The sequence below is a fragment of the Psychrobacter sp. 5A.1 genome, from assembly GCF_030407455.1.
GTDB lineage: Bacteria > Pseudomonadota > Gammaproteobacteria > Pseudomonadales > Moraxellaceae > Psychrobacter.
The window spans coordinates 1-115,343 of sequence record NZ_JASDDJ010000002.1; the positions used below are offsets into that span (position 1 = coordinate 1).

General features: G+C 44.0%; 85 protein-coding genes (1 of these 85 running past the window's edge). 31 read left to right on the plus strand and 54 right to left on the minus strand.

Translation table 11 applies throughout. The annotated features are described in order from the left end of the window. The 8 genes from QL982_RS00475 to QL982_RS00510 all read right to left on the minus strand — a co-directional run. On the minus strand, nucleotides 1-509 hold a 509-nt coding region (locus tag QL982_RS00475), incomplete at its 3' end, for an IS630 family transposase (protein WP_290166168.1). A 19-nt stretch (nucleotides 510-528) separates the two neighbouring features. Then, the gene (locus tag QL982_RS00480) at nucleotides 529-786 is read right to left on the minus strand and encodes an IS630 transposase-related protein (protein ID WP_356644532.1); all 258 of its coding nucleotides are present in this window, start codon (nucleotides 784-786) and stop codon (nucleotides 529-531) included. A 71-nt stretch (nucleotides 787-857) separates the two neighbouring features. Beyond that, the gene (locus tag QL982_RS00485; RefSeq protein ID WP_290161909.1) at nucleotides 858-1,391 is read right to left on the minus strand and encodes a hypothetical protein; all 534 of its coding nucleotides are present in this window, start codon (nucleotides 1,389-1,391) and stop codon (nucleotides 858-860) included. 3 nt (nucleotides 1,392-1,394) lie between these two features. Beyond that, nucleotides 1,395-3,461: an NAD-dependent DNA ligase LigA gene (gene ligA / locus QL982_RS00490; protein WP_290161911.1), complete on the minus strand. Its 2,067-nt coding sequence runs from the start codon at nucleotides 3,459-3,461 to the stop codon at nucleotides 1,395-1,397. A 575-nt stretch (nucleotides 3,462-4,036) separates the two neighbouring features. After that, the gene (locus QL982_RS00495) at nucleotides 4,037-5,062 is read right to left on the minus strand and encodes a cell division protein ZipA C-terminal FtsZ-binding domain-containing protein (RefSeq protein ID WP_290161913.1); all 1,026 of its coding nucleotides are present in this window, start codon (nucleotides 5,060-5,062) and stop codon (nucleotides 4,037-4,039) included. Nucleotides 5,063-5,277: 215 nt separating this feature from the next. Beyond that, nucleotides 5,278-9,207: an AAA family ATPase gene (locus QL982_RS00500; RefSeq protein WP_290161915.1), complete on the minus strand. Its 3,930-nt coding sequence runs from the start codon at nucleotides 9,205-9,207 to the stop codon at nucleotides 5,278-5,280. 183 nt (nucleotides 9,208-9,390) lie between these two features. Beyond that, entirely contained in the window at nucleotides 9,391-11,343 is a 1,953-nt protein-coding gene (locus tag QL982_RS00505) for an alkaline phosphatase D family protein (protein ID WP_290161917.1), read from the minus strand. A gap of 376 nt (nucleotides 11,344-11,719) precedes the next feature. Further along, nucleotides 11,720-12,523, minus strand: coding sequence for a sulfite exporter TauE/SafE family protein (locus QL982_RS00510; RefSeq protein ID WP_290161996.1), 804 nt, complete (start codon nucleotides 12,521-12,523; stop codon nucleotides 11,720-11,722). A gap of 195 nt (nucleotides 12,524-12,718) precedes the next feature. On the opposite strand from QL982_RS00510, the gene QL982_RS00515 reads away from it, so the two are divergent. Further along, nucleotides 12,719-13,708 (plus strand): biotin--[acetyl-CoA-carboxylase] ligase, encoded by a 990-nt coding sequence (locus QL982_RS00515; protein ID WP_290161919.1) that lies wholly within the window; start codon nucleotides 12,719-12,721, stop codon nucleotides 13,706-13,708. 83 nt (nucleotides 13,709-13,791) lie between these two features. After that, entirely contained in the window at nucleotides 13,792-14,514 is a 723-nt protein-coding gene (locus QL982_RS00520) for a pantothenate kinase (RefSeq protein ID WP_290161921.1), read from the plus strand. 105 nt (nucleotides 14,515-14,619) lie between these two features. On the opposite strand, the gene QL982_RS00525 is transcribed toward QL982_RS00520, so the two are convergent. From QL982_RS00525 to QL982_RS00590, 14 genes are all read right to left on the minus strand, one after another. Further along, entirely contained in the window at nucleotides 14,620-15,135 is a 516-nt protein-coding gene (locus QL982_RS00525) for an energy transducer TonB (RefSeq protein ID WP_290161923.1), read from the minus strand. 123 nt (nucleotides 15,136-15,258) lie between these two features. Beyond that, nucleotides 15,259-16,446 carry an isovaleryl-CoA dehydrogenase gene (locus QL982_RS00530; RefSeq protein WP_290161925.1) on the minus strand — a complete coding sequence of 396 codons (1,188 nt, stop codon included), beginning with the start codon at nucleotides 16,444-16,446 and terminating at the stop codon, nucleotides 15,259-15,261. 220 nt (nucleotides 16,447-16,666) lie between these two features. Continuing rightward, nucleotides 16,667-17,599, minus strand: a complete 933-nt coding sequence (locus QL982_RS00535) for a hydroxymethylglutaryl-CoA lyase (RefSeq protein ID WP_290161927.1) — start codon at nucleotides 17,597-17,599, stop codon at nucleotides 16,667-16,669. Between the two features lie 46 nt (nucleotides 17,600-17,645). Then, nucleotides 17,646-19,775, minus strand: a complete 2,130-nt coding sequence (locus QL982_RS00540) for an acetyl/propionyl/methylcrotonyl-CoA carboxylase subunit alpha (RefSeq protein WP_290161929.1) — start codon at nucleotides 19,773-19,775, stop codon at nucleotides 17,646-17,648. Between the two features lie 132 nt (nucleotides 19,776-19,907). Next, nucleotides 19,908-20,336, minus strand: coding sequence for a GFA family protein (locus QL982_RS00545; RefSeq protein ID WP_290161931.1), 429 nt, complete (start codon nucleotides 20,334-20,336; stop codon nucleotides 19,908-19,910). 123 nt (nucleotides 20,337-20,459) lie between these two features. Further along, on the minus strand, nucleotides 20,460-21,272 hold the full coding sequence (locus QL982_RS00550) for an enoyl-CoA hydratase/isomerase family protein (protein ID WP_290161933.1): 813 nt from the start codon (nucleotides 21,270-21,272) through the stop codon (nucleotides 20,460-20,462). A gap of 194 nt (nucleotides 21,273-21,466) precedes the next feature. Further along, nucleotides 21,467-23,077: a carboxyl transferase domain-containing protein gene (locus QL982_RS00555; RefSeq protein ID WP_290161935.1), complete on the minus strand. Its 1,611-nt coding sequence runs from the start codon at nucleotides 23,075-23,077 to the stop codon at nucleotides 21,467-21,469. Nucleotides 23,078-23,190: 113 nt separating this feature from the next. Further along, nucleotides 23,191-24,966 carry an AMP-binding protein gene (locus QL982_RS00560; protein WP_290161937.1) on the minus strand — a complete coding sequence of 592 codons (1,776 nt, stop codon included), beginning with the start codon at nucleotides 24,964-24,966 and terminating at the stop codon, nucleotides 23,191-23,193. A gap of 371 nt (nucleotides 24,967-25,337) precedes the next feature. Continuing rightward, nucleotides 25,338-26,612 (minus strand): FAD-dependent oxidoreductase, encoded by a 1,275-nt coding sequence (locus tag QL982_RS00565; RefSeq protein ID WP_290161939.1) that lies wholly within the window; start codon nucleotides 26,610-26,612, stop codon nucleotides 25,338-25,340. A gap of 99 nt (nucleotides 26,613-26,711) precedes the next feature. Continuing rightward, nucleotides 26,712-27,320 carry a DJ-1/PfpI family protein gene (locus QL982_RS00570; RefSeq protein WP_290161941.1) on the minus strand — a complete coding sequence of 203 codons (609 nt, stop codon included), beginning with the start codon at nucleotides 27,318-27,320 and terminating at the stop codon, nucleotides 26,712-26,714. Between the two features lie 404 nt (nucleotides 27,321-27,724). Then, the gene (locus tag QL982_RS00575; protein ID WP_057762314.1) at nucleotides 27,725-28,456 is read right to left on the minus strand and encodes an amino acid ABC transporter ATP-binding protein; all 732 of its coding nucleotides are present in this window, start codon (nucleotides 28,454-28,456) and stop codon (nucleotides 27,725-27,727) included. 186 nt (nucleotides 28,457-28,642) lie between these two features. Continuing rightward, the gene (locus tag QL982_RS00580) at nucleotides 28,643-29,311 is read right to left on the minus strand and encodes an ABC transporter permease subunit (protein WP_101205580.1); all 669 of its coding nucleotides are present in this window, start codon (nucleotides 29,309-29,311) and stop codon (nucleotides 28,643-28,645) included. Beyond that, nucleotides 29,308-30,054, minus strand: a complete 747-nt coding sequence (locus tag QL982_RS00585; protein ID WP_057758328.1) for an amino acid ABC transporter permease — start codon at nucleotides 30,052-30,054, stop codon at nucleotides 29,308-29,310. The genes QL982_RS00580 and QL982_RS00585 overlap by 4 nt, the downstream gene beginning before the upstream one ends. Nucleotides 30,055-30,151: 97 nt before the next feature. Next, nucleotides 30,152-31,126 carry a glutamate/aspartate ABC transporter substrate-binding protein gene (locus tag QL982_RS00590; protein ID WP_201578924.1) on the minus strand — a complete coding sequence of 325 codons (975 nt, stop codon included), beginning with the start codon at nucleotides 31,124-31,126 and terminating at the stop codon, nucleotides 30,152-30,154. A gap of 376 nt (nucleotides 31,127-31,502) precedes the next feature. On the opposite strand from QL982_RS00590, the gene QL982_RS00595 reads away from it, so the two are divergent. Further along, nucleotides 31,503-32,483 carry an Hsp33 family molecular chaperone HslO gene (locus QL982_RS00595; protein ID WP_290161945.1) on the plus strand — a complete coding sequence of 327 codons (981 nt, stop codon included), beginning with the start codon at nucleotides 31,503-31,505 and terminating at the stop codon, nucleotides 32,481-32,483. An 84-nt stretch (nucleotides 32,484-32,567) separates the two neighbouring features. Here the strand turns inward: QL982_RS00595 and QL982_RS00600 are convergent, their stop codons facing one another. From QL982_RS00600 to QL982_RS00645, 10 genes are all read right to left on the minus strand, one after another. After that, nucleotides 32,568-34,058, minus strand: coding sequence for a hypothetical protein (locus QL982_RS00600; protein ID WP_290161946.1), 1,491 nt, complete (start codon nucleotides 34,056-34,058; stop codon nucleotides 32,568-32,570). A gap of 246 nt (nucleotides 34,059-34,304) precedes the next feature. After that, entirely contained in the window at nucleotides 34,305-36,527 is a 2,223-nt protein-coding gene (locus QL982_RS00605; RefSeq protein ID WP_290190114.1) for a PhoX family phosphatase, read from the minus strand. Nucleotides 36,528-36,751: 224 nt separating this feature from the next. Beyond that, nucleotides 36,752-37,468 carry a fumarylacetoacetate hydrolase family protein gene (locus QL982_RS00610; protein WP_290190115.1) on the minus strand — a complete coding sequence of 239 codons (717 nt, stop codon included), beginning with the start codon at nucleotides 37,466-37,468 and terminating at the stop codon, nucleotides 36,752-36,754. A gap of 87 nt (nucleotides 37,469-37,555) precedes the next feature. Next, nucleotides 37,556-38,281 (minus strand): ABC transporter permease, encoded by a 726-nt coding sequence (locus QL982_RS00615; protein ID WP_290161952.1) that lies wholly within the window; start codon nucleotides 38,279-38,281, stop codon nucleotides 37,556-37,558. A gap of 12 nt (nucleotides 38,282-38,293) precedes the next feature. After that, on the minus strand, nucleotides 38,294-39,028 hold the full coding sequence (locus tag QL982_RS00620; RefSeq protein ID WP_290161954.1) for an ABC transporter permease: 735 nt from the start codon (nucleotides 39,026-39,028) through the stop codon (nucleotides 38,294-38,296). Nucleotides 39,029-39,437: 409 nt separating this feature from the next. Continuing rightward, a complete protein-coding gene (locus QL982_RS00625) occupies nucleotides 39,438-40,340 on the minus strand; it encodes an ABC transporter substrate-binding protein (RefSeq protein ID WP_290161998.1) in 903 nt (300 codons plus the stop codon). 102 nt (nucleotides 40,341-40,442) lie between these two features. Continuing rightward, nucleotides 40,443-41,348, minus strand: a complete 906-nt coding sequence (locus tag QL982_RS00630) for a transporter substrate-binding domain-containing protein (RefSeq protein ID WP_290161956.1) — start codon at nucleotides 41,346-41,348, stop codon at nucleotides 40,443-40,445. A 120-nt stretch (nucleotides 41,349-41,468) separates the two neighbouring features. Continuing rightward, nucleotides 41,469-42,269 (minus strand): transporter substrate-binding domain-containing protein, encoded by an 801-nt coding sequence (locus QL982_RS00635; RefSeq protein WP_290161958.1) that lies wholly within the window; start codon nucleotides 42,267-42,269, stop codon nucleotides 41,469-41,471. Between the two features lie 312 nt (nucleotides 42,270-42,581). Continuing rightward, a complete protein-coding gene (locus QL982_RS00640) occupies nucleotides 42,582-43,379 on the minus strand; it encodes an ATP-binding cassette domain-containing protein (RefSeq protein ID WP_290190116.1) in 798 nt (265 codons plus the stop codon). A 373-nt stretch (nucleotides 43,380-43,752) separates the two neighbouring features. Beyond that, on the minus strand, nucleotides 43,753-44,067 hold the full coding sequence (locus tag QL982_RS00645; protein ID WP_290161962.1) for a hypothetical protein: 315 nt from the start codon (nucleotides 44,065-44,067) through the stop codon (nucleotides 43,753-43,755). Between the two features lie 432 nt (nucleotides 44,068-44,499). Here QL982_RS00645 and QL982_RS00650 point away from each other — a divergent pair, with 432 nt between their 5' ends. The 4 genes from QL982_RS00650 to gltS all read left to right on the plus strand — a co-directional run bounded on the left by QL982_RS00650 (nucleotide 44,500) and on the right by gltS (nucleotide 48,468). Further along, nucleotides 44,500-45,801 carry a glutamate-5-semialdehyde dehydrogenase gene (locus QL982_RS00650; protein WP_290161964.1) on the plus strand — a complete coding sequence of 434 codons (1,302 nt, stop codon included), beginning with the start codon at nucleotides 44,500-44,502 and terminating at the stop codon, nucleotides 45,799-45,801. A gap of 164 nt (nucleotides 45,802-45,965) precedes the next feature. Further along, nucleotides 45,966-46,745 carry a ribonuclease domain-containing protein gene (locus QL982_RS00655; RefSeq protein WP_290161966.1) on the plus strand — a complete coding sequence of 260 codons (780 nt, stop codon included), beginning with the start codon at nucleotides 45,966-45,968 and terminating at the stop codon, nucleotides 46,743-46,745. A 1-nt stretch (nucleotide 46,746) separates the two neighbouring features. Further along, nucleotides 46,747-47,103, plus strand: a complete 357-nt coding sequence (locus QL982_RS00660; RefSeq protein WP_290161969.1) for a barstar family protein — start codon at nucleotides 46,747-46,749, stop codon at nucleotides 47,101-47,103. Nucleotides 47,104-47,193: 90 nt separating this feature from the next. Further along, on the plus strand, nucleotides 47,194-48,468 hold the full coding sequence (gltS, locus tag QL982_RS00665) for a sodium/glutamate symporter (RefSeq protein WP_290161971.1): 1,275 nt from the start codon (nucleotides 47,194-47,196) through the stop codon (nucleotides 48,466-48,468). A gap of 261 nt (nucleotides 48,469-48,729) precedes the next feature. Here gltS and QL982_RS00670 read toward each other — a convergent pair whose 3' ends face one another. The 4 genes from QL982_RS00670 to QL982_RS00685 all read right to left on the minus strand — a co-directional run bounded on the left by QL982_RS00670 (nucleotide 48,730) and on the right by QL982_RS00685 (nucleotide 53,789). Continuing rightward, nucleotides 48,730-49,851 (minus strand): hypothetical protein, encoded by a 1,122-nt coding sequence (locus QL982_RS00670; RefSeq protein WP_290161973.1) that lies wholly within the window; start codon nucleotides 49,849-49,851, stop codon nucleotides 48,730-48,732. 157 nt (nucleotides 49,852-50,008) lie between these two features. Continuing rightward, a complete protein-coding gene (gene glyA, locus QL982_RS00675) occupies nucleotides 50,009-51,265 on the minus strand; it encodes a serine hydroxymethyltransferase (protein WP_290161975.1) in 1,257 nt (418 codons plus the stop codon). A 416-nt stretch (nucleotides 51,266-51,681) separates the two neighbouring features. Then, the gene (locus QL982_RS00680; protein WP_290161977.1) at nucleotides 51,682-52,185 is read right to left on the minus strand and encodes a chorismate lyase; all 504 of its coding nucleotides are present in this window, start codon (nucleotides 52,183-52,185) and stop codon (nucleotides 51,682-51,684) included. A gap of 215 nt (nucleotides 52,186-52,400) precedes the next feature. Continuing rightward, a complete protein-coding gene (locus tag QL982_RS00685) occupies nucleotides 52,401-53,789 on the minus strand; it encodes a GNAT family N-acetyltransferase (RefSeq protein WP_290161979.1) in 1,389 nt (462 codons plus the stop codon). Between the two features lie 610 nt (nucleotides 53,790-54,399). Between QL982_RS00685 and QL982_RS00690 the strand changes: the two genes are divergently transcribed. The 3 genes from QL982_RS00690 (at nucleotide 54,400) to QL982_RS00700 (ending at nucleotide 58,747) form a co-directional block, all read left to right on the plus strand. Then, nucleotides 54,400-56,619, plus strand: coding sequence for an NADP-dependent isocitrate dehydrogenase (locus QL982_RS00690; RefSeq protein WP_290161980.1), 2,220 nt, complete (start codon nucleotides 54,400-54,402; stop codon nucleotides 56,617-56,619). A gap of 493 nt (nucleotides 56,620-57,112) precedes the next feature. Next, on the plus strand, nucleotides 57,113-57,727 hold the full coding sequence (locus QL982_RS00695; protein ID WP_290161981.1) for a pseudouridine synthase: 615 nt from the start codon (nucleotides 57,113-57,115) through the stop codon (nucleotides 57,725-57,727). A gap of 165 nt (nucleotides 57,728-57,892) precedes the next feature. Then, complete coding sequence (locus QL982_RS00700; protein ID WP_290161983.1) at nucleotides 57,893-58,747, plus strand: DUF305 domain-containing protein; 855 nt, start codon at nucleotides 57,893-57,895, stop codon at nucleotides 58,745-58,747. Between the two features lie 149 nt (nucleotides 58,748-58,896). Here QL982_RS00700 and QL982_RS00705 read toward each other — a convergent pair whose 3' ends face one another. Then, nucleotides 58,897-60,927, minus strand: coding sequence for a PDZ domain-containing protein (locus QL982_RS00705; RefSeq protein ID WP_290161985.1), 2,031 nt, complete (start codon nucleotides 60,925-60,927; stop codon nucleotides 58,897-58,899). A gap of 334 nt (nucleotides 60,928-61,261) precedes the next feature. Here QL982_RS00705 and QL982_RS00710 point away from each other — a divergent pair, with 334 nt between their 5' ends. Next, nucleotides 61,262-61,747 (plus strand): peptidylprolyl isomerase, encoded by a 486-nt coding sequence (locus tag QL982_RS00710; RefSeq protein ID WP_290161987.1) that lies wholly within the window; start codon nucleotides 61,262-61,264, stop codon nucleotides 61,745-61,747. A gap of 652 nt (nucleotides 61,748-62,399) precedes the next feature. On the opposite strand, the gene QL982_RS00715 is transcribed toward QL982_RS00710, so the two are convergent. Then, the gene (locus QL982_RS00715) at nucleotides 62,400-64,610 is read right to left on the minus strand and encodes a carboxy terminal-processing peptidase (RefSeq protein WP_290161989.1); all 2,211 of its coding nucleotides are present in this window, start codon (nucleotides 64,608-64,610) and stop codon (nucleotides 62,400-62,402) included. Nucleotides 64,611-65,102: 492 nt separating this feature from the next. On the opposite strand from QL982_RS00715, the gene nagZ reads away from it, so the two are divergent. After that, nucleotides 65,103-66,179: a beta-N-acetylhexosaminidase gene (gene nagZ / locus QL982_RS00720; protein ID WP_290161991.1), complete on the plus strand. Its 1,077-nt coding sequence runs from the start codon at nucleotides 65,103-65,105 to the stop codon at nucleotides 66,177-66,179. 112 nt (nucleotides 66,180-66,291) lie between these two features. Here nagZ and QL982_RS00725 read toward each other — a convergent pair whose 3' ends face one another. Next, nucleotides 66,292-67,884 (minus strand): OmpA family protein, encoded by a 1,593-nt coding sequence (locus QL982_RS00725; RefSeq protein ID WP_290161992.1) that lies wholly within the window; start codon nucleotides 67,882-67,884, stop codon nucleotides 66,292-66,294. A gap of 261 nt (nucleotides 67,885-68,145) precedes the next feature. After that, on the minus strand, nucleotides 68,146-69,852 hold the full coding sequence (locus QL982_RS00730; protein WP_290161995.1) for a hypothetical protein: 1,707 nt from the start codon (nucleotides 69,850-69,852) through the stop codon (nucleotides 68,146-68,148). A 651-nt stretch (nucleotides 69,853-70,503) separates the two neighbouring features. Between QL982_RS00730 and QL982_RS00735 the strand changes: the two genes are divergently transcribed. The 6 genes from QL982_RS00735 (at nucleotide 70,504) to QL982_RS00760 (ending at nucleotide 75,825) form a co-directional block, all read left to right on the plus strand. Then, entirely contained in the window at nucleotides 70,504-71,112 is a 609-nt protein-coding gene (locus QL982_RS00735) for a rhomboid family intramembrane serine protease (protein WP_290164759.1), read from the plus strand. Between the two features lie 204 nt (nucleotides 71,113-71,316). Continuing rightward, a complete protein-coding gene (locus tag QL982_RS00740; RefSeq protein WP_290164760.1) occupies nucleotides 71,317-72,282 on the plus strand; it encodes a metallophosphoesterase in 966 nt (321 codons plus the stop codon). A gap of 99 nt (nucleotides 72,283-72,381) precedes the next feature. Beyond that, on the plus strand, nucleotides 72,382-72,942 hold the full coding sequence (gene purE / locus QL982_RS00745; protein WP_110921815.1) for a 5-(carboxyamino)imidazole ribonucleotide mutase: 561 nt from the start codon (nucleotides 72,382-72,384) through the stop codon (nucleotides 72,940-72,942). 218 nt (nucleotides 72,943-73,160) lie between these two features. Continuing rightward, entirely contained in the window at nucleotides 73,161-74,513 is a 1,353-nt protein-coding gene (locus QL982_RS00750; protein WP_201588590.1) for a 5-(carboxyamino)imidazole ribonucleotide synthase, read from the plus strand. Further along, nucleotides 74,513-74,962 (plus strand): YaiI/YqxD family protein, encoded by a 450-nt coding sequence (locus QL982_RS00755; protein ID WP_197099776.1) that lies wholly within the window; start codon nucleotides 74,513-74,515, stop codon nucleotides 74,960-74,962. The genes QL982_RS00750 and QL982_RS00755 overlap by 1 nt, the downstream gene beginning before the upstream one ends. Nucleotides 74,963-75,192: 230 nt before the next feature. After that, nucleotides 75,193-75,825, plus strand: a complete 633-nt coding sequence (locus QL982_RS00760; RefSeq protein WP_201588593.1) for an NAD(P)H-binding protein — start codon at nucleotides 75,193-75,195, stop codon at nucleotides 75,823-75,825. A gap of 109 nt (nucleotides 75,826-75,934) precedes the next feature. On the opposite strand, the gene epmA is transcribed toward QL982_RS00760, so the two are convergent. The 3 genes from epmA to QL982_RS00775 form a co-directional block, all read right to left on the minus strand. Further along, nucleotides 75,935-77,005: an EF-P lysine aminoacylase EpmA gene (gene epmA, locus QL982_RS00765; protein WP_201588595.1), complete on the minus strand. Its 1,071-nt coding sequence runs from the start codon at nucleotides 77,003-77,005 to the stop codon at nucleotides 75,935-75,937. A 323-nt stretch (nucleotides 77,006-77,328) separates the two neighbouring features. After that, nucleotides 77,329-78,432, minus strand: a complete 1,104-nt coding sequence (locus QL982_RS00770) for a 4-phosphoerythronate dehydrogenase (protein ID WP_290164766.1) — start codon at nucleotides 78,430-78,432, stop codon at nucleotides 77,329-77,331. A gap of 75 nt (nucleotides 78,433-78,507) precedes the next feature. Beyond that, nucleotides 78,508-79,635 (minus strand): AI-2E family transporter, encoded by a 1,128-nt coding sequence (locus tag QL982_RS00775; RefSeq protein ID WP_290164762.1) that lies wholly within the window; start codon nucleotides 79,633-79,635, stop codon nucleotides 78,508-78,510. An 867-nt stretch (nucleotides 79,636-80,502) separates the two neighbouring features. Between QL982_RS00775 and QL982_RS00780 the strand changes: the two genes are divergently transcribed. Then, nucleotides 80,503-82,194, plus strand: coding sequence for an NAD+ synthase (locus QL982_RS00780; protein WP_290190117.1), 1,692 nt, complete (start codon nucleotides 80,503-80,505; stop codon nucleotides 82,192-82,194). A 209-nt stretch (nucleotides 82,195-82,403) separates the two neighbouring features. After that, the gene (locus QL982_RS00785) at nucleotides 82,404-83,678 is read left to right on the plus strand and encodes a hemolysin family protein (protein WP_290164764.1); all 1,275 of its coding nucleotides are present in this window, start codon (nucleotides 82,404-82,406) and stop codon (nucleotides 83,676-83,678) included. Between the two features lie 23 nt (nucleotides 83,679-83,701). On the opposite strand, the gene QL982_RS00790 is transcribed toward QL982_RS00785, so the two are convergent. After that, nucleotides 83,702-84,418 (minus strand): YggS family pyridoxal phosphate-dependent enzyme, encoded by a 717-nt coding sequence (locus QL982_RS00790; RefSeq protein WP_290190118.1) that lies wholly within the window; start codon nucleotides 84,416-84,418, stop codon nucleotides 83,702-83,704. Between the two features lie 774 nt (nucleotides 84,419-85,192). Between QL982_RS00790 and QL982_RS00795 the strand changes: the two genes are divergently transcribed. Together QL982_RS00795 and QL982_RS00800 are read left to right on the plus strand one after the other, a co-directional pair. Further along, entirely contained in the window at nucleotides 85,193-86,248 is a 1,056-nt protein-coding gene (locus QL982_RS00795) for a type IV pilus twitching motility protein PilT (RefSeq protein WP_290164505.1), read from the plus strand. Between the two features lie 128 nt (nucleotides 86,249-86,376). After that, nucleotides 86,377-87,498, plus strand: a complete 1,122-nt coding sequence (locus QL982_RS00800) for a PilT/PilU family type 4a pilus ATPase (protein WP_290164504.1) — start codon at nucleotides 86,377-86,379, stop codon at nucleotides 87,496-87,498. A 131-nt stretch (nucleotides 87,499-87,629) separates the two neighbouring features. Here QL982_RS00800 and fur read toward each other — a convergent pair whose 3' ends face one another. Then, on the minus strand, nucleotides 87,630-88,064 hold the full coding sequence (gene fur / locus QL982_RS00805; protein WP_290164503.1) for a ferric iron uptake transcriptional regulator: 435 nt from the start codon (nucleotides 88,062-88,064) through the stop codon (nucleotides 87,630-87,632). A gap of 319 nt (nucleotides 88,065-88,383) precedes the next feature. Here fur and bamE point away from each other — a divergent pair, with 319 nt between their 5' ends. Then, nucleotides 88,384-88,803: an outer membrane protein assembly factor BamE gene (gene bamE / locus QL982_RS00810; RefSeq protein WP_290164501.1), complete on the plus strand. Its 420-nt coding sequence runs from the start codon at nucleotides 88,384-88,386 to the stop codon at nucleotides 88,801-88,803. Between the two features lie 34 nt (nucleotides 88,804-88,837). Here the strand turns inward: bamE and QL982_RS00815 are convergent, their stop codons facing one another. From QL982_RS00815 to QL982_RS00830, 4 genes are all read right to left on the minus strand, one after another. Next, complete coding sequence (locus tag QL982_RS00815) at nucleotides 88,838-89,209, minus strand: RnfH family protein (RefSeq protein ID WP_290164500.1); 372 nt, start codon at nucleotides 89,207-89,209, stop codon at nucleotides 88,838-88,840. Then, a complete protein-coding gene (locus QL982_RS00820) occupies nucleotides 89,197-90,330 on the minus strand; it encodes a hypothetical protein (RefSeq protein ID WP_290164499.1) in 1,134 nt (377 codons plus the stop codon). The genes QL982_RS00815 and QL982_RS00820 overlap by 13 nt, the downstream gene beginning before the upstream one ends. A 357-nt stretch (nucleotides 90,331-90,687) precedes the next feature. After that, complete coding sequence (locus QL982_RS00825) at nucleotides 90,688-91,356, minus strand: c-type cytochrome (RefSeq protein ID WP_290164498.1); 669 nt, start codon at nucleotides 91,354-91,356, stop codon at nucleotides 90,688-90,690. A gap of 319 nt (nucleotides 91,357-91,675) precedes the next feature. Continuing rightward, nucleotides 91,676-92,011: a c-type cytochrome gene (locus QL982_RS00830; protein WP_290164497.1), complete on the minus strand. Its 336-nt coding sequence runs from the start codon at nucleotides 92,009-92,011 to the stop codon at nucleotides 91,676-91,678. A gap of 395 nt (nucleotides 92,012-92,406) precedes the next feature. Between QL982_RS00830 and yihA the strand changes: the two genes are divergently transcribed. Further along, complete coding sequence (yihA, locus tag QL982_RS00835; RefSeq protein ID WP_290164496.1) at nucleotides 92,407-93,192, plus strand: ribosome biogenesis GTP-binding protein YihA/YsxC; 786 nt, start codon at nucleotides 92,407-92,409, stop codon at nucleotides 93,190-93,192. 126 nt (nucleotides 93,193-93,318) lie between these two features. On the opposite strand, the gene QL982_RS00840 is transcribed toward yihA, so the two are convergent. Together QL982_RS00840 and QL982_RS00845 are read right to left on the minus strand one after the other, a co-directional pair. Next, nucleotides 93,319-94,032, minus strand: coding sequence for an HAD-IA family hydrolase (locus QL982_RS00840; RefSeq protein WP_290164494.1), 714 nt, complete (start codon nucleotides 94,030-94,032; stop codon nucleotides 93,319-93,321). A gap of 140 nt (nucleotides 94,033-94,172) precedes the next feature. Continuing rightward, entirely contained in the window at nucleotides 94,173-95,183 is a 1,011-nt protein-coding gene (locus tag QL982_RS00845; protein ID WP_290164492.1) for an RluA family pseudouridine synthase, read from the minus strand. Nucleotides 95,184-96,368: 1,185 nt separating this feature from the next. On the opposite strand from QL982_RS00845, the gene QL982_RS00850 reads away from it, so the two are divergent. Next, complete coding sequence (locus QL982_RS00850; RefSeq protein WP_290164491.1) at nucleotides 96,369-100,709, plus strand: Rne/Rng family ribonuclease; 4,341 nt, start codon at nucleotides 96,369-96,371, stop codon at nucleotides 100,707-100,709. A 294-nt stretch (nucleotides 100,710-101,003) separates the two neighbouring features. On the opposite strand, the gene QL982_RS00855 is transcribed toward QL982_RS00850, so the two are convergent. Further along, entirely contained in the window at nucleotides 101,004-101,933 is a 930-nt protein-coding gene (locus QL982_RS00855; protein WP_290164489.1) for a DUF808 domain-containing protein, read from the minus strand. A 406-nt stretch (nucleotides 101,934-102,339) separates the two neighbouring features. Between QL982_RS00855 and QL982_RS00860 the strand changes: the two genes are divergently transcribed. The 5 genes from QL982_RS00860 to QL982_RS00880 all read left to right on the plus strand — a co-directional run bounded on the left by QL982_RS00860 (nucleotide 102,340) and on the right by QL982_RS00880 (nucleotide 108,506). Further along, nucleotides 102,340-103,194 (plus strand): DsbC family protein, encoded by an 855-nt coding sequence (locus QL982_RS00860; RefSeq protein WP_290164614.1) that lies wholly within the window; start codon nucleotides 102,340-102,342, stop codon nucleotides 103,192-103,194. Between the two features lie 360 nt (nucleotides 103,195-103,554). Next, nucleotides 103,555-104,898 (plus strand): homoserine dehydrogenase, encoded by a 1,344-nt coding sequence (locus QL982_RS00865; protein WP_290164615.1) that lies wholly within the window; start codon nucleotides 103,555-103,557, stop codon nucleotides 104,896-104,898. Between the two features lie 113 nt (nucleotides 104,899-105,011). Then, nucleotides 105,012-106,193, plus strand: a complete 1,182-nt coding sequence (locus QL982_RS00870) for a thiolase family protein (protein WP_290164616.1) — start codon at nucleotides 105,012-105,014, stop codon at nucleotides 106,191-106,193. Nucleotides 106,194-106,871: 678 nt separating this feature from the next. Continuing rightward, entirely contained in the window at nucleotides 106,872-107,720 is an 849-nt protein-coding gene (locus QL982_RS00875) for a PRC and DUF2382 domain-containing protein (RefSeq protein ID WP_290164617.1), read from the plus strand. 219 nt (nucleotides 107,721-107,939) lie between these two features. Further along, the gene (locus tag QL982_RS00880) at nucleotides 107,940-108,506 is read left to right on the plus strand and encodes a DUF2382 domain-containing protein (protein ID WP_290164619.1); all 567 of its coding nucleotides are present in this window, start codon (nucleotides 107,940-107,942) and stop codon (nucleotides 108,504-108,506) included. Nucleotides 108,507-108,631: 125 nt separating this feature from the next. Here the strand turns inward: QL982_RS00880 and QL982_RS00885 are convergent, their stop codons facing one another. Beyond that, the gene (locus QL982_RS00885) at nucleotides 108,632-109,165 is read right to left on the minus strand and encodes a hypothetical protein (protein WP_290190119.1); all 534 of its coding nucleotides are present in this window, start codon (nucleotides 109,163-109,165) and stop codon (nucleotides 108,632-108,634) included. A 203-nt stretch (nucleotides 109,166-109,368) separates the two neighbouring features. Next, complete coding sequence (gene secA, locus QL982_RS00890; protein WP_290164622.1) at nucleotides 109,369-112,167, minus strand: preprotein translocase subunit SecA; 2,799 nt, start codon at nucleotides 112,165-112,167, stop codon at nucleotides 109,369-109,371. 444 nt (nucleotides 112,168-112,611) lie between these two features. Between secA and mutS the strand changes: the two genes are divergently transcribed. Continuing rightward, a protein-coding gene (gene mutS / locus QL982_RS00895) for a DNA mismatch repair protein MutS (protein WP_290164624.1) crosses the window boundary here: on the plus strand, nucleotides 112,612-115,343 show its 5' portion. 373 nt of this gene lie beyond the right edge of the window; only the first 2,732 of its 3,105 coding nucleotides appear in the window; its start codon is at nucleotides 112,612-112,614; its stop codon lies off the right edge, out of view.

Sequence of the window (115,343 nt, forward strand, 5' to 3'; positions counted from 1 at the left end):
CAATCCACTTTAAAGTTGTAACAACAGACATTGCTAAATAAGCGAGTTAGGTCATGTTCTAACCACCCTTGTCTTAACTTTTTTACCTCTGCCCATTTTTTCTCAATAGGATTTAGGTCAGGGCTATAAGGTGGCAACCACAACACTCGGTGACCATGACGATTCAATAGCTTTCTGATTCGCCTTGCTTTATGGAAGCTGGCATTGTCCATCACGATGACACATTTGCGGTTTAGTTTTGGAATTAAAGTCTCTTTAAACCAGTTATAGACGACCTTCCAGTTAACATTATGTTGAAAGGAATCGACGGCAAACAGGGTCTTAAGATATAGAGCACCAATCACATTGATTTTATTCTTTTGCTGCCAGTTATATTTGTCAATGCAAGGTAGGCCTTGGGGAGAATAACCAAAGGCTCTGAGCACTTCTCTTTCAAAGCCACTCTCATCCATGTAGATAATGGGATAGCCTTGACGTTTGTAACGCTCAAGTTTTAGCTGGTACTCCAACCGTTTAAGCCAGCTAGCTTTAGGATGTTGAAGACTTTTTTTTGCGAGTATAACCAAGTCGCTTCATAGCGACTTCTATACCCGATTTACTACAGCCAAGACGAGCAGCTCTTTCATAATAGTAAGCATCAGGATAATCAGTAATATCCTGCTTAAGGGCTTCATTGGCTATTTTACGTGGTGATCTGTTAGCTGGCTTAATACTGATGTCTTTTTTCCAATTGGTTATCGTTGTTGGGCTGATGTCGTAGAGCTTTGCTGCCGTGCGGATGCTCATACCTTGGTCAATAGATTTTAAGATTTTTTTACGAAGGATGATTGGGTAAGTCATAGTCTTTAATTGGTTGTCTATGGTTTAGAGCAATCGTAACATTTATTAGGTGGATTGACTATATCTAATGCTTTCTCAGTATCGTTTGTTTTTTCTAAAGCTCTACCTATATTAAGTTGAGCCTGTAGATAAACTTCTAAATTATCTGAACGCTCTATTTTAGCCCATGCGGACATGGCTTTAACTAAATCATTGTTTTTTGCTGAAACAACTCCAGTATTAAGTTTTGCTCTAGCATATGAAGAAGCATCATTCTCTCTCTTAACATTACTCCATGCGTTCAAAGCGTCTTTAGTTCTCTCTATTTTATTCAAGCAAAACCCAATATTAAATTGAGCTCTAGCATACATTACAGGATCATCACTTTTCTTAATACTCATCCATGTCGATATAGCATCTGTAAGCATTCCCTTGTCTAGGAAAGCTAATGCTATATTAAACTGTGCTTTTGCAAAAGCTTCTCCACCATCCTTCTCACGCGTCACCTTCTGCAACTCTTCGATCTCTTTCCGAGTTTCTTCGTCCAGACTTTCCATGTCATCAATATTCATACCTTACTCCCCAACCAACGCCAAAAACTCTTCCTCACCCACGATTTTCACGCCCAATTTTTCTGCTTTGGTCAGTTTAGAGCCAGCCTTATCTCCTGCTAGTAGCGCAGTCGTTTTTGCTGAGATGCTGCCTGAGACTTTTGCACCAAGTGCTTGCAGTTTGGCCTTGGCCTCATCACGTGCCATTTTTTCAAGCGCACCCGTAATCACCCACGTCTGCCCATCAAGTGGCAAGTCTCCAGCAGCTTTTTGCTCGACCTTATCCCAATAGACACCTGCTTCAAGCAACGAATTAATCACTTCGATATTATGCGGCGCACGGAAAAACTCGTAAGCAAGCTCGGCAGTGATAGTACCAACGTCAGGGGTTTTAATTAGAGTTTCGATACTGGCTGCCATTAGGCTATCGAGATCCTTAAATTGCTGAGCAAAGTTTTGCGCCGTGCCCTCACCCACACCGCGGATGCCAAGTGCATAAATAAAGCGAGCCAATGTCGTGTGCTTACTGGCTTCGATAGCGCTGATGATATTCTGTACCGATTTTTCACCCAATTTTTCTAGCGTGACGAGCTCGTCCGTATGATTGTGCAATTGATAGATATCTGCAACCGTCTTAACCAAACCATGCTCAAAGAAGCTAATGAGCCAACTCGCGCCAAGCCCATCAATATCCATGGCACGACGTGAGACAAAATGAATCAGCGCTTCTTGTTGCTGCGCGGGACAAAATAGGCCGCCAGTACAGCGTGCCAATGCTTCATCTTCAGGCAGCACCACAGGAGAGTCGCAGACAGGACAGGTAGACGGTAGCGTCACTGGTGTTGAGTCTGCTGAGCGCTGGTCATGCCAAACGCGAGTAACTTTTGGGATAACATCACCAGCACGATGGACGCTGACCATATCACCTGCACGCACATCTAAACGCTGAATCTCACCGAAGTTATGTAAGGTGACATTGCTGACGGTAACACCGCCGACTTTGACAGGTTCAAGCTTACCCACTGGTGTGATTTGTCCGGTACGTCCGACTTGCCATTCGATATCGTTTAGACGCGTCATGACCGTTTCGGCAGGGAATTTATAAGCAGTCGCCCAGCGCGGCTCACGTGATAGAAACCCAAGTTGCTGCTGCAATGATAGGTTATTTACTTTAATCACCATGCCATCGATTTCAAACGGCAAACTGGCACGGCTCTCAATCACAGACTCATAGTAAGTCTGTGCCGCGCGTGGATTTGCGACCACTTCTACCGCACTGACGGTAAAGCCAATGGTTTTTAGCCAAGCCAAGCCTGCTGACTGCGTTTCGATGGTCTCAGGCAATCCCTGATTGATAGAGTAAGCATAGAACGCGAGTGGGCGACTGGCAGCCACACTGGGATCGAGCTGACGCAAACTACCCGCAGCGGCGTTACGTGGATTGGCAAAGGTTTTATTTTCACTCTCTTCTGCTAAGCGGTTGAGACGATCAAAACCTGCCTTTGGCATCAGTACTTCACCGCGCACTTCTAACAACTCGATGTCAGCAGCATCCGCGAGCCAAAGTGGCAAGTTGCGAATGGTCTTGGTATTTTGAGTAATATCCTCGCCCGTTTGCCCATCACCGCGCGTGACCGCTTGTACAAACTTGCCATGCTCATATTTTAGCGATACGGCCAATCCATCGAGCTTTAGCTCCATCTCATACTCAGGATTTTTTTGTGCATCATTTAGACGGTCGTTGACGCGGCGCATAAACGTATGCAATTCGTCATAGTCAAAGACGTTGCCCAGTGACAGCATGGGGATATCATGGGTCACTTGGGTAAAGGCAGATAACGGCATATCACCGACTTGATTGATGGGACTGTCCGGCTGTATAAGCTCTGGATGTGACTCTTCTAACGCAACCAAGGAGCGACGTAACTGATCGTATTCACTGTCTTCTAAGATAGGATTGTCGAGTACATAATAAACATAGTTGTGTGTTTTGATGGCGTCGATAAGTGTGCGCATCTGGGCAACGATTTGCGCAGTAGCATTTTGCGTGGTTTTAGTTTGAGCAGCGGTCGGTAAGATAGAGTCAGTCATAGTCGGTGTCTTTTTTTTGTCATTCAAGATGCCAATATGATAACAAGTTTGTGAGAGACTCGGTATAGTCAATCCCATATAAATCAGATACTGTGTCAGGCTCGCTCAGTCTACTAGGTGTAGTACTTTCACTCACCTTCCTTGTATCTAAATTATAGTCAAATCCATATAAATCCGCTACATCGTCATCCTCACTAACCATACTAATGTATAGCTTGCACTCGGTTTCCTTGTATCGAAAATATTTGGAATCAACTATATCTTGAACCGACTCTAGGGCGTGTCTTCAATTCACCCGATAGTCATCTAAATGGGCTAAAAATGGCTAAATCTTGCCAAACATCGTCAAATAGCTGGTTAATATCCCGATATTATCTGCGCTATTTTTCTTGTTTGACGGCAATTTATCTCATTTTTATCACCATTTTTGAAATGAAGACACGCCCTAGAATTTTGCAGAAATGAAAGCGCATTAAAAAAGGCAAATAACGTCAATCGCTATTTGCCTTTTTTAAATTTATGACCACGTTTATATATTGCTTTGCTTAGCCTTTCAACTATTAGACTTTAAGCTCTTAACCCTCATAATCACGAACTTGGTTACGTAGCTGCTGCTTGTATTCAGGCGTGATTGGTTGGTTTTCTTCATCGAGCATAATGGCATCTAAATCACTGGCCATCATGTAGGCAATGCTCATCATACTATCAAAGCTGCGCACAGTTTGTGGATGCGGCAATGATAAAAATACGACGATACCGTTATAAGCGTTGGTCGCGACACTGTGTGGATCAAATGGCGCGATACCGCTATCGGTGATGCCCATCATGCTAAACCACAGTATCCCTGTGCCGTCTTTTTGCTCATAGCGATGGAACATATTCATCGCACCATAGCGTAGACCGTATTTATCAATCAATGTTAGCAAGTCACGACCACGGATAATTGCCGCTGGACGATCGCGATATTGATGCGGCAAGATGGTGATATTGATGTTGTCTTTGGCATTGATCAATGGGCCGTTTTGCGCGTCATCACCTGACTCTGATAAATGCTGATCAAGTATCGGGCTATTGTCATCGAAGCTTGGCTCTTCTGCGGTATCGATGGTTGGCATCAGGCTATCAGTTGCCGACATCAGGCTTGAAAACGCATCAGGCTCTTGCTCGATATGCATCTGATCAGCGACTTCTACAAACTCAGCGCTATCGGCACGACGTTGCTCTTCTTGCCAGCGTGCATAGTCGGCTTCATCGATGACGTTATGGTCGTCATTTACATCAATGCTTATGTCATCATGTCCAGCCATTCGTGATGCATCGATATTGGTATGCGCTTGCATCGAAGTCTCTTCTTCGACGACAGCATCTAGATAACTGCGATCAGGGCCAATGCTTGTCTCGCCAGCGACCGTATCATCAAAATCTGGCTGATCGACGAGGTTGCGCTCGTGACGCGGTATGATGGGAATACCATTTTTATCATAGTTGACCGCAACAGCTTCAGCACCACCACGGCGCTTGAAGCTGCGAATGACCATAAACAGCCCTGCAAGCACGATAAACGCGGCAATGGCAATCAATATAAACTGAATAACGGTCATGATAAATACATCCTAGTATATATAACAAAAGGGAATACACAAACGAGCATAAATGGCAATATTCTAGCATGGCTGACCCATGTCGTCACCACATTGTGTACTTTATAACCAGTATGCTTGACTGAGGTCAAGCTTATTTGCATTTATGCCAACTGATTGATTATATTTGCATCGCGCTGATTCTCATAGCACTTTTAATGTCGGCTATTTCACGCTTAGCTCTCTACATAACGCACGGCTTCATCTAGCGACACACTGACTAACGTAGAAATACCTGCGCTTGGCATGGTGATGCCTTTTAGCTCATCCGCAATTTGCATCGTCAGTTTATTATGACTGATAAAGATAAACTGCAAGTCATCTGCCAGCTCATGAATCAAACTGGTAAAGCGTTCGACGTTGGCATCATCAAGCGGTGCATCGACTTCATCGAGTACACAGAATGGTGCAGGATGCTGCTTAAATATCGCAAAAATCAAACTCAGCGCGGTAAGGGTTTTTTCACCACCTGACAGTACCGCTAGACGACTGTTGCGTTTGCCCTTCGGCTGCGCCATTAAGGTAAGCCCTGCCCGCCATTGCTCTGACTTTGGCGTATTGGCTGGCATTTCCTCAGTATTCAGTGTCAGGCTGGCTTGCCCACCGCCAAAGACCTTGGCAAATAAATTGGCCAGCTCATTATTGACCGCATCGAGCGTCTGCATAAATAGCGTCTTGGTCGTCTCGTCAATAGAGGCAATCGCTTCGGTCAACGTCTGCATACTGGCTGCTATATCTGCTGTCTGCTGCGCGAGTGGATCTAGGCGTTCGTTCACTTCGGCCAGCTCTGCGACCGCTGCCAAATTCACTGGCCCAATCTTACTTAACTGCTGGGTCAACTTGGCTCGTTCGGACTCAAGCTCAGCGATTTTGTCTGGGCGCACCCGGCGATCATGAGCGATGAAATCTGCCAATAAGTTTGAGACACTCATGCCTTGTTGAGGCTGTTCTGCTTGCGATTTGTATTTATGGCTCACCTGATAGTAGGCATCTAGGGCATGCTGCGTATGCGCACTGGCATCCTCTAAACGCGCCGCGCTCAGTGCCAGCTCAGTGGTGTGATTGGCAAGCTCGCGTTGCTGCGTTTGCAACGTATGTTGCAACATATCAAAGGCCGTCTGCTGCTGAGCATACGCCTGTTTGAGTGCCATCAACGCAGTATCGCGCTCGGTCAACAAAACCTGCTGCTCATCACGCGTGGTCTGTGCAGCCTGCAATGCGGCTTCTAGCTCTGGCAGTTTAGTTTGCTGCTGCTCATGACGCGTCTGTAGATGTTGCTCACTCTCTAACGACTTGTCATGTTGCTCAGTCGCACGTACCAGACTGCTCACACTATGCTCTAAACGCATCTCATACTGCTGAATACGCAGCTGCAATGCTTGCCAAGCGTCATCATCGGCTTGACGGGCGCGGTTTAGCTCACTGCGCTCCGTTTGTAATTGCTGATTTGTCGCTCGTGCTTCTGTTATTTGCGGCGTCAGCGCTGCATTCTCTTGTTCGATATACTGCTGTTCTTGCTCAAGCGTCTGTTGCTCTTGTTCTAATTCTTGTTGCTCTTGCTCAAGTGACGTTCTCTCAGCATTTAGACGTTGGCTATCTGCTTGCAAGCGCTCAGCATTGGCGCGCTGGGTCGTCAGTTGCTGTTGGTGTTGATGTTTGTCACGGGTTAATTGCTCAGCTTGCGCGCGCGTTTCTTCTAAGCTAACCATCAACGCATCATAGTCGCGCTGGTCTTTTGCAATGGATTTTTGCTGATCTTGTATTTTGGTTTCACACTCATCAAGCAAGTTTTCTAACGCTTGCAAACGCGTACGCTGTTGCAGGCGCTGCGTGAGGAATTGGCTATTGCTATCGTTTTGACCGTCCTGTGCGCCAGCAAATTTGCTCAGATTCATCGTCCCTTGACGACTGATAAGCCAACCGTCTGTGGTTAACAAAATGGCTGACGATGGCAATGCTTTTAAGACCTCGGCAAACGAGTCGAGCGTCTGTTGGTGAGTCGTTTCATATTGACCGATATATAAATAACACTGCTGCCAAAGCGCTAATGTAGGCTGTTTAATCAATTGCGATACTGGCAACACTTTGTCAGTTAAGCTATTTGGCAAATCGCTGATAAATGTACTTTCACTAATATCGCTTTGCTCAGCAGACAGCCATAAGCTATGGCCCGCCTCTACTAGGGTTTTATCTTTTGCACTGGCAGGTGTGTTTTGTGCCGTTTGATAAGTCAGTAAATCTGCAACGTGATGCTCAAGCGCTTGCCATAAGCTATCGGCTTTTTGAGAAACGTCATTAGCATTATCAATGCGTGGCGGGTTGGTTTGAGTCGCCACCAGCACATGGCTGTCTAGCCACAACGCCAAGACACTATCGAGTAGCGGCGCATGCGCTTGCCCTTTGGCACTCAGCTCAATCTGCTCACGTAGCGTCGCAATGGCTAACGGCTGATGATGTATACCACTGCTATCTGTGTTATCTGTCGCGGTAGAGTCAGTTTTTGCTGATTGCGGCTGTTGTGTAGGTTGGGGATGCAATATCTGATGCAGGGTGTCGTATTCACTGGCCAATACTGCATGACGCTTTTCATAGTCACTGAGCTCACGCTGCTGTGTGCTCAGCTTTTGCTGCAAGCTATGCGCTTGCGGTTGTAGCTCGGACAATCGTTCATCCACACCCTCACGTTGACGCTCAACCTGCTGCAACTGTGTGTTTAGATCAGCGACTTGCTGCTCTAGCGTCTGAGTCAGATATTTTACATCATCCATTTTACTCAGATCAGCACTGTCAGATGGTGATAGTGACTGCTGTAATTGCTGCCACAGGTTTTGCCAATTTTGCTGGCGGCGTTGCCATTTATCATGGCTGTGCTGATGGCGCTTTTGTGCTTGAGCGTTGATGGCTTGCTGCTGCTCAAGCGAACGTGCCTTATCTTGCAAGCGTGACAGTTGGTTTTGCGCGTCATGCCATGCGCGCTGCAACGGCTGCTCATTGCGCTTATAGTTGTCGCGCTTATTTGTCAGCTCAATGAGCTGTGGACGTAACGATTCTAGCGCTTGATTCTGCTCCGCTTGCTCCGCTTTTAGGCGTTCGATATCAGCGAGTGATTGCTCACGCTGCTGCGTTAAGCCAGACAATTGCTGCTCAATAGCCATCAGCTGCGACTTGGCATCGCTCAGCTTATGTTCCGCTTGTTGATAGCCGAGCTGCTGCTGATAATGAGCACTTTGGGCATCATCTTTGAGCCATTGCTCTTGGTTGATACGGACAGTGAGCTTGTCCTGCTGAGCTTTTAGCGTGTCGTAGTCAGCCTGTAGCCGTGACACTTCAGTAGCACTGCGTTCATGCGCTATTTTTTGCTGTTGATGGGTTTGCTTGGCTTGATAGAGCTGCTGGATGGCAAGCTGCTGCTCGATATCAGCACGCGTTAAGGCCAATTCTTCGTAACGCTGCGCACTGGCGGCCTGCTTAGACAGTGATTTTTGTTGACGCAGTAATTCGCTTTGCATATCGTGCAGACGGGCTAGATTGTCTTTTGTCTTCTCTAACTTCTTTTGCGTTTCTTCACGGCGCGCCTGATAGCGTGAGACGCCTGCTGCCTCTTCGATAAACTCACGCAGCTGCACGGGGCTGGACTCAACAATCCGCCCAATCATTCCTTGCTCAATCACCGCATAACTGCGCGCGCCCAATCCTGTGCCTAAGAACACGTCGACCACATCACGGCGGCGACAACGCGTGCCATTGATGAAGTAATCCGAACGCCCCTCTTTATTGACCTGACGGCGAACGGACAGCTCTTGGTATAAGTTAAACTCGTGGCGAATACCAGTCTGCTCATCTTGCGTATGCTCAAATGTCAGCTCCACACTGGCAACGCTTTTGGCCGTTTTGTCCTGCGTACCAGCAAAGATGACATCACTCATCGCTCCACCACGCAGCTGCTTGGCGGAGGTCTCGCCCAGCACCCAGCGGATGGCATCAATCACATTGGATTTGCCACAGCCGTTCGGCCCGACGATGGCGGTAATGCCATGGCGGAAGGTAAAAGTTGTTGGATTGGCAAAGGATTTAAAGCCTGCCAGCTTTAGAGATTTTAGACGCATGAATAGTCAGTAGATATGGTGAAAACAGGCGGCTATTCTACCTGAAATAGTGCTTAGTTTTTAGCATTTATAACTTCCTATTTATAAATATCAGGCACAATGTTAGCAATCAGCAACGCCATACCCAAGGGTCTAGGGCATGTCCTTACCTTCAAAATGAGGACATACCCTACCTGATGCCCCTTAGCTGCTCAGTTTATTTTCGCCAGCGATGACTTTTAGTGTTTTTCCTACTTCGCTACTATAAGTCTGTTTGAGTATATCACTGACAAACACCCACTCTGACTGACAAGACTCAGGTGTGACCGTGACCGCCATATAGCCACGTTGATTAGCATTCATATATTGCAAATCAGTCACCAGCCCTGTCAATACAGCTTGCAAGGTTGATGGCGGAATATCAGGGACGTACTCTTCAAAGCCTGGTGAGCTGACAGAGCTGGTCGCAAACTCCACACCGACTGACACCCCCTCTTCATTGGTCAGATTACTTGCCCATGCATTATGCGTATCGCCTGCGAGTACCACCAAATTTTTATTTAAGCTGCTGACTGCCTTTAACAGTCTCTCACGCGATGCACCATAACCATCCCAAGCATCGAGATTATAAGGCAGATAAGGCTGCGCTAAAACACTTTGTTCTTCAACGGTCAACATGCCTGGATTGGTCTGTGCTTTATTTACTAAGCCCAGATAATCAGTAATACTTAACCCAAGATTTGGATTACTCAGATTTAGAATGACTGGCGCGGGTATCAGCATCCGAGCCATCAATATTTGCTGACCGAACACTTGCCATTTGGCGGTTGATTGTTGCAACTGACTGACCAGCCAATTGTTCTGCCTCAGCCCCAATAGTTGTCTTTCAGGGTCATTGGTGGCTAATGTAAATGCCTCTGTATCAATATATGGGGATCCATTACTATCTACTTTAGTAAAATTGGTATAATTGAGCTGCTCATCACGCCCAATGACTCGAGTGTCTAGCATATATAAGCTCAACAACTCCCCAAAATCAAAGCGGCGATAAATTTCACTTTGTACCTCATTGCGTATTGGCATCCACTCATGATACGCGGTCACAGCAGCCAGTTTTCGATTATCCCAACCTCCTTCAGTGGCAGATTGATGGTTTTCGGCACCGTCACTATAGGTATCATTTGCCAGCTCATGATCATCCCAAACCGCAATCATAGGCAGCGCGGCGTGCAATGCTTGCAGGTCTAAATCGGTTCTATATTGAGCATAACGCGCGCGATACTCATTGATATTGACGATTTCTTTACTTGGCATGACTTCACGGCCAATGGACGAGGCATTTGCTGAAGCATACGCGGGTACTGTATTGCCTTGAGCATCGGTATTGGTACGACCATATTCGTAAATATAATCCCCCAAATGTACGAAAACATCCAAATCATTACGTTTGGCAGCATCAGCATACACATGAAAAAAACCTGCGGGATAATTGGCACAACTAAAAACCGCCATTTTTACTTGATTGACGTTGCCAACAGGTAAAGTTTTCGTTTTGCCCACACGGCTAGACTGATCACCCACCATAAACTGGTAATAGTAAACGGTATTGGGCGTTAGCGAATCGACATCGACCTTAACGGTATAGTCTTTTATGGCGTTCGTCGTTACCTCACCTTGTACAATCACATCGCTCATTTGCTCATCACGAGCCACAATCCACTGCACAGCAAATGTATGAGAGCCGGTATTTTGCGGTGTGACTCGCGTCCACAATACCACTCGATCAGATAACGGGTCGCCACTGGCAACACCGTGATCAAAACCAATGGTTTTATCTGTGTCTATACGATCGTCATCATCGTCAGAGTCACAGCCTACCAAGCCCAAACTGGTCGCACCTACCGCCGTCATGCCTATCGTGGTTCCAAACCCTTGGATGAAACGACGTCTATTAAAGCCTGAGGTATTTTGGGTATCGTTATTGGGTCGTTGCTTGGATAAATGGGTATCAAGAGCAGGTTTTGAGAGAGGCGAATTGCTCGGTTTTTTTACGCCATCCACAAAGACATTATGGATAATTTCTTTTTTTGTATTTTCATTGATAGCGCCTGCTTGGCTGATACTCGTTTTTGCGGTGTTGTCATCTTGCTTGCTCATGGTCAGTGCTTCCCTATATATAACGTCATTTATCACCGTCAATAATTATCTTTATTTAGGGTCTGTTGTGAATTTTTCTGACTTCTCTAAATAAAGATAAACAAAATTCTATGATGAGTATATCGCTATAAATACAGCGCTTCCTACCATTAAAGGCGACCGTCAGGTTAGATTTTTATTTTTTTATTCATCAAACCTTCACTAGAACGTGCCTCATTTTGACAATGGTGATAAAAATGAGATAGACAGCCGCCAAGCAAGGAAAGTCGTACAAATAATATCGAGATATTAGCAAGCTACTTGACGCAGTTTGGCAAAATTTGGCCATTTTTAGCCCATTTACCGTTTAGGGTTCAGATCGAGGACATGCCCTAAACTACAGTACCCCAATTCCACTTAATAATAACTGTCCACCAGCAAACACTAACAACACGCCAAACGCACGTTTAAGCATCAGCGCAGGCAATACATGGGCGAGCTTGGCACCGACTTTTGCCATCGCAAAGCTAGCCACTGAAATGCATAAAAATCCCGTGATATGGACAAATCCTATCGTGCCCTCAGGCAGATTGACCACATCTTGACCGAACCATGCAAACCCTGCCGCGCCAGCCAATGCAATCGGTAGACCGCAAGCCGCTGACGTACCGACCGATTGTTTCATCGGGAGGCCCGCCCAATTTAAAAACGGTACGGTCAAACTACCACCACCAATACCGAAGATGGAGGATGCCATACCAATGCCTGTACCCGCACCGAACTGGATACCAGCAGAGGGTAATGGCTTCCCCAACTGCTCTTTATTAGAGAAAAACAGCATTTTTATCGCGACTAAAAGCGCACCGATACCGATAATGGCTTGTAGTATCTTGCCGTCAATCATATCCGCAACACCCGCGCCCACCAGACTACCGACGACCAGACCCAATGCCATTTTTCGCCACACTTCCCAGCGTACACCGCCGCGCTTATTATGAGCAGTGAGCGAGCTAATCGAGGTCACAACGATGGTCGCCAGTGACGTACCAATGGCCAAATGTGTCACCACTTCTGGCGAAAAATCATATGCGGTAAAGATCCATACCAATGCGGGTACGATAATCATGCCGCCACCAACGCCAAACAATCCAGCACTCACGCCAGCAAACGCCCCTGCAATCACAAACCACACATATAGCATCATCGAATTAGCCTTTTATCTTGCTTGTATTTTAAACGGTATTTTTATCTTACTGATTTGCCTGTTTATGCACTTAGTGGCATGTTCTTAATTGCATTTGCCAAATCACACCCCAATCTTTATGCTGTCTGTTCGCGAAAACCGTCCAGTATATCAAAGATTATCCCAGCGACATTACTCAAGTAGAATAAACTTATGCCGATACTTAATCAATCATCTCACTCTGCGCCTGAGTCATTAACACTTGAGCATTTACCTGAGCTGAATCATCGCCATCTTACCAGTAGCGCGTCTACGAATAGCGAGCTAATAGCGGATGTACAGAATGGCACATTGAATGCGACCGAGATGCACCTGCTAACGGCTGAAACCCAAAGCGCTGGTCGCGGACAACACGGACGCTCATGGCAATCACCGCGTGGCAATGTCTACCTGTCTCTCTATCATCCTGTTCACATACCGGTTAGTGGCTTACTCTCATTAATTATCGGTGTAGAGCTGGCAAAAATGCCTGTCATCCAAATGCTAAATGAGCAATTACAAATGCAAGGACTGACGCCAATCGGCGTGAAGTGGGCAAATGATTTGGGCTTTTACCAAGGTCAAAGCCAAAATCAGCCTGCCTTAGATAGCGCTGATGTGCATAATACGGAATTAAACCAGCAGACACTGCCGTTTAATAAGCTTGCTGGGATTTTGATTGAACCCGTATCGCAAGCAGGCAAACTGGTTGGTTTGGTGATAGGTGTGGGTCTCAATGTCCAAGCCACACCAAAGCTAACTGCGCAAACCTCTGAAGGCATGAGTTATCAAGCCATTAGCTTACAAGATATTGCTAAGACGCTACAGCCAAAAGCGCAGGCTACCAGTCTACCGAGCTTACGTGTGCTTTATCAGCAAATGAGTAAAGCGCTAATGGCTGCGATGACGCGCTTTGAGCACTTAAGTATAGAAAAACCAACGGGACATCGTTATTATCTGGACAGCTTTTTGAAGCAGTTTGACTCAATGGATGCACTGAGCGAACTGCGATTACGTGTGACCCAAGAGCATAACGGTCAAACAAATATACTCACAGGCCACGCTTGTGGTATCGATACACATGGATGTTTGCAATTGCGTCAAGATAACGGTAAGATTTCTGCACTTTTCACCGGACGCATTGACGTTATTCAAACGACTTAATCGTTTAATCAACGAGCACTAAAGTGCAGTAGCTATCAGGATAGGATGTTGATAATTGCTTCACTGTATATAAAGGGAATTTTATGCTCTGGCTTGATCTTGGAAATACCCGTCTGAAATACTGGCTCACCGATGATATCGGTCAAATAGTCACACATGATGCCAAACAACATTTGCAGGCACCAGCCGAATTACTGATGGGTCTGACGGATCGCTTTGAACGTTTTGCCCCTGACTTTATTGGCATCTCGTCCGTACTAGGTGACGAGCTGAATGCCAAGGTATCAGAGACCTTAAGCCGTCTTAATATTCCGTTTGAATTTGTCCACGTCGATGCCGCTCACCCGCTAATGAAGAGTCAATATAATGATGAGCAGCTCGGCTGTGATCGTTGGCTACAAATGCTAGGCGCAGTCGATAAGAAAAAGCGTCAATGTGTGATTGGTTGCGGTACAGCAGTGACCATTGATTTGATCGATCACGCTGAGCATTTGGGCGGTTATATTTTCCCCAGTATCTACCTGCAACGTGAGTCATTGTTTTCTGGTACCAAGCAAATCACCATCTCTAACGGGACTTTCGATAGTGTCGGTCAAGGTGTGACCACACAAGATGCGGTACATCGCGGCATCTTATTATCAATCGTCGGTGCCATCAATGAGATTAGCCATCGTCACCCCAACTTTGAAGTCATCATGACGGGTGGTGATGCAGCCATTATTTCGCAGCACGTCAACCGTCCGGTACGTCTGCGTGATGACTTATTGTTGAATGGTCTAGCACGATATTTTGATCATAGTAAATAATTGACGTGTGTTGTCGTATTTTATAAAGTTAGAATAGAAAAAGCAGTACGTCTTAGGCGTACTGCTTTTTTTTGGTTTAAAAACACCTAATTTTTCTGTTATCACCTATTGTGCTATAAATATAATAGGTACATCAACTTTTCCACGAATTGCTTTTCCTTCAAACACAAATGGCCTCATCCGACCACTTCTTATCTGACGAGCAGCGCTTCGATCAAAACATCTATTACCACTGCTTTCTTTAACACTTATTCTGCTAATCTTACCTTGTCTATCGACTAATAATTCCAACAAAATCTTAAGTTTTTGTCCACGGACCACTTTAATAGGCTCACCCGTCTCCTTATCTAAACAGTGAAGATGCTTTCTAGTAAAATTAAAACTAGGCGTCTTCAACCAACTTGCATCACGACTAGCAAACTTAATAACAGGTTCAGGACTAGATAAGTCAACCAGCTCTGCTTGTGCAGGCGTTATACTCGCTGTTATCGTAAACAATGCAAACAAAGTGGTTAACAGACTATAAGTACTGATAGATTTTATATTGCTGAGAAAATGAGAAGCTGTCTTGTTGGAAGCTATGTGATTAAAAGCTAACTTGGTATGTAATTTATGGGTCATGATAAAAGTCTTTTATTTCAGTCATTAAAAAGTGCCACGCTATGAGACATATAACGTAGCACATTTTTAGATTTTAAAATAAAATTATTCGATAAAAGTTAACTTTTAAACAATTTTTATGCTTTATTTGGTCTCGTTAAATAGCTCACGACCGACCAGCATACGGCGGATTTCACTGGTACCTGCACCAATCTCATATAACTTAGCATCACGCCAGTAGCGACCAAGTGGATACTCGTTGGTATAGCCATTGCCACCAAATATCTGAATACCCTCACCTGCCATCCAGGTGGCTTTTTCGGCACACCATAGAATCACACTGGCGCAGTCTTTACGTACTTCTCGACTATGACCGGCACCGCGAGCGTCCAACATATCGAGGTTTTTACCCACGGTGTACAAGAAACTACGACCTGCTTGCAATATTGTATACATGTCTGCGATTTTACCCTGAATCAGCTGGAACTCACCGATCGCTTGACCAAACTGCTTGCGATCATGGATATAAGGCACGACATTGTCCATCACTGCTTGCATGATACCGATAGGACCTGCGGCCAATACGGCACGCTCATAATCTAGGCCACTCATCAATACCTTAACGCCTTCATTGAGACCACCTAAGATATTTTCACTTGGTACGGTCACATTGTTAAAGGTCATCTCGCCCGTATGACTACCACGCATGCCAAGCTTATCAAGCTTTTGCGCTGTGCCAAAACCTTCCATACCTTTTTCAACGATAAAGGCCGTCATGCCCTTGCCGCCTAGCTCCGGATTGGTCTTCGCGTAGACCACCATCACATCCGCATCTGGGCCATTGGTGATCCACATTTTAGTGCCATTCAACACATAGCTGCCGTCTTTCTCTTCGGCTCTTAGCTTCATGCTAACGACGTCTGAGCCAGCACCAGTCTCACTCATTGCCAGTGCACCGATGAACTCACCGCTGACCAGCTTTGGCAAATACTTTTGTTTTTGCGCTTCACTACCATTACGTTTGATTTGATTGATACATAGGTTTGAGTGCGCACCATAGCTCAGCGCCACCGATGCCGAAGCACGGCTAATCTCTTCCATCGCGACCATGTGTGCGACGTAGCCCATATTAGAGCCGCCGTACTCTTCAGGAACGGTAATACCATGCAGGCCGATGTCACCCATCTTCTGCCACAGATCCATTGGGAATTCATCGCTACTGTCAATCTCGGCAGCACGTGGAGCGATTTCATTGGTTGCAAACTGCTGTACCATATCGCGTAGGGCATCAATATCTTCGCCAAGCTGAAAATTCAATCCAGGTAAACTCATAACTATTCCTTGTGTTTTGATATTTTTAAATTTCGAATTTCAATCTGTTTTTTAAAACCACTGTAACTGTATTTATAATGTCATTTTTGAAGTCATAGTCAATTCAATGTGAAAGTATGACAAAGCAACCGAGTGTCGATGTATATTCAATACTTCAAGCGAGGTTAACACTTTCATACTTTTATAGTGGATTGACTATGCTGTTTAAGACTGACGTTTATTAATGGCGTTTATTAATGATGGCACGTGCCACATTTGAGCCATTTGGGCGCTTTAAGAACGCACTGATACGCTCGCCTGCCACGACCAATTTGTCCAAATCGATGCCCGTGCTGATACCCATACCATGCAGCATATACACCACATCTTCGGTCGCGACATTGCCTGTTGCGCCTTTGGCATAAGGACAGCCACCCAGTCCAGCCACTGAAGTATCAAATTCACTGACACCCATTTGTAGTGCAGCTAGCGTATTGCTTAGTGCTTGACCATAAGTGTCATGAAAATGCCCCGATAGCATAGAGATATCAGCATATTCTAATGCAGCTTGTAATGCTCGTTGCACTTTGAGCGGTGTACCAACTCCAATAGTATCGGCAATGCCAATTTGCTCAGCACCAATCTCTATCAAACGCTTGGTCACGTACGCTACTTGGCTTGGTTCAATGTCACCTTCATAAGGACAGCCAACCGTACAAGAAATCACGCCGCGTACTTTGATGCCTTGCGCTTTTGCCGCAGCAGCCACTGGCGCAAAACGCTCAATACTCTCATCAATACTGCAATTGATGTTTTTTTGGCTGAAGGTTTCGCTGGCTGAGCCGAAAATAACGATTTCATCAGGACGGTGCAAGATGGCATTTTCAAAACCGCGCATATTGGGCACTAGGACTGAGTAGCAAATATCTTTCTGCCGTGTAGGCGCTAGCGCATCAAGTAGCGCGCTATTATCGCCCATTTGTGGCACCCACTTTGGCGAGACAAAACTGGTCGCTTCCAGCTTTTTGACACCGGCCGCAATCAAATCATTGATAAGTGTTTGCTTAACCTCAGTCGGTACCGTCGTTGACTCGTTTTGCAAGCCATCGCGTGGACTGACATCAACGATGGTGACATGGCTTGGATACGAATGGTTTGGATATGCATTTTTCATACTTATCATCCTTGTTATTATTCGCCTTTTTATGAGGCTATGTCAGCTATTCGCTCTCAGTATTTTCACCAGCATCAATGCGTAATAATTCGTCACCATCAGCGACCAAATCACCTGCTGCAAATAGCAATTCTGCCACAACCCCATCCGTCGGCGCAGTAATGGTGTGCTCAATTTTCATGGCTTCGATGACTGCTAACGGCTCGCCTTTTTTCACAGTATCGCCAACCGCCACTTTAAAGGCCACTACTTGACCTGGCATCGGTGACTTTAAACTACCGACCGCTGCGGACTCTTCACCCACATGTGCCATAATATCAACAAGCGTAATCTCGTCACGGCCACTGTCTGTGAACACATAAACGGTCTCATTAAGTACCCAACTTTGCGCGCTAGTACGTGCACCATCTAACCATAACGTATGATTATTTTCGTCACTGCTAACATAGCTCACTTGACCTTCATAAACTGTTTCGGTCTGAGCAGCTACGTTAATATTGTCATTATCCTGCGTATTCGCCACTTCTTTTTCGATAACAAGCGTAAAGCTACTCGAATTATCAATGCCTTTTTTACTATCAGAACAACTTGCATTATGCCAGTTGCTCATGCGAGCAGTATAAGCACTCTCATCATAAACCAAGCTGAATGAGCGAGTGTAATCGTTATAAGCACGGAAGCCAGTAGGTTTGCTAAATGGATCGATATCTATCTCTTGCGTCGCCATCTCGCTTGCAAGCTGACGAGTAATGGCGGTCACAACCAGCGTCGATAAAGCTAAAGGCTGCTGGTTAAAAATCGCATCACGCTCGTGCTCAATCAGTGCAGTATCGAGATTGGCTTTGCTAAATGAATCGGTATTCAAAATATAGCGCAAAAATGCCGCATTATTCGGCAAACCGACGATACGTGTTTGGGCAAGTGCTCGATCGAGCTTGGCTAACGCTTGCTCTCGCGTTGGCGCATGAACGATGAGCTTGGCAATCATAGAGTCATAGAACGGGCTAATCACATCACCTTCGCGCACGCCATCATCGATACGCACGCCAGTACCGTTTTTATCAATCATAAAAGTACTGTGTTCAGGTTTTTGATACGTAAACAACGTACCTGTCGCTGGCAAGAAGCTATTGTCAGGGTTTTCGGCACAGATACGCGCCTCAATAGCATGACCGTTGATAGTTAGGTCGGCTTGGGTTTTTGGTAATGGTTGACCTGCCGCGACTAAGAGCTGCCATTCGACCAAATCAACACCGGTAATCGCTTCACTGACTGGATGCTCAACCTGCAACCGCGTATTCATTTCCATGAAATAAAAATTCATAGAGTCTTCACGCTGCTCAACGATGAACTCGACCGTGCCTGCGCCGACATAATCCACTGCACGAGCCGCTTCGATGGCAGCCGTTCCCATCGCTTCACGCATCGCAATATCAACACCCGGTGCGGGCGCTTCTTCTAATACTTTTTGGTGACGGCGCTGTACGGAACAATCACGCTCAAACAAATGCACATAATTGCCATGCGTGTCACCAAATACTTGGATTTCGATATGACGTGGTTTCAGCGCGTATTTCTCAACCAACACTTTGTCATCACCAAAACTGGTAATAGCTTCACGGCGACATGAGTCTAATAAATCCACAAAGTCGCGGCTTTGCTCCACGATACGCATGCCTTTACCGCCGCCACCTGCACTGGCTTTAATCAAGACAGGATAGCCAATACTATCGGCTTGCTGCTGCAAAAATTCTGCATCTTGATTGTCACCATGATAGCCCGGTATTAATGGCACGCCAGCTGTTTCCATCAAACGTTTGGATTCAGATTTGCCACCCATGGCGCGGATAGCATCAGCCGATGGACCGATAAAGACTAAGCCAGCATCCTGACAAGCTTGCGCAAAGTCAGCGTTTTCACTTAAAAACCCATAACCCGGATGAATCGCTTGTACGCCAGTTTCAAGCGCTATCGCAATAATGGCAGCACCTTTTAGATAACTGTCTTTCGGCGCCGAACCACCCAAATAGATAGCCTCATCACAGACAGCCACATGCTTGGCTTCACGATCCGCATCAGAATAAACAGCGACGGTGCTGACACCCAGACGCTTGGCAGTCGCGGCTACTCGGCAGGCAATTTCACCACGGTTGGCAATTAGAATTTTAGAAAACATGACTGTCCTTATCGTTTAATCTATAACTTGCAAAATTGTAGAAAGTTAATGATGACGTTATTATTTTTTTAACTCTCTAGATATCATTTGGAATACTTAAGTTTTAAGCTTTGCTAGAAAAATTTTTAGTATTTAGGATGAAAATTGCAATATGGCTTTAAAGTCAGGTAACGTATCGAAGTTATTAGACTCTGTATCAATGCTATGCCAACTAGACTTTGAATTTAAGCATAAATTAGCAACGACTTCTACAGCAACCAAATTCCTATCAAACTCTAATAAGCCCACGGGTATCCAGTAGTATTTATCTGCAAATGAATTGGGGACAGGGCATCCACAGTTGGTGCAAAAGTGCGAGCTAAATCCTGTATTTTTTTGCCAATTTTTTATAGTATCGTGCTTTAACCATTTAAAATGGCTTGCTTCGATAATAGTTGCTGAATTAGAACTTGAACCTGACTGTTTCTTGCATAATGAACAATGACACTGATAAATCTTAAAAGGGTCAGTTCGTATCTCGCTAAAAAACTGAATATCACCACACAAACATTCTCCTAACATTATATTGTTACCTTTTTGGACATCGCTTAATTATTAAAAAGCTTATGATTATCTAAACGGCTTTTTCTTGTTGTAAAAACTGCTAGTATTAATTTAATATGGCTTATAACGCGTTTTGGCATACTACAGCAACCAATCAGGTTTACGCTTTTGCAAAAAGGCTTGCACGCCCTCTTTTCCTTGCTCTGATGAGCGGATATCAGCGATGCCTTTTACCGTATCGGCAATCAGCTCATCTGTAATAGGCGCACCCGCGACATCGTGCAATAGCTGTTTGCAGATTTTAACTGCATCAGGGCTGTTCTTAACTACTTTATTACAGAACGCAGCCACTTCATCAGCCAGCCATTCTTCGCTAACCCGCTCATGGATAAAGCCAAGCTGACGTGCTTTTTTGGCATCAAATACTTCAGCACTTAAGAAGTAACGCTGTGATGCTCTGGCGCCTAGCGCTCGTATGACATAAGGGCTAATCGTTGCAGGGGCTAACCCTAAACGCACTTCGCTGAGGCAGAAGTTAGCAATTTTGACAGCGATGGCCACATCACAGACAGCCACTAATCCCATGCCACCGGCATAAACATCGCCTTGAATAGCCGCAACTGTTGGCTTAGGACATTCATAAATAGTCTTAAGCATCTGTGCCAATTTGTCCGCGTCTGCTAGGTTTTCCTCATAGCTATAATCTGCCATGGCACGCATCCAATTCAAATCAGCACCTGCACAGAATGCCTTGCCAGCAGCCGCTAGTACAATGACACGTACGTCATCATCAGCGCCAAGCGTATTAAATGCATCGGTTAGCTCAGCAATCATTTCATCGTTAAAGGCATTACGTATTTCAGGACGATTTAATGTCACCGTAGCCACGTGTTGTTCCACCTTAACCAGTAGGCTTTTATAATTTTCAGATTTTTTATCACTGTCTTTTTTCATAATTTTCTCTATATTTTTTATGTATGTATCTTTCTTTCTATAGATACTTAATCAAACTTTCAGTTAATCCATAATAATACAAGGAGACCAAGTGCAAAGACCAAGCGCAGATGTACAAATCGTATTTCCTAAAAGCTTGCCGCAGCAATACTTTATTATGAACAAAAACTTATTATGGGAAGACTTTAGAACACTTACATTCTAAAAACACCAAAGGTTGTCTCTTCGATCGGCGCGTTATAGGCAGCGCTCAACCCTAATGCCAATACATGTCGCGTATCAGCAGGATCAATCACGCCGTCATCCCATAGACGTGCGGTGGCATAATATGGGTGGCCTTGCTTTTCATACATATCAAGAATTGGGGCTTTAAATGCCGCCTCGTCCTCATCGCTCCACGCCTCGCCTTTGCGGTCAAAATTGTCACGCTTGACCGTTGCCAATACTGATGCTGCTTGCTCGCCACCCATCACCGAGATACGTGCATTTGGCCACATCCATAAGAAGCGCGGGCTATAAGCACGGCCACACATGCCATAGTTGCCAGCACCGAATGAGCCACCGACGATGACTGTAAATTTTGGCACTTTTGCATTGGCGACTGCCATGACCATTTTGGCACCATGACGGGCAATACCTTCGTTTTCATATTTGCGACCAACCATAAAGCCAGTGATGTTTTGGAGGAATACCAAGGGGATTTTGCGCTTGCAACATAGCTCAATAAAGTGCGTGCCTTTTTGCGCTGATTCACTGAACAAGATACCGTTGTTGGCGATGATACCGACTGGCATCCCTTCGATATGAGCGAAGCCACAGACTAGCGTCGTGCCAAAGCGTGATTTGAATTCATCAAAAGCACTGTCATCGACGATACGAGCAATGATTTCTTTGATATCAAATGGCTTACGCTTATCGGTTGGAATGATGCCATATATTTCTTTGGCATCATAGCGTGGTGGACGTGGTTTGATTTGATTGGGTACTTGCTTCGCAGGACGATTTAGATGACTAACGATATTTCGCGCAATCGACAACGCATGGGTATCGCTTTGTGCTAAGTGATCGACGACCCCTGACAGACGGGTATGCACATCGCCGCCGCCCAAGTCTTCGGCTGTGACCTCTTCACCTGTCGCCGCTTTTACCAATGGCGGACCGCCCAAAAAGATAGTACCTTGATCTTTGACGATAATCGACTCGTCACTCATCGCTGGTACATAAGCCCCGCCAGCCGTACAGCTGCCCATGACCACGGCAATCTGTGGAATACCTGCCGCACTCATATTGGCCTGATTAAAGAAGATGCGACCAAAGTGCTCTTTGTCAGGAAACACGTCATCTTGGTTGGGTAAATTAGCCCCACCTGAATCAACCAAATAGACACAAGGCAAGTTGTTTTCTTGCGCGATTTCTTGCGCGCGTAGATGTTTTTTGACCGTCATTGGATAGTAAGTACCACCCTTTACCGTGGCATCATTACAAACAATCATACACTCGGTGCCATTAATACGACCGATACCCGCAATCACGCCCGCCGCTGGAATCTCTTCACCATACATATCGTGCGCTGCCATCGGTGCCACTTCTAAAAATGGCGTACCCACATCGAGCAAACGCTCAACACGCTCACGAGGCAAGAGTTTGCCACGGGCTAAATGCTTAGCACGGGCACGCTCTGAACCGCCTTGCACGACTTTACGCAAGTGACCATATAAGTCATCGACCACCGCTTGCATTGCGGCACTGTTTTGCTGAAAATCGCTTGAGTTTGGACTCAGTTTACTGGTTATGATAGCGCTCATGACATCCCTTTTCTTTAATGCGTAAATGCGAGTGGCTTTTTTATTTTATGCTTTATTTCAGCTTTTACTCATATATCTTATTCATAAAATAACAGATTAGAATGGTTAAATTTCTACAAACCCAGCTCTTCTTTCATTTGTTCAATGATTTTATATTTCTGAATTTTTCCAGTGATGGTCATCGGATATTCAGTGACAAAGCGATAATAAGTCGGCACCTTATAATGGGCAATATGCTCGCTACAGAACTCGCGAACCTCTTCTTCCGTTAAGCTATCTGCTTCTTTAGGGATAATCCAAGCCGCGAGCACTTCGCCATACTTTTTATCAGGAATACCGACGATTTGCACATCACGAATCTTTGGATGACGATAGAGATAGTTTTCGATTTCGACCGGATAGATATTCTCTCCGCCGCGAATCACCATGTCTTTACTACGACCAACGATTTTGACATAACCGTCCTCATCCATCGTAGCCAAATCGCCCGTATGCATCCAACCGTCTTGGATGGCCGCGCGGGTTTTAAAGCGACTGCCCCAATAGCCTTTCATCACTGAATAACCGCGTGTCAATAACTCACCCGTTTCGCCCAAGGCAACAGTCTCACCCGTTTCCGTATTGACGACTTTAACCTCAAGCGCAGGCTGTACTAGGCCAACAGTCGATACTTGCTTATCAAGCGGCGTATGTTCATTGGTCTGGCAAGATACTGGACTGGTCTCTGTCATACCATACGCAATGGTGACCTCACTCATGTGCATCTCGTCGATGACGCGGCGCATGACCTCAATCGGACAACTAGAGCCTGCCATGATGCCAGTACGCAAAGTCGATAAATCAAAGTTTTTAAACTCCGGATGGTCAAGCTCAGCGATAAACATCGTTGGTACACCGTGCAGACCTGTACATTTTTCTTCTTCGACTGCTTGCAATACAGTCAATGGCTCAAAGCCATCGTTCGGATAAACGATACAGCCGCCATGCGTTAGAATTGCTAGGTTGCCAAGCACCATACCAAAGCAATGATAGAGTGGCACTGGAATGCACAGCTTATCTTCTTCGGTAAGGTTCATAGCCTCACCGATGAAGTAACCGTTGTTAAGAATATTACGATGGCTTAAGGTTGCCCCTTTTGGCGTACCAGTCGTGCCACTGGTGAACTGGACATTGATAGCATCCGTGTTCTTGAGCTGGGCTTGGCGCTCTGCAACACGGGGATCGTTGGCATCGCCTTCTGCCATCCATGCAGAAAATTTCTGCATAAAGCCAAAGGTTTCTTCACTGTCAGGCTCATCAATCCAAATGATACGCTCAATCGTCGGAATCTCGACCAAATCAAGCTGAGTATAGTCTTTATGATAAATTTCAGGACACAGTTCACTGATGAGACTGGCGTAATCACTGGTTTTGAAATGGCGCATCAATACCAATGCTGAGCAGCCCAATTTATTCAAGGCATATTGCAGCTCAAAGGTACGATAGGCAGGATTGATATTCACGAGGATAACGCCGACTTTTGCTGTAGCCAATTGCATGAGCAACCACTCAGCATTGTTGTGTGACCATATACCGATACGATCGCCAATCTCTAGTCCCATCTCAATCATACTACTGGCTAGCTGATTCACTTGCTGCTGTAGCTCACGATATGTCCAGCGGATATTTTGATGGCGGACGACCAGTGCCTCGCGCTCAGGATATTTGGAAACAATAGCATCAAAAAAGTCACCGATTGTCGCTTCAATCAGCGGTACATCAGGACCTTGGTCATAGCTTTGAGTAAGTGGTGCATTGGCTGAGCGTGCGCCCATATTGATACTAGGAATATTGTTTAAAATAGTGTCGAAGTCAACGCGAGTCGAATCGAAATCAGGAGTTTGAGTCATAACGAGTCCTTTCGTTTTACTTTTTATAGTATTTATAAATAGCACTTATTAATAGCCTGCGTGCAAACCTTCTTCCTTGGGCAGGTCTTACATAGCATTCAGATACTATAACGCCATCAATGAAAGCCTGTCAACAATATCAATACACTATGTATCATTTAATTAGACTGTCTGCCTTTCTACTTAGTAAAAGGTAACATAGAATCATGGCAAATATTTGACACAAAAAAGCCAGCCACATCATAAGGAATGGGCTGGCTCAATCATCAATACTGTCTTTTGACTGAATTGTCTTGAAAGGAATCTAATAAAGGACGTTACTTATAAATGATGTGCTTTCATTAGTTTTTCAAAAAACGGTATCGCAATCGTTATGCTTTAGGAACTGCAGGCGCTTTAATCGTTACTGTTGCGCTAACAACTTCATTATCATCGAGCAAATTCATGATTAGCTCATCATCACTTTCAGTCTTCACTTGCCAATTACCTGCTGCTTGCGGTACACCCGTCACCATCACAGAGATGGCTTTATTTTTTAGGCGAATCATCGGCGGCTTATGATCATAGCCACTATGCTCATGACCTAAGATATCATCAGCGATAGTCGCAGCCTGCGCGCGCAATGGCGCAACATAACGACAAGCAACCCCGTTGATAGACATACAGTCGCCGATGGCATAGATATTCGCTGCATTGGTACGTAACGTCGCTGCATCCACCACAATACCCGTGCGGCGATCGAACTCCACACCAGCTGCCGCAGGTAATTTCTTATCGACTGTCAGACCTGTACTGGCAATCACATGATCTACAATCAATGGCTCGAGCGGCTGAGTATCAGTATTGTCTGCATCCGATGATAATGTGGCATAGTCTACTCGTAGTTTCTTGCCATCGTTGCTGTCGTTGCTGTCGTTGCTGTCGTTGTTATTGTCATCGTCATTAACACGAGCGACAGCTGATACTTGATAACCACCTAAGAATTGAATGCCCTGCGACTCGATCGCTTTGGCGATACGTGCGGTCGCTTTGGCTGGTAGCATCTGCGAAAGCGGTGCATCGTTTAAATCAATGAGCGTTACTTTATGACCAGCTTTAAGTAGGTCTTCTGCGATTTCTGTACCCACCATACCAGCACCAACGATCGCAACATGCTGACTACCTGCTGCTAGCTTTTCTTGTAGCTGACTAAAACGCTCGATGTGATTAACATGCCAGACCAAATCTTGCGGCAGACTTTTAGGGAAGATAGGATGCGCGCCCATCGCTATTACCATTTTCTCATAGCCGATAGTCGTCAGTGCGTCATCTGACTGCGCAGTAGAGCGCACCTGTACAGTTTGACTCACTGGATCAATATCTGTCACTTGTGTATTAGCTAGCAACGTCACTTCTGCTGTGTTCGCCGCTTCGCTACCCGATGCCCGTACCAAATCTGATGCGCGTTTGTTTTGGCTGATTGCCATTGTCAACATCGGCTTGTGATAACGGTCGCCACTATCAGCCGTGATTAATGTGATTGGAATCTCTGTGTCTTTGGCACGAATGGCATCAATGACATGCCAGCCTGCCAGTCCTGCACCAATAATAATCACACCTTTTTTTGCTGCTGTGCTTGATGCTACAGATAGGTTTTCTACGCTCATACAAACTCCAATATGGTTTATGAATTATTTTAATTATCAAAAATATTGACCGCTATTGTATCAGTAAACAGCCATTCACTCACCTATCTAGCAATTCACTTAGTCAATATCGAACTCCATGCGATGTGCTGTTGCACGCATGGTTTCACTATCTATTAATTTTTCTATACAGTATAGACTTGCATGGATGCCTGCACTTATCCCCGCTGATGTGATGATATTACCAGTATCATCACTGGCATCTACAAAACGCGTATGCGAGATTACATCGATATCAGGATAGGATGCTAAATTATCCAAATCCATCCAGTGCGTGGTTGCTGACTTACCAGTTAGCAAACCTGCCTTAGCCAACAGCAACGCTCCTGTACACACTGAAAGCGTCAGCTCTGCCAAAATTGCTTGAGTGATAATCCAATCAATTACTACCTTATTATATATTTCTGTTTTTTCAGCACCGTATCCACCGGGGACGATTAATACATCAATGTCTGGATGATTGGCAAAACTATAGTCAGGAATGACTTGCAGACCATTCCTAGCGGATATCGTTGCTTGGTTCTCGGCAATAGTGATAACCTTAAAATGCTTATCATCACTAGAACTGGCAGCATTTTCAGCCAACGAAAACACCTCAAAAGGTCCTGCAAAATCTAATACTTCTACTTCATTGAACAGTAGTATGCCGACGGTTCGTTTTATCGTCATATTCAATCCTAATTAAGTTGATAGCGTTAAGTAATATTCAAACCTTTCATATCATAATCATTATCTTTGTCGTTTGTTCTAACTAATGAGCTTAGCCATGGCATCTGCCTTTGCCGTTTGCAACCTCTCTAATCCTACGACTACTCCCGCTCTATTTTCAGCGGTTTTATAGTCTCGAAGCTATCTTATTTAAACTCCTTGTATGTAAACATCATAGGCTCCAAGTCGTTTTTCAAATAGCTATACAAAAAAAGGCTCAATACAAAGCGCCCTATTAAAGATAGCGTTTAACTGTCTTTAATAGGGCGCTTTATATAATCATTAGCAGTAGAAAGAAAAATAAGCTTTAGAACATGTCTTTATCTTAGAAATACTGCTATAAACAATCGTAAATTAAAGTATCTTTAATGATTTAAAATCTTCGACAAGAACATCTGCGCACGGTCACTTTTTGCCCCTTCAAAAAACTCATCCTTACTACAGTTTTCTACGATATGTCCTTCATCCATAAAGATAATACGATTGGCTACCTGACTGGCAAAGCCCATCTCATGTGTCACGCACATCATAGTCATACCATCACGAGTCAGCTCGACCATCACATCTAGCACCTCTTGAATCATCTCAGGATCAAGCGCGGAGGTTGGCTCATCAAACAGCATTGCGACGGGATCCATTGCCAACGCTCGTGCAATCGCAACACGCTGCTGCTGACCACCAGAGAGCTCCGCTGGATATTTCGCCGCTTGTACTGTCAGACCAACACGGTCTAGATACGCCATCGCTTTTTGTTTGGCCTCAGACTCTTTACGGCCCAACACTTTGATTTGTGCCACGGTCAAATTATCAATAATAGTCAAATGGGGAAACAACTCAAAATGCTGAAATACCATACCAACACGGCTACGTAACTTAGGTAGATTAGTCTTTGGGTCGCCGACAGAGATACCATTGACCATGATGTCACCTTTCTGAAAAGGCTCAAGTCCATTAACTGTCTTAATCAATGTCGACTTACCACTACCCGATGGACCACAAACGACGACGACATCACCTTTATGTACATGCGCCGTACAGTCAGTCAGTACTTGAAAGTCTCCATACCATTTGCTGACATTAGATATCTCGATGACCATCTCATCACTAGCATGACCACTATTGGTAACCAGCCCGCCAAAGGCATTTAAGTACGTATCAGCATTGCTCATCACTGGCTCCTAACCACATTATTTTCGATAAACATTATTTAAAAAAGGTAAATCAAATACTTAAGCTCTTAACACTCAAAAGCGCAAGCGATAGGTCTAACAAAATACGCTATATTAAAACCGCAAACGCTTCTGTAATTGTTGCACGCCAATAGAAGCACTTAAGCTAATCACAAAATAGACAGCACCAGCACCTAAGATATACGGCGTGAGTAAGCCCATTAGCTCACCGCGAACGTAGGCTGCGCGGAAAAAGTCGGTCAAACCAATGGCAAATACCAGTGTCGTATCTTGGAATAAAATAATACATTGCTGCAAAATCAGTGGCAGCATCTTACGAAAGGCTTGTGGCAAGATGACCAGACGCATGGTCTGCCCATAAGTCATACCGAGCGCTTTTGCCGCATTGACCTGCCCGCTACCAATCGATTGAATACCAGCACGTACCACTTCTGAGAAGTAAGCCGCCTCAAACATCATAAATGCGACCACACAAGAGGCAAACGCAGCATCGAGTTGCAGGTACTTACCCGCTACCCAAAGATAAATCATCGGTACGGCAAAGTAGAACCACAGTAATACCAATAGCAGTGGCACAGAGCGGAAGTAATTGACGTATAGTTTGGCTGGAATCTCAAGCGCTTTAATACCTGACAAACGCATCAATGCCAGTACAGTTCCTAAACTAATACCGCCCAAAATAGCCAAAAACAGCACTTTTAAAGTGGTAAGCATGCCACCCATCAAACCAGGATAGGCTGTTGCCAATTCGGTCATATTCATTTCTGACCTCCCGCAATAAGCCCAGGCACACGCAATTTACGTTCAATCAATCCCATAATAGCGATCAAGGATAAATTGAAAACCAAATAAATAATCGTCGCGTAAGTATATATCTCGATACTATTTTGAGTATATTCGCTGATGGTTTTGGTTTGGCTAATCAGCTCCATTACCCCCACTAGCGAGGCCACAGAAGCGTTTTTAAAGCAGTTAGTCAGCTCAGAGCTGAGCGGTGGCAAGATAATACGAAATGCCTGCGGTAGCAGTACTTCTTTATAGACCTGTGGAATGCTAAACCCTAATGCATAGGCCGCATTAATCTGTCCATCTGGTAATGACTCAATACCCGTCCGTACCTGTTCCACGATACGAGCAGCAGTAAATAAGCCCAAACCAATACTGGCTGATAACATGGCTGAGGTATTCGGAGACAAGTCCTTATACCACCATTCTTGTATCGTCGGCGTGAGCCAACCAGGGGCGATATAAAACCAAAAGAACAGTTGAACAAGCAGTGGAATATTACGAAAAAATGTCACATAAGCCGTACCGATTGCACGAGCGGTCTTGTTGGGCAAGGTGCGCATGATACCGAAGATGGTACCCACGACCATCGCAATGGCCCATGCGATACTGCCAATCAATAGCAGCCAGCCAAGACCAGTGATCATCCAATGGATATAGAGCTCGTTGCCAATACCAGTCTGCTCAAAGAGCACACCCCAGTTCCAGCTATAATTCATGGTTGTCTCTCCGAGCAACGATTGATAAGCCTATACGTCAAATAAAATTACTGGCTATCTGAACGTATAGGCAAACTATGTTGAGGGACAATGAGCGTTACTGCGCTGCTGCTTCTTTAGGCTGAGCGCTGTCATGCGGATTGGCAATCAAGGCCTTTAAGTTGTCTGACATCTCAAAGTTTAGATTGACGTTCTTTGGTGGGATTGGGTTCAAGAACCACTTGTCATAAATGCTATTGATTTCGCCTGAGCTAAACACATTGGCAAGGGCTTCATCGACCACAGCTTTGAATTCAGGATCATCTTTGCGCATCATACAACCATAGATTTCAAACGATTGCGGCGTACCGACGATTACCCATTCATCAGGATTTTTTGCCTTGGCTTTTTCGCCAGCAAGCAGCACATCATCCATCATAAAGGCATCAGCTCGACCATTTTCTAGCATTAGGAAGCCTTCGCCATGATCTTTTGCTGAGATGATATTGGTATCCATTTTATTATCATCGTTGTACTGACGGATATAACGCTCCGAAGTCGTGCCTGCTGTCGTTACCAGAGTTTTACCTTTTAGGTCTTCAAAATCTTGAATACCAGAGTCTTTTTTGGTCAATAGACGCGTGCCAATTTCAAAGAAGCCATTAGAGAATGCGACTTGCTTTTGACGTTCTTCGTTATTGGTGGTTGAGCCACACTCAAAATCTACCGTGCCGTTTTGTACCAATGGGATACGAGTCTGCGAAGTGATTAGGTTATAGCGAACGTTAAGGTCTGGCATATTTAGCTTTTGCTTAACGGCTTCAACCACTTTCATTTCCAAGTCGTGAGCATAGCCAATCGGTTGGTTAGGATCATCAGCGATATAAGAGAAAGGAATAGAGGAATCACGGTGACCGACAACGATAGTGCCAGAGTCTTTGATTTTCTGTAGCGTACCGTTGGTCGTGGCTTCGGTCGTCGTTGCATCATCTGCTGGCGCATCAGTGCTGGTTTGGCTACTGTTGTTACATCCCGCTAAGCCTAATGCCATAACAGCAGCTAAAGTCAACGGTTTGGAAAATGAGTATGTCATGAAATACATCCTTTTATCGCAAGATTGAGTGAGTGCTTGGACGACATAGGTCTGATTGACCCGACTGCCCCGCATCCGTACGGTTGTTGCTGTTGTTTATCACAATGCAACTTAATGTTACTGTACAACAAATTTGCAGTAGAGGGTGATTTTTTTTTGAGAGAGTACGTATTTATGAATATATTTATATCCTAACTATAAAATGCTGGCTTATAGCGGCTATCTACTCAGAGCTTTGTAAAAACAGCTGCTTGGTTTTTTAAGCTCGTTATTAACCCTTGCTGCTCATAATCATCAAAACAGTCTACTAAGTGAGATTGATAAATCGGCAGTAATCCCCATAAAGCAAACAACTTCTCTATACTACAAATGACTTATGACTCAAGATATCCAAGTCCCAAATACGGACAGCCAAGCTACTGGCAACCATGGCAGCAACGACATTCGCCAACGTTTCTTTGTTGAAGACTCGCCTGTGCGCGGTGATGTGGTACGCCTATCACGCAGCTACGCGAGCACGATTGCACAAAAGCCCTACCCTGAAGCCATCAAACGCTTATTGGGTGAAATGCTGACGGCAGCGAGTTTGCTAATCAGTACGGTAAAAATCAACGGTCGCCTGTCTATTCAGTTGCAGTCATCAGACAGTGACAGCTTATTAAACTGGGCGATGGCAGAATGCGATCAAGACGGTATCATTCGTGCACTTGCTAGCTGGAAAGGCGAGACGGATGAGCAAGTACAAGCGTGGGACAATATGACCCATGCCAAAGAAGCGTTTGCTGAACTTGGTGCGATGGGACAAGGCGTATTGTTTATCAATATTCAGCCTGATGGTGGTGAGCCATACCAAGGTATCGTTGAGCGTAGCCACGACAATCTAGCAGACTGCTTAGCACATTACCAAAAGCAATCGGCACAGATTCCAACGTTAATTAACTTGGCATCTGATGGCCTGCAAGCCGGTGGTATCTTGGTACAAATGCTACCGCGTACGGCTGAAGAAACGTCTGAAGTTGAGCAAAACCAAGATGCGGGTATCGACGATGATTTATGGACGCGCTTGTCTGTATTGACACGTACGGTAAAAGCAGAAGAGCTAACGACACTGGATGCTAACGAAATACTCTATCGCTTGTATCATGAAGAAAATATCGTGGCACCTGAGCCTGCTCCTCTGTCATTTGGTTGCACTTGCTCGCGCGAGAAATGTGAGATGGCAATCGAGCAAATTGGCGAGGCCGAAGCCTTAGATATCGTCGAAGAGCAAGGCGGTACGTTTGAGATGGATTGCGGATTCTGCGGTGAGGTCTACAAATTCAATAAAAATGATGTCGCAGCGATATTTGCTGAGTAACTTTTCTTACTTACTATAAATCAGTGTTTATAAATAAACCCTCAAGCGTGATGCTTGGGGGTTTTTGTTTTTATCTTTGAATCACTACACCGCTATCTCTAAACTCCTAGGATAAGAATATATCCGATCTTCACCCGTATAGTCACGCTGACCATTATCCAATAACCATGCAACCACTTGCTCCTGCACCCTTTTACTATGGATTAAGCTCATATGGCTCACACCATAAAACACCGCTTTGCGCCCATCTGGCACAAACAAAGCATGCTCCATGTCATCCTCACCGAGCGCAGAGGCGACCGATACGAGGCCATCACCTAATAAGTCTGTCATCTTAGAGTCATAATGCGTCTCGACTAAAGTACTGGCAGCAAAGTACGTTTTGATACCGCTTGGCAAACCAGTAGGATGGCGAAAATCTTGTGGCAGCACACTGCGACCTTCTAATGCTTTCCAATCCGCATCACGAATACTGCCATGACGCAGATCAATAATGCCAGCACTACGCATATCACCCAGCTTGGCAAGCGAGCTTGCAAACGGTAGTTTGGCAATGATTTCCTGCACATGATTGCCAATACGCTCGAGCACTGCCCCATGATGTGGCGAACCTAGCGTGATGAGATTACCGACTCGCTTCACCCAATCTAAGTGGTCTTGTTCACCATAAAAAAGCGCACTGCGAGAAACTAAGCCGCCCATACTATGACCGACCAAATCGATCTGACTGATATTTGGGTTGTCATCGACCAACACTTGCAGCAATTGAGAGAATTTTCGACCACTACGTGAAATACGTCGCCCCGTATTATAATCTAAGTACAAAATAGTCGTATCTGGCTGGCTGAGTTGGATGGCTTCCCCTAAATTACTGTCTTCTTGGGCTTGCCAGCTTAGATGACTCATGCATAGACCATGGCACAAAATAGCGACGCGACCTGACAATATTGTCTTTGGGGGACTGCCATCTTTAGTGTATAGCCTCATTGGAATGGCAAGTGGATTTCGGTCATTGACCAAGTGATCGCCCATGACGCCATTTAATACATTGACCAGCTTTTTTAATGAGTCAGGCAATGGCTGCACTGACTTTTGCGTGGAAAAATGCTTATAAGTTCGGAGCACAGCGGCCAAATTATTACCCACCATCAGCATGATGCGGCGTATCGTGCCATAAATGCGACCAGTGATGCCGCGTGGCCAATTGCTTAGATGGTTTTTATTAAAACGCCCCAAAGGACGCAAAATCACTTCGCGGTGAATGGCTTCTACAATATCAGTCACCTCTACCACACCAACCGTTGCCAGCTGCGCAAGCCCTTCAAAAAAGTCCGGCAACGAAACCGATGTGGCGGTGGTTTCGTCGCCATCATCTGCTAGTAGCTTAACCAGCTCATCCATATCAATGGCTTCGAGTTGGTCTATCTGTTCGTACAAATCACTGTGTAGAGGCTCGCTACTGTCTGATACAAAATGTGCTGCAAGCTCCTGTCGGATATTGTCATCACTACTCGTACCACCCTCGCGCACACGGTTGTTATGAAACAAATTTTTATTGTCTATAATATTGCTCATAGCGTTCATCGTGTTGGCACATTCAGCGAAAAAATTAGTTTTCTATACTAGCCTTTAAATCGAGCAAATAGAAGAAAATCATTTGATTTTGGTGTGTGTTGATGACCAAAAGAGCGTGATAGGTGATGAACGGTATGTGTCCCATTATATCAACAGCCTCTAAAATAAAAAAATCTCAAGCCATGGCTTGAGATTTTTTATGTGTACACGTTTTGGTTAGGGCGTGTCAGATTGATATGACATTGTCTATGTCGTGCTACCTGTCGCATCAAATGACTCTGCCAATATCACATCACCATCTTCTTTGGTTATCATGACAGTTGCGGAGCGAGGGATACTACCACCTTCGACCGCGCCCCATGTATTACCTGGATGCTGAATGTTGATAAATAGCGTCTTAAAATCTGGCGCCATGGTAATACCCGTGACTTCGCATCCTTCAGGGCCGACAAAGAAGCGTTTGATATTGTCGTTGTTTGCAGGCGTACCAACACGAGTTTGCTGCCCTGCTGACGTGGTAGCAAGCGATCCATCACTGACTTTTCCAGGTAAAGCCGCTAGCAACATACAGCTACTGGTATCGGTGTAAGCCCCATCATCCGTCTGAATCCATAAGACGCCACGTGGATCAAAATATAGGCCATCGGGTGAAGAAAAGTCATTGTTGTCATTTAGCTGAGATAAGTTTTCTGCTGACAAGTCATTCGGTGCACCAAACAGGTAAATATCCCACTCAAAACTCATTGCCGCGTGATCGCCACCTGCTTCAGCCCAACGAATAATATGACCATTGTCATTGCCGCGCGCTTTGCCCCTATTATCATAACTGCGCGGATTGGCAGCCGAAAGTGGCTGATCATCACGTACGCCGCGATATTTATTATTGGTCAAAGTTACATATACTTCACCCGTCATAGGACTGACCGAGACCCACTCTGGTCGATCCATCTTGGTTGCACCGACCGCATCAGCAGCCGCACGGGGAAATACCAAGACCTCATCTTGGCCATTAAAAGGCAATACGCTATTAGAGGCAGTCAATCCATTTTGACCATGAGTCAATGCTTTCCATTCCCCACTACCATCTTCATTGAATATGGCAACATATAGTGTGCCATCATTCAAATACTTATCACCCGCTTTCAGTCCGCCACCGATATCATTATTTGACCAATTGGCTTTGGAGACAAACTTATAGATATACTCGCCTCGGGCATCATCACCCATATAAAAGACCACTGGCTTGCCTTGCTCAACAGGCGCATAGGCACAGTTTTCATGAGCAAATCGACCCATCGCTGTGCGCTTCTGTGGCATGGTATTTTGGTCAAATGGGTCAATCTCTGTGATATAACCAAAGGTGTTAAAACCATTGCGATAATCGTCAGCGGCACTAGTACCAACGGCGGTCATATCCCAGCGGGAAAATTCGTCTGCAATCTTGGCATCTTTGGCTTCTGGTGTATGCCACAGATACTTCCAACCTGGGAAATCCTCCGTCGCACCGTAGCGGTCGCGAGCATAATTATCACTTGTGCTCAATTGGCTGGCGTCTTGTCCGCGTGCAAATACACCTAAGAAATTCTCTTCTGTGGTCAGATACGTACCCCACGGTGACAGGCCTGCGCCGCAGTTGTTATTGATGCCACGAGTCTGAAAACCTGTTGGATCAAATTTGGTTTTGACCAGATCTGAGCCTGCCACAGGGCCCGCCAATTGCGCGGTCGTGCTGCTGGTAATACGGCGATTGTATTTTGAATCTGCCACCATCTCATAGCCCATACCATCTGCGCGGCGTTTCATCTCGACCACAGCGACCCCGTGGCAATTGACTTCTCGGCGCACATCGCTAGCGAGGCGACGATTTTGAAAGATTGGCGCGGCATTGTTATCTTTAATCACATGATAGCCAAACGGGCTAAGCTCGTTACTATTGACATATTCATGATTCATCACCAGCAAGCCATTTTCTGACGCTTTGGCATCATATGCCCCGCCTTTTTTGCCAAAGAACCACATACCATCGTGGTTGTCACCCATGCGCCATTCAAACGACTCGGCTGATTGCTCACGATTGTCTTTCCAGTCATCGATACCAGAAATCAGCGGCGTTCCAAGAGGCAATATCATCTCTGCTTTATAACCTGCTGCCACCGTCATCGTGTCGGCAGTTGAATGAGACACCGCTGTAAACTTCAACGTTTCGGGGCGTGTTAAATCACCCTGTGCAGGAATAGCGGCATCGTTGCCATTATTTGTGACAGGACTGCTATCATCATCGTCATCACTACAGCCAACCAAAGGTAACGCCCCAAAAAACGCTGCCGCCGTCAATCCTGTGCCACCTTTTAGAATACTACGGCGGTTTAAACGACGACTGATAATGGTTTGAAAATCAATATTGTTGGTTGGGTTGGAATCCTCAACGACTTCGTGGGCAAGTTCTTTGTTGTTATTTAATAATGTCATTATCAGTCACCTTGCTGTTAAGCTGGATTAGCATAAAAAAGTTGATGGCAGCCTTAGCATGACTACCATCAAAATACGAATTCCGCTTAAGTCTACTGAAGCTTTATGACAGTATGTTGAAAGCCAGATGACAGTCTAATGACAGACTTCAAAAACCAAAAAATCCCAAGCGTTTACTTGGGATTTTTGATATTCATTTGATGTTTTAAATGGGTTTAACACGCTTATTGTACTTGTGATACCCACTCATGAGCACCCAGTTTTAGCTTAAGCTGATCGCCTGCTTTCAACACACCGACACCGCTTGGCGTGCCAGTCATAATCACATCGCCTGCTTGCAAGCTAAAAACATGGCTAATCTCTGCAAGTAGCTCGTAAACTGCAAACAACATCAAAGCACTATCACCATCTTGTTTCAGCTCATCATTGATGGTGAGTTGATAGTTTACTTGACTAAAATCCCCAAAAGCCTGTGGATCAAGCCAGTCCGCCAGCACACACGCCCCATCAAAACACTTGGCGCGTTCCCACGGATGGCCTTTTTCTTTGAGCTTACTTTGCAAATCGCGCAAGGTTAAATCCAGCCCTAATGTCACGCCACCAATCGCTTGCTTGGCTTGCTCAATCGTCGCCATAGACAAATCAGCGGATAGCTGAATACACAGCTCGGCCTCGTAGTGAGTGTCACCGAATAGGTCTAGGTTTGGACGAACCACATCACTACGGATAGAGACCACTGAAGACGCAGGCTTCATAAACAGTATCGGCGTTGTTGGCACGTCATTACCCAACTCTGCAGCATGTGCCGCATAGTTGCGACCCACACAAACGACCTTACCAATAGCAGCACGCAGGCTTTTATGATGATTGGTCACGCTCTGCTCAGCACTAACACCAGCAGCGATGGCTGTCGCTAACGACTCATGTGGCGATTGGCTCATACTAGACTCTCCCTGTAAATAATGGCGCGTTTATCAGCAGTCCATACTATATTGTCTACAATGACTTTGACGACTATTAACTATTAACTACGAAATCGTGTTGGTCACTACATCTGGTGGTACATAACTGGCGTGGCGGTTCATGTGCTTTTCAAACATTCTAAAGCTAAACAAGATAACCCACGACAGCAATAGATAGACGATACCAGCTGCAAAGAATAGCTCCATCAAGGTATAAGTGCGCGCGCTAATCGTACGTGCAACGCCCGTGATATCCATCAATGCGATGGTCGAAGCTAACGCACTGCCCTTTAGCATAAAGATAACTTCGTTGCTATAAGCTGGAACCACAATACCAAATGCTCGCGGCAGAGTAACCCGTGTTAGCTTCTGCCATTTTGACATACCAAGCGCGTCAGCGGCCTCAAGCTCTCCGATGGGAATCGTCTGAATCGCACCGCGGATGATCTCCGCTAAATAAGCACTGGTATTAAGGGTAAAGGCGATGATGGCACACCAGTACGCTTGACTGAGTACTGGCTCCCATAAAAACGAATCACGTACGGCCTCAAACTGACCCAAACCGTAATAAATCAGAAATATCTGTACCAGCAGTGGCGTACCGCGAAAAAAGAAAATATACAGAAACGGTATTACTTGTACCATCCAATTCTTAGACAGCCGTAGCAGCGCTAAAATCAAACCAAGCAACAGTCCAATCACACATGAAAACACGACCAGCTGTACGGTCAATACCGCACCGCCTAGTAAATCAGGGATATGGTCAAAGATGACCTGCCAATTCCAATCCATAGTATCTCTCCTCTATCCTATGGTCGATTGACGGTGAGTTGACTGACGGCGCAGCTTTTTAGAATAGCGTGCCGCTGGATTGGCTCGCCATTCAAGCCACATCATAAAGCCAGTAATCAACATGGTCAGACCCAAATAAATAATCGCTGCTGCCATATAAAAGGTAAACGGCTGCTGTGTGGATTGTGCTGCGCGCGAAGACTGATACATGATATCTTTGAGACCCACGACCGACACCAGTGCGGTATCTTTGAGCAATACCAAAAACAAATTACCCAGACCAGGTAAGGCAATCTGCCATACTTGCGGCAAGGTAATGCGATAAAAAGTCTGAAAAGGACGCAGACCAATTGCTTGTGCGGCTTCTCGCTGCCCTATTGGAATCTCTTGAATGGACATGCGAAAAATCTCAGTCGCATACGCACCAAAAGCAATAGACAGCGCCATGACCCCACCCCAAAAAGCGCTAATTTCAACATAGTTGTTATAGCCGAATTTTTTGAGGATGCTCATCAATAATATAGAGCCGCCATAATAAATAAAGAGCACCAATAGCAGCTCAGGAATACCGCGCATCGTCGCAGTATAGACAGTCGCAAGTTTACGCAGCAACCAGACATTGGACATCTTTGCGGTTGCGCCGAGCAAGCCAAAGGCCAGACCAATAATTAAACTGGTCACAGCAAGCTGTATGGTGACGGTAGCGCCGCTTAATAAAAGCGCGCCAAATCCTTGTAAGTCAAACACGATTATCCACTCAGTCTCTTTATATTAGCAATTTGCAAAATATGAGTTAAAAGAATCAGCATCAATAGCTGAACGCAGCTAAATACCGTATTTTATACCAAATCAATACAAATGATTGGTGTCGAAAAATGACGTCAGAAAAATACGATTATCGCTGCGATAATTGACACAGTAGAAATGAGTGCCGATTTTATCATATTCACTCGCTGTGATGTTAATCCTGACGTGTAAAAGCCCTGCTTAAATAGGTACTTGCCGTTAGATATCTCAAATAAATCGACTATATTTAACCAAAATCGTAGGCTAATAACGATTTTAACGATGTAATCTCATCGCTCAATAAAAAGGACATCACCATGATGGCGATGTCCTTCTTGCTATCAATACAGTAATTTTTGACGGCTATCAGCTACTGACTAGCGGTTTCTAGCACTGGTTGGTCAGTTGTTTCTACACTGTCTGTGCTCGTCGCCGAGGCAGGTACAGAAAAATACTTTTGACTGATTTTGTCGTAAGTACCATTCGTCTTTAAATTGGCTAAAGATTGATTAATCCTTGCTTGTAGCGGATCGCTTGGGCGCACGGCTATGGCAAAATTATCATTAATATCGATCGAGTCACCTTTTAGCGCATACTTACTACCAGCAGGTGAGCTGAGCCATTCTATTGCAGGCAGCTTATCAGAGATCATCGCATCAACACGGTTTGAGCCGAGATCCAAAAATGCGTTGCTCAATGTATCATAGAGCTTCATATCAGCTTTTGGATACGTGTCTTCTAACCACTGTGACGAGATGGTAGAACGCTGTGCAGCTATCGATTGGGAATCGATATCGCTGCTGTTACTCGGATCAAAACTGCTGTCTGTTTTGGCCAAAAAAACCAAGGCATTGCTAAAGTATGGATCCGTAAAGCTGACCTGCTGCGAACGCTCTGGCGTGACTGACATCGCGGCCACAATCGCATCATACTTACCCGCTTTTAAGCCAGGAATGATGCCGTCCCAATCTTGTGCCATAATCTCACAAGTTACTTGCATATCAGCACAGAGTGCATTGGCAATATCTACATCAAAACCGCCAAGCGTGCCATCTGGATTGGTATAGTTAAAGGGTGCATACGCCCCTTCAGTAGCGATACGTAATACCTCACTTGGAGATGCCGCCGTGGCTTCGGTAGCCGATGGATTGGCATCAGCCGTGCCCTCTTGACTGTTGCTACAGCCAGCAACGCTAAAGAGCGTCGCCAGTGCGAGCAGTGGCATAGACAGGCGACTGGCCGCGATAGTGTTAACAACAAATTTGCCAGTCATGGCGCGAGTGGGAGCACAATGGTTGCTCATGATCATCCTTGAATTTTATTTGAGTAAACAATATATCTTCAATACACGACAGTCAATCCGCTAGACGTCGTATTAGTTCGTAGCCGCTTCAGCTGGTGCTTCTTCATCAACGACCACTGCATCTTCGACACCTTCAACAGCCACTGCTTTTTGTGCCGCAGCGGTTGTGCTAGTACCAAAATAACTGCCAGTGATTTGATCGTAAGTGCCGTTGGTTTTTAGCTCAGCTAAGGCAGCATTGAATTTCGCCGCGAGTGGATCGCCTTTACGGAACGCGATACCCATTGCGTCATCATCGGTGCTGATTTCTTGACCTTTGACTTCGTAGTCTTTGCCCGCTTCCGTTTTTAGCCAGTCGCTACCAGTCACTTTGTCAGACATCATACCGCGCACGCGACCTGAGGTCAGGTCTAGATAAGCATTGTCTTGCGTATCATATAGCTTGATATTAGCATCTGAATGTTCGTCTTGTAGGTATTGCGATGCGACAGTTGAACGCTGTGAAGCAACTGGTTGACCAGTTAGCGATTCGACTTTCAAATCATCGCCTTTTTTACCAATCAAGATAATACCACTATGAAAGTAAGGGTCACTAAAATCAACCACTTCTTTACGTTCAGGCGTGATAGACATACCTGCGATGGCAGCATCAAATTTCTGTGCATTTAATCCTGGAATCAAACCATCCCAATCTTGAGAGATGACTTCACATTCAGCTTTCATTTGTGCGCATAGTGCGTCAACCAGTTCGATTTCGTAGCCAATCAATTTGCCGTCTGCATCAGTATAGCTAAAAGGCTTATAGCTTGATTCTGTCGCAATCTTTATGTTTAAAGGCGTTTCATTAGCACTATCAGCGTCAGAATTTTCCGCTGGTGCTGAGCTATTGTTACAACCTGCCAGCATGAGCACTGCTGCGCTAAGCGGTGCTAGCCACAATGCTTTTTTGCTCATTGATGATGTCATTGAAATTGTCATAAGTATTATTCCTTAATATATTTACCAGCTGTAGCATCCATCACCACTTACTGATTTATGATTATAATTATCAGTCGTTTTAAACATCCCTCGTTTTAAACATGCCTCTTCCGTAAGCTGCTATTGACCAAAGTTCATTTGCTCAAGACGGGCAAGCTCACCGTTACTACGGATTTCGCTCAATGCTTTATCAAAATCGGCTTTGAGTGAGTCACCTTTACGTACTGCAATGGCAATATTGTCATCGTTATCAATCTCATCACCAACGATACCGAAGCCTGCTGTATTGTCTGCTAGCCATGATTTAGCAGAGACTTTTTCAGCCAATACGGCATCACTACGACCAGACTTCAGGTCTAAGTAGGCATTGTCATAGTTGTCATACAACTGAACGGTGTTGCCTTCTTTGCCTTCGTAATTATCCTGTAAATAAGCACCAGGCGTGGTAGAACGCTGTCCACCAAGCGTCGCGTTTTTAATCGTGGTAGGATCAAAGTCACCTTCGCTGTTGGTCAACCATACCATCGTGTTGGCAAAGTACGGCTCGCTGAAGTCAACTTTGTCTTGACGCTCAGCTGTGACAGACATCCCTGCGACGACTGCATCATATTTTTGTGCCAGTAGACCTGGGATAATACCGTCCCAATCTTGAGCGACGATTTCACATTTGGCTTGCATTTGGTCACACAAAGCATTGGCAACATCGATATCAAAACCTGCCAAGCTACCATCAGCATTGGTATAGTTAAATGGAGGGTAAGCGCCTTCGGTGGCAATACGAATGGTTTTGCCAGTGGTTTCTGCTGCAGGGGTATCAGCGTTGGTATCGGTAGTGTCATCGGCAGGTTGGCTACAAGCACTCAGCATCAATGCAGCAGTGACGGTCATCGATGACCATAGTAGGCGAGAATTCGACATCATACGTTCCTTAAATTCTGATGGGTTTTACATACGTTTTTGACAGGATTTTCTGACTTAGGATTCTGATACTTTGTTCTCTGACGTCCTTGCCAGACAAGCAATATAGATAGCAGAATATACAAGCGACCACTAGGAGTGACGGCCTATGAACCTTTTGATAATACCTGAGTAAAATATCAAAAACAAACGTTTTGCTTACTCAAAGTTATCATTGGGTAATAAGCAGTCAACAATGGTTACGTTACAGTGATTTTTTGTTTGATAAGGCATATGGTGACAAGAGCATTGCCACCACTGGTGCTGGAAGGACAGCTAGGCAGGGCGATGTGACGCCATAAAGTCTTTAACACGCTCAGAGGTTGGATTGTCAAAGACTTGTTCAGGGGTGCCAATCTCTTCAATCACCCCTTGATGCAAAAATACGACTTTGCTTGATACTTCACGGGCAAAGCGCATCTCATGCGTGACGATAAGCATCGTACGCCCCTCTTCTGCCAGCTCTCGCATAACAGCGAGCACTTCGTTGACCAGTTCAGGATCTAGCGCTGAGGTTGGTTCGTCAAACAAGAGAACTTGCGGCTGCATAGCAAGCGCACGAGCGATGGCCACACGCTGACGCTGACCACCAGACAAGTTTGCTGGATAGGCGTCTTTTTTATCAAGCAGACCGACTTTATCGAGCAGTTTTTCTGCATCGCTAATCGCTTGGTCTTTTTTGATCTTCAACACTTGCGTTGGCCCTTCGATGATATTTTGTAGAATCGTCTTATGCGGCCATAGGTTAAAATTCTGAAAAACAAACCCAACGCGCGCGCGTAAACTTTCTAACTGCTTGACGTCTACTGCTTGCAGCTCACCTGACTTATTAGGCTTTAGCATCAGCTCTTCGTTGCCGATCAGGATACGACCTTTATTTGGGTTTTCAAGCAAATTAACACAACGCAGTAACGTCGATTTGCCTGAGCCAGATGAGCCCAAAATAGAGATGACGTCACCATCATATGCGGTAAGAGACACCCCTTTTAGCACTGCCAATGAGCCATAGCTTTTATGGATGTCTTGTAAGTCTAGGGCGATAGGCCGAGTCGGGGTTTTTACAGTATCAAGCATGGTTCAGCAGACTTCCAATAAATATGAGTGAAAACACGAGTGAAAATAAATAAAAAAGCGCGGTATAGCGTATAAAAATCAACCATAGCAAGGTCGAGATACGCTTATAAATCATTATACAAAAAGAATAAAGTGACACATTGTCTCTTATTACACAGTAAAAAGGCAAATCCTGTTGTTTAAGCAATCTGCCACTCAGTATTTATGAACCACTGAATAGCTGATATAAAAAAGCTCAGACTGCATTTGCAGTGCTGAGCCTTATTTTATCACTTTCACGTACTAGGCGTTGTTTTATCTGTTTATCCACTTTGAATACCTAATGTGGATAAGTGATAGCTGCTTAGCATGTCAAAACTTAGTACGTTAAAAATCAGTTTGTCGAAATATGCTCTTCACTTTCAGTACCGTCTAACATCTCTGTATCATCTGCAGTCGCTACCGCTACATCGTCATTATCGCCCACTGCCATGCCATCATCAGCACTCGCAACAGCGATATCGTCATTCCCTACGCTAGCCGCATCTTCCTCTACTGCTGTCTGTGCATCAGCCGCTGGCTCAGCTTCCATAGGGGCTTCGTCTTTTTTACCACAGGCACTCAACGTCAATGCAGCTGCCACTAGCCCTATTGTTAACCAGCTTTTAGCCATTCCGTTTTTTTCGATAGTATCATTTGTAGTAGCCATAATAATGCTCCGCTCGTTATAGTTAATGCTTAGCCATCAATAAAAATCATCTGATTGATAGCACTGTATGGATATTCTTAAAAATTCTAGTCTTAGCACTTACTATACTGACGATCGATCGTCGCTACCTTAGTACTTACAACGCAATTCTGTTAAAACCATGTAACGATATATCTGATTTTTAACCAACCTTTAACAGTAGCCATATTAGAAATGCATGTGGGTAAAGCAAGAAGGACATCGAGACAGTACTCATAAACGCTTTATAAAACGGGCGCTGTTCACAAAATCAACTTTACTATCAACCTCATCTGCTCTATGTTAAATAGCATAATGCTGGATAAGCATTCAAATGTCATTTTTTGCCAAATTTTCGCCTTTTTGGGCGCTTTTATCTGTTTAAAACATTTATAGTTATAAGGAAAATAATTTATGAGTCAATCGAATACCACAGACATTACCGCATATATGCAATCTGTCGGCAAGCAAGCACGCGCAGCCTCTCGTGCCCTTGCTGCTGCCAATACTGGTGATAAGAACGCCGCTCTCATGGCCATTCATGATGTATTAAAAGCCGCCAAGCCAGATATTTTAGCAGCCAATAAAATCGATATGGACAACGGTCGAAACAACGATTTGGATGCCGCATTGCTTGATCGTCTAGAGCTAAATGATGCGCGCTTTGATGGCATGCTACAAGGTCTAAAAGACGTGGCATCATTACCAGATCCTATCGGTGAAGTCACTGACATGACCTATCAGCCATCAGGGATTCATTTAGGTAAAATGCGTGTACCTCTCGGCGTGGTCGGTATGATTTATGAGTCGCGTCCTAACGTGACGTTAGAAGCGGCTTCACTGGCGTTAAAATCAGGAAATTCCATTATTCTACGTGGCGGCTCTGAAGCTTTTGAATCCAACCAAGCGATTGCCAAATGTATCTTAGAAGGTCTAGAAAAGGTCAATCTATCTGGACATAGCGTGCAAGTACTACAAACCACTGATCGTGCCGCTGTCGGTGAGCTCATCACCATGACGGACTATGTCGATGTTATCGTACCACGTGGCGGCAAAGGCCTGATTGAGCGTATCAGCCGTGATGCCCGTGTGCCTGTGATTAAGCATTTAGACGGCAACTGTCACACCTTTATTGATAGTGACGCGGATGCTGATATCGCTGTCAAAGTCAGCGTCAATGCAAAAACGCATCGCTACGGTACGTGTAATACCATGGAGACGCTATTGGTTGATGAGTCCGTGGCCAATGAGCTACTGCCAAAAATTGCTGAAGCTATCATCGCTGCTGACGAGGCCATGCAATTGCGTCTCGATGACCAGTCACAAGCCATCCTGAATGACAATGCTGCGCTTAAAGGTCATCTATCAGCAGCCACTGCAGAAGACTGGGATACCGAATATCTTGCCCCTATCCTAGCGGTAAAAGTCGTGGCAGGGATTGACGAAGCCATCGAACATATCAATACGCATGGCAGTCATCATACTGATGTCATCATTACGGATAACTATACCAAGTCGCAACGCTTCATCCGCGAAGTAGATTCTGCCAGCGTCATGATTAACGCCTCTAGCCGTTTTGCTGATGGTTTTGAATATGGATTGGGTGCCGAGATTGGTATCTCAACGGACAAGATTCACGCTCGTGGTCCTGTTGGCCTAGAAGGTCTAACCTCACAAAAATGGATCGTGTATGGCCACGGTGAGACCCGCGCTTAACGCCTAGTTTCTAGGCCTAGCACCTATCTGCTCACTTAAAGTATAATTCACAAAAAACGTCAGCTCGATTGCTGGCGTTTTTTTATTAGCGATGAATAGGTTATATAGGCGGCGCAATCGTAATTTTGCACCCTAACACAAACATGCGATAGGAAAATAGGCTCATGCAGAGTGGTGAAATCAAACATTGGAATTCAGATAAAGGCTATGGCTTTATTGATGTGGATAATCAAAGTGAAGACGTATTTTTTCATATTAGCAAAGCGCGAATACCACAGCCGATAACCGTTGGCCAAAGAGTCCATTTCAATAGCGAACGTAATGACAAAAACCAGTTGAGAGCAACCGAAGTAACCCCTGTTTCGCTCAGCATTCAAGAAAGTGGAAATACAGATACTGCTAAAAGCACGTCGTACAATGCTAATCAGAATAATTTTAGGCAGACCAACCCTAATAATGACAATGCTAGCCGAAAAAATACTGGTCGTAATACTAGAAACCAGCATCAAAATAAAAAAAGCCCGCTGTCTACGCTATTTAGTCTCATCGCTATTATCGCAGTCGCGTTTTATTTCTTTGATGACCTACAGTCTACTTTCTTTGCTGGTAACACAGAACCTACAACGATATCTCAATCATCCTCTGACAACTCAAACCTAGCAACCAATGCCAGTGTCACAGGCGATGCACAGATAGACCATACCATCACGCTTATTCAACAAGGCGGGCCTTTTCCTTATCCTCATAAAGACGGCACGACATTTTATAATCGCGAAGGGCAGCTACCAACTCAGTCAAAAGGCTACTACCGTGAATATACGGTGCCGACCCCTGGCATATCACATCGCGGCGCAAGGCGTATCGTCACGGGTGGCAATCCACCAACTGTCTATTATTTAACCGTTGACCACTATGATAGCTTTCGCAGACTGGACGTAAAATAATATGAGCCAAGCCATACATTATATTGACAAGAATAGTAACCAAAACGCTACAGCACTAAGTGCTAGCATCCCAACACAGGCTGTTACCATAGCGGCGGACGAAGTACTAAATAAAAACACGTTATTAACAAATTTAGCCAATGCCTGTGATTTTCCCAGTTATTTTTCACACAATTGGGATAGTGCGTGGGATTGCTTAACAGATAGCGACGTGACACACCTGATGTTAGATCTGACGTCGGTGAAAAAAATAGACACGGAAGATTTTAATGTCTTCAAAAGCATCATAGAAGATGCCTACAACGATTTTGGCAAGCCGCAATTGTGGGTGATCATGCCTTCTACGGATGACGCCTAGCCGATAAATCATCAAACAAGCCTGAATTCGGGATAAAGCCATATTTATCCCAAATTCAGGTTAATTTAGTTTTATAGAAAGGATTAACCTATGGAAATTACTTTAAATGGCTATTACACCCTAATTTTTGCCACCTTGGTTCTATTGCTTGGACGATTTTTGGTCAAAAAAGTCAAGTTTTTAGAAGATTTTAATATTCCAGAACCAGTAGCAGGTGGTTTGATTGCTGCGGTCATTGTGTATGCTCTTAACTTTATTTGGGGCTACAGTTTTAATTTTCATCAAGGGTTACAAACAGCGACCATGCTGATGTTCTTTGCCTCTATTGGTCTGAGTGCTGATTTTGGTCGATTGAAAGCAGGTGGTACACCGTTACTGATTTTCACCATTGTGGTGTCAGTGTTTATCGTACTGCAAGACGTAGTTGGCGTGACAATGGCAAGCGCTTTAGGGCTGGATCCATTGCTCGGACTCGTCACAGGCTCTATCGCACTTACAGGCGGTCACGGTACGGCAGGCGCATGGGGCGCTGTATTAGAGCAAGAGTATGGTGTGGTTGGTGCAACTACCCTCGGCATTGCTGTGGCTACCTATGGCTTGGTAGCAGGTGGTATCGTTGGTGGGCCTGTTGCGCGCAGATTGATTAATAAACTTGGCTTAAAACCCGAACCAGCCAATGCAAACCCAAGTGATGTTGAAAAAGTGGCAGGTGCACAGTCGTTATACAGTACCAAACACAGTGAAAAAGAAGCTGGCGATAATCAGGAGATGTTTGAAAAGCCCGATAATATTCGCTTGATTACCGCATCATCGACCATCGAAACTTTAGCACTATTTGCTGGTGCATTGGCATTTGCTGATTTGATGACTATCGTTGCTGAAGGTACTTCATTTGAGCTACCTACCTTTGTATGGGCACTGGCAGGTGGTGTGATTCTTCGTAACTCATTAACGATGATTTTTAACTTTGATATGTTTGATCGTGCCATTGATGTGATTGGTAATGCATCATTAAGCCTATTTTTAGCTATGGCGTTGCTGTCATTAAAGCTATGGGAATTAACAGATTTGGCAGGCCCTGTACTCGTTATATTGCTAGTACAGACGTTTGTGATGATTCTATACGTTTACTTCGTCACCTTTAAAGTGATGGGCAAAAATTATGATGCTGCGGTGCTATCAGCAGGTCATTGCGGTTTTGGTATGGGTGCAACGCCAACTGCGATTGCCAATATGCAGGCCGTCACGGATCGCTATCTGCCCTCGCCTAAAGCATTTTTGATTGTACCGATGGTTGGTGCTTTCTTTGTCGATATCGTTAATGCGACGGTATTGCAGATATTTACGAAGTTGCCATTTATGTAGGCTGGTACTGTCACAGATTAAAAATTGATCAACCTAGAAAACACAAAAAACCGCCTAGCAAACGCTAAGCGGTTTTTTCAATAAAGGCTAATACGATAAGCCCATAGCAATCATTAAGAGGTTTTGGTAGGATGCCTTCTACTTATCATCTTATAGAGAAACTACATAAGGTGTTTTTATATAACCAACGATATTGTCATCATTGATGTAAATCTGAGCTTTCACACTATTTTGATAATTGTCCTAGATTTAAATTTACTACTATTCATACCACTTATTGCTGTCATCTACTAAACATCCATGTATCCAACAGCCAAAAAGCAAGCAACCGCAGTACATGCTACGAAAAGTACTTTTAATATTTTCTTTAGGTTTAGGATAGATGTTTGAACTCATCATTCTAGCTAACTTGCTAATTTTTATTTCCTGCTGCTTTATGTTATTTAGCTCATCATCTAATGACTTAGTACCATCTAGCTTCAACCGCTTTACTTCCAAATTGTATACTGCTAACAAGCTTAATTTATCTTGATAGTTTGTGGTTAGCCTATCAATCCAATTTTCCTGATTAGCTTGGTATATTGCATAGAATATCCACTCCCACGACTCATCAACATTCTCATTTATACTGATCTCATAAGCAGTCTGATAATCACCTAACCTAGCATATAGCTCTGCAATTTCTAATTCACAATAGGATGAGCTCTGCTTAGCCTCAGTCAGTAGTACTAATGCATTAGCTCTATCACCTAATAAAATATGCAAGCGAATTTGATTTAGTAAAACATAATAGATATTCTCTTCTAATACCAGTATAGGCAAAATTTCAACATCACTAATGAGTAAGTCTTTCATCAAATTCATGCTCTTGGCAAAATACTCACAAGCTTGCTCATAATTATCTAACATGACATAGGCACAAGCCATATTATTGTAAAAGTAGAAGTATTTATGGACATGTCTGTATTTATGATTAACTGCTATATTAGATAATTTATCGAGTGCTAATTGGTTATATGAAATAATCTTTCGGTAACATTCGACCGATTTACTAGTAAAGTTGTCTTTTAAACAATTTGTACTAAAAGTCAGCATCTGAGCATAGCTCGCATACGGATAATAAGAATGTGGCTGTAGAAAAATAGCCTGCTCCTGCAACTGAATACTTCTCTCTTCTTCCCCATACTCATGATCTAGCCAAAAAGCTAAGTTATGAGTGTTTTCTATCGAAGGGTTCGTTTGATAAGCTTTTTCTAGATATTCTAAATCTTTGTTGCCCTCTGGATTTTCGATATAATGAAGCGCAATTATCGCTAATAACTTATCATCGTCAGGATGCTGCTCTAACTGCTCGAGTAATTTTTCAATATCATGTTCTGTCATTTTTATTATTCTGTAATTGCTATTTATTGAAGATTTAGATTGTAGTACATACTAACCTATCACTCTATGATTCACAAAAAAACCGCCTAGCAAATGCTAAGCGGTTTTTGTTAGATAACGCTTAATAAGCGCCGTCTAAATCAGTACAGAGTTAAGCTTACTGGTTTTTTTCGTAAACTGGTAATTCTGCACAAATCGCTTCTACTTTAGCGCGTACTTCAGTAGCGACCGCTTCGTCACCACGGCTGTCTAGCACGTCACAAATCCAACCTGCCAACTCGCCCGCTTGTGCTTCATTGAAGCCGCGAGTAGTAATGGCTGGCGTACCGATACGGATACCAGACGTTACGAACGGAGATTTTGGATCGTTTGGTACAGCGTTTTTGTTCACAGTGATGTGAGCGTCGCCAAGCCATTTGTCCGCTTCTTTACCTGTCATTTCTTGCTTAACGAGGCTGATCAGCATGAGATGGTTTTCAGTACCACCAGAGATGATTTCATAACCGCGCTCTTGAACGACTTTTGCCATCGCTTGCGCGTTTTTGACCACTTGCTGCTGATACGTTTTGAAGTTATCTTCCAACGCTTCTTTGAAACAAACTGCTTTTGCCGCGATGACATGCATCAACGGGCCACCTTGGTTGCCTGGGAATACGGCTGAGTTTAGCTTTTTAGCAAGTACCTCATCACGCGCCAAAATCAAACCTGAGCGTGGGCCACGTAGGGTTTTGTGCGTGGTCGTCGTAACCACATCAGCGAAAGGTACTGGGTTTGGATAAACACCACCAGCAACTAAGCCTGCAACGTGAGCCATATCGACTAACAGGTAAGCGCCTACTTCGTCCGCGATGTCACGGAAACGCTGCCAATCGACTACTTGCGAGTAAGCTGAAAAACCAGCGATGATCATTTTTGGCTTGTGCTCACGTGCTAGAGCGTCTACTTGGTCATAATCAATAAGGCCAGTGCCTTCTACCAATCCGTACTGTACAGCATTGTAGTTCAGACCTGAAAAGTTGATGTGAGCGCCATGCGTCAAGTGACCACCAGCGTCTAGACTCATGCCTAGTACCGTGTCGTTTGCTTTTAGCAACGCTAAGAATACAGCAGAGTTTGCTTGGCTACCTGAATGTGGTTGGACGTTGACATATTCAGCACCGAACAATTCTTTTGCACGATCAATAGCCAACTGTTCAACGACATCCACATGTTCACAACCACCGTAATAACGCTTACCAGGATAGCCTTCTGCGTATTTGTTGGTGAGGTCAGTACCTTGTGCTTCCATCACTGCTTGTGAGCAATAGTTTTCAGATGCAATCAATTCGATATGATTTTCTTGGCGAACGCTTTCTGCGGCCATCGCTTCAGCAAGTGCTGGATCGAAATCTTTGATAGAAATATCTTTAAACATAATAATGTCCTATTTAGTGAATTATTGTCATTAAAAAAAGCCATAGCTTGCCCACAATAAGACAATTTTTGTCTCAATATTACTTGAAGTAAGATTGAGGCAATTTGTGCTCAGTGTCATGGTACTACAGATATTGTGACTGGCATCTATTAGCAAAGCGTTAATAAAAACATAGGCAGTTGACTTGCCATTGACGTGTCCATTTCGGCGATGGACCCAATATATCCTTGTATTGATACCATCGCTAAAGACTGAGTGTAACATGAAAATTTGTACTGTGAGTGCAAAAAAAGCCCACCTGAATATGAGTAAATTAAATGGTCATATAACGCAGATAAATAGCCAATAAAATAAAGGATTTACCTGTCTCACATCCTAACCAACACGCTGTTATATGCTCACATAGGCAGAATTTTTTAAAAATGGCTGGATAAAAACGCAGGCAAAAACGTTTCACTAATCATGATTTTTCGACCATACCAGTCATAATGGGTTTGCCGTTGCCACCCTTCGGCTGTTTGCTGGAGAAAACGCTGATTGGGCAATGTACGACTGCGTTTGAATAATACATAACCGATGGGCGTGCCTTTTAGCTGTTGTAGACGACGTGCGCGACCCTTTAGGCTGGGTAACGGGAAGATACTCTCTGCTGCTACCCACGGTCGCTTATCATTGCCATATAGCTGCACCTCACGTACCCAAGCCATCATGGGACGATTTAGCGCAGCACCTTGCAGACCCAGTTGTTTTTTTTGTACCAGAGACAGCTGCCGATAGCCCTCAAAGCTACGCTCTACACGCAAAGGCTGCCCTGCTTTTACTTCCAACATGGCAGTGAGAGAGCCTTTAGCATTGAGCCACGGTAGTAGCTCAGTAGGAGGTGACAGATTGTTAAAACAGGATGTTTGAGTACTGGACATAATTAACGGCTAATTGTGAAGTATTGAATAAGAAAGGGTGAGACTAGGGCGTGTCCTCATTTTAAAAATGGTGATAAAAATGAGATAAATCGCAGTCAAACAAGGAAAATAGCGCAGATAATATCGAGATATTAGTCAGCTATTTGACGCTGTTTGGCAAGATTTAGCCATTTTTAACCCATTTAGATGACTATCGATTGAATTGAGGACACGCCCTAATTATTTATATCAAAATCCGGCATATTGTCTGCATTAAAAGGCAAGGCCTCAAATGCCTGCTGGCGGTACTGTGCCATATGCTCACGGTCTTTGCGACAAAAATCTGCAATCGCGGGTACAAAACGTGGATCATAAATACGGTGCAGCGAGTGCGTTGTGGTTGGGATAAAACCACGAATCAGTTTATGCTCCCCTTGCGTACCTGGATCAAAATACGTCAGACCTTGCTCAATGGCAAACTCGATACCCTGATAGTAGCACAGCTCAAAGTGCAAACTGTCGTACTCGCCCAGCGCCCCCCAATAGCGCCCATATAAGGTCGCATTATTATCGCCACCAACATTGTCACCATCAGCCTTGTCGCTATCAGGTTTATCGTATAAGAACAAACTACTGGCAATAATTTCGCCATTATCATTGAGTGCTTGGGCGAGCATCAGATGCTCAGGCATGCTCTGTGCTAATGCCATAAAAAAATCTATCGTCAGATAAGGCTGTTGACCTCGCACTGCATAGGTCATCACATAGCAGTGATAAAACGCTTTCCAGTCAGCATCGGTAATATCCGCCCCACACTTACGCTGACAGCTGATATTTTGCTCAGCAACTTTGCGACGCTCAGCACGGATGGTTTTGCGTTTTTTGGCTCTTAGCGTCATTAGAAATGCATCAAAATCTGCGAACGGCTGACTCTCTTGCAGCAAGTCTTTATTTTGCCACAAGAACTGACAGCCTTGACGCTCCAATATGGGCATCTCAATTGCGGTTGGCTCTAGGCCATTATCTTGAGCTGCTAATGCCTGATCTATATCGATATCTGTCGGCAGTACTGCGGTCGCGACAGAGGCGAGCTCAGGCGTGACATACAATCCATGCCAGCTGGATGCGCCTACTTGTTGAGCAATATCATCAACACCTGCGATAGCCGTCTTTATAACTTCTTCACTTAAGGTTTCACCTGTGGCCAACCACAAGCGCTGACCCGTAATCGGTGTATAAGGGACACTACTGACCAATCGCGGATAATAATCAATGCCATAGCGTGCATAGGCTTCTGCCCATGCATGATCAAACACGAACTCGCCGCGATGATGACCCTTTATAAATACGGGTAATACCGCAACAGGATGCAATGCATGTCCTTCTACACCGTCTATTGCATTGCCATTGCTGTCTTTTTTGTCGTTACTGTCACCGCTATCAGCATAATCGGCGACACGGTGCACCAAAATAAATATTGGCAACCAACCTGCCTGCTCACCTATCGCACCCGTGTCTGCCAGCGCTTGCCAAAAGGCAAACGACATAAAGGGGGTATCTGGTGTCTGCCAGTTTGCCTGACTCTGCCAACTGGTATCATTAATCAGCGCGTATTCTAAACTCATACTCTTTGTCATTATTATAGTCGCTATATATTTATCGATAACCGATTGGTTAGTGACCTAGCCTAGCAAATTTTTGATAGCTTGCTGTCACAATTTGCAAAAATTCATCTCTATGCAATAAAAAACCACCTACTATAATAGAGGTGGCTGTTTTTTATAATGATGCTTATATCCTACTCTCCATCTCATTATAAAAGCCAATGAAAAGACAGTAGTTGCATGGAAAAGATGATATCGAAGCTGATGACTGGTAGAATAAGGTTGTTATTAGCTTAGTATAATTCAGATACATAGGATATGAGCGAAAACAATATACTTAGTTCATTATATAAGATTGACATCATAGCCGATTTATAGTGGATTAACTATAATATGAAGTCAGCAGTTCACTTTCAGGCAGGTTTGTACAGACAGTCAACGTACCGTCTTGAAATGCCCGTTTAATGAATGCTAGTCGATATGAGTAAAAGAAAAATTTAAGTGGTCTCTGACATTTCGAGATTACATATGATGGACTTGATCTAACCATATAATTCGTTATGACATAGTATTGTCTAACTGTTTATGTACGCATGATTATTAACGACAACTAAAGGGATACCCGATTACAATGTCAAAAATTATTTATACAAAAACTGATGAGGCCCCTGCTCTAGCAACCCTTTCATTCTTGCCTATTGTTGAAGCATTTACCAAAACAGCAGGCGTTGCTGTTGAGACAACAGATATCTCTGTTGCTGCACGAGTATTGGCTGAATTCCCAGAATATTTAACGGAAGAGCAGCGTGTGCCTGATAATTTGGCTGAGCTAGGTCGCCTGACACAAGATCCAAACACCAATATCATTAAACTGCCAAACATCAGTGCTTCTGTGCAGCAGCTGAAAGCCTGTATCAAAGAGTTGCAAAGCAAAGGCTTTGCATTACCTAATTTCCCAGAAGATCCACAGACTGACGAAGAAATAGAACTTCGTCGCCGTTATGGTAAAAGCCTAGGTAGCTCAGTTAACCCTGTATTGCGTGAAGGCAACTCAGATCGCCGCGCCCCTAAAGCCGTTAAAAACTATGCTCGCAAGCATCCGCATTCTATGGGTGAGTGGAAGCAGTGGTCAAGCACGCACGTGTCACACATGCATGGCGGTGACTTCTATGATGGCGAACAATCGATCACTTTAGATAAAGCGCGCACCGTACGTATGGAGTTGTTACTTGATGACGGCACCAACAAAGTCTTGAAACCTAAGATCGCTTTGCTTGATAAAGAAGTGATTGACTTAATGGTTATGAGCAAGCAGTCATTGCTAGACTTTTATGAGCGTGAAATGGAAGATTGCCGCGAAGCCGGTATTCTATTCTCACTACACGTAAAAGCCACTATGATGAAGGTGTCACACCCTATCGTATTTGGTCACGCGGTTCGTATCTACTACAAAGAAGCCTTTGCAAAACATGGCGCGACGTTTGACGAGCTAGGCATTAACGTCAATAACGGCATGGCTGATTTGTTTGACAAAATTGCAACTTTGCCAGCCTCAAAGCGCGAAGAGATTGAGCAAGACTTGCATGCTTGCCAAGAGCATCGCCCACGTCTGGCCATGGTTGATTCGTCAAAAGGCATCACCAACTTCCATTCTCCAAGCGACATTATCGTAGATGCATCAATGCCTGCTATGATTCGTAATGGCGGTAAAATGTGGGGCGCTGATGGCAAACTATATGATTGCAAAGCCGTTATGCCTGAGTCTACCTTTGCCCGTATTTATCAAGAAATGATCAATTTCTGTAAATGGCATGGTAACTTTGATCCAACGACAATGGGTACGGTTCCTAACGTTGGCTTGATGGCACAAAAAGCAGAAGAGTACGGCTCACACGACAAGACTTTTGAGTCGAGCAATGCAGGTATTGCACGTATTGTTGATGTAGATACTGATGAAGTATTACTCGAAAAACGTGTTGAAAAAGGCGATATCTGGCGCATGTGTCAGGTTAAAGATGACCCTATCCAAGATTGGGTGAAACTGGCTGTTCGCCGTGCGCGCGAATCAGACACGCCTGTTATCTTCTGGTTAGACCCATATCGTCCACATGAGAATGAGCTGATCAAAAAAGTTCAGACATACTTGAAGGATCATGACACTACAGGTCTACACATTGAAATCATGTCACAAGTTCGTGCCATGCGTTATACCTTAGAGCGCGTTGCTCGTGGTCTGGATACCATCTCTGCCACTGGTAACATCTTGCGTGATTATCTAACTGACTTGTTCCCAATTCTAGAGCTAGGCACCAGTGCCAAGATGCTATCAGTCGTACCACTAATGAAAGGTGGTGGTCTGTTCGAAACAGGTGCAGGTGGTTCAGCTCCGAAACACGTTGAGCAGCTCGTAGAAGAAAACCATTTACGTTGGGATTCATTGGGTGAGTTTTTGGCCTTGACCGTATCTTTGGAGCATTTAGCCGAGAACGATAACAATGCTAAAGCCAAAATATTGGCTGACACGCTAGATACAGCGACAGAAAAACTGCTGTTGAATGACAAATCACCATCACGTAAAACAGGTGAATTGGACAACCGTGGTAGTCACTTCTATCTGGCCATGTACTGGGCTGAAGAGCTGGCAGCGCAAGACCAAGATAGCGAGCTAAAAGCACAATTTACACCATTTGCGCAAAAGCTTAAAGACAGCGAAGAGGCTATCGTCAAAGAGCTTAACCAAGCTCAAGGCAAGCCTGTGGACATCAAAGGCTACTACTATGCCGATGAAGAACTGGCTAAGAAAGCCATGCGTCCAAGTGCTTTGTTCAACGAAACACTGGCATCGCTGTAATTTTAAGCGATTGCACTTAGACAGTTAAGCTTAGTCGCTGTTGGGATTTATATCCAGAAGCGATTAAGTGAGTTTCAGTCTTAATAAAAAAACACCTCAACCGTCTTAGGGCGTTGAGGTGTTTTTTATGGTCTTTCATAGCATGTCCAAGTTATATTGGAATGATTGTATTGTAGAGCCTTTTTATGGTTGCCGTCGTACAGCCGACGCCCTCTTATCATCTCAGCAAAAAACATGAGTGGCCCTGTGAACAATAGAAAAACACTTTATAATAGATGCTTATCTTAACTAGAAAAACATATAGTATCCAAAAAACATGACAAACCTATCAAAATATAGATGAAATGGAAGCCCTTAGCTCGTACCGTCTTATTTTTGTAGCAGGACGCAGTATATCCAGAGTGTGTGCTCATTTTTATTTTGAATGTTAGGGTGTATCATCATTTTGATAGTAAGTAATACTGACTCATTTATATTTAGGAAATAGCTGTTTATGTCTACCTCTAGTCTCGTACTATTCAATAAACCTTATGGCGTGCAAAGTCAGTTCAGAGATGACAGTAATAACAACCATACCACGCTATCGGAATATTTTACGGACAAATCATTGCGGGTGGCTGGCAGGCTTGATGCGACCTCAGAAGGCTTACTGATTCTGACTGATGATGGTCGAGTAAATAAAGCCATTACCCATCCACCCAAAGCCAATGCTGGGCGTAAACAAGGCAAGACGTACTTAGTACAAGTTGAAGGCATCCCTACACCTGAGCAGCTTAGTAAGCTCCAAAAAGGTGTGATTCTCAAAGATGGCAAAACCTTACCTGCTGAGATTAAACATGTCAGTGAAGATGAATTGCCAATGCCACTCTGGCAACGTGACCCACCGATACGTGAACGTAAAAGCGTGCCAGACTCATGGCTGATGCTGACTATTTATGAAGGCAAAAACCGTCAAGTAAGGCGCATGACTGCTCATGTGGGGCTGCCTTGCTTACGTTTGATACGCTGGTCGGTGGCAGGGTTTGAGCTGGGCGAATTAGCGGTTGGCGAGTTTATGCGCATTACTCTGAATAGCGAGCATGGTCGGCAATTGGGTATTCTCGTTTAATTCAGACTATCTGCCAATATAAAATTCTAAAATAAATATATTACGACTTTTTAAATATCGCGTCTCGAATGAGTAAGGTTTATCTGCTAAGATTCAGCACGTAATTGATTATGTATAATAGGTATCATCCATTTATCGTTTGATTTCTCACAATAGGGATATGTCATGATTGCTTCTCATCGTTTGGTTTCGTTGGCCACCAGTATTTCTGCGGCGCTTATACTGAGTGCCTGTCGGCCGACGACAGAGGACAATCAGCCAACACCTGCAGAGGAAACTACACCGCCAGTAACGGATATGACCCATGCCGAGCATGACGGTATGACGGAGAATGCGGTGATAGAAGAGGATAACGTCAGCGATGACACTCAAATGACAGATATGCTCAGAGACTATACAAGGTCGATGACCAGAATGCATGATGAGATGATGATTGGTATGGGTTATAACGATCCTGATACCGCCTTTGCGAAAGGCATGTTGGGGCATCATCGCGGCGCGGTAGAGATGGCAAAAATTCAGCTGAAATATGGCACTGACGAAGCCATGCGTCAACTTGCCCAAGATATCATCACAGCACAGCAAGCTGAAATCGATGTGCTAAACAGATGGCTTGCCAGCCACCCTGACGCCGCCAAACCTAAGCCAAACACCGTAGCAATGCAGCAAGCATACGCTGAAGGTATGAATAATATGCATGGTGAGATGACCTTAGGGGTTGCTGACCCTATGCCGGATATGGCATTTGCACGTGGCATGCTACCGCATCATATTGGGGCAGTCGATATGGCAAAAGTTCAGCTTGAGTATGGCACTGATGAAGAGATGCGGCAGTTGGCACAAGAGGTCATCGATGCCCAACAAACCGAGATTGATATAATGAAAAATTGGATTGCGGCGCTTCAGGTTATGAATAGTGAGCAAAACAGTAGCGCTACAGATGAAGGCATTGATATCGAAGGCGTTGATATCGATACCACCGACGCTGAGAATATTGATACTAAAACGGTAGATCAGTAGGACGTGACAGCCCACTTCATGATGCCTTAATCACTCAAGTGACTTAGACATATCGAAAAGAGTGAAAGCTATGCCAAAAACCCTCTTCTAAGCATTATTGCTCGGCAGAGGGTTTTTCATATTGCAGTTTTTTTGATATGACATCGAAGCTATTGTTTCATGATATTAAGCCATGTCTCCCAGCCTGCCTCTCCTTGTGGATGCTCACTACCAGTTTCTAGAGCTTTATCCCCTTTGGCTAAGCGTAGGCTCACTTTATGAGGAGGGACTGTGCCAGTCATGCTCTCTATACTATCTTGCAGCTTGACCTTAGTTGTCACTTTAGGCTGAACCTGAACACAAAGCAGCTCATCTCGGCGGAAAAAATGGCACTCAATGGGGCGTGTGGTATTAATCAAAGATGCCAGCTGTTTATTGTCTGCTTTGATGCCATCAATCGCAATGATGACATCGTGTGCTGAGATACCAGCTCTGGCAGCAACGCTATCTCGCATCACACGATTGACCTTAAGACCAGCTGGCGTTTCATTACATCGCATACCCCACGGCACATGTTTGTCAGCGGTTTCTTTAGTATTCGCCTGTATTTTGACACCGTTTGCAGTTAGCAATGCTTCAATTGGAAGCTCTTCTACCCCATTGACGTAACGGCGTTCAAAATCTTCCCATTCTGCTAGCGGCATAAATTGTTCGATTACCGCGCTCATATCAGCACTATTGATACCGATTCGCTTGCTGTCGTTCTGCTTGGCTTGGGTATAAAAAGCTTTGACCACATCAAATAGGCGATAACGACCGTCACTATTTTTGAGTAAAATCAGATCCAGACATAAGGCCACCAGCGCCCCTTTATTATAGTAGCTGATACCCGCATTGCCTGTATTTTCATCGGTGCGATACAGTTTTATCCAAGCATCAAAACTCGACTCTGCCACGCTTTGATTGCCGCGCCCTGGAGTTTGATAGTAGCGATTGATTTGTTCCGCTAGCAGTCGAAGATAATTGGCTTTATCAATCACGCCTGACGCTTGCAACATAAAATCATCGATATAAGACGTAAACCCTTCAAACACCCAAAGTAATGGCGTAAATGCCTCACGGCGTAAATCGACATCGATCATGACATCAGGTCGTACCGTCTTAACCCACCATGAATGAAAATACTCGTGACTACACAACCCCAAAAATCTTTGATAATCCGTACTTGGTAATTTTGGCTCATGCGTACCTGGTAAGTCATTGCGCGGGGTGATAAGGCTAGTAGAGTTGATATGCTCAAGCCCGCCATAGTCCTGACCACTGGCAAAGGTCATAAACGTATAATCGTCAAATGGCGCATCACCTAACCAGTCTACATAGGTCTGACAAATCTGAGTAATATCTTGCTGCAATCGACCTAGATTGGCATTCTGCTTACCTGAAAGGTAAAAGCTGTGATGTAGCGTCTGGTGCTCATTATCATGAATAATAAAATCAAATTTTTCCTGCTCTGCAATCTCAAAGGGATAATCAATCAGCTCATGATAATTGGCTGCCTGCAACTTATAAATGTGTTGACTGTCTGCTTGCTGACTATCTTTTTGCTGTTCATCAAGGCGCAGATGCGTAGCGTCCAAACCAGATGCCAACAGTACTTTGCCACTTTCTTTATCTGCAAAAAATGTCTCAGGAACGATTAAGCTAACGTGGACAGGCGCTTGCTCTTGTCCCTCGACTGCGAGCGCAAGTGAGGTAAAATTGCCATAAAGTCGTTGCTGATCGACGTAGGCTGTACGCACAGACAAGTCATAGCAATAGACTTCGTATTCTACAATAACCGTCTGCCCTGCTTGCACCGCTGGCAGCTGCCATGTATTTTTGTCAATTTTGCGTGCGCGATGAGTCTTTGACTGCTTGTCGCTATCTACGATTTGGGCATCTATCACTTGATAGTGTACCGCCGTGATGTTTCGAGCAAATTCGCGCATCAGATAACTGCCTGGTATCCATGCTGGTAGCCAAAGCTGCGGCGCATCAGATAGGGCCGTAAAGGTCAGTGATACATCGACCAAATGTTCGAAGAAACGGGAAAAATCAAATTGATAACTGATATCAGCCATCGTTTGAGCTTTAGCATCATCATGATTGGTTGAGATATGGCTCACGGATTGATTATTAGTGGTATTGGCAAATGAAGTCATAATATCTGTCGTCCTTATTTTTATAATTATGGTAGGAGTCCTGCTCCAAAAATGCAACTCCCAAACCATGAATAGCCAATCGCTATCCACTAACTATAGAAAATAGCAGTTATTATTGTAAATTGTGATATTAATTGGCATTAATTGGCATTTTTTATGTTTTTCGCCTTGAAAGTTATGTGGGCCATCTCAATTAAAGATGCTAACTGCTAAAGTTACTTTAATAAACTGATGATAATTGACTAATGACGTGGCCATTTGGCTTGCAGATTGGCTTTTTTAGGTTTATTGCAACCGCATTTAATTTTTTACATAGATATATTTAGGATATTTTATGACTACTATCGCAAAAGACACTGCCGTCAAATTCAATTACACACTAAAAGACGACGAAGGCAATGTACTTGACCAGTCACCAGAAGGTCAGCCACTTGCTTATCTACATGGTCACAGCAACATTATCCCAGGTCTAGAAGCACAATTAGAAGGTAAGTCTGCTGGCGAGAAAGTCAATGCAGTCGTTGAACCTGCTGATGGCTATGGCGAGTACCAAGAGCAAGCTGTACAGCACGTACCACGTGACAACTTCCAAGGCGTTGAAGACATCCAGCCTGGTATGCAGTTTCAGTCAGAAGCTGGTGGCCAAGTCATGCTAGTTACCGTTACTGCTGTAAACGATGAAGAAGTAACCGTTGATGCAAACCATCCATTGGCTGGCAAGCGTTTGACATTCGATGTTGAAATTCAAGAAGTACGTGCAGCAACTGAAGACGAGCTCAACCATGGCCATGTACATGGTGCTGGCGGCGTTGAGCACTAATCTCCTCTAGAGTATAGTGAAAATAGTTAGATGATAAATTATTAAATTTGTCTTCTAATCTAAAAGGCCAGTAGCAGATAAAGTCACTGGCCTTTTTTTATGCTTATTTTATGGTAAGTTTCAAATTAATATAAATGTACTCCTCTATAAACTGAACACTGATTACATCTACAGTGATATTAAACTTGAGCAATATCTATAGTCGGTTAACTACTGAACCGCTACGGCGTTACCCTCCTTAGATGTACGACTTGTACAATCTGCAGTCGGCTGCCTTGTATCCATTTTAGAGTTCTTTGACTATACCTAAAAAACCTACCTTAAGAATTACTATCCTCCAGACGTAACAAAGCCGCATAACGACAAGCGTCATGCGGCTTTTATTACCAACCATCCATGTTAGCGTTACGTGATACCTAATCCCGAGGCATCTCATAACTGACAGGCATCCAGCCTTATCATCCTTAATCAGCAAACTACTCATCCCTAATGCGACCTTCAAGATACCAATCCCTAGTATCAATGAACCATTCCGTTCAATCGTGCCGTACAGCTATAGTCGCAGATTGACCCACTATTGGTAAGAGGTATAAACGTCAATCCATGTAAGCATATGCTTACATGGATTACGTCACTCTATAATAATGCCAAGTTAGAGCTTTTCTTCAGGGCTAAGCAGCGCTTTAGGTTCAGCACTGAGCATGAGATAAGCGGCTTCATTGATGAATGCTTCATCCTCTGGCAACTCTGGACGCTCAGTAGCTTTCATACGGCTACGCTCTTCAAACTTTGCATCCATTGCTGCTTGATAGGTGTTCCAATTAGAATATGGACGCTCACCTGTGGCGATAAGGCGTTTGTTTTCGGCTTCTAATGAGCGTTTTTCAATCAGCTGCATTTTAGCTCGGCGGCTATTGATATCTAATCGAACAGGTTTCTTTTCATCATCCATATTACGAATATCATTGAGCGTCGACAGATAAGTAAACTGCGGGTTTTTCTCCTGACGAACCTTAGACTGCTGATTGAGCGTCGCCAATGTGTCACTGGTAAACTTCCCTTCAGGCTTGTAAGGCGCCGTTCTGATCGTATCCCAAGGCAAGGCCTTTTTCTGAGCACGTTCGCCAAAAGTGGCATCATCATAGATATTGACCAGCTCAACGTCAGGTACGACGCCTTTATTCTGCGTACTACCGCCAGTGATGCGATAGAATTTACGCTGCGTTAAGGTAGCAGAGCCCAGAGCCAAGCTGTCGAGCTGAATCTGCGCAGAGCCTTTTCCTGTCGTCGTGCTACCAACAACTAAGCCGCGACCATAATCTTGAATAGCAGCGGCAAAGATTTCACTGGCTGAGGCCGATGCTAAGTTAGTAATAACGGCCATTTTTCCATCATACAGCTGCTCGCCGCCATCATTGTCACGGTATACTTGAATATTGCCGCGATTATCACGAATCTGTACCAGTGGTCCGCTCTTGATAAACAAGCCTAGCATCTTGGCAACTTCATCTAGCGAGCCGCCAGGATTGTTGCGCAAATCAACGACTAGACCATCGATATTTTGCTTATTCAACTCTTTTAGTGCTTTTTCAGTATCGATACTGACGCTACGGTAGTCTTCACCATTACGACGCGCACGATAGTTCAAATAAAAGCTTGGTATCTCAAGTACACCAATGCGCTTCGGTGTTTTGTCGATGTTAGGACGCTGAATCTCTACCACTCGCTGTGTCACGCCTGATTCTTCTTGCTGAATAATATCGCGAACCACCGTAACCGTACGGGCACTGGCATCTGGCGTATTTGGTTGACGCAGCTTGAGCGTGACCGACGTACCGCGCTTGCCTCGAATCAAGCTAACAATTTCACGCGTTGACCAGCCAACCACATCCGTCATGGTTTCGCCATCTTTTGCGATACCAACGATCAAATCATTGGGTTTAATTTGCCCTGATTTGGCTGCTGGGCCACCATCTACTAAAGTCACAATACGGGTATAATCTGGATTTTTGCGGTCTGGTCGAATAGAGACACCAATACCTTCTAATTGAAGACTAGACTGGATTTGCAACTCAGTCGCTTGAATCGGTGCATAGTAATTACTGTGCGGATCATAAGTCAGCATCGCTGTATTTAAGATCGTCTCCATGATTTCATCGTCTTTGAGACGTTTAAACTGCTCTTGTTGACGTGACAAACGATTTTGTAAAATCTCACTTGGCGTACGCTCATCATTGCGGACCAAATCTTGTCCACGAGTGATATCTGGATTGCTTAAAAACACTTTTTCTTTGGCTTTTTCGTCTTCTTGTCCCAGCGTGATACTCATCAACTGAAACTTTAGCTGGCGTGCCCAATAGTCACGTTGCTCTTTTTTGGTTTTGAAGTGGTTGAGCTTCTCACGATCGAGGATGATTGTGTCATCGCCAGTCAAACCGATATCTGTTTTTAGCATTTTGGTGGCCATGGCAAAATACTCATTTGAGCGTTTGCGATAGCGATCAAAGACCTCTACCCCTGCGGATAGATCACCCTGTTTTAGACGAGCACCAAAATCATCAGCATGTTTTTTCTTAAGCTCATCCACATCGGATTGCAAAAACAACGTATGATTTGGATCGAGGCTATCGATGTACATTGACAAGATTTCACTACCCGTCTTGCTATCTAAAGACTGATTGAGATAATGACTACGATCCAGCAAAGCAGCGACTTGACGGGTGGTGACTTTTTGTTCGGGTGTTTGTACAAAGCCTTCCGTGTTGGTTTCTGCGACTGCAGTACCGTAGCTTTGTGTGAGGATAATACCCGCGATGCCCACTGACGCTGCACTGAGTAACCACTGTGCTGGTTGTTTTTTCATCATATATACCTAGTTATTTGAAGTTAATAGTATGAGTTAATTTATCAGAATTAAAAACGCTAGAATTTGTTATGTCCTATAAATGCTGTGTGCTTTCTTATCATGGCTAATGGCTGTTCGTTGCTAACTACTGTGGTTTTTATTCTTATGCTTGAAGCATCATTAAATATTTATCTGTAGTCAAAAATCAATCAATATTATCATGTGCATAAATACTGAACTGTCTCAAACTGTATAAGCAATCTTACACGCTACGCCTACACATACCAAACTTTCTATCACTTTTATTGCGCGTTACTATTGAGTACTATTAGCGTCAACTCAAGGGCGATCAGCACAGTGATTTGACGGCGATAATTTGCCATATTATGCTCGATTGATAATAACTGGCATAATTAGACCGTGTTGATAGTGGCTGACCATTCAATTGCTCACCATTTAGGTCAGTCAAACCCGTCATATAACCCCATATAATACAATAAGGATTACGCGATGTACGGCGTCTTAATGATAGATATTGATAGTACCGCCTTGACCGCTGAAGATGTCAGCTTGATTAAACAAGCACAGGTCGGCGGAGTAATATTGTTTGGTCGAAACGTGACCGATGCTGCTCAAGTGCGGGCACTGTGCGACGACATACGTTATCACAACCCAGATATACTCATCGGCGTCGACCAAGAAGGGGGACGCGTCGCACGGTTGCGCAAGGGCTTTACTGCTCTACCTGCGATGGGTCGATTGGGTGAGTTATTCAATCAAGACCCAAATCAGGCCCTTGGTTGTGCCTACGATTGCGGTTATCTGATGGCAGCCGAGGTGTTGGCTGTAGGGATCGATCTTAGCTTTGCGCCCGTACTGGATAGAGACGGTATTAGCCAAGTCATCGGGGATCGTAGCTTTCATCATGAGCCGCAAGCCATCACTGCGCTTGCAACACAGTTTATGTGCGGTATGAAAGCCGCTGGTATGGCAACCACGGGTAAACACTTCCCCGGTCATGGTGCTATCGCTCCTGACTCTCATGTCTCAGAGGCCATCGATACCCGTAGCTTGGAGGAGATTATCAATAGCGATATGCAACCTTTTGCCCAAACGCTACATTGTCTGGATGCCCTCATGCCAGCACATGTGATTTTTTCGCAAGTGGATGACAAGCCAGCAGGATTTTCTAAGATTTGGCTACAAGATATTATTCGAGACGAGCTTAAATTTGATGGCGTGCTTTTCTCTGATGATTTATCGATGGCAGGTGCACAGGCAGCTGGCGATGTCAGCGCTCGCGTAAAAGCTGCGATCAATGCAGGCTGCGACATTGCTTTGGTGTGTAATGATCGTGTCGCCGCTCATGAAGCTGCCGCAGCGGCACAAGACCTGCCTTATCCCAATCAAAAACGCATCAAAACCATGTGCGGTCATATACCAACATGGCAAGGCGATCTTGACTCTACTTGCCAGCAGTTTGAATACTGGCAGCAAGCCAAACAGAATGTTACTCAAACTTTTTTTAATTCGCAAGCTGATGCTCAAATTACCAAAGAGTCAACAGATCCTACTCTGTATAAATAATAGCTTGTTCAATTGTCATCAAGTAGCATACAAAAAACCGCATCTTTATAAGATGCGGTTTTTGTTGTTTGGCTACTATAGTCTAACTATAATCAAAATAAGAACATTTAGATTAATTGGTTGAATCTACCGCAGTACCTTGGGTAACGTCATCGCTATCTGGCAATACATCATCATTATCACTGTCCAGTGGGTTCATGTCTGGGTCAAGCGAATCACTATTTATCGTCATGCCATCGTTTGCGCTAACGACTTCATCATTGACCATGAACTCAATACGGCGATTGCGGAAGCGACCTTGTTCGGTCGAATTGGCCGCAATAGGTTGTGATTCACCCATGCCTTTGGTGTTCAATTTGCTCGCATCAACCCCTTGAGAAACCAGATACGCTTTGACTGACTCAGCACGCTCCTGAGACAGCTCCATATTATAGGTATCAGAGGCTTGACTGTCTGTGTGACCAACGATCATAAGCGTCATGTCAGGTATATTATTGATGATTTTTGCAGCACGATCTAATAGCGCTTTATTAACATCAGGAATAACAGCTTCATCCACTTGAAAATTAATCACTTGAATACTTAAAGCGCGTGCCACATCGCGTGGATCTGGGTTTTCACTGAGACTGGTCATGGCAACGTCTGCTGCAGCCAGACTATCATCAATCTCGCCTTGTAAATCTAATGGCCCTTCAGCTTGAACCGTCATAGCAGGAGCAGCGGCTTGCAAGTCGGCGACCAATTTATCCAATGCCGCTTTGTCAGGCGCATTGACAGTGATGTTATCACCTTTGATAATCATGCTGGCATTCGGTACATTCTTGATAATGGGCAATATTGTTGTAAGCTGAGCGGCCGCTGGCATATCTACTGCAAAATTATCATCAACGTCAGCACGGCATTTATTGGCTTCGTCACCAAATGCACCAGTCAAAGCGTTCATGACAGTGGTCTGTAGCGTCTCATCACCTACGTTCATATGGCAAGCATACAGCTCGCTATTTTCACCAGTTGCGATACTCAACGATGCAGGCTCGATATCACTTGCCACCGCTACTGGACTCTCTCCTTGCGCTACTTGTTGCGCGGTAGCCGCAGGTGTGGCCACCGGCTCAGGATTTTCTTGACAGCCTCTCAGTAGCGCCCAAGCCAATGCACCTAAAATAATCAAACCAATAATAGGTAGCAGCGCTTTCATGAAGCTCCCTTCTGGCTCCGCTTCTTTTTGTAGCGGCGCGGTACTGGTCGTCTCAGAAATTGGCGCAGCGACGGGCGTGGTAGCGACTGCACTGGCTGGTAAGACAGCACCTGCCCATGTGGGAATGTGCTGCTGATAACTGTCGAGATTATCATTCAAAAATTGCGGCACTGGGGTGGTGCCAGCCAAGCTTTTGATTTCGTGAAAAGCCAGTGGTGCTGCCATCGCAATCAAACCACGAGAGTCGGTTGCGTCGATATTGTGCTGACCAGCCAACTCGCGGGAAATTTGGTCTCGATGTGCGCCTTCCGTCCATACACGGTCATAAAAAGCATTGTCATCGCGGGCAATGTTCTCATTGGCAAAACGGCTAAAAGTATCATTGTCTGCAAGACGAGCCGCAAAAATGGCATAAAACTGCTCTAATAGATTTTTCTTAGCTGGGCTACGGTCATCTTCCAATACGGCTGGACTAACGGTGCGTGTCAAATGACTGATAATATCCATAATATGGCTCTCCCTTTTATTTTATTTGTATTATTCGCTTGTTGAAAAAGCGGCTGTATAATTTTTCGCATTAATTTGCATTAAATAGTCATGGTGGCGCTGAATCCATCAGACCACTCTATTTGGTTTTGATTATTATAAAATTCTTAAGTGACTATTCACAGTCTATGCGTTGTTGTGCAAATGATACAATAAGTAATGTTTCGGTTGGCACACGTAACGATAAGACCTACAGTACAAAAGAGCATACAGTATAAACCGTTACCTCACTTGGGCTGGTTCAGCAACGATGACGGTATTTGCCATTTCATCCACTTCTGATGGTGAAAAAGGCCCTGGCGGTCTGGTCGTTCGATTGTTCAAAGGTATATTGTTAGGAATACTACTAGCGCCATTAGTAGGCAGGTTATTAGGGGCATTATTAAAACCACCCTCATTGTTAGGCAAAGGAGTGGGGATCACACGATCACCAGAGTCATCGTCTGATGCCTGATATCCGTCAGAATCACTGCTGATACCATCGTTATTGTATTGATTATTGGTATTGGCACCATCATCTTCAAACTGGCTATTTGATTCATTGGCATTTGCCATATTGTTTGTCGCATCACCATTACTGTTATCAGGTAATGGCAGTGGTGCTATGCTTTCGACTACCATCGCTGGTACTAAGTTGCGTATTTCTGTGACCAATTTTTGCAGCAATATACTGTCTGGCGCTTCTAGCATGAGGCGATCGTTTTGTACGTGTAAACGCGCAAACGGCGTTGATCTGAGCATGGTCAAGACGTTGGGCAGCATTTCCACAGGCAGGTTAACAATGTCGCTGGCTACCCCGTCCTGTATGTTCAGCTCACAAATACTCGCCTGCTCGCCAAAACTTGTATTGAGCGCTTGTTGTAACGCGCTTTGTAATGCGATATCACCGACCGTCGCGCGACAAGTGTATAGACTACCACTGTTGTCTACACCAATAATGAGCTCAACAGGTGTCGTCGTCGGCACTGGTGGCGCAGGCGTCGGCGTGGGTGTGACAGGTGCTGTGACAACTGGTTCTACTGGTACGTCATTATTGGGCTTTATCAACAGTGCCCATACTGCTAGAGCAAGCGCAGCAATGGGCACTGTTGATAAAAACACGCGTATTAGTAGGTCATTTCGTTGGTTACGAGTGCGCATCTGTGCGCGTTTTAAGTCACCATTTTCTGCAAAATGATGGGCTGCTGGATTTGCATGAATGGCATCGCTATTGGCATTTATATCCACATCAGCATTTGTTGTCTCAGGACTTGTTGCCCCTACATCTCCTACACTGGATTTTTTCAAATTTGCTTTATTGAGATCTATAATTTCGTCTTCTATTGCTTCATTCTCTATAGTGTCTACATAAGCATTCGGAGCTGAAGTTGGAGGAACTATACGAGTATCCAAAGTGGACTGATCGAATTTTCCTGATAAGCCATCATTCATTGGCACACTGATATCATCAGTACCGAAGCTTGCCTGTACGCTTTGAGGCGCGTCTTGAGTAGCCGTGATAACAGCTGCTGACCACATAGGTAAATATGGGCGTAAGGCCGACTGCTTGTTTTGCAAAAATGCGGGCAAAAACTGCCCATTGGCCAACACTTTTAGCTCACGATACGCCAACGGTGCGGCACTGATTAGTAAGTACGTCGTTGTGTGCTCGTCAATGTGATGTGTGGCTGCCAGCTCTTGAATAATGATTTGTTGTAGGCTTGGGTCTTGCCACAATTGCTCAAATAGAGGGTTCTCAGTAATACCACTATTGGCAGTCACTTGATCGGTACGAAGCAACTGTGAGTAAACCTGTGGCACTGCTAGACGCGCGGCTAAAATAGCATAGAATTGCTCAAGCAGACTGACATGTGCCACCTGACTAATGCCGTCATCATTGCCTATTAGCGCTGGGGTTACCGTTTGTTCTAGCTGGTCGATAATATTCATAGATTACTGCCTCTTTCGGCCTTGTTCGGATACGCAAAAAATTAAGCACTTATTTTTATTTCTATATGCATTATTTAGATGCGTTGCTTAGATATGTTGCTAACCCACCTCAAAAAACCCTCGTAAATGGCTTTGTCTGTGATGCCACTCAAAAAGTTTCATTTATTTTGCATGGTACACTGCTACATTATTCACTATAACAGCATAAAAAAGCATCGTTTTGTCACATAATAAGTATTCGTGTCTGCGCAACTGCTGTTAGTATTAACTTTATTAACTTTATTAACTTTATTAACTTTATTAACTTTATTAACTTTATTAACTTTATTAACTTTATTACTTTATTACTTTATTACTAGGCCGTGTCTTCGTTTCAAACATGGTGATAAAAGTGCAATAAATGGCCGTCAAACAAGAAAAATAGCGCAGATAATATCGAGATATTAACCCGCTATTTGACCATGTTGGGCAAAATTTAGCCATTTTCAGCCCATTTAGAGGACTATCGAGTGAGTCGAAGATGCGCCCTAATGTTTACCCCTTAATACGAATCAGGCGTCAGACTTGATTTTACTCAGCCGTAACACTTAGGCTTTGAATATTGTTATTTGTAGCACTGTCACATATCAGGCACTGCCTAAGGATTTTCCTTTGTTAAACCATACGACGCTTATCATCATTATCACGGTTATTGTCAGCTTATTAGCATGGCAAAACAAGACGCTATTTAATCGATTGATTTTTTACCCGCCAGCAGTAAACAACGGGCAGTGGGATCGTTTTGTGACTCATGGCTTTATTCATGCCGACAGTATGCACCTGCTCTTCAACATGTTTACCTTGTACTTTTTTGGTCGCGCGATTGAAGGATTATATCAGTCATTCTTATTCGGTTATGGTTTTGTGGTGTTCTACGTACTGGCCATTATCATTGCGATGATTCCAAGCTACCTTAAGAATAAAAAAAATGCCAGCTACTTAAGCCTTGGTGCTTCGGGCGGTGTATCAGCAGTATTGTTCGCCTTTATTTTGTTAGCACCGTGGGAAAAAATCTATCTATTTGCGGTCATTCCTATCCCTGCTATCTTATTTGCAGTCGCTTATGTCGCTTATAGTATATATGCAGACAAACGTGGTGGCTCCAATATCAATCACATGGCACATATGTGGGGTGGCGCCTTCGGAGTCATAGCGACGATTGTGCTAGAGCCACGGGTGTTATCACACTTTATCAATGCGTTATTGTCTCCTAGCTTCTAAATAGACAGCTCTTGGATTAGAGATAATAAAACAGCAATGGTACAGGGCTACTCTCAACGACCATATCTTTTAACAATAATAGCTCTTAACGATAGTAGCTTCTAATGAAAATAGCCTTCTGAAATCATTACAGAGAGTCGTTATCCTAGCTTTGTCAGTTTCATATTCTTCGACTTTATATATATTAAGATTTGATAGTTAATTATGATTATAGATGTTATCGGTGATATTCACGGCTATGCAGACAAACTGGTCGGCCTGCTGCTACAGTTAGGGTATGTTCATAATGGTGAGTGCTTTATACCGCCAGCAGGTCATCGAGCGCTATTTATCGGTGATTTAATAGATCGTGGCTCACAGCAGGTGGCGACATTAGAGATTGTCTTTGCGATGCTAGATGCTGATGTAGCTGATGCGGTGATGGGTAACCATGAATACAATGCGCTGGCTTTTGCTACACCTAATCCTGATCGTCCTATCCAATATCTGCGCTCGCACAATGATGTGCATACACGCCAACATGAAGCATTTTTAGCCGAACTACCATTTGGCTCAGAGAGTCATCAATATTGGCTACAGCGGTTATATGAAATTCCATTATGGATTGAAACGGACTACGCTTGTTTTGTGCATGCCTGCTGGGATGTCGATAGTATGGCAGTGCTAAAACCTTTATTAACGGATACTAACTGTTTAACGCCATACGGCTTAATAACCACTGCCAAAGAAGATACCACACAGTTCGACGCCTTAGAACGGGTATTAAAAGGTGTAGAGACACCACTGCCTGACGGTTTGGTCATGGTCGATAAGGAAGGCACTGAACGTACGCGAGTGCGGGTACGTTGGTGGCTTGATGAATTAGAGTCACGCACACTGCATGAGATTTCGCGTGCGCTTTCATCAGCAATGGCTCAAATACCGAAAGATGCCATGGCCGAAAACATCGATTTTGCATTAAAGACGCACAAACCTGTATTTGTTGGTCATTATTGGCTCACTGGCATGCCCGAGCCACTGAGCAATCAGGTCGCTTGTACCGACTATTCAGCGGCAGTAGACAGTGGTTACCTTACCTGCTATCAGCTCGATACCGAGCAACCTTTACCGCTGACAGCCGAGCGTTTTGTGCAGCATTATCACGATAAAGAAGTGGACATAAGCCAGTAATATCAACATTGTTAGCACCATACCAGTATTAAAAGTCAAACTTGGCTTTACGAATGTAGCAAAATTTTTGTATGATGGTCTTTTTGAGGATATCCAATCATGAGCACCACATCGGCAACTGTTACTACTGTTGAGCAAAACGGACCTATCACCTCTCCTGCTGGTCAACCTAAAGTTGGCATCATCATGGGCTCACAGTCTGATTGGGCCACCATGAGCGCCGCTGCACAATTACTAGCAGATTTCGATATCGCTTTTGAATGTGAAGTGGTCTCAGCACATCGTACGCCTGATAGATTATTTGATTATGCCAAAAATGCGAAAGGCAACGGCCTACAAGTTATCATCGCAGGTGCAGGCGGCGCCGCTCACTTACCCGGTATGTGTGCCAGCCAAACACCACTCCCTGTCTTTGGTGTTCCTGTAAAGTCATCTATGCTTAGCGGTTGGGATAGCCTACTGTCTATCGTACAAATGCCTAAAGGTGTCGCCGTTGGAACATTGGCAATTGGCTCAGCAGGTGCTTACAATGCTGCCCTGCTTGCTATTCAAGTCTTGGCCTTGCATGATGACACGATTGCTACTAAGCTAGATCAGATGCGACAGTCTCAGACAGAGACCATTCTTGCCAGCCCAACGCCAGGTATTATCAACGCCTAAGTAAGTATAGACTTGCTGGCTTTTATAGCAGAGTTTTTAATGTTGATTGAACATACCTGAATATTGGTAGCCAAAAAATAAAAGCTATCACACTGTACTTTTTAAGCAAGTCCGATTAGATATAAGGTGCATACAGTGCACCTTTTCCTATTTTCACCCATTGATTTTTAGATTTTAATGTACAAAAACCTTATTCACTTTTATTCAAAGAGCCTGCCATGACTACAGCAAACGCTTATCCTGTTACCCAAACCATTCGTACCATCGGTATTTTAGGCGGTGGTCAGCTTGGTATGATGCTTGCCGAAGCAGCCATGCCCCTAGGCTACCAATGTGTATTTTTAGAAGACAGTGCCGACTGTCCTGCCAGCCTATACGGTCGCGTCTTTCATAGCGAGCAATTAGAAGCATTTATCGAAGCCGCTGATGTTTTTACTCTCGAGTTTGAAAACACGCCGACAGCAACTGTCGAACAGCTTACTGCCTTATCGAAGTCTGGTAGCAAGCAAGGCATGTTTCCACCATTGATTGCGCTAGATATTGCTCAAGATCGCTTAAAAGAAAAGCAGATGTTTAACTCGCTTGATATTGCCACCGTACCCTTTATGGCTGTCAATTCTGAAGCTGAATTAAAACAAGCTTGCAATGAGCTAGGTCTGCCTATCGTTCTAAAAACCAGCCGCGGCGGTTATGATGGCAAAGGTCAATTCGTCATCAAACAAGACAGCGATATTAAAGCCGCTTGGCAAGAACTCAAAGACGCAGTCACTGGAAAAGGCTCACTCACACCGACGCCAGCACCATTAATTGCCGAAGGCTTTATTAACTTTAGCCGTGAAGTGTCTATGATTGCGGCACGTACACAAAACGGTCAGGTTCGTTGCTATGACTTGGTCGAGAACCATCATCACCATGGTATTTTAGCTAAAACCCAAGCCCCTGCTGTTGGAACTAGCCATTTACTGCAGCAAGCAACCGATGCTATTACCACCGTCATGAACCATTTAGACTATGTTGGTGTCATGGCGCTGGAGCTATTTGTGACAAAAGACGCACGCGGTAATGACGCATTGCTTGCTAACGAAATTGCGCCACGCGTACACAACTCTGGGCATTGGAGTATTGAAGGTGCTGTTACTAGTCAGTTTGAAAACCATATTCGCGCAGTCGTCAACCTACCGCTAGGTGATACGGATAATGTACACCCAGCGATTATGCTCAATATCTTGGGTCAATATCCTGATATCAGCGCCGTGCTAAATATCGATGGTGCGCACTATCATAGCTACCACAAAGAAGAACGTGACGATCGTAAGATTGCGCATATTACTCTGATGCCGAACGATGTGGCCGATTTAGAGCCTGCTTTAGCCAAGCTCGTCGCGACTCTACCCAATAAAATGGGACTTGAGAAAAAACCTTCTCCAATTGATAGCCAGCCACAGGTGGAAGATAGTCTAACCACGACTGACTCTAACAATACTGTAGAAAATACAGAATTGGCTATTGAAGATGGCCAGTCAGATAAAGCTATCAACGCTAAATCAAAAACAGAAAAGGCTAAGAAATAATGCAGATTTGGGTGGATGCGGATTCAGTACCATTGATAGCCAAAGACTTAATTATCAAAACGGCTGAACGCACACAAACCATGGCCATATTCGTCGCCAATCAGTCGATTAAACTGCGCAAGTCACCACTGCTCACTATGACAGTGGTGCCGTCAGGGTTTGATAAAGCGGACGATTATATCGTTGAGCAAATACAGCCAGGCGATCTGGCCATTACTAGCGACATACCGTTAGCCAATGATATTTTGGACAAAGGAGGTATGGTTTTGACCACTCGCGGTGTGATCTATGATAAAAATAATATTAAGCAAAAGCTCAATATGCGTGATTTTATGGATACCATGCGTGGTACTGGCGTATTAGAACTACAAGAGATGAGCGGACAGAAGCCTTATGGTGACCGCGATAAAAAAGCGTTTGCCGATGGATTAAATAAATTGGTGCGTTAATTTCTAACATTCGCCAGACATTCTTCATCTGGTTTTTTACTATGCTAACGTCCATTACTAGCGATACTTATTTTATCTCTCTCCTTGCAAACCCTATACACTATATAACCAAACTCTATGCAAACGGCACGCTTCATAACGAAGCGTACCGCCTATTCTTGTTACGCTATGTTCAGTTTTTAAACATAAGTTTTTGAACAAAAATAACGTAAATAAAAATAGGAATGACGATGAAAATTTTAGTAATTGGCGCAAGTGGTCGAGTAGGTACTGATTTGGTTAAGCAGTTATTGGCTGACGACCATCAAGTGATTGGTACTACCCGTCAGGAAGAAAAGCTATTTAAAGATGACAATTATAGCCAGTTGGACTTAGACATTACGGCTGAAAAAGACTCAATTCAAAAGCAAATTGATCAAGATATTGATGCTGTTTATTTTGTTGCAGGCTCAGGTGGCAAAGACGTCTTAGAAGTAGACTTACATGGTGCAGTTAAGACCATCCAAGCGACACAAGACAAAGGTATCAAACGCTATATTATGCTTAGCACAGTATTCTCATTAGATACCAGTAAATGGGATAAAATTGCCGACTTAAAAGAATACTATATCTGTAAACACTATGCTGACCAATGGTTAATCAACAACAGCACTTTGGACTACACTATCGTACAGGCAGGCGCACTAAAAGAGCGTGAAGCCACGGGCAAAATTACTGTCAATAATGACAGCTCAGGCGAAAATTCGATTGAAGATGTCGCCACTACTTTGGTAGCTGTATTAAAGGCAAACAATACTATCAAGACCGTCTTTAGCATGCAAAATGGTGAGACAGCCATTGATGAGGCTATAGCAAAGTTATAATCATTGAAGCAAAAAAGCGAGTAAGCCAAAAGGTTTACTCGCTTTTCTATGGCTGTCGTTTGAGAATGGATTATTAAGTGAGCAATAATAGCTACTTTCTGTAGAAAAACTATGCCAAACCGCTTGGAAACGGAATCACTTCCTCTAGGCTACTAGCTCCTGTGATGACCATTAGTAGCCTATCTACGCCGACAGCAATACCACTACAAGGTATCAAATCATCAGATGCCGCTAGTAGATGCTCATCGATTGGCATTTTTGGCAGGTTATGACGCTGGCGCAATTGGTTATCTTGCTCAAAGCGTTCTCTTAACGCTTGCCCATCTGCCAGTTCATCATAAGCATTGGCAATCTCAATACCATTGATATAGAGCTCAAAACGTTTGGCAATTTTATTACCGTCTTTGTCCAAAGCTGTTTTTGCTAATGCGGCGGTCGCTGGCGGATACTCTATAATTAACGTTGGTAGGTCATGACCTAAATTTGGCTCAACTGCATGACTGAATAACAAATCTAGCCAGCTCTGGCGACGGTCTTCTTCCGTATTTACTGCACTGCTCAACTCACTATTAAAGTCAAAGCCTGTTAAGCCTTTATCTTCTGCTACTGCTTGTAGTGTGGCTAGACTAGCGGTTAGTGGATGGATACCGACAAAATCCATAAAGGCATCAACATAACGGTAATGGCTCATGACGACTGCATTACCATAAAGCGCTTCTAATAGCTCACCCAGTTCAGTCGCTATATCATCTAAGCTATAATTTGGCTGATACCATTCGAGCATCGTAAATTCGATATTGTGCCGCACACCTATTTCATTGTCTCGAAAAACAGGACAAATCTGATAAATAGGCACTTGCCAGCTGGCCAATAAACGCTTCATAGCGAATTCAGGTGACGTATGCAAATAATAGGTCTGTAGTTTGTCTCGATAAGTAACCTGCGCGGCGACTGACTGCAAAAAAGTATCGGTATTACCCGCTTGTGACAGTAGCGGTGTCTGCACCTCTAACACTTGTCGCTTGGCAAAAAACTGACGGATATTACTCATAAACTGCGCACGCTGCTGCGCCATCGCCAATGTCATGGTCGGTGCATAGCTAGGCTTAGAACTAATAGTCTTAGAACTAGTAAGCTTAGAAATAATAGGCTGCGAAGAAATGTTATTTGCTTGAGTCATTTGTGATCTACTGCGATTGATTAGGGTCTGTTGAACATTCAAATATTAGGGCTGCTGATTGCTAAAATTGCACCAAATTAGGCGCAAGCCGACGATAATGTCGAGACCTTAACTAGGATTGCAACAACGTTTGGGGTGATTTTAGCATCAGCCTTTCAGGGCAGTACTATTTTCTGCCAATATGCAGTGAAATTGTTTAACCTAGAATGACTAGGCGTCAAAAATTTCACTGCATATTGTCTAAAAAATAGTGACTGCCAGCACCACATTTGTATGTTCAACAGACCCTAATAATCGGTTTGGTAATTAGGTGTTTGAATTTTTTAAAACTGCCATTCACGACGTAGATGATAATCGCGTCTCAAACCATCAAAGTCAGCACCATTAACCTGCCCTTCAATTTCTTTGCTTCTCAATGAGGCATCGTCTTGCTGAATATCATAGAACTTTATCAGTCTGTCCGGATGTGCTTTTAATTCAGACCATAGAAATAAGTTAAGCGGTAATAGCCTGTGCATCGTTTGGGTAGGTAGAACGGCCAGTTTCTCACATAGCGCATCATAAATGATTTGTGTGCCACGCAGCTTACCTTCTAACGTGTAGCCAGCGATATGCGGAGTGGCGAAGGCAAGCTTAGATAATAATTGCTCAGCAATCTGAGGCTCGTGCTCAAACACATCAAGCACCACTTGTCGCCCAGTACGCTCAATATCTGCTACCAGTGCATCTGCCTCAATCACAGGCCCACGCGCACTATTAATCAGTATTGTATCAGCAGGCATCAGAGCCAATGAATCGGCATCAATGAGATGACGCGTTGGATAATTGCTGCCTCTAGAATGTGCATCACTCTCCTTATCGGTCAAAGGCACATGCAGACTGACCACATCGCTTTGGCTCAGCACCTGCTCTAAACTGGCATTATTTATCTTGGATTTTGGTAATAATGGATCATAGCCTAATACTTGCCAGCCCAAATCATTGGCATACTGCACAAGCGTACTACCAATATTACCAAGACCGATAATACCGAGAGTAACTGATTGCTGCCAATACTGCGGACGCAACGTCAATGCGGCTGTCAGTACGTACTGCGCGACAGAATGCTTGCTACAGCCAGCAGCATTGGCAAAAGTAATATGGCGCTGCATCAAATAATCTTGATCGACATGATCTGTACCGATGGTTGCAGAACCCACAAACTGAACACTGTCGTTATTCGCCAACAATGCCTCATTCACTTGCGTCACGGAACGTATCAATAATACATCTGGCTGTATCTCAGCGAGTAACTTTGCATCAATATCTCGCCCAGCGACAGGGACGATATCAATCGTCCGCTCAGTCAACTGACCAAGCGTAGTCGTACTAAAAAAATCAGTCAAACTGGCGATATTGCTATCAGCCAAAATAGTAATATGTTTAATAGTATTCACCCTACCCTTCATCGTTTTTATAACATAGTCAAATAATAGTGGTTCTAGTAGTAGAATCGCTGTTATTTATTGCGACTCATTCACTGGTGGCAATGTGTCGTCATCAGTCAGCTCTATCTCTTGTGGCGAAAATATTTCATTTTTATGCTGTGATATCCATTCACGCCATACCGCAAGCCCGATAGCCAATACCACAGGCCCGATAAACAGACCAACAAAGCCAAAAGCCGTCAAACCGCCCAACACCCCAATAAAAATAATAATAAAAGGAATTTTGGTTGCACCACTAATAACGATAGGACGGATGAGATTATCAACCCAGCTGATAACCAATACACCCCACAGTGCCAAGCCAATACCTTCTGCAGTATGTCCTTGACTCAATAGCCAGATCGATACACCGCCCCAAACGAATGGCGTGCCAAAGGGAATCAAGGCAATAATAAACGTGACAATGGTCAATAAAATAGGACTTGGCGCACCAGAAAAATAATAACCAACGCCCGCAAGCAATGCCTGTGCCAATGCCGTCAAACCAATACCATAAACCACCGCGCGCGTGGTCGTACCCACAGAGTCAATATAACCATCAATCCGATTGCCAATGATATTACGCAGTGCTTGACGGATCTGGCGAACCAAGCTGGTGCCATCACGATAAAAGAAAAACAACGTCATCAGCGCCATGCCCAACTTAGCAAGTCCGCTAAACACCACATCAAAGGCTATTTTGCCATAATATAAATGCGACTGAACCCAAATACGAAAAGCTTCTAGCGTCCCTTCAGGGTTTTTGTTGATGCGCCACAGTACATCTTTGACTTGCTGACCGATGATAGGCAAGTCTTTAATAGAGTCAGGCACATCTAAATAACCCACCTTTATACGGTAGATTAAGTTACTGATTAGGCTCAAGGCTTCTTGTTGCAAAATAAAGACACCGATTACCAGCGGCACACCTATGATTAAAGAGATGTTCACCGTCATAATAGCGGCGCTAAAATCTGGGCTCAGCTTAACTTTTTCATGAAAAAAGCTATAAATAGGAAAGGTTACATATGCCAAAATCGCTGCCCACAGCGCTGGTACAATAAAAAACTGTACCACTTGAAAACACAATACGAACAGCACCACCAGCAAGGTAATCGCTAGTAAGCGCTGAATAATAAATTCTTTTGTCCAGTTTTCAATCATAGCGTATAAACCAAAAGCGGACAGCAAACGATAATTTTGCTGGCGAGTTTATAAATGTGTGATGAATATCAGCTCCTAGACGCTGTCTGTGAACCATACCCATTGGCGAGAATTGCAAATCATAAATATATAAAGAAGATACTGCGTTGGACTGATGAAATCACATGACTATTAAGTGACTCGACCGTTAAATAGCATAACAAGGTCACGAATTTACAGCCATTTAGCATGATAAAAATACAATAAAAGCCCAATCATCGCGCTATATTATGCAACAAAGCCTGTGAATTATATAAGGCGTTGTTGTAATCTTTACTTACAACTTTGTCTATGCAAGCTTACTAGATGACAACGATAATGACTAGCGCATAATGCATGAATTTAGTGTGTAAAAACGCGACAGTGAAAACTGCTTTTATGTGCAGCTTTTAAACTGTTATCTTATAAGGGAATCCACTGGTGGGTTCTATTTGTCGCGACAATTGATGTTATACTAAAGCAATTATTTTAAGCTTTTCAGTGTAGTTAAGTTTATTTGCACATATTTATTTGCACATATTTATTTGCATCGTTGTACAGACATCGAATCCTTTAAGCCAGATTTCCACATCTTCTTATATTGTCTTTTTCTAGACTGTCATAAGACCTCATTTTGGGGTGTCGCTATCACTTGGGATGAGATACTTGAGCACAATCATAGGTCTTTTATAAAGGCCTATGTAAGATTTAGACTCATCATATCTATTCAATATTTGAGCATGATATGCAAGCGCGCAGTTTTGAGTTCATTTCGGATTTACTTTGATTTTATTTGAAATCAATACAGACTCACCAAATTTTAATAATATATCGATAGGAACAATAACAATGTCAAAAGACACTGATAACCCCAACCTTAAAACCTCAAACGAAACCAGTCATAGCAATAAACCACAAGATACTGTCACTATTGCCTTAGCACAATCACACTTTTTGGTCGGTGATATCACAACCAACGTCGAAAAAATGCGCACACTAGCATTACAAGCCCGCGAACAAGGTGCTGATGTCGTTGTATTCCCAGAGTTAGCTCTTTTGGGCTATCCTCCACAAGATTTATTGCTGCGCCCAAGCTTATCAGGCCGTGTCAAAAGCGCCTTATCTACCTTGAGTGATATCGATGATATCGTCCTGATTGTCGGCTATCCGCATGTCGATCACCACGGTACTTTTAACTCTGCGGCTATCCTACACAACGGCCATCAAAAAGGTTTTTACCATAAGCAAATTTTGCCAAATTACGGCGTATTTGATGAGCGTCGCTATTTTGATAAAGGTCGTAACCAAGTTTTGTTTGATTATAAAGGCATTACTATCGGTCTGCTCATTTGCGAAGATTTATGGGAAAAAGGCCCTATTGCCGAGCTTAAGAAACAAGGTGCTGATCTGATCGTGAGCTTAAATGCCTCACCTTTTGAGATCGAAAAGCAAGACAACCGCAAAACCATGCTGGCCAAACGTAGCCGTGAAAACAAACTGCCAATCGTATACGTCAACGCTGTTGGTGGCCAAGACGATTTAGTGTTTGATGGTGGCTCTATGGCCGTGCAAGCTGATGGCAGCATTGCCCATGAAGCGCCGCGCTTTATGAATCAGTTACTACTGGCTACTTTAGACGTCAAAACCGCCAAGTTTAACGATCAAGCCAAAGCCCCTTTGACCTTGAGTCGTGAGTCTGAAATGTATCAGGCGTTGGTTGTCGGTCTGCGTGACTATGTCAATCACTCTGGATTCTCTGGCATTATTGTCGGATTATCAGGTGGTATTGATTCAGCATTGACGCTCTGTATCGCCGTTGACGCTTTAGGCGCTGACAAGGTATACGCAGTCATGATGCCATACGAGTATACCTCTCAAATCAGTCTAGAAGACGCTCAAGCACAGGCACGTCGCTTAAATGTCTCTTATACCGTTTGTCCTATTTTCGATGCTGTCGAAGGTATCCGTCATACGTTAGCGCCGTTATTCAACAAGTCGCCAGCAGATACGACCGAAGAAAACATCCAAGCACGGGCGCGTGGTGTTATTCTGATGGCATTGTCTAATAAATTTGGTCATTTGGTCATCACGACTGGCAACAAGTCTGAATTGGCGGTTGGTTACTCAACACTATACGGCGACATGGCTGGCGGCTTCGATGTCCTAAAAGACGTCTACAAGTCTCAAGTTTATAAATTGGCAAGCTATCGTAACCGCTTAGAAGACACCCCTGTCATCCCTGAGCGTGTCATTACTCGTCCGCCATCAGCTGAGCTACGTCCAGATCAAAAGGATCAGGACAGCCTACCTGACTACGATGTATTAGATGGTATCTTGATGTCATATATCGATGAAGACATGGGTTATCAAGAAATTATCGATAAAGGCTTTGATGCTGAGATGGTCGCAAAAGTCATCAAGATGGTGGACAATAGCGAATACAAGCGTCTACAAGCGCCAATCGGCACTAAAATTAGCCACAAAGCCTTTGGACGTGAGCGTCGCTATCCGTTGGTCAATAAGTGGTCGATCAAAGGCTAAATACTACCTACCTATTAGTATCTAGCTAATATTAGCTAGATACTAATAGGTTATTTTTAAAAAACATTGAATTTTTCACTATTAGCTGGGTGCTTGCCCAGCTTTTTTAGTTTTTATACACCAAAAATGTCTACACCTAGCCATATTCTTTTCCACACAGTTTCACCAACTATTTGCCTCAATTATCTTTATTTTTTTTCGAGTACGTCATGAGTTTGCTAACCGCTAGTGTTTTTCTTCTTTTACTGCTTGCCTTAAGTACCTTTGTCTCTGCTGCTGAGATTGCCATCGCTGCAGGCCGCAAAATCAAGCTCCAAATTATGGCAAAAGAAGGCGATGTTCGCGCACTTGATGTCCTCAATATGCAGGAGCACCCTGGTAGCTTTATCACCGTAGTACAAATAGTGCTAAATGCGGTCGCTATTTCAGCTGGTGCCGTGGGTGAATCGGCCATCAGCCCTTATCTCGAACAGTTATTGAATAGTGAAACGATAGCATCGGTTATATCATTTGTACTTATCACGAGTTTGTTTTCACTACTTGCTGATCTAATGCCTAGGCGTTTGGCCATGTCAAATGCTGAGACGATAGCGGTACGGCTCGTACGCCCGATGATGCTGTTGATATTTATACTAAAGCCCATTATATGGGTGTTCGATGGCGCCGCAAATATCCTGTTTAAATTTTTTGGCATCTCAACCATACGTCAAGATGATATGACACCAGAAGATATTTATGCAGTGATGGATGCAGGTGCCGAAGCGGGTGTACTAAAGAAGCAAGAGCATCACTTGATTGAAAATATCTTTGATATGCAGGAGCGTACCGTTACTTCAGTAATGAACCCTCGCGAAAATATCGTTTACTTTGATACCAAAACAAGTACCGAAGAAGTCGTGAATATCATGATTGAGCAGCCACACAATAAATTTTTGGTCTGCCATGATGATGATTTAGAACATATCGTTGGCTATGTGGAATCTCGTAGCTTTTTAGCTTTGGTTTTGAACCAACAAGAAGTTAGCTTAACGAACAAGACTCTATTGAAACCAGCACTTTTCGTGCCTGATACGTTGTCTCTGTTTGAGGTATTAGAGATGTTTAAATCCACTGGCGCTGATTTTGCGGTCATCGTGAATGAATACGCACTAGTCGTTGGTGTTATCACATTAAAGGACGTGATGAGCATTGTGATGGGTGAGTTGGTAACGCTAGAAGAACAACCTATTGTCCAGCGCACTGACAATTCGTGGCTAATCGATGGCATGACCCCTATCGAAGATGTAATTCGTGCATTAGATATCGTCGACTTACCACGAAGTCAAAATTACGAGACTATCAGTGGATTCATGATGTATATGCTACGCAAAATCCCTAAAAAGACCGACACTATTGAATATGCCAATTATCGGTTTGAAATCATTGCGACTGACAATCTCAAAATCACTCAGATGCTGGTGACCAAACAAGAAGATACGCTTTGAGTGACTGGCTAGAGCTTATCTTTTTAAGCACGCTGACCAAAAATGGCCGTACCAACACGTACCATCGTAGAACCATTCTCTATCGCCTCTGCCATATCGCCACTCATCCCCATGCTAAGCGTATCCCAATGGCTCAATTCTGGATGATTGGCTTTGATCTCCTCAAACAATTGCTTGGTACGCGCCAAGGCATCCGTACCTGCTTTTGCAGGGATGATCATCAGACCACGTAGCTGTAATCGCTCATATCCCTTAATCGCTGTGATAAGCGCTGGTAGCTGTGCTGGCAGACATCCTGACTTACTGTCTTCATTATCGATATTTAATTGGATCAATATATTCAATGGCGGCAGCTCATCGGGGCGTTGATCGTTTAAACGCTTGGCAATAATGTCACGCTCAACCGTTTGTACCCAATCAAAATACTCAGCAATATCGCGCGTTTTATTACGCTGAATACGACCGATATAATGCCAAACGATACCCTCACCTTCAGATTGTGATTTCAGAGTCTCAATTTTTTCAATGGCTTCTTGCAGATAGTTTTCACCAAAATGACGTTGTCCTTGCTGTGCCAAAGTGGTAACCATAGCAGCAGGCTTGGTCTTAGAGACTGCCAATAATATAACACTATCAGCTTTTCTTTCAGCATGATCACATGCTTGATTAATTTGCTGACTGACTTGCTGCCAGTTATCGATAAGCGTCATCTCATCAATATTACGGTTCGTTTCCTGCATATTCAATCCTTAATGCTTGTGCAATTTTTGCGTACCTTTTCTGCGTACCTTAATAGAAAAATATCTTCTTAGTTGATTCCGACTGCCCCATTTAAAAATGAATATGTCATAAAAATAAATGAAACAGTATCTAGGGTCTGTTGAACATTCAAATGTGGTGCTGGCAGTCACTATTTTTTAGACAATATGCAGTGAAATTTTTGACGCCTAGTCATTCTAGGTTAAACAATTTCGCCATATATTGGCAGAAAATAGTACTGCCCTGAAAGGCTGATGCTAAAATCACCCCAAACGTTGTTGCAATCCTAGTTAAGGTCTCGACATTATCGTCGGCTTGCGCCTAATTTGGTGCAATTTTAGCAATCAGCAGCCCTAATATTTGAATATTCAACAGACCCTATATAAAAATCGGTTTCAAAAAAACGAGGGCATTTCTTCCATCTAATTGACAGTCATATAAATGGGCTAAAAAGGCTGGATTTTACCAAATAGTTGGTTAATAGCAATTTATCTCATTTTTATCACCACTCTTAACATAAGGAAACGCCCTAGTTTTAAGTTTTATTGGTTTAGTAGATGGTTAAATACTCACAGTCTTGTTATTATATTGTTACATGCTTTAACACATGCTACCGAATATGATAGTGATGGTAAAAACTAATACTCGTTAATTTTTCATTATTGCTTGTTTAAATGATGTTATTGATAGATAGTTTACCACGTACTTTTAGAGTGTTCTGTCTTACCTAGACTAAGTGATAGGAATATCGAATTATGGCTGAAAAAAATAATCTAAGCATCGAAGACTTACTACGTTTTACCGTTAAGCATAAAGCATCGGATTTACATATTTCAGCTGGTATGCCAGCAATGATTCGTGTCGACGGTGAAATGACACGTATTAATATGCCAGAGATGACTCATCAGGTCGTGCATCAGCTTATTTATGACATCATGAATGATAAGCAACGTGCCGATTTTGAAGAGTTTTTTGAAACGGATTTCTCTTTTGAAATTCCTAACTTGGCACGTTTTCGAGTCAATGCATTCAATCAAAACCGCGGTGCTGGCGCTGTGTTTCGTACCATCCCTTCCAAAGTATTGACGATGGAAGACCTAGGTATGGGTGATGTGTTCAAACGCGTCTCTGATTTCAAACGTGGCGTGGTATTGGTCACGGGCCCAACAGGTTCGGGTAAATCAACGACGCTAGCGGCGATGATTGACTATATTAACGAAAGCCGTAAAGAACATATTCTAACTATCGAAGATCCGATTGAATTTGTTCATGATTCAAAGAAAAGCTTGATCAACCAACGCGAAGTTCACCGTGATACGTTGGGTTTCGAGCCGGCATTGCGTTCAGCACTACGTGAGGATCCCGATGTTATTTTGGTCGGTGAGCTACGTGACCTTGAGACCATTCGCTTGGCATTGACGGCAGCAGAGACTGGTCACTTAGTCTTTGGCACCTTGCATACCAGCTCAGCCGCCAAGACCATTGACCGCGTCATCGACGTGTTCCCCGCTGCTGAAAAAGACATGATTCGTGCGATGCTATCGGAGTCATTGCAAGCCGTTGTTTCACAGACACTGCTACGTCGTCAAGCAGGTGGACGTGTGGCCGCGCATGAAATTATGTTAGGCACACCTGCTATTCGTAACTTAATACGTGAAAATAAAATCGCCCAGATGTACTCTGCTATCCAGACTGGTGCAGGCGAAGGTATGATTACGCTCGATCAAACGTTAAAGAACTTGGTCGGTAAAGGGACTATCAGCAAAGATGTCGCTCGTCCTTATGCCAAACAGCCTGAAGCATTTTTGTAGTATTAATAAGTGCCATCAAAAACAAATGATGATGGCACTTATTGTTCTTTAATGATTTTCTATTCACGAACTTTACCATATGATTTTAAATGTTTTTTTAATCAATTTACATCAAGTGCAGGTACGATATGGACATTGATAAACTATTGCAGTTAATGATCAATAAAAATGGCTCTGATCTTTTTATTACTGCTGATGTAGCGCCTTCCATGAAAGTAAATGGAAAAATATTACCGGTGGGTAAAACGCCCCTAACTGCTGATCAGACCATGCGATTGGTCAAGGGTGTGATGACGCCAGGCCAGCAAAAAGAGTTTGAAGAGACAAACGAGTGTCAGTTTGCGATTGCTGACGTGGCTCAGCAGGCACGTTTTCGGGTCAGTGCTTTCATACAGCGTGATATGGCAGGGATGATTTTACGGAAAATCGAAAATAATATCCCAACTGTTGAAGAGCTACGCCTGCCGCCAGCGTTAAAAGAGCTGGCAATGAAAAAGCGCGGTATCATTTTGCTAGTGGGTGCAACGGGTACGGGTAAATCGACCACCCTTGCGTCTATGATAGGACATCGTAATCAAAACTCTCATGGTCATATTATTACCATCGAAGATCCTATTGAATTTGTGCATAAGCATCGTGGCTGTATTATTACCCAGCGTGAAGTCGGTATCGACACTCATTCATTTGAAGCAGGGTTAAAAAACACCCTACGCCAAGCGCCTGATGTCATCTTAATCGGCGAAATTCGTAACCGCGAGGTCATGAGCTACGCTATTCAGTATGCTGAAACTGGTCACTTAGTGTTTGCAACGCTGCACGCAAACAATGCTAACCAGGCAATTGACCGTATTATTCATTTCTTTGAATCAAATCGCCATAATCAGTTATTTATGGATTTGTCATTGAACTTGCAAGCCATTATCGCTCAGCAACTGATCCCCACACCTGATGGTAAAGGACGACGCGCTGCTATTGAGATTTTATTAAATTCACAACTGATCAGTGACTATATCCGTAAAGGCGAAGTCCATGAACTCAAAGATATCATGACGCGCTCACGAGACAGTGGCATGCAAACCTTTGATCAAGCCCTTTTTGATTTGTATGAGCAAGGAGAGATAACCTATAAGGAAGCGATTATTCATGCTGACTCCCCTAACGACTTACGCCTCAAAATTAAGCTCAGTAGCAAAAGTGGTGATACCAACTTGGACGAAGGTGCGGACAGTTTATCGTTAGATGTCAATTAACTGAGGGTGTTTGCCGTACACTTTCAATAACAAACATGCAAAAAAGAAGCCCTCGTTATTTATAACGAGGGCTTCTTTTTTTCTATTCAAGATGTCATGAACAGCATAAAAAATATCTTTATCCTAAATGACTACTTCGCGCTGTCTCTACAGGCTTGGTCATTGCAAATACCGTATAGTACTAAAGAATGACCCGAAAGTTTGAAGCCATGCTTTTCTGCTACTTTGAGCTGCTCTTCTTCGATGACTTCATTATGAAACTCTATAATCTTGCCACAGACATCACAAACCAGATGATCGTGATGTTCTTCTTGAGTAATCTCAAATACCGACAGATTGTTCTCAAAGTTATGACGTTCGACGATACCTGCTTGTTCAAACTGTGTCAGCACGCGATAGACCGTGGCAAGACCCACATCTTCACCTTGCTCGATGAGCGCTTTGTACACCTCTTCTGCACTCATATGATGCAGTTCTGCATTCTCCAATAGCTCTAGGATTTTGATACGAGGTAACGTGACCTTTAACCCTGCTCTACGTAAATCTTGGTTGGTAAAAGAAGCCATAATATCCCTTTTGACTGTGACAGTCTTAACAAATAAAAAAATATGAGATAAATAATCGTAAAGGATTATTTTTATTGAATATCAAGTAATTTAATAACAACAAATCGATTGAGCTTAAGCAAGCATCTCTCTTATTATTTCCTAAATTATCTGGATGCAAGCCTATGAATTTAAAATATAATTAATATAACCATTCAGATTGTGTTTGGTAAATAATGTCGTAAGTGGTAGGCAATTGCAAGTAAATGACGTATCATTTGTCCAAGATTGTCGGTCAGACTTGTACCATCTAACGCTGTCCGCACCTAATTCATTTCTTATGAGTCATCTTACCATGATAAAGACATTAAATTTCCGTCCGTTAAGCCATGCAAACGTATTACGCAAGATTGTTATCACCAGTATGCTTAGCGCTACTGTTGCTATGTCTGGCTGCTCATTATTGAGTGTTTATAAGATTGATTTGCCACAAGGCACCGCGATTACTCAGATCCAAGCGCAAAAGCTAAAACTGGGTATGAATCAAAACCAAGTACTTTATACTCTTGGTAGCCCTGCGATTAGAGATACTCTTGAGCCTAAACGCTGGGACTATATTTATGACTATCAAGCAGGTACAGAAGGTAGACGCAACGGTATCGCTGATGTGAAAAATGCTAGCCAGCATTTGGTGATTTATTTTGATGATAATGGTTTGGTTAGTCGTATCGAAGGTATCGATAGCCTGCCAGCATCGTAATCAGTACGACTCATTATCTTGCACAATTAAAGACTTAACCGCGCGATTTATTTTTGCGCTGAGACATAGGATCAGCGCTCAAACTTCGATAGACTTCGATACGATCAAAAGGCTGTAACAAGTAACTCAGTGGCTGTTTTTGGGCATAGATACCCACATGCCAACGTTTCGCCGTTGGCGTGGCAATATCAGTTACTTGCTCACACCATTCTGCCAGCTCAGAAAATTTTTCAAGCCATCCTGCTTGACCTAACGCTTCATACAAATTGGTGCCACGGCAAACCTGTAACGCCAAATAATGCTGGCGCTGCTCATCTTCAGCATACGCCAGATATACCATCATTAGCTCAGCTTGGGTAGACTGAGGCACGCTGCTGTCACGGCTATCAACTGTTAGCTTAACCACTGCATCACCCAACCTATCAATGCCAACAACAACGCTAACGGTACGACCAAACGTATCGCTATACGCCATACATTATAGAGCGCTTCATTGCTAAAATTTAATGACTTGCGCAGATGGCTGATTTTCATCTGCCAACCGGCAAACACTGATAATAGTAGTACAGCAACACTACTAATGATGACTAAGATGCCTACCAACCACGTCGTTGGAATGGCAACCACCAATAGCAATGCTAAGGCAAAAGTAATTATCAAGCTAACCAACAGCCCAAATTTATGCGTTAACTGCTGAGTGCTATAATGTAATAAGTAGCTCACCACAAATAACACACCGACCCAATATAGTAGCTGTCCAATCGGCGGTAACGACATGCCACTGATAAATAAAGCCACCACACCCACAAACAGCTGCAATATCCAAATCGGTAATACCAGCTTGGTTGCACGATACTCACGAGCAGCAGCTTTTTGCTTGGCTTGCAGGTTGTTTGCGTTTACCGCTGTGACTGTCTGTTTGCTCACCAAGTTCTGACCAAACCAATATAAGCCTGTACCCGCTCCCACACTGACCAGCGCTAACGCTACCGCACGCGCCCATTCATTTAAGCTAATAGCAGTCATGGCAAAACCAGTATTTGGTACGCCATTTGCAATACCCAGCAGCAGCCCAACTACCATCAGACCCAATCCGATAGGCAAAGGTGCACCGCCAAGTAGGCTCAATAGTACGGCAATGACCATCAAGCCTGCAGCAATTGCAAAGCTCGGCACATCAGGTGCACTATTCAGTTCGGTCAATGCGGCTAATATGCCCGTACTTGCACCAGAGATGACCAACGCTGCAATCACAATAGAAACCAGTGCCGCCAACCAACCAAAGCTGCGCCATATTGGACTGGCATCTGCTTCGCGAGTGAGCTTTTGCATGCCCGCAAGAGGGCCTTCGACACTGCGATAGGCCAAGGCTATTTCAGCATAAACGACTGGCAGTGCGACCAATACCATTGCCAATAGCCATAGTAGCCAAAAGTCAATCTCTCCAATTGACGCAGGTGCAAACCAGCGAAACAATAGTAACGGTAGCAGTGCCGCGATAAAATAAGAAGCATAACGGATCATCATAATCTAAATCCAAACGATCTAATACCATTCACAAAAATCAGAGTAGCAAGGAAAACGCGTGCAAGTACTACGCATAGTAGACTGAACATGTTTGACAGAGCAAATCGTGCTTTTGGGTTTGGTATAAAGTGAATAACGATAATTTATAATTATACAGAGCAACGACTGATTTCTGTAAATGAATTCATCTAAATAATGCCTTAGGGTCTGTTGACCCTTCAAATATAAGGGACAAACAGTTATAAAAAAACCCCGAAATCGGGGTTTAGTGGTTCAGACATGATTAATATGTGGTCAAGTACTGAATGGTTTTAGCTACAAAGTACGTATCGGATATCAATCATCAGTGCGATTCAATTAGTGAATAGCACTCACGTAGTCTGACAGAATACGAATATCACGATCTGATAGTTTCGATGCAACGGTTTGCATCATACCCATCTCGCCTTCTTTGGCGGCATCATTGACTCGTTTTTGATCATCACTATCGATATCATCAACACGTCCAGCAGCACGGAATAGCTTTAGCTGGGTGGCGATATACTGAGCATGCTGTCCGCCTAGCTTTGGAAATGCAGCCCAAGTATTACCTGCAGCATCTGGACCATGACAGCCTGCACAACCGATAACACCGCGCGACTTATCGCCGCCTAGGAATAGTTTGGTTGCTTCTTGGTTGGTAGCAGGATTACCGTAGCCAACACCCCAAGGTGCTTGACTCGCATAATAACCTGCCACATTGGCTAGGTCTTGCTGAGACAGATTAGCAACTTGTGATTGCATGATACCGTTTTTGCGATAGCCTGCTTTAAAGTTGACCAACTGTTTATACAGATATTTTACATTTTGGCCGCCAAGGTTCGGCTGCGCAGGAACCATACTGACACCATTAAGACCATGACAAGCAGCACAAACGGTTTCTGCAACTTTTTGACCTGCATTGACGTCATATTCAGGAACAATAATAGCAGCTTGTACGCTGAAACTTGCAACGCATAAGCTGGCAGCAGCGATTAACTTTTTCATTGATACAAATCCTACTAGCTCGGCGTAAGCATTATTTAGAGTGATTGCACTGATAAGATACCTGATATAGCCGCCTTCTTAATCATGAGAATGGCATATATTTTTAGGTCTTGGACACAAGCAGTCTGAAAGTACTTACTAACATCAGGGTTTATTTTCGATTATTATAGCAAGACTTTGTATCATTTGCCTACTTAATCATAGTATCCACCAGTTTTCTGGTGACACCGTATAGAATACAGCTAAAAAGCAAAAAGCGCAGACAGGTCATTAACCCCAGCGCTTTATTTTATAGGTTTAAGCTATATTTATAAGCTGACTATTTGCTCATATACTCGATAAGCTTACGATACTCGTCATCGCTACATTGGTCGCACAGACCGCCTGCTGGCATCTGCGCCATACCACCTTTGACAGATTTAATGAGTGTCGGCATGCTTTTTTGTTTGATCAGCTGCTGCCATTTGGCACTATCACCTTTTTTGATGGCATTTAGCGCACCACTATCGTGACAGGCTGCACATGAGTTATTATAGGTGGTGGCGATGTCCGCCGCACCTGCGCTGCTGATCATGACACCACTTAACAATAATGCGGCAACGCCAGCGGCTATAGCGCGATAACCCGTGCTAAAAAGTCTAGTGATTGAAAACATAGAGCACCTCCTCGTGATATTTCACGTGTCTCATCAGTCGTTCTATTAAACGTCTTCGATTAAACATTGTAACAATATATGTCATATAAACATAGAGAATTTGGATACGGCTTTGTTAATGCCGAGAACTTGTCGCAATGACCAGCTAATTTTAATGTTATCCTACTGTTTATATGAGGCTAATCGCAGTTATTTCAATAAGTAAGACAGGGAATAGTATAGAATAGCCGATAATGTAAAATAGCTGCTTTTATGACTCACACATGCTTGTATTCATGAGAAACAGCCTCTTATCCTATTTTTATCTACTGTCTGAACTGAATCGCTAGACTGAGCCACCAGCTAACTAAAAATTGACGACCGTATCCAATTTCTTAAAGATTAATGAGCCATTTATGAGTACCCCGTTTACCGATGTCGCCGCCGAACATGCACTGTTCAACACCAAATCTCGTCAAAAAATTCAACAAACTGAATTTATGACGTCAGCACCTACCTTTCGTCTTTGTCCTCCTGATATGGGCTTAGAAGTCGCCTTTGCAGGACGTTCGAACGCTGGTAAATCCTCGGCCATCAACGCGTTAACCAATCAGCGCCAGTTGGCTCGTTCGTCTAAGACACCTGGACGTACACAGATGATTAACTTTTTTAGTATTGGTAATACTGAAAGACGTTTGGTTGATTTGCCTGGTTATGGCTATGCAGCCGTACCGCTTGAGATGAAAAAAGAATGGCAGGTTGAGCTAGAAGAGTACTTGGTGTCACGCTCAAGCCTTGCTGGTTTGGTGCTAATGACGGACATCCGTCACCCATTAAAATTCTTTGATGAGCAAATGCTACGTTGGGCAAATGATGGTGAACTGCCAGTACATATATTGCTAACCAAAGCAGATAAACTGAAATATGGCGCGTCCAAGAACGCTCTACTTAATACTCGCAAAAAACTCAAAAAATTGGGCTTAAACTGCACCATTCAGTTATTTTCAGCCTTGAGAAAAGAAGGTCTGGATGAGTTGGCTGGGGTAATGGGCAACTGGTATGAGTATCAGCTTGATGCAGATAAAATTATTGAGTCCTCTTTTGCATTACTAGAAGGCGAAGAGCTAGAAGACGCTATTGAAAAAGATAGCGCTGAAAAAGACAGCTCTCAAAAAGACAGCTCTCAAAACGAAAGCAAATAGCTATCATAGTTTTCCATAAAAAAAGGGTTTATCGTTATTATCGATAAACCCTTTTTTATTGGCTTTTTATTGGTTCATTATTATTATCGGTGCGCTGTCAAAATAATGAGGCTCATAAAAGTGGCCCTACCCACATAGTAAATCTGCTAGCGCTTGCGGAGTGTCAACTTGATAGGTAGGCTGTTGCGCGGCGAGCTCAGCACTCGTTGCTGTACCGTAGTTGACTGCTATGCTGGTCATGCCCAGTTTGATTGCCATTTGAATGTCATAGATACTATCACCGATAAACACGGCATCAGAAACCTGCTGCTGCGTATAGTCCAAGATATCGGTCAACATCTGCGGATCAGGTTTTGAGCCCGACTCATCAGCACAGCGGGTGATGACAAAGTAATGGTGACTCTCTGAGGCATCTAATACACGATCGAGACCTTTTCTTTTTTTACCGGTTGCTACGGCTAGCGTTTTGCCCTGCTGCTGCAAAGTCTGTAGCATACCTTCTATAGGTGCAAAAAGCGGTGTACCGTGACTATTGGCAATATAGTGCTCTGCATAGGTCTGCTGAATGGCCAGCAACTGCGCATCGTTTGCCTGAGGATATAAAATCTCGATACCATTCATTAAGCTCAGACCAATGATGTCTTTTACGGCTTTATCAGTCGTCTCAAATCCATGTGCTTCTCCAGCCACATGCATAGACTCAACGATTAGACCGATTGAATCCATTAGCGTGCCGTCCCAATCAAAAATAATCAGCGTCTTATCAGACAGACGATGCGCGGCTGATGGCTGAGAGTTTTCGGTAGAAGTTGTAGTACTGGCTACAGATTGTTCACTCATGAATAGACCTTAGCGAATAGCGATAATAAAGTGTAGATACGAAAACGTCACGGTGGCTTATTCGTAAAAATAAGGTATCGTGACGTTTTAGTGTTTCCATAAAGGTCTGACTCTCTAGACCTTTGTGATTATATTTAGACTTATTCAGGCAATTTGGTTGTTTCTGGCAACCAATCTGCCATCTCTTCTGGCAATGGGGCAGTAATGGTCTTGTAGCCTGGAATATCTAAGCGCCAAGCATGTAGACACAGACGATGGACGCCTGATTTGTCATGGACATTATATTTATCATCCCCCAAGATAGCATGACCAATATGAGCTAAATGCACACGGATTTGATGAGTGCGACCCGTCAATGGCTTGGCTTCAATTAAGCTGACTGGCTGACCAGCAATCATAAAACGATCATGGACGATGATATCAGTCTGGCTTTCTTTCGCTTGTGGATCTTGGCTGTCTACTTTAACGCGGCGCTCACCACTGGCAAGCGTATAGCGTAGCAATGGCGCATTGATATGCTGTTCATTAAGCGCAGGTTGTCCTTTGGCAAGACAGAGATAGTGCTTTTGAATGGTTTTGTCTACCAAATGCTGCTGCAACACTTTGAGCGTTGAGCGTTTTTTGGAAATCATCAGCAACCCTGACGTATCTTTGTCGATGCGATGTATCAGCTCTAGGTACTTCTTACCCGTCACTTCACGCATGGCTTCGATAACACCAAAGTCAAGACCACTACCGCCATGAACGGCGATGCCAGAAGGCTTATTCAGCACTAGCATCCCTTCATCTTCATAGACCACACGTGCCAGCAAGCTTTTGGCAAACTCGGTGCTAATGATGGGTTTTTCGCGCGTCGCCAGCTCTACAGGGGCAATACGCACGACATCTTCACGCTGCACTCTATCGTGTGCTTTGCAACGTTTGTTGTTGACGCGTATCTCATCTGAGCGAATCATTTTATAGATATGCGATTTTGGCAAACCTTTTAAACGGTTCAGCAGAAAGTTATCCAAACGCTGGTCGTGCTGATGGCGCGTTACTTCAAGGTAGTTAACCTTGCCGAAGTTGCTAATCTCATCGTCAGCGCTTTGTGGGCGTGTTTTGCTATTAAAAATAGCAGGGGCTTCATGGGTAGGAGCGTCGTTAGTCATTTTTGAGTTTGTCATTTTTAGTTAGGTATTTACACAAAGATTTGCTATAGTTTAGCATGTTGAGCGACAATTAAGCAGAGGCTGCAGCAATAATCATTGTTGTTACAAATAGTTGACCACCATTTTTACTACTTGTCAGTTTTCTACTACCTGCTAGTAAAGAGGTTGACACTATTTACCCTGCTGACATTAGACGTTTCATCTGATTTTAGGGCGCATTATTTATTTAAAGGTATTACTTACCAAACATAGCCCTATAAATTAAAAACACTGTACTGAATATTATTTGGTACCATAAAATAAATAGTGACACTAAATACCATCGCGTTAGTAAATTTGACCATAAGTCTGTTTATTAACCGATTACAACACAACACTGACTCACTAACCGCATGACAACGACTTTACTTGATAACCAATCATTATTTAATGACTGTTTATCTGATGGTCCTTTATGCCAGCATAGTTGAGCAAGTATGGGTCATTTAGCGTTAGGATCAAAAAATACGTCGATAGCTGCCTAAGTATTGGTGGTCAAACAGATGACGATAACAATGTAGATACGATACCACGCTGACAAGCTGGTCCATTACTCTGTTTGCCAAGTACGCCCCGCTAGTAACTGAAGCTGCGATGCCTAACCCTGAAACACCCAAGATATTATTGACGTTATACAAAGAACGATAAACAAAGAGTAACCAATTGCTTCGCCTGAATAAACAACCGCTGACTGACGCTACTATATAGTAGCCATCATGACTGCGATATTATTGTTAGACTTTGATGGATGAATAGCAACAGCACAATGACTTTTTAATATCAGTATTTTTTAAACCTGTAACTGACCGTCGCCCACGCCTACAACGTGCGCTGACAATCACTACCAATAGAATGTACTGACAAATAAGAGCGCCTTGATACGCTGACACATTCATATATGTACCTAGTTTATTGATGATAAGATATAAGTACTGTAGCCTTACACCCTATATTATTTATATTGACGTGAGCACCGCTAACCCTTTCAGGTACAAAAGAAGCCATTGAAAAAGCCCACGTGCTTTATGAAACCCACGATTTACGTTCTACGTTAACTTACATCTGCAAACGCTAATATTAGCCACATTTGCTACTATGCTCGAAAGACTGTCTTATCGTTGTTATGCGTACTCATAGGATATAAATATGAAACGCATTTTGATCAACGCAACTCAAAACGAAGAGATTCGTGTCGCCTTATGTAAAGGCAACCACTTATACGATTTCGACTTAGAAAACCGTACCCGCGAACAAAAAAAATCTAACATTTATAAAGGTCATGTGACCCGTGTCGAGCCATCGCTTGAAGCGGTATTTGTCGAATATGGATCTCAGCGCCAAGGCTTTTTGCCGATTCGAGAAATCTCTGCTGAATACCTAAGCGGCAATCCACGTGACGAAAACATCAAAAAACTGATCAAAGAAGGCGATGAGCTAATCGTCCAAGTCGAAAAAGAAGAGCGCGGCAATAAAGGCGCTGCCCTATCGACGTATGTCTCATTAGCAGGTCGCTATCTGGTATTGATGCCAAACAACCCTCGTGGTGGCGGTATCTCACGTCAAATCTCAGGCAAGCTACGCGAAGACATGAAGCGTATGTTGAGCAATCTTGATTTACCAAAAGGCATGAGTGTTATCATTCGTACTGCTGGTATTGGCAAAACACAAGAAGACTTGCAGCATGACTTAAACCATTTGCTTAATATCTGGCAAGCCATCCAAGAACAAAATCAAAAATACCCTTCACCGCGCCTGGTTCATCAAGAAGCTGGTGTTGTCACTCGTGCTGTCCGTGATTATCTGCGTGATGACATCGCTGAAATTTGGATTGATAACGAAAACGCTTACATTGAAGCGGCAGGTTTTATCGATGCTGTGATGCCAAAACAAGCTGAAAAGCTACGCAAATATACCGATTATGAGCCGATGTTTTCGCGCTTTAATATCGAAAAACAAATCGAAACCGCTTATCAACGTGAAGTTCGTCTGCCATCGGGTGGCTCAATCGTTATCGATCAAACAGAAGCATTGGTCTCTATCGATATCAACTCTGCCAAGTCGACCAAAGGTTCAGATGTCGCCGAAACCGCTTATCATACCAATCTGGAAGCAGCCGATGAGATTGCTCGTCAGCTCCGCTTGCGTGATATGGGTGGTCTGGTTGTCATTGATTTCATCGACATGAACGATAATAAGCATCAAAAAGAAGTCGAAAAACGTCTGATCGATGCCACCAAATACGATCGTGCGCGTGTCCAATTTGGTGATATTTCTAAATTTGGTCTAATGGAAATGAGCCGTCAGCGTCTGCGTCCTTCACTAGAAGAATCAACTGGTTATATCTGCCCACGCTGCCACGGCAATGGCATGATTCGTGACTTGCGTTCATTGTCGCTATCTATCATGCGTCAAATCGAGCAAATCGCTCTTAAAGAACGTCAAGGTGAAGTACAAGCAGAAGTCCCAACAGACATCGCAGCATTCTTGTTAAATGAAAAACGCGACAGCTTGGTTTATCTTGAGCAAGACAGTGGTACGCGTATCACTATCTTACCGCATGCGCATTTAGAATCACCAAATTTTAAGCTGCACTTCAACCGTGATGGCTTTGCCCCATCGAGCTATGAGCGTATCACTGATACTCAACAACTAGAGCACAGTGACCTTGGCTACAATGTTGACTGGCAAACCGCTGAAAAAGAGCGTCCTGAGCAGCAACCTACTCGTCAGCCACGCCAACCATCTGGTGACAGCGATAACAAACAAAGCAGTCGCTCAAATGCACAGCAAAGTCCAGCGACACCATCACAGAACAGCACAGTAACTCATAGCAATGACCGTCGTAATCATAAAAATGCCAATGACGTCTCATCTGCACGTGCACCGCAAGCCAATAAGAGCCAGAGTGTGGCCGCGCCTGTTGCGCCAGTAGCCACTCAGACGACAACACCTGCCAATGTTGAAACAGCAGCTCAGCCGCAAGCAGTAGCGTGGTTGTCAAACCTATTCGCTCAAGCGCCGCAAGCCACCACAACACCTAGCGTCAGCAGTCGGGATGCCGCTGAAGCAATCGAAGCACTGGTAAATACAGGTGCGCAAAGCTTGGGCTCATTTGGACAAACTGATAACAGTGCTTTGACTACTGCAGCTAACCCTGCGCAAGCAACTCAGCAGCACAGTAATCAAAAGAACGAGGCGCAGCAGTCAGACAACAACGCTAATCATCAGCAAGCGCGCCGCAATAACGACAGTGACACTGATGAAAGCAACAACGAAGACAGAAGAAGACGTAAGCCACGTAAATCTAGATCAGCTAAACCTCGTCAAAGAAAAGATCAGGCAGATGAGTCTCATAATGAGGTGAGCAGCGATGCCGATAACAACACCTCAAGTAGTGCAGCAAATAATGCCGATGATAAGCAAACTGACAATCAAAATAAACGTCAGCAGGATAACCGACGCACGAATGATCGCAATCGCAACAATCGTCAAGACGGCAATCAACAAAACAGCAATCGTAACGCAAGCGAGCGTAATGATGCTGATAATGAAAACAGCCCGAAAGCAGATGAGCAAACCCGTACTAAGCGTAAATCGCATAGCCAACGTGGCTCACGTGGCAAGCTAGAGCGCGGTGAAACGCTAACGGCTGACAATGTTAAGCAACCTAATCAGCAGGCTTCGACAGCTTCTAACAGCAATAAAAATCACTCTAATGCGCGCCGTAATCAAGACCCTAACGAAGTCGTGCTACAGGTCAACGAAGCACCGACTGAGCTAAAGGCCCCTGAAGTCGTTCATCTGTCTTTGGATGACAGTAAGCCAACACAGGCAAAACCTCAACCTACTGAAAAGCAAAGCTCAGCAAATGACGTTGCGAAAGATGAAGTAGCCAAAGCGTCTAATGCTCAACCGCAGACTAATAGCAGAAGCACCGATAAAAAAGATGCTGATATTAAGGTAACGGCTGAAAAAACAACTGACGATAAGGCTGTAGAAGTCAGCGAAGCTAAAATTGATAGCACTGCTAAAGACAATAGCCATGATGTCCAAAATCACGTTGCGAAAGCTGCTGCTAACACCGATATCAAAAAACCTGTCGTAGATGAGCAATTAGTATCCAGAAGTGATACAGAAAGCGCATCTGACACTGTGAAGCCAGTAGTTGCTGAAGCAGATAGCACGCCAGTAGTAGGTAAGTCTCAGGAAGCGAATACGCCTGATGAATCTGCTACTGATGAAGTTGCTATTGATGAAACTACTAAGAGCAGTAATGAGGGTGACAATGCTGAGAAAGCTGTAAGCGCTCAGACTACTAGCCCTAGCGTAGAGGCTAGTAATAGTAGTAGCAATGATAGTGACAGCGTCAAGAGTAACTCAGCCGTTGAGCTAACACATGAAGCATTGTTTGGCGCACGCTACGTGACTGCTGAGAAGTTTGGTCAAGCCAGTAACGATCCACGTGTTGTGCTTAGTCAGCAGGCACAAGTGACGCCAAAGCCTCAAGTCAACGAGCAAGCGGCCGCAAATGTACCAGCGATACGTGGCACGGTTGGTGAGTTTATTCGTGCAACGCTGCCAGAAGCGCAAACTCGATTAGCCGAAGATGGCATTATCAACTGCTTTATCGCAACGGTTGCCTTGCATACTGAGCAAGCACAGACTGCTGATGACAGTGCCAACGTTGAAGCCACTATCAGTAGTAGCGACGCAACCAATCAGCGTTTTGACTTTAGCAACTATGGCTATCAGCCGTTGGCTGCCGATTACCTCGCACGCTTTGAATCGATGACGCAAGCCGTCAGTCAGTTTGCAGCAACGCAAGGCAAAACCGACGTTGAGCCACGTACTATCGGTAAGCGTGCCAGCAACGATCCACGCGGTCAGCATCCTGATTATCAGGAACCAGCTGTCTTAAGTGTGCCTACGGAGCAGACGTCTGAGCTGATCTCAAATAACGAAGAACCGTTAGCAGAGACTCAGCAAGCTAACAGCGATGTAGATGCTCATGACGTCGACGCGACTGCACTGGCAAATAGAGCTCAGACAGAAGAGGTCAGTTCTGATAGCGAGCAACTGCTAGAAATCGAGCACGCTCAATCAGAGGCTAATAACGCAGAAGTTGAAGCCAATGCAGTGCAAGATACCCATGTGGCAGAAGCTGATACAGAAGTGGCCAATATAGAAGAGATCGATGTAGAAGAAGCTGATGTGGCAGCAATGGCACAAGAGAATGACTCGACAGTAGAAGAAGCGACCAAAGAAGCGGGTAAAGACGACAGTCAGGCAGCTAAGTCTAAGACGACAATAGCCAGTTATAAAAACATGATCGAAAACGTGGCTGAGCAATTGCTACCACAGACAGGCATGTTTAATCTGACCACGCCAAAAGTCCCGAAGGCTCGCACTCGTAAGCCTAAGACAGACCATAAGAAACCAACGCAAGCTGAAAAGCTAGCGGCTGATGAGACAGATAGCGAAAGCTAATCATACCAGCTCAAATGTAAAAGCCCCAAAGCTATCCGTAGCTTTGGGGCTTTTTATATTAGGACAATCACGCTTACTGGTTCATTCAAAAAGTAGACAGTAGCGGCGAATAACAAACCAGCTTAGGGCGTGTCCTCATTTTAAAAATGGTGATAAAAATGAGATAAATTGCCGTCAAGCGAGGAAAATAGTGCAGATAATATCGAGATATTGACCAACTATTTGACGATGTTTGGCAAAATTTAGCTGTTTTTAGCCCATTTAGAGGACACTCGTTTGAATTGAGGACATGCCCTAGTGTGCAGAAGAAGCTGTGTCATCTTTGCCACGGACTTTATTGACGACAGTAATCAGCGCCACAACTGCTGCACCAATGACAAATCCAATAACACCGTTCAATAGCGTCGTCGTTAGGCTCTCAAAAATACCTGTTAAGCCTGCCAAATCTTTGACACCATGATGCAAAAATCCAATGCCGTGTACTAAGATACCACCACCTACTAAAAACATGGCCAACGTACCCGCGATCGACAAAAACTTCATCAATTTGGGCGCAGCAGCAAACATCACCTTACCTACTTTTTGTTTGAATGTACTCTCCTGCTCCATCAAATGTAGCCCCACATCATCAATTTTGACGATGCCTGCGACCAAACCATAAATACCAATCGTGATACCAATTGCTAAAATAGATAGCACCAGACTGCGCTCTAATAAAGTAGCACTTGCCGTTGCGCCCAGTGCAATGACAATGATTTCAGCTGATAAGATAAAATCTGTACGTATCGCACCTTTGATTTTTTCTTTTTCGAAAGCGACCAAATCCACTGTTTCATCAGCATTGGCCTTTCGACGAGCATTCTGTTCTTCATCATGTGGCAACGCATGTGGCCAAAAACGATGGATGACTTTTTCTGCCCCTTCATAAACCAAAAACAGACCACCACACATCAATAAAAAAGTAACGAGAGGGGGATAAATCGCACTAATTAACAAGGCTGCTGGTACTAAAATGAGCTTATTGATAAATGAGCCTTTAGCCACTGCCCAAACGACTGGAAGCTCGCGATTGGCTTTGACACCAGTGACTTGCTCAGCATTCAGTGCCAAATCATCGCCCAATACGCCAGCGGTTTTTTTGGCGGCGACTTTGGTCATGACAGAAACGTCATCCAATATCACACTGATATCGTCAAGTAAGGTTAATAAACTGGCACCTGCCATGTGTGCTCCTTAAAGCAAATTTGTTAAAGTAAGTCGTTCTCAAATAGTTTATACAATGTATTTTATATAGATTTTTATAAAAACAATGCGATTAGCCTTAGACTACAAGGGCAAACATATATATTAAATAGTATAAGTGTATCTTACTTTTTGCATTTACGTTGGTAGCTATTCTTTAAAGTTGGCTTCATTCGTACTTCTTGGCTGCTGTACCCTCACTATTATTCAGCGTAAATATGGTAATATGGAAGCATTTACTGTCTATCTTTTATTATCAATAAGTTATAAAAACTTCTTCAACGTTAGACCTTTAAAACACCGCTAAGACACATTACTATATATGACAGTTTATAGCGCTTTATTATAACGAACTCATGATTAGGCGCGATGCCTATAGGAAACCCGTATGCCATCCCCCACTACCAAAAACACCACCTTGCCTCATCGTTTTTCTCGTACCACCTTCTCTCGTTTTATGATGGGTGCCTTACTGGTCGGTATTGCTGCTGGCTGCTCAAACAATGCGGCGGATGCAACCAACAACGCCAGTGTCGTCAATGCTGCACAGGCGAACACTACCGCTGCCAAAACCTCAACGGATAATGATCCTGCAGTGGTAAAAGCCTTACAGGCGAATCTACAGACTTCGGGTATCGAAGAAAAAATCGTCTCGGCTGTACCAACAGATATGGATGGGATTTATTGGGTGACGGCTGAAGGCTTGCCTTCTTTCTTTACTGATAAAGCTGGTAAGCATATTATTCAGGGACAGATTATCGCTGTGGGTGATGATGCTCCAGTTGATATCAGTGCCGCTTTGGTGGCCACGACCGCCCAAGAAGCGCTAAAAGCAGTCGATAAAAAAGAGATGGTGATCTATCCAGCAACAGGCGAAACCAAAGCCGTCGTCTATGCCTTTACTGATGCAGACTGTGGCTACTGTCGCAAACTGCATTCAGAAATGGATGATATCAATGCACGCGGTATCGAAGTGCGTTATTTGGCATGGCCACGCAGTCAGGAGTCTGTGCCAAAAATGGAAGCCATTTGGTGTAGTCAAGATCGCAAGGCAGCAATGGATCAGGGCAAAAGTGGTGCCAATGTACAAGCCCCTAACTGTGCAAGCCCTGTACAAGCACATATGGCCTTAGGCTCAAGACTTGGTGTACGTGGTACCCCTGCTATCTTTACCGAAACAGGGCAACAAGTGGGCGGCTATCTGCCTGCGGCGCAATTGGCTGAAGCAGTAGGTGCTAACTAATCATTTGAGTCATCAATACTACTGACCAAGCATAAATGACATATGCATATGCCAAACGAGATTGAAGCTACCGCTTTTTTATAATCGTAATCTGATATAACCTTGATGATGTTGCCCTTATAACATTAGCCTTGATGACATTGTGTAGACGTCACAACTGCTTGTCGGTATGATACGATAAAGCGCGATGAAAAATCAGCAAGACCCCTTTTATGTGAGCATTTTTTATTCCACTATAATGACGCAATAATAACCCTGCAGCTGTCAAAATACGCGCAAATAGTACGCTTAACACTACCAGCGAATTTGACCTGCAACGGCTATACAGTGGTTCATTATATTTAACCTCCTGAGGATACTGTGAGTAATTCCATCAAACTAGCGATACTTGGTCTGGGCACCGTCGGAACGGGCGTGATCACTCTAATCAATGACAACTTAGATGAGCTAAAACGCCGTAGCGGACGCGATATTATCATTACCGAAGTGGGTACGCGTCGTCAGCGTGACGATATTGATGAAAACATCATCCAAAACAGTGACCTGATGGCAATTGCCGCAAGCGACAATGTCGATATCGTTATCGAAGTGATTGGTGGTACTACTTTGGCCAAAGATGTCATTATGCATGCCATCAAAAATGGCAAGCACGTGGTGACGGCAAATAAGGCATTACTCGCTGAGCATGGCAATGAAATCTTTGCCTTCGCTGAAGCAAACAATGTTCATGTCGCCTATGAAGCAGCCGTTGCTGGTGGTATCCCTATTATCAAAGTAATGCGTGAAGCACTGGCTGCCAATAAAATCGATTGGCTCGCTGGTATCATCAACGGTACTGGTAACTTTATCATGACCGAAATGCGTGACAAAGGTCGTTCTTTTGCCGATGTATTAAATGAAGCGCAAGAACTGGGCTATGCAGAAGCAGATCCTACTTTCGACGTAGAAGGTATTGATGCGGCGCACAAATTGGCGCTACTCGCCTCTATTGCTTTTGGTATTCCATTACAGTTTGATAAAGTCTACTGTGAAGGTATCACTGGCATTACTTTACAAGATGTGAACTATGCGGAAGAGCTTGGCTACCGTATCAAGCATTTAGGATTTGCGGTACGCCGTGATGGCCAAGGTGACAATAATGCCGCTGGTATTGAGCTACGTGTACACCCAACACTTATTCCACAAGATGCGTTATTGGCCAACGTCAATGGCGTAAAAAATGCCGTATTGGTTAACTCTCACCCACTTGGGCAAACGCTCTATTGTGGTGATGGTGCTGGTGCTGGCGCGACGGCTTCTGCAGTCATGGCCGATGTCATGGATTTGGTTCGTGTATTGGGAAGTAAGGATGGCGATGATCAGAGCAACATTGGTCATCATGTGCCGCATTTGGCCTTTATCCCTGAGCAACTATCAGATACACCGATATTACGTGCCGAGCAGATGACCACTGGTTATTATTTGCGTGTGCATGCTAATGATAATCCAGGTGTACTCGCGGATATCACTCGCATTTTAAGCGATGCTGGTATCAATATCGATGCGATTTTGCAAAAGCCTGCCCATAAAGTAGGTCAAGTGCCAGTCATTATTTTGACGCTACCTGTGGTTGAGAGTCAGATGAATCTTGCCATCGAAAAAATTGAAAAGTTAGAGACCATTACTGATAAAGTAGTACGCATTCGCTTAGATGAGCTAGCGTAAATAAAATACTGAATCAACCAGACCTTTAGTCATACAAGCAAAAGTTAGCTGATCAGCGTCTGGTTTTTTGAGTAAGGACTTTTAATTAAAACACGCAACAAGGAATAATAACGATGTCAAATGATGCAATTGTAATCTTAAACGGCGCACGTACACCAATGGGTGGTTTTCAAGGCGCACTAAAAGACATGAGTGCTACAGAACTGGGTGGCGCTGCCATCAAAGCAGCTGTTGAACGCTCAGGTGTGAATGTCGATAGTATTGACGAAGTCATCATGGGCTGTATCTTGACGGCAGGTTTGGGTCAAGGCCCTGCCCGTCAAGCCATGCGCAAAGCAGGTTTGTCGGATGCGACTGGTGCAGTAACGATCAATAAGCTTTGTGGCTCAGGCCTTAAAGCAGTGATGCAAGCACATGACGGCATCAAAGCAGGCAGCTTCAATGTCGCTGTTGCAGGTGGCATGGAGTCAATGACCAATGCACCGTATATCATGCCAGGGTCGCGTGGCGGCTACCGTATGGGTCACAAAGAAGTGAAAGACCATATGTTCCTAGATGGTCTAGAAGATGCTGATACGGGTAAGCTCATGGGCATGTTTGCTCAAGAAATGGCCGATGAGAAAGGTTATACGCGCGAGCAAATGGATGATTTTGCTATTGAATCTCTAAATCGTGCGCTAACCGCTATCAAAGATGGTCACTTCGTAGACGAGATCGAAGCCGTTACCTTCAAAACCCGTAAAGGTGAGCAAACCGTCGATACCGATGAGCAACCTGCTCTTGCTAACGCTGAGCGTATCCCTACTTTGCGCCCAGCCTTTGCTAAAGACGGTACGATTACTGCCGCAAACGCCAGCTCAATCTCTGATGGTGCTGCAGCTGTCGTGGTCATGAAAGAATCACAAGCGAAAGCCGAAGGTCTTGATTACCAAGCTCGTATTGTTGCTACTGCGTCAAACTCACGTCACCCAAGCGAATTTACTATTGCGCCAATCGGTGCCATTGAGAAAACATTGGCAAGTGCTGGCTGGTCAGTGAATGACGTTGATTTATGGGAAATTAATGAAGCCTTTGCAATGGTTACCATGGCTGCGATAGACGAGTTGAAGCTTGACCATGCCAAAGTCAATATCGAAGGCGGCGCATGTGCCCTTGGTCATCCAGTAGGCTGTTCAGGTGCTCGTATTCTTATCACGCTTATTAATTCTCTAAAGCGTACTGGCGGCAAAAAAGGCGTTGCGACACTCTGTATCGGTGGCGGTGAAGCCGTAGCCGTTGCTATTGAACTTGCTTAAATAAAGTAAGTTTAGCTGACTTAGAGTAAGTCAATTGGATAATAGCTAGATAGTTATTACTTATTGGGAAACCGCATTGCTAATGGTAATGCGGTTTTTTTGTGTCTGCTTTCTTTCGATGAATGTTGAATATTACTCTGTGTAAAGTCTCGTTAACTTCTACCCCCTCCTATGTTATGCCACTTACAGCCTATTACACGCAATTACGGCAAGTGCACACTTTGCTACCTTGCTCATATATCTCACCCAAAATCGTGATGTTAGGATAGCTACAAGTTGATACGGGAACTGCTTATCCAACTCGTTATTAACTTTGATCTGTATTTAGGGTCTGTTGAACATTCAAATGTGGTGCTGGCAGTCACCATTTTTTAGACAATATGCAGTGAAATTTTCGACGCCTAGTTATTCTAGGTTAGACAATTTCGCCATATATTGGCAAAAAAGAGTACTGCCCTGAAAGGCTGATGCTAAAATCACCCCAAACGTTGTTACAAACCTAGCTAAGGTCTCGACATTATCGTCGGCTTGCGCCTAGTTTGGTGCAATTTTAGCAATCAGCAGCTCTAATACTTGAATGTTCAACAGACCCTAACATAAATGGTTTTACTAAAAAATTAATAACAACATTAACCATCATCTTATAAAAACACAAACTCGCAAAAAAGGAATATAACAATGAGTCAACTAATCCGTTTAAAAGACATTCAAGCCACTCATCAAGATTTAATTGGTGATGATTACTATGATCCAACGCACAAAACTGCTTATGGCATCAATGAAGAAAAAATCGGTAAAATTGAAGGGGCACTGGTAGAAGACACTACGGGCCGTATTCGTTATTTGATTGTTGATGCAGGCGGTTGGTTCAGCTCTAAAGAAGTATTGGTACCAGCAGGTTTGGCACGTATCGTTGGTGACGATGTTTTCTTTGACAGCTTGACCAAATCTCAAGTGGAAGCCATGGAAGTGTACGATCATGACTATCAATACAGCTACAAAGAGCAGTACGAAAGAGATCGCCAAGCGTTTACTGCCGACACGCTTCCTGTTGAAGATCGCGTAGATATTGCAGATCATTCTTATGATGCACCAAATACGCTAGAGCTATTAGAAGAGCGTTTGACGGTGAATAAAGATCGTATCGTAGCCGGACTGGTAAAAGTCGGCAAGCATGTCGTCACTGAAGAGCGTAATATCAACGTGGACTTAGAAGAAGAGCATGCTGACATTCAACGCACCAGTGTCGATCGTCTAACAGATCGCCGTATTGGAGATCTCGATGCCAATGACACCGTCGAAGTTGAACTAGAGGCCGAACGTGCCCGCGTGAGCAAAGACACTTATGTCTCTGAAGAAGTCAGTGTTGGTAAAACGACTGACCATCATACTGAAACCTTGATTGAGAGTATTCAACGGGAAGAATTGGATGTCGATGGTGATGGTAATGTGGTTGACCGTGAAGGTAATTTAGTAGACCGTGATGGTATTACTGCAGAAGATGTACGCCGTGCTCGTGGCATGTAATACGCTGATACATCATGTTTTGACGACATAAGTTTCGCTATATCGTCAGCTAAATGTGATATCAATAAGTCGCTAAATGTGTTTATTTAGCACCTTAAGACCAGAGCATGTCTCTGGTCTTTTTTGTATTCGTAGCATGATTGAATGTTCAACAGACCCTAATACATAATGTTTTGAATCGCTGAAAATCCCTCGTTTTACAACTATAAAGGAATAACAATGACGCCTAAAAATGGAAACAGCCTTTACCAAGATAACTTGGATAAAGAACAGAACGTCTCAACTGAACAGGCACACAATACCGTCAATGTCGGACATTTAGAGCTATTAGAAGAACGTCCTGTAATTAACAAAGAACGCTTAGACGTAGGCAAAGTCACCGTTACCAAACATTCCCGCACCAAAACTGTCGATGTACCTATTGAGCTGATAGAAGAATATATCACCATTCGTACTGAATATCATGATGCAGAAAGCCAAGATCTGCTCTCTGGTGATTATGATGGAAAAGACATATTGCGCCACGTTGAGCCATCGTTAGATAGCAAAGCCGTGGTGACAATCAATGGTAAACAGGTAGAGATTGGCGATGAACCGATTGATATTGTGCTATCTCGCCAAGTGGCTACCATTACCAAAGACACCTACGCTATTCAAGACATCGAAATTAACAAAAGCACCCATGTACATACTGATAGCATTCAAGTAGAGCTCAAGCATGAAGAGTTAGATGTCACTGAAGAAGGTCTGTTGGCACACAGTTCTGACACGGCTCAGTTAAAGTAATGACTTATAGCTAGCCCACTATGGAACCTGTATTATTGATAAAGATTATTCTGAAAAATAAAAAAGCAACGCTAGCTTAGCGTTGCTTTTTTTATGCTTATCATTTACCAAGTATTGCAGACCAGCTACGAAGCTTTGCTACACTCGTATGTATTAACATTTGACTCATCTGCACCAGCGGTACGCATGACGCCCGTGTCACGTGCTTCGTGCCCTACGCGCCATTGAGTAAAGCCTTGACCACCATCAATGGCTGTCGCGACTTCGAACACTTCAGGGTTACTGCCTTCATTGGTTTGATTCAATGTCACTGTACCCATATCAGTTGCGACAACTACTTGGTTGGCATCGTCTTTATAAGTGGCATCGACTTTTAGCTCAGGTGTACACAGATATGACATCTGCGTGACGCTGCTATTCACTGAAGCGGTGGTATCGCCTTCTACTTCATTGAGTGACGCATCTGCAGTATCCACGACGACAGCGATATGTTCAGCCGGCTCAGCTGACATTGGTACAGTCTCTTCAGCATGGACACCATCTTCCATTCCTGACTCTGGCTCTGACTGTTGCTGACACGCACTGATCGTCAAGGCACCAGCCAGCAAACTCGTCAATACAACTGAGCTGCGTACATTTTTTAAGAACTCTACACTCATGACACTCTCCCAAATAAATATGTTAAATACTATAGCGTGTCCATAATTTCACGCCTATGCCGAATTTGTAAATAAGGGGTCTGGTGGGTAAAAAAAGCCCCTATCTGCTTTAGATAAGGGCTTCTTATTTGTTAAGGCGTGTCCTTATTTTGAAAATGGTGACACGCCCTAATCTATAGGTCTCAACTTGCAGATGCTAATGACTAGATTTTACCATGACACTGCTTGTACTTAAGACCTGACCCACAAGGGCAAGGTGCATTGCGACTGATATTCATACCTGCATATGGGTTTGGCTCATTGGCATTACTGCCGCTACCCGCTATAGCAGCACTGACACCAGCTGCTGCACCGCCACTAAGGCTGCGGTTTTGTGGTTGCGGCTGAGCAGCAGAATTATTCGCATTGCTGTCTAAGTTGTCCACGTCATCATGTTCAAACTGCATTTGCATATGTGCAGCGTTCTCACGTTGCTGAACTTCCAACGCCTCTAGCTCTTCTTTGGTTGGAATATGAACACGTGATAAGTCTTGTACTGTCTCAGACTTGATGGCACCAAGCATCATTTGGAACAACTCAAACGACTCGCGTTTGTATTCCTGCTCAGGGTTTTTCTGTGCATAACCACGTAGATGAATGCCTTTACGCAGCTGATCCATCTGCGTTAGGTGTTCTTTCCAGTGCTTGTCCAAACTCTGTAGCATAAAGTGACGCTCAAGCTGAGCTGCGTCTTTTTCACCCATCTGCTCACGACGACCATGATAACGCTCTAACGCGGTTTGGATAATTTTTTCACGCAGCCCTTCTTCATCTAGGCGGCGGTCTGCATCAAGCCAATCATTAATTGGCATTGATATCTTAAACTCATCTTCAAGCTCATCTTCTAGGCCATCGACATTCCATTGGTCATCGATAGATCCTGGTGGAATAAACTGACTGACCATCGCGTTATAGACTTCACGATGCATCACTTCAAGAGCGTCGAGTAAATCCATCTCTGCCAATAAATCATCACGCTGACCATAGATGACTTTACGCTGCTCATTGGCAACATCATCATATTTAAGCAAGTTCTTACGAGCATCAAAATCGCGACTCTCAACTTTACCTTGCGCGTTTTCAATTGATTTGGATACCATTTTATGTTCGATGGCTTCATCTTCTTTGAGACCCATCGCACGCATCATATTGACCACGCGATCGCCTGCGAAGATACGCATGAGATCATCTTCTAATGACAAGAAGAAGCGCGACATACCAGGGTCACCCTGACGACCAGCACGACCACGTAGCTGATTATCGATACGGCGTGATTCATGACGCTCAGAACCAATGATATGTAAACCACCAGCTGCCACAACTTGATCATGCTTGATTTGCCACTGGGCTTTTAGACGTTGCATTTCTTCTGGACTAACCGAATCAATATCTTCAATAAATGACTGCCAGTTACCACCAAGGATAATATCGGTACCACGACCTGCCATATTGGTCGCAATCGTGACCGATTTTGGGCTACCTGCCTGTGCGATAATCTCTGCTTCACGCTCATGCTGTTTGGCGTTTAGGACATTGTGCTTGACGCCTTCTTGATCGAGCAAGTAAGACAATTCTTCACTGGCCTCAATCGTCGCCGTACCAACCAGTACTGGCGCACCTTTGGCTTGAATTTCTTTAATTTCGCGAATAATGCCTTTGTATTTGCCTAACTTGGTTAAGAAAATCTGGTCATCCATATCAATACGAGCAATTGGCTCATGCGTTGGAATGACAATGACATCTAAATCGTAAGTAGATTTGAACTCCGCCGCTTCGGTATCAGCAGTACCCGTCATGCCAGACAGTTTGTCATACAGACGGAAATAGTTCTGGAATGTCGTCGTTGCAAGTGTTTGGTTTTCTGCTTGAATCTCAACGTTTTCTTTGGCTTCTACTGCTTGATGCAAGCCTTCTGACCAGCGGCGACCTGGCATGGTACGACCCGTATTTTCATCAACGATAACCACTTCGCCTTCATCCACGATATAGTGGACGTTTTTGACAAACACATGATGCGCACGAATGGCAGCTTGAACGTGAGCCAATAATGGCAAGCGACTTGGGCTATATAAGCTTTCATTTTCACCAAGTTCACCGACTTCGATTAAGAAGCGCTCGATTTTTTCATAGCCTTTTTCGCTAATCTCAATCTGGCGGTTTTTCTCATCAATCCAGAAATCTTCTTCTTCGTTATTCTTGTTTGCTTCTTCGTCCTTTGAACGGATGAGCACAGGAATAATGGTATTAATCAGCGCGTACATGCGTGATGAATCTTCAGCCTGACCTGAGATAATGAGCGGTGTACGAGCCTCATCAATTAAGATCGAGTCAATTTCATCGATAATACAAAAATTCAGCGAACGCTGTTTTTTCTCTTCCAGCTTAAACACCATGTTATCGCGTAGGTAATCAAAACCGTATTCGTTATTGGTACCATAAGTAATATCGGCTTGGTAAGCGGCGATTTTTTCTTGTGGTGGCTGCTGCGAATAAATAACGCCAACCGTCATGCCCAAAAATCCGAACAACGGACGGTTCAATTCAGCATCACGCGCGGCCAAGTAATCATTGACCGTGACCAGATGCACACCTTTACCACTGATAGCGTTTAGGTACATGGCCAAGGTGCCCATCAGGGTTTTACCTTCACCGGTTTTCATCTCAGCGATTTTGCCTTCGTGCAAGGTGATACCACCTATCAGCTGCACATCGTAGTGACGCATACCATTGACACGTAATGATGCTTCGCGGCAGACGGCAAATGCCTCTGGCAATAACGCATCTAAGCTTTCGCCTTTTTGATGACGTGCTTTAAACTCTTCAGTTTTTTGTTGTAGTTGCTCATCAGACAGGGCTTGTATTTCAGCCTCTCTTGCGTTGATTTTGCTGACCACTTTACGCATTCGCTTTAATTCGCGGTCATTTTTGGTGCCAACGACATTGCCTATAATCTTTGATAACATAATTTTTTGACCTATGGAAATATTCGATAATTAGTGCGCATTAGCCAAGGCTTAGCTCATTGCCTTGTCATCACCCGACTAAGTACTATCTAATGAAGTATCGCCTAATGAAGTATTGCCCAATTAAGTGTGCCGTCATTATATATGGTTATGACGCTGATGGATACAAGGGCAGCTAGTAGATATTTGCCGACGTAAAAGCACCACAGGACGTGTTAAAATGGCACTTATACCCTTATATTTTTTAGATTTGTTATAGTTTGATTCGCTCGTGATGACGCATTATTAGTGAAGGCCTTTTGGTATCATTCAACCAAAACCCTACGACATTATCATCCGATGTTTTGCTCATTTACTTTTTTATCTGATACCTAGGCCGTGTCTTCAATTCACTTAAACCATTCATTTAAGCCCTATTTCATTTAAGCCTATAAGAGACTCTGCATGACCGTAAAGCCGTCCGTTCAAAATCACCCATCGACTCCTACTTCATCAGACACGTCTTTATCAAGACCAGAGACATCTGATTGTTTAAACGTAGGCGAGACTGTCTACCATTTATCAGATCATACGCCAATGATGGTGCAGTATCTAACCATGAAAGCCAACTATCCACAAGCACTGCTACTGTACCGGATGGGTGATTTTTATGAGCTGTTTTTTGATGATGCCAAGCGGGCGGCGCAAATATTGGACATCACGCTCACTCGCCGTGGTACGGATAAAGCGGGCAACACGATTGCCATGGCAGGTGTGCCGTTCCATGCTGCCGATAGCTATATGGCACGATTAATCGCTGCTGGGCAGACAGTCGTGGTCTGTGAGCAAATTGACGAATCAACCTCTGATAGTATAAGTAGCAAACCCAGTACCCCTACAATGGGTGATAAGCAAAAGAAAGACAAAAGTAAATCGGCCGCTGGTAGCATCATGCGCCGCGAAGTGGTCAAAACGCTTACAGCAGGGACGATTACAGATGATGCCTTGATTGCACCAAATCATACGCCGACCGTAGTGGCCATCGATATAGCGGTTTCTACCTTAAAACCTAATAGCAATAACAAACAGCCTCTACAAGCAGCCATTAGCCAAATGGATCTGGCCGCTGGAACGTTGACCACTCAAACACTCAGTGCATATAGTGACGATATTGAAGGTCTACGAACCCAGATGCTCACCGTCTTGGCACGCTTTGCGCCCAGTGAATGTATCGTTAGCGAAGCACTCAGCGATAGTAATGGCGGTACTGATGCAGAATGGCTACTGTGGTTACGACAAAATCTGGACTGTCCTATTATAGAAGTCGCTGCCAATGATTTTCATCCTGAGCATGCCAGCTCGACCTTATGCCAGCAGTTTGGGGTTCAACGTCTCGATGGTCTCGGTATTAACGATGCACCACTGAGCCAATCTAGCTGTGCCGCGCTGATTCACTATGCGCGGCAAACCCAGCAACGCCATGTGCCACAAGTCAATCAACTCATCGTCGAATACAATGATGATTACTTAATTATCGATGCCAATAGCCAGCAGAACCTTGAGCTATTTACCCCTGTGAGTAGCAACGGAACGTCATTAATATCCGTGCTGAACCACTGTCAAACTCCGATGGGCAAGCGACTGCTCGTGCAGCAAATGAAACGTCCACTTCGTCAGCATTCACGTATCAATATGCGTTTGGACGCGATAGCATCTCTATTGAATACAGAGGGTCATTCAACCCAATCTGCTCAAAGCTCAAAAGATAGCTCACTGGTGACAAACTTACGCGAAACGCTGAATACCATTGGCGATATTGAGCGAATCAGTAGCCGTATCGGTCTCATGAGCGCCAAACCTCGTGACTTACGCAAACTGGCCGATGGTATTGCCAGTAGCGCCCAGCTGACTACTCTATTGACAGTATCAGGTATCAGTCATGAAGACGCTGGCCTACTACCGATGCTTATGCAGCAATTGCCAGCTCAACTACCTGCTGTTCAATCCGTCGCCGAGCTGATTGAGCAAGCCATCATCATAGAGCCACCTGCCCATATTCGTGATGGTGGCATGTTGGCAGCAGGCTACGATGAAGAGTTTGATCGCCTCACTCACCTCCATGACAACATCCAAATGACATTGGACGAAATGGTAGAGCGCGCCCGTCAGGACAACCAGCTGCCCAGTCTGAAAGTTGGCTTTAATAAAGTCAGTGGGTTTTATTTTGAGCTGCCCAAAATGCAGGCGAAAAATGCACCCGCACATTTTATCCGTCGGCAGACGCTCAAAAGCAGTGAGCGCTTTATCACTGATGAGCTAAAAGAGGTCGAAACCGAATATCTAAGCGCACAGTCTTTGGCATTAACTCGGGAAAAACAGTTGTATCAAGAGCTATTAACCGTCTTGAGCAGTCATTTAGCCAAACTGCAACAGCTTAGCGCCGCCATCGCGCAGATAGACGTATTGAGTAATTGGGCGCAGCTCGCTTTGGATTATAATTGGCAGCGTCCAGTAATGAATAATGATGCTGAAAATAGTGTGAACGATAACAATCAAACCAGCATCAATATTGAACAAGGTCGCCATGTTGTGGTTGAAGCGGCATTAAATCAAACGAACGCGACTAATCGGAATGGCAATTCATTAAGTACAAACCACTTTGTTGCCAATGACTGTGCGTTAGGTAGCACTGAGAATCCAGAAAGGCTGCTTCTTATTACTGGTCCTAACATGGGTGGAAAATCCACCTATATGCGCCAAACCGCACTGATTGTTCTGCTCGCTCATTGCGGGAGCTTTGTGCCAGCTGAGCATGCTCATATTGGTGATATTGATCGCATTTTTACCCGTATCGGCTCAGCTGATGATTTGGCGGGTGGTAAATCTACCTTTATGGTAGAGATGATTGAGACAGCCAACATCTTAAACCAAGCAACGAATAAATCGCTCGTATTAATGGACGAAGTCGGACGCGGCACAGCCACCACTGACGGTCTGGCCATTGCCCACGCCTGTGTCAATCGCCTAGTCGAGATTGGCTGCCTGACGTTATTTGCCACTCATTATTTTGAACTGACGCAATTGGCAGAAGATTTAGTAGAGAGTAGCGAAACTCATCATGCTAGTATTCGCAACGTCCATGTCGCCGCCAGTGAAATCGATGGCCAGGTACTACTACTCCATCAGATCCGCGACGG

Bases quoted from the DNA above. Each gene is read 5' to 3' on its own strand.
- QL982_RS00480 (WP_356644532.1), bottom strand. From the start codon at position 786: ATGAGCATCCGCACGGCAGCAAAGCTCTACGACATCAGCCCAACAACG.
- QL982_RS00485 (WP_290161909.1), bottom strand. From the start codon at position 1,391: ATGAATATTGATGACATGGAAAGTCTGGACGAAGAAACTCGGAAAGAG.
- ligA (WP_290161911.1), bottom strand. From the start codon at position 3,461: ATGACTGACTCTATCTTACCGACCGCTGCTCAAACTAAAACCACGCAA.
- QL982_RS00495 (WP_290161913.1), bottom strand. From the start codon at position 5,062: ATGACCGTTATTCAGTTTATATTGATTGCCATTGCCGCGTTTATCGTG.
- QL982_RS00500 (WP_290161915.1), bottom strand. From the start codon at position 9,207: ATGCGTCTAAAATCTCTAAAGCTGGCAGGCTTTAAATCCTTTGCCAAT.
- QL982_RS00505 (WP_290161917.1), bottom strand. From the start codon at position 11,343: ATGAGCAAGCAAGATGACAACACCGCAAAAACGAGTATCAGCCAAGCA.
- QL982_RS00510 (WP_290161996.1), bottom strand. From the start codon at position 12,523: ATGCTATATGTGTGGTTTGTGATTGCAGGGGCGTTTGCTGGCGTGAGT.
- QL982_RS00515 (WP_290161919.1), top strand. From the start codon at position 12,719: ATGCCGATACTTAATCAATCATCTCACTCTGCGCCTGAGTCATTAACA.
- QL982_RS00520 (WP_290161921.1), top strand. From the start codon at position 13,792: ATGCTCTGGCTTGATCTTGGAAATACCCGTCTGAAATACTGGCTCACC.
- QL982_RS00525 (WP_290161923.1), bottom strand. From the start codon at position 15,135: ATGACCCATAAATTACATACCAAGTTAGCTTTTAATCACATAGCTTCC.
- QL982_RS00530 (WP_290161925.1), bottom strand. From the start codon at position 16,446: ATGAGTTTACCTGGATTGAATTTTCAGCTTGGCGAAGATATTGATGCC.
- QL982_RS00535 (WP_290161927.1), bottom strand. From the start codon at position 17,599: ATGAAAAATGCATATCCAAACCATTCGTATCCAAGCCATGTCACCATC.
- QL982_RS00540 (WP_290161929.1), bottom strand. From the start codon at position 19,775: ATGTTTTCTAAAATTCTAATTGCCAACCGTGGTGAAATTGCCTGCCGA.
- QL982_RS00545 (WP_290161931.1), bottom strand. From the start codon at position 20,336: ATGTTAGGAGAATGTTTGTGTGGTGATATTCAGTTTTTTAGCGAGATA.
- QL982_RS00550 (WP_290161933.1), bottom strand. From the start codon at position 21,272: ATGAAAAAAGACAGTGATAAAAAATCTGAAAATTATAAAAGCCTACTG.
- QL982_RS00555 (WP_290161935.1), bottom strand. From the start codon at position 23,077: ATGAGCGCTATCATAACCAGTAAACTGAGTCCAAACTCAAGCGATTTT.
- QL982_RS00560 (WP_290161937.1), bottom strand. From the start codon at position 24,966: ATGACTCAAACTCCTGATTTCGATTCGACTCGCGTTGACTTCGACACT.
- QL982_RS00565 (WP_290161939.1), bottom strand. From the start codon at position 26,612: ATGAGCGTAGAAAACCTATCTGTAGCATCAAGCACAGCAGCAAAAAAA.
- QL982_RS00570 (WP_290161941.1), bottom strand. From the start codon at position 27,320: ATGACGATAAAACGAACCGTCGGCATACTACTGTTCAATGAAGTAGAA.
- QL982_RS00575 (WP_057762314.1), bottom strand. From the start codon at position 28,456: ATGGTCATCGAGATATCTAATGTCAGCAAATGGTATGGAGACTTTCAA.
- QL982_RS00580 (WP_101205580.1), bottom strand. From the start codon at position 29,311: ATGAATATGACCGAATTGGCAACAGCCTATCCTGGTTTGATGGGTGGC.
- QL982_RS00585 (WP_057758328.1), bottom strand. From the start codon at position 30,054: ATGAATTATAGCTGGAACTGGGGTGTGCTCTTTGAGCAGACTGGTATT.
- QL982_RS00590 (WP_201578924.1), bottom strand. From the start codon at position 31,126: ATGACATACTCATTTTCCAAACCGTTGACTTTAGCTGCTGTTATGGCA.
- QL982_RS00595 (WP_290161945.1), top strand. From the start codon at position 31,503: ATGACTCAAGATATCCAAGTCCCAAATACGGACAGCCAAGCTACTGGC.
- QL982_RS00600 (WP_290161946.1), bottom strand. From the start codon at position 34,058: ATGAGCAATATTATAGACAATAAAAATTTGTTTCATAACAACCGTGTG.
- QL982_RS00605 (WP_290190114.1), bottom strand. From the start codon at position 36,527: ATGACATTATTAAATAACAACAAAGAACTTGCCCACGAAGTCGTTGAG.
- QL982_RS00610 (WP_290190115.1), bottom strand. From the start codon at position 37,468: ATGAGCCAATCGCCACATGAGTCGTTAGCGACAGCCATCGCTGCTGGT.
- QL982_RS00615 (WP_290161952.1), bottom strand. From the start codon at position 38,281: ATGGATTGGAATTGGCAGGTCATCTTTGACCATATCCCTGATTTACTA.
- QL982_RS00625 (WP_290161998.1), bottom strand. From the start codon at position 40,340: ATGACTGGCAAATTTGTTGTTAACACTATCGCGGCCAGTCGCCTGTCT.
- QL982_RS00630 (WP_290161956.1), bottom strand. From the start codon at position 41,348: ATGACAATTTCAATGACATCATCAATGAGCAAAAAAGCATTGTGGCTA.
- QL982_RS00635 (WP_290161958.1), bottom strand. From the start codon at position 42,269: ATGATGTCGAATTCTCGCCTACTATGGTCATCGATGACCGTCACTGCT.
- QL982_RS00640 (WP_290190116.1), bottom strand. From the start codon at position 43,379: ATGCTTGATACTGTAAAAACCCCGACTCGGCCTATCGCCCTAGACTTA.
- QL982_RS00645 (WP_290161962.1), bottom strand. From the start codon at position 44,067: ATGGCTACTACAAATGATACTATCGAAAAAAACGGAATGGCTAAAAGC.
- QL982_RS00650 (WP_290161964.1), top strand. From the start codon at position 44,500: ATGAGTCAATCGAATACCACAGACATTACCGCATATATGCAATCTGTC.
- QL982_RS00655 (WP_290161966.1), top strand. From the start codon at position 45,966: ATGCAGAGTGGTGAAATCAAACATTGGAATTCAGATAAAGGCTATGGC.
- QL982_RS00660 (WP_290161969.1), top strand. From the start codon at position 46,747: ATGAGCCAAGCCATACATTATATTGACAAGAATAGTAACCAAAACGCT.
- gltS (WP_290161971.1), top strand. From the start codon at position 47,194: ATGGAAATTACTTTAAATGGCTATTACACCCTAATTTTTGCCACCTTG.
- QL982_RS00670 (WP_290161973.1), bottom strand. From the start codon at position 49,851: ATGACAGAACATGATATTGAAAAATTACTCGAGCAGTTAGAGCAGCAT.
- glyA (WP_290161975.1), bottom strand. From the start codon at position 51,265: ATGTTTAAAGATATTTCTATCAAAGATTTCGATCCAGCACTTGCTGAA.
- QL982_RS00680 (WP_290161977.1), bottom strand. From the start codon at position 52,185: ATGTCCAGTACTCAAACATCCTGTTTTAACAATCTGTCACCTCCTACT.
- QL982_RS00685 (WP_290161979.1), bottom strand. From the start codon at position 53,789: ATGAGTTTAGAATACGCGCTGATTAATGATACCAGTTGGCAGAGTCAG.
- QL982_RS00690 (WP_290161980.1), top strand. From the start codon at position 54,400: ATGTCAAAAATTATTTATACAAAAACTGATGAGGCCCCTGCTCTAGCA.
- QL982_RS00695 (WP_290161981.1), top strand. From the start codon at position 57,113: ATGTCTACCTCTAGTCTCGTACTATTCAATAAACCTTATGGCGTGCAA.
- QL982_RS00700 (WP_290161983.1), top strand. From the start codon at position 57,893: ATGATTGCTTCTCATCGTTTGGTTTCGTTGGCCACCAGTATTTCTGCG.
- QL982_RS00705 (WP_290161985.1), bottom strand. From the start codon at position 60,927: ATGACTTCATTTGCCAATACCACTAATAATCAATCCGTGAGCCATATC.
- QL982_RS00710 (WP_290161987.1), top strand. From the start codon at position 61,262: ATGACTACTATCGCAAAAGACACTGCCGTCAAATTCAATTACACACTA.
- QL982_RS00715 (WP_290161989.1), bottom strand. From the start codon at position 64,610: ATGAAAAAACAACCAGCACAGTGGTTACTCAGTGCAGCGTCAGTGGGC.
- nagZ (WP_290161991.1), top strand. From the start codon at position 65,103: ATGTACGGCGTCTTAATGATAGATATTGATAGTACCGCCTTGACCGCT.
- QL982_RS00725 (WP_290161992.1), bottom strand. From the start codon at position 67,884: ATGGATATTATCAGTCATTTGACACGCACCGTTAGTCCAGCCGTATTG.
- QL982_RS00730 (WP_290161995.1), bottom strand. From the start codon at position 69,852: ATGAATATTATCGACCAGCTAGAACAAACGGTAACCCCAGCGCTAATA.
- QL982_RS00740 (WP_290164760.1), top strand. From the start codon at position 71,317: ATGATTATAGATGTTATCGGTGATATTCACGGCTATGCAGACAAACTG.
- purE (WP_110921815.1), top strand. From the start codon at position 72,382: ATGAGCACCACATCGGCAACTGTTACTACTGTTGAGCAAAACGGACCT.
- QL982_RS00750 (WP_201588590.1), top strand. From the start codon at position 73,161: ATGACTACAGCAAACGCTTATCCTGTTACCCAAACCATTCGTACCATC.
- QL982_RS00755 (WP_197099776.1), top strand. From the start codon at position 74,513: ATGCAGATTTGGGTGGATGCGGATTCAGTACCATTGATAGCCAAAGAC.
- QL982_RS00760 (WP_201588593.1), top strand. From the start codon at position 75,193: ATGAAAATTTTAGTAATTGGCGCAAGTGGTCGAGTAGGTACTGATTTG.
- epmA (WP_201588595.1), bottom strand. From the start codon at position 77,005: ATGACTCAAGCAAATAACATTTCTTCGCAGCCTATTATTTCTAAGCTT.
- QL982_RS00775 (WP_290164762.1), bottom strand. From the start codon at position 79,635: ATGATTGAAAACTGGACAAAAGAATTTATTATTCAGCGCTTACTAGCG.
- QL982_RS00780 (WP_290190117.1), top strand. From the start codon at position 80,503: ATGTCAAAAGACACTGATAACCCCAACCTTAAAACCTCAAACGAAACC.
- QL982_RS00785 (WP_290164764.1), top strand. From the start codon at position 82,404: ATGAGTTTGCTAACCGCTAGTGTTTTTCTTCTTTTACTGCTTGCCTTA.
- QL982_RS00790 (WP_290190118.1), bottom strand. From the start codon at position 84,418: ATGCAGGAAACGAACCGTAATATTGATGAGATGACGCTTATCGATAAC.
- QL982_RS00795 (WP_290164505.1), top strand. From the start codon at position 85,193: ATGGCTGAAAAAAATAATCTAAGCATCGAAGACTTACTACGTTTTACC.
- QL982_RS00800 (WP_290164504.1), top strand. From the start codon at position 86,377: ATGGACATTGATAAACTATTGCAGTTAATGATCAATAAAAATGGCTCT.
- fur (WP_290164503.1), bottom strand. From the start codon at position 88,064: ATGGCTTCTTTTACCAACCAAGATTTACGTAGAGCAGGGTTAAAGGTC.
- bamE (WP_290164501.1), top strand. From the start codon at position 88,384: ATGAGTCATCTTACCATGATAAAGACATTAAATTTCCGTCCGTTAAGC.
- QL982_RS00820 (WP_290164499.1), bottom strand. From the start codon at position 90,330: ATGATGATCCGTTATGCTTCTTATTTTATCGCGGCACTGCTACCGTTA.
- QL982_RS00825 (WP_290164498.1), bottom strand. From the start codon at position 91,356: ATGAAAAAGTTAATCGCTGCTGCCAGCTTATGCGTTGCAAGTTTCAGC.
- QL982_RS00830 (WP_290164497.1), bottom strand. From the start codon at position 92,011: ATGTTTTCAATCACTAGACTTTTTAGCACGGGTTATCGCGCTATAGCC.
- yihA (WP_290164496.1), top strand. From the start codon at position 92,407: ATGAGTACCCCGTTTACCGATGTCGCCGCCGAACATGCACTGTTCAAC.
- QL982_RS00840 (WP_290164494.1), bottom strand. From the start codon at position 94,032: ATGAGTGAACAATCTGTAGCCAGTACTACAACTTCTACCGAAAACTCT.
- QL982_RS00845 (WP_290164492.1), bottom strand. From the start codon at position 95,183: ATGACTAACGACGCTCCTACCCATGAAGCCCCTGCTATTTTTAATAGC.
- QL982_RS00850 (WP_290164491.1), top strand. From the start codon at position 96,369: ATGAAACGCATTTTGATCAACGCAACTCAAAACGAAGAGATTCGTGTC.
- QL982_RS00855 (WP_290164489.1), bottom strand. From the start codon at position 101,933: ATGGCAGGTGCCAGTTTATTAACCTTACTTGACGATATCAGTGTGATA.
- QL982_RS00860 (WP_290164614.1), top strand. From the start codon at position 102,340: ATGCCATCCCCCACTACCAAAAACACCACCTTGCCTCATCGTTTTTCT.
- QL982_RS00870 (WP_290164616.1), top strand. From the start codon at position 105,012: ATGTCAAATGATGCAATTGTAATCTTAAACGGCGCACGTACACCAATG.
- QL982_RS00875 (WP_290164617.1), top strand. From the start codon at position 106,872: ATGAGTCAACTAATCCGTTTAAAAGACATTCAAGCCACTCATCAAGAT.
- QL982_RS00880 (WP_290164619.1), top strand. From the start codon at position 107,940: ATGACGCCTAAAAATGGAAACAGCCTTTACCAAGATAACTTGGATAAA.
- QL982_RS00885 (WP_290190119.1), bottom strand. From the start codon at position 109,165: ATGAGTGTAGAGTTCTTAAAAAATGTACGCAGCTCAGTTGTATTGACG.
- secA (WP_290164622.1), bottom strand. From the start codon at position 112,167: ATGTTATCAAAGATTATAGGCAATGTCGTTGGCACCAAAAATGACCGC.